Annotated in this window: 111 protein-coding genes and 2 pseudogenes (2 of these 113 running past the window's edge); 70 read left to right on the top strand and 43 right to left on the bottom strand. The window is 65.6% G+C overall.

The genetic code is table 11. The features are described 5' to 3' along the window. From tal to AC1DVR_RS09500, 5 genes are all read left to right on the top strand, one after another. On the top strand, nt 1-460 hold the final stretch of the coding sequence (gene tal, locus AC1DVR_RS09520) for a transaldolase (protein WP_478000315.1). It extends 476 nt beyond the left edge of the window; 460 of the gene's 936 nt are visible here — the last part of the coding sequence; its start codon lies off the left edge, out of view; the stop codon is at nt 458-460. A 154-nt stretch (nt 461-614) separates the two neighbouring features. Further along, entirely contained in the window at nt 615-1214 is a 600-nt protein-coding gene (locus AC1DVR_RS09515; protein ID WP_478000314.1) for a TetR/AcrR family transcriptional regulator, read from the top strand. Further along, the gene (locus tag AC1DVR_RS09510) at nt 1205-1498 is read left to right on the top strand and encodes a YciI family protein (RefSeq protein WP_478000313.1); all 294 of its coding nucleotides are present in this window, start codon (nt 1205-1207) and stop codon (nt 1496-1498) included. The genes AC1DVR_RS09515 and AC1DVR_RS09510 overlap by 10 nt, the downstream gene beginning before the upstream one ends. Beyond that, nucleotides 1495-2100 (top strand): DNA-3-methyladenine glycosylase I, encoded by a 606-nt coding sequence (locus tag AC1DVR_RS09505; RefSeq protein WP_478000312.1) that lies wholly within the window; start codon nt 1495-1497, stop codon nt 2098-2100. Before AC1DVR_RS09510 ends, AC1DVR_RS09505 begins: the two co-directional genes overlap by 4 nt. Nucleotides 2101-2329: 229 nt before the next feature. After that, nucleotides 2330-2455 carry a hypothetical protein gene (locus AC1DVR_RS09500; protein ID WP_478000311.1) on the top strand — a complete coding sequence of 42 codons (126 nt, stop codon included), beginning with the start codon at nt 2330-2332 and terminating at the stop codon, nt 2453-2455. Between the two features lie 32 nt (nt 2456-2487). Here the strand turns inward: AC1DVR_RS09500 and AC1DVR_RS09495 are convergent, their stop codons facing one another. Further along, a complete protein-coding gene (locus tag AC1DVR_RS09495; RefSeq protein ID WP_478000310.1) occupies nt 2488-2943 on the bottom strand; it encodes an Lrp/AsnC family transcriptional regulator in 456 nt (151 codons plus the stop codon). A gap of 105 nt (nt 2944-3048) precedes the next feature. Here AC1DVR_RS09495 and putA point away from each other — a divergent pair, with 105 nt between their 5' ends. From putA to AC1DVR_RS09480, 3 genes are all read left to right on the top strand, one after another. Next, complete coding sequence (putA, locus tag AC1DVR_RS09490) at nt 3049-6489, top strand: bifunctional proline dehydrogenase/L-glutamate gamma-semialdehyde dehydrogenase PutA (RefSeq protein ID WP_478000309.1); 3441 nt, start codon at nt 3049-3051, stop codon at nt 6487-6489. 72 nt (nt 6490-6561) lie between these two features. Next, nucleotides 6562-6921: a GFA family protein gene (locus AC1DVR_RS09485; RefSeq protein ID WP_478000308.1), complete on the top strand. Its 360-nt coding sequence runs from the start codon at nt 6562-6564 to the stop codon at nt 6919-6921. Between the two features lie 68 nt (nt 6922-6989). Beyond that, on the top strand, nt 6990-7727 hold the full coding sequence (locus AC1DVR_RS09480) for a rhomboid family intramembrane serine protease (protein WP_478000307.1): 738 nt from the start codon (nt 6990-6992) through the stop codon (nt 7725-7727). A gap of 21 nt (nt 7728-7748) precedes the next feature. Here the strand turns inward: AC1DVR_RS09480 and AC1DVR_RS09475 are convergent, their stop codons facing one another. Beyond that, complete coding sequence (locus AC1DVR_RS09475) at nt 7749-8537, bottom strand: inositol monophosphatase family protein (RefSeq protein WP_478000306.1); 789 nt, start codon at nt 8535-8537, stop codon at nt 7749-7751. Nucleotides 8538-8808: 271 nt separating this feature from the next. Between AC1DVR_RS09475 and AC1DVR_RS09470 the strand changes: the two genes are divergently transcribed. Continuing rightward, the gene (locus tag AC1DVR_RS09470; protein ID WP_478000305.1) at nt 8809-9165 is read left to right on the top strand and encodes a hypothetical protein; all 357 of its coding nucleotides are present in this window, start codon (nt 8809-8811) and stop codon (nt 9163-9165) included. 52 nt (nt 9166-9217) lie between these two features. Further along, the gene (locus tag AC1DVR_RS09465; protein WP_478000304.1) at nt 9218-9913 is read left to right on the top strand and encodes a L,D-transpeptidase; all 696 of its coding nucleotides are present in this window, start codon (nt 9218-9220) and stop codon (nt 9911-9913) included. Between the two features lie 45 nt (nt 9914-9958). Here AC1DVR_RS09465 and AC1DVR_RS09460 read toward each other — a convergent pair whose 3' ends face one another. Both AC1DVR_RS09460 and AC1DVR_RS09455 read right to left on the bottom strand, forming a co-directional pair. Next, nucleotides 9959-11464 (bottom strand): ATP-binding cassette domain-containing protein, encoded by a 1506-nt coding sequence (locus tag AC1DVR_RS09460; RefSeq protein ID WP_478000303.1) that lies wholly within the window; start codon nt 11462-11464, stop codon nt 9959-9961. A 263-nt stretch (nt 11465-11727) separates the two neighbouring features. Beyond that, complete coding sequence (locus tag AC1DVR_RS09455; RefSeq protein WP_478000302.1) at nt 11728-12633, bottom strand: LysR substrate-binding domain-containing protein; 906 nt, start codon at nt 12631-12633, stop codon at nt 11728-11730. A gap of 90 nt (nt 12634-12723) precedes the next feature. Between AC1DVR_RS09455 and metF the strand changes: the two genes are divergently transcribed. Both metF and AC1DVR_RS09445 read left to right on the top strand, forming a co-directional pair. Next, nucleotides 12724-13602: a methylenetetrahydrofolate reductase [NAD(P)H] gene (gene metF / locus AC1DVR_RS09450; protein WP_478000301.1), complete on the top strand. Its 879-nt coding sequence runs from the start codon at nt 12724-12726 to the stop codon at nt 13600-13602. A 296-nt stretch (nt 13603-13898) separates the two neighbouring features. Beyond that, complete coding sequence (locus AC1DVR_RS09445) at nt 13899-14324, top strand: hypothetical protein (protein ID WP_478000300.1); 426 nt, start codon at nt 13899-13901, stop codon at nt 14322-14324. 136 nt (nt 14325-14460) lie between these two features. On the opposite strand, the gene AC1DVR_RS09440 is transcribed toward AC1DVR_RS09445, so the two are convergent. Beyond that, complete coding sequence (locus tag AC1DVR_RS09440; protein ID WP_478000299.1) at nt 14461-15054, bottom strand: hypothetical protein; 594 nt, start codon at nt 15052-15054, stop codon at nt 14461-14463. Nucleotides 15055-15484: 430 nt separating this feature from the next. Here AC1DVR_RS09440 and aroQ point away from each other — a divergent pair, with 430 nt between their 5' ends. The 3 genes from aroQ (at nt 15485) to AC1DVR_RS09425 (ending at nt 18203) form a co-directional block, all read left to right on the top strand. Next, nucleotides 15485-15934, top strand: a complete 450-nt coding sequence (gene aroQ, locus AC1DVR_RS09435; RefSeq protein ID WP_478000298.1) for a type II 3-dehydroquinate dehydratase — start codon at nt 15485-15487, stop codon at nt 15932-15934. A 113-nt stretch (nt 15935-16047) separates the two neighbouring features. Continuing rightward, nucleotides 16048-17121, top strand: coding sequence for an AMP-binding protein (locus AC1DVR_RS09430; protein ID WP_478000297.1), 1074 nt, complete (start codon nt 16048-16050; stop codon nt 17119-17121). Beyond that, entirely contained in the window at nt 17118-18203 is a 1086-nt protein-coding gene (locus AC1DVR_RS09425) for a thiolase family protein (protein WP_478000296.1), read from the top strand. The genes AC1DVR_RS09430 and AC1DVR_RS09425 overlap by 4 nt, the downstream gene beginning before the upstream one ends. Nucleotides 18204-18309: 106 nt before the next feature. Here the strand turns inward: AC1DVR_RS09425 and AC1DVR_RS09420 are convergent, their stop codons facing one another. The 4 genes from AC1DVR_RS09420 to AC1DVR_RS09405 all read right to left on the bottom strand — a co-directional run bounded on the left by AC1DVR_RS09420 (nt 18310) and on the right by AC1DVR_RS09405 (nt 21656). Continuing rightward, nucleotides 18310-18894 (bottom strand): biotin transporter BioY, encoded by a 585-nt coding sequence (locus tag AC1DVR_RS09420; protein ID WP_478000295.1) that lies wholly within the window; start codon nt 18892-18894, stop codon nt 18310-18312. Nucleotides 18895-18926: 32 nt separating this feature from the next. Next, on the bottom strand, nt 18927-19523 hold the full coding sequence (locus AC1DVR_RS09415; RefSeq protein WP_478000294.1) for an energy-coupling factor transporter transmembrane component T family protein: 597 nt from the start codon (nt 19521-19523) through the stop codon (nt 18927-18929). Further along, nucleotides 19498-20223, bottom strand: coding sequence for an energy-coupling factor ABC transporter ATP-binding protein (locus tag AC1DVR_RS09410; protein ID WP_478000293.1), 726 nt, complete (start codon nt 20221-20223; stop codon nt 19498-19500). Before AC1DVR_RS09410 ends, AC1DVR_RS09415 begins: the two co-directional genes overlap by 26 nt. Before the next feature lie 155 nt (nt 20224-20378). Next, nucleotides 20379-21656 carry a 4-aminobutyrate--2-oxoglutarate transaminase gene (locus AC1DVR_RS09405; RefSeq protein ID WP_478000292.1) on the bottom strand — a complete coding sequence of 426 codons (1278 nt, stop codon included), beginning with the start codon at nt 21654-21656 and terminating at the stop codon, nt 20379-20381. 194 nt (nt 21657-21850) lie between these two features. On the opposite strand from AC1DVR_RS09405, the gene dprA reads away from it, so the two are divergent. Beyond that, nucleotides 21851-23014 carry a DNA-processing protein DprA gene (gene dprA / locus AC1DVR_RS09400; protein ID WP_478000291.1) on the top strand — a complete coding sequence of 388 codons (1164 nt, stop codon included), beginning with the start codon at nt 21851-21853 and terminating at the stop codon, nt 23012-23014. 98 nt (nt 23015-23112) lie between these two features. Beyond that, the gene (gene topA / locus AC1DVR_RS09395; RefSeq protein WP_478000290.1) at nt 23113-25782 is read left to right on the top strand and encodes a type I DNA topoisomerase; all 2670 of its coding nucleotides are present in this window, start codon (nt 23113-23115) and stop codon (nt 25780-25782) included. A gap of 15 nt (nt 25783-25797) precedes the next feature. On the opposite strand, the gene choV is transcribed toward topA, so the two are convergent. From choV to choX, 3 genes are all read right to left on the bottom strand, one after another. Next, nucleotides 25798-26823, bottom strand: a complete 1026-nt coding sequence (gene choV / locus AC1DVR_RS09390; RefSeq protein WP_478000289.1) for a choline ABC transporter ATP-binding protein — start codon at nt 26821-26823, stop codon at nt 25798-25800. After that, nucleotides 26823-27656 (bottom strand): choline ABC transporter permease subunit, encoded by an 834-nt coding sequence (gene choW / locus AC1DVR_RS09385; RefSeq protein WP_478000288.1) that lies wholly within the window; start codon nt 27654-27656, stop codon nt 26823-26825. The genes choV and choW overlap by 1 nt, the downstream gene beginning before the upstream one ends. A gap of 61 nt (nt 27657-27717) precedes the next feature. Beyond that, nucleotides 27718-28653, bottom strand: coding sequence for a choline ABC transporter substrate-binding protein (gene choX, locus AC1DVR_RS09380; RefSeq protein ID WP_478000287.1), 936 nt, complete (start codon nt 28651-28653; stop codon nt 27718-27720). 87 nt (nt 28654-28740) lie between these two features. Here choX and betI point away from each other — a divergent pair, with 87 nt between their 5' ends. Beyond that, nucleotides 28741-29322: a choline-binding transcriptional repressor BetI gene (gene betI / locus AC1DVR_RS09375; protein WP_478000286.1), complete on the top strand. Its 582-nt coding sequence runs from the start codon at nt 28741-28743 to the stop codon at nt 29320-29322. A 75-nt stretch (nt 29323-29397) separates the two neighbouring features. Further along, nucleotides 29398-31050 (top strand): choline dehydrogenase, encoded by a 1653-nt coding sequence (gene betA, locus AC1DVR_RS09370; RefSeq protein WP_478000285.1) that lies wholly within the window; start codon nt 29398-29400, stop codon nt 31048-31050. Here betA and AC1DVR_RS09365 read toward each other — a convergent pair. Together AC1DVR_RS09365 and AC1DVR_RS09360 are read right to left on the bottom strand one after the other, a co-directional pair. Next, nucleotides 31019-31483: a CoxG family protein gene (locus AC1DVR_RS09365; protein ID WP_478000284.1), complete on the bottom strand. Its 465-nt coding sequence runs from the start codon at nt 31481-31483 to the stop codon at nt 31019-31021. The two genes, betA and AC1DVR_RS09365, sit on opposite strands and share 32 nt — an antisense overlap. Before the next feature lie 133 nt (nt 31484-31616). Next, nucleotides 31617-31967, bottom strand: a complete 351-nt coding sequence (locus tag AC1DVR_RS09360; RefSeq protein WP_478000283.1) for a DMT family protein — start codon at nt 31965-31967, stop codon at nt 31617-31619. A 214-nt stretch (nt 31968-32181) separates the two neighbouring features. Here AC1DVR_RS09360 and AC1DVR_RS09355 point away from each other — a divergent pair, with 214 nt between their 5' ends. The 4 genes from AC1DVR_RS09355 to AC1DVR_RS09340 all read left to right on the top strand — a co-directional run bounded on the left by AC1DVR_RS09355 (nt 32182) and on the right by AC1DVR_RS09340 (nt 35085). Then, nucleotides 32182-33711 (top strand): acyl-CoA carboxylase subunit beta, encoded by a 1530-nt coding sequence (locus AC1DVR_RS09355; RefSeq protein ID WP_478000282.1) that lies wholly within the window; start codon nt 32182-32184, stop codon nt 33709-33711. After that, nucleotides 33708-34130 (top strand): DUF6497 family protein, encoded by a 423-nt coding sequence (locus AC1DVR_RS09350; RefSeq protein ID WP_478000281.1) that lies wholly within the window; start codon nt 33708-33710, stop codon nt 34128-34130. Before AC1DVR_RS09355 ends, AC1DVR_RS09350 begins: the two co-directional genes overlap by 4 nt. A gap of 46 nt (nt 34131-34176) precedes the next feature. After that, on the top strand, nt 34177-34572 hold the full coding sequence (locus AC1DVR_RS09345) for a hypothetical protein (protein WP_478000280.1): 396 nt from the start codon (nt 34177-34179) through the stop codon (nt 34570-34572). 306 nt (nt 34573-34878) lie between these two features. Next, a complete protein-coding gene (locus AC1DVR_RS09340; RefSeq protein ID WP_478000279.1) occupies nt 34879-35085 on the top strand; it encodes a hypothetical protein in 207 nt (68 codons plus the stop codon). 766 nt (nt 35086-35851) lie between these two features. Here the strand turns inward: AC1DVR_RS09340 and AC1DVR_RS09335 are convergent. After that, entirely contained in the window at nt 35852-36067 is a 216-nt protein-coding gene (locus AC1DVR_RS09335) for a YjiS-like domain-containing protein (protein ID WP_478000278.1), read from the bottom strand. Between the two features lie 272 nt (nt 36068-36339). On the opposite strand from AC1DVR_RS09335, the gene AC1DVR_RS09330 reads away from it, so the two are divergent. From AC1DVR_RS09330 to mraY, 8 genes and pseudogenes are all read left to right on the top strand, one after another. After that, a complete protein-coding gene (locus AC1DVR_RS09330) occupies nt 36340-37434 on the top strand; it encodes an Mrp/NBP35 family ATP-binding protein (protein WP_478000277.1) in 1095 nt (364 codons plus the stop codon). A gap of 736 nt (nt 37435-38170) precedes the next feature. Further along, nucleotides 38171-38677, top strand: coding sequence for a division/cell wall cluster transcriptional repressor MraZ (locus tag AC1DVR_RS09325; protein ID WP_478000276.1), 507 nt, complete (start codon nt 38171-38173; stop codon nt 38675-38677). 9 nt (nt 38678-38686) lie between these two features. After that, nucleotides 38687-39733 (top strand): 16S rRNA (cytosine(1402)-N(4))-methyltransferase RsmH, encoded by a 1047-nt coding sequence (gene rsmH / locus AC1DVR_RS09320; protein ID WP_478000275.1) that lies wholly within the window; start codon nt 38687-38689, stop codon nt 39731-39733. Beyond that, a pseudogene (gene ftsL, locus AC1DVR_RS09315) lies at nt 39734-40036 on the top strand (cell division protein FtsL); the annotation flags it as partial. A 608-nt stretch (nt 40037-40644) separates the two neighbouring features. After that, nucleotides 40645-42462, top strand: coding sequence for a peptidoglycan D,D-transpeptidase FtsI family protein (locus tag AC1DVR_RS09310; protein WP_478000274.1), 1818 nt, complete (start codon nt 40645-40647; stop codon nt 42460-42462). 6 nt (nt 42463-42468) lie between these two features. Further along, nucleotides 42469-43974 carry a UDP-N-acetylmuramoyl-L-alanyl-D-glutamate--2,6-diaminopimelate ligase gene (locus tag AC1DVR_RS09305; protein WP_478000273.1) on the top strand — a complete coding sequence of 502 codons (1506 nt, stop codon included), beginning with the start codon at nt 42469-42471 and terminating at the stop codon, nt 43972-43974. Next, nucleotides 43971-45419, top strand: a complete 1449-nt coding sequence (locus AC1DVR_RS09300; RefSeq protein ID WP_478000272.1) for a UDP-N-acetylmuramoyl-tripeptide--D-alanyl-D-alanine ligase — start codon at nt 43971-43973, stop codon at nt 45417-45419. Before AC1DVR_RS09305 ends, AC1DVR_RS09300 begins: the two co-directional genes overlap by 4 nt. Beyond that, a complete protein-coding gene (gene mraY, locus AC1DVR_RS09295) occupies nt 45419-46501 on the top strand; it encodes a phospho-N-acetylmuramoyl-pentapeptide-transferase (RefSeq protein WP_478000271.1) in 1083 nt (360 codons plus the stop codon). The genes AC1DVR_RS09300 and mraY overlap by 1 nt, the downstream gene beginning before the upstream one ends. A 189-nt stretch (nt 46502-46690) precedes the next feature. On the opposite strand, the gene AC1DVR_RS09290 is transcribed toward mraY, so the two are convergent. The 3 genes from AC1DVR_RS09290 to AC1DVR_RS09280 are packed head-to-tail and all read right to left on the bottom strand — an operon-like array spanning nt 46691 to nt 50828. Then, nucleotides 46691-49003 (bottom strand): xanthine dehydrogenase family protein molybdopterin-binding subunit, encoded by a 2313-nt coding sequence (locus AC1DVR_RS09290; RefSeq protein ID WP_478000270.1) that lies wholly within the window; start codon nt 49001-49003, stop codon nt 46691-46693. Next, the gene (locus AC1DVR_RS09285) at nt 48996-49469 is read right to left on the bottom strand and encodes a (2Fe-2S)-binding protein (RefSeq protein ID WP_478000269.1); all 474 of its coding nucleotides are present in this window, start codon (nt 49467-49469) and stop codon (nt 48996-48998) included. The genes AC1DVR_RS09290 and AC1DVR_RS09285 overlap by 8 nt, the downstream gene beginning before the upstream one ends. 42 nt (nt 49470-49511) lie before the next feature. Further along, entirely contained in the window at nt 49512-50828 is a 1317-nt protein-coding gene (locus AC1DVR_RS09280; RefSeq protein ID WP_478000268.1) for a c-type cytochrome, read from the bottom strand. A 369-nt stretch (nt 50829-51197) separates the two neighbouring features. Between AC1DVR_RS09280 and AC1DVR_RS09275 the strand changes: the two genes are divergently transcribed. The 10 genes from AC1DVR_RS09275 (at nt 51198) to AC1DVR_RS09230 (ending at nt 61811) form a co-directional block, all read left to right on the top strand. Beyond that, nucleotides 51198-52829 carry an MFS transporter gene (locus AC1DVR_RS09275; RefSeq protein WP_478000267.1) on the top strand — a complete coding sequence of 544 codons (1632 nt, stop codon included), beginning with the start codon at nt 51198-51200 and terminating at the stop codon, nt 52827-52829. Nucleotides 52830-52946: 117 nt separating this feature from the next. After that, on the top strand, nt 52947-53927 hold the full coding sequence (locus tag AC1DVR_RS09270) for an aldo/keto reductase (RefSeq protein ID WP_478000266.1): 981 nt from the start codon (nt 52947-52949) through the stop codon (nt 53925-53927). 5 nt (nt 53928-53932) lie between these two features. After that, entirely contained in the window at nt 53933-54784 is an 852-nt protein-coding gene (locus AC1DVR_RS09265) for an SDR family NAD(P)-dependent oxidoreductase (RefSeq protein WP_478000265.1), read from the top strand. Nucleotides 54785-54961: 177 nt separating this feature from the next. After that, nucleotides 54962-56251, top strand: coding sequence for an Hsp70 family protein (locus AC1DVR_RS09260; protein WP_478000264.1), 1290 nt, complete (start codon nt 54962-54964; stop codon nt 56249-56251). 151 nt (nt 56252-56402) lie between these two features. Then, nucleotides 56403-57464 carry a Hint domain-containing protein gene (locus AC1DVR_RS09255; protein WP_478000263.1) on the top strand — a complete coding sequence of 354 codons (1062 nt, stop codon included), beginning with the start codon at nt 56403-56405 and terminating at the stop codon, nt 57462-57464. A 185-nt stretch (nt 57465-57649) separates the two neighbouring features. Then, a complete protein-coding gene (gene rpsD / locus AC1DVR_RS09250) occupies nt 57650-58270 on the top strand; it encodes a 30S ribosomal protein S4 (protein WP_478000262.1) in 621 nt (206 codons plus the stop codon). A gap of 96 nt (nt 58271-58366) precedes the next feature. Then, nucleotides 58367-58924, top strand: a complete 558-nt coding sequence (locus AC1DVR_RS09245; RefSeq protein ID WP_478000261.1) for a TIGR00645 family protein — start codon at nt 58367-58369, stop codon at nt 58922-58924. 111 nt (nt 58925-59035) lie between these two features. Further along, nucleotides 59036-60121: a histidinol-phosphate transaminase gene (gene hisC / locus AC1DVR_RS09240; protein WP_478000260.1), complete on the top strand. Its 1086-nt coding sequence runs from the start codon at nt 59036-59038 to the stop codon at nt 60119-60121. Further along, on the top strand, nt 60118-61047 hold the full coding sequence (locus tag AC1DVR_RS09235) for a prephenate/arogenate dehydrogenase family protein (protein WP_478000259.1): 930 nt from the start codon (nt 60118-60120) through the stop codon (nt 61045-61047). Before hisC ends, AC1DVR_RS09235 begins: the two co-directional genes overlap by 4 nt. Nucleotides 61048-61049: 2 nt before the next feature. After that, a complete protein-coding gene (locus tag AC1DVR_RS09230; RefSeq protein WP_478000258.1) occupies nt 61050-61811 on the top strand; it encodes an extensin-like domain-containing protein in 762 nt (253 codons plus the stop codon). A 144-nt stretch (nt 61812-61955) separates the two neighbouring features. Here the strand turns inward: AC1DVR_RS09230 and AC1DVR_RS09225 are convergent, their stop codons facing one another. Further along, nucleotides 61956-62942, bottom strand: coding sequence for a DUF2125 domain-containing protein (locus AC1DVR_RS09225; RefSeq protein WP_478000257.1), 987 nt, complete (start codon nt 62940-62942; stop codon nt 61956-61958). A gap of 68 nt (nt 62943-63010) precedes the next feature. On the opposite strand from AC1DVR_RS09225, the gene AC1DVR_RS09220 reads away from it, so the two are divergent. From AC1DVR_RS09220 to AC1DVR_RS09210, 3 genes are all read left to right on the top strand, one after another. Further along, a complete protein-coding gene (locus tag AC1DVR_RS09220) occupies nt 63011-63547 on the top strand; it encodes a gamma-glutamylcyclotransferase (protein WP_478000256.1) in 537 nt (178 codons plus the stop codon). A gap of 74 nt (nt 63548-63621) precedes the next feature. After that, complete coding sequence (locus tag AC1DVR_RS09215; protein ID WP_478000255.1) at nt 63622-64800, top strand: biopolymer transporter ExbB; 1179 nt, start codon at nt 63622-63624, stop codon at nt 64798-64800. 3 nt (nt 64801-64803) lie between these two features. Then, nucleotides 64804-66441, top strand: a complete 1638-nt coding sequence (locus AC1DVR_RS09210; RefSeq protein WP_478000254.1) for a peptidoglycan -binding protein — start codon at nt 64804-64806, stop codon at nt 66439-66441. Nucleotides 66442-66551: 110 nt separating this feature from the next. Here the strand turns inward: AC1DVR_RS09210 and lpdA are convergent, their stop codons facing one another. The 8 genes and pseudogenes from lpdA to sucC all read right to left on the bottom strand — a co-directional run bounded on the left by lpdA (nt 66552) and on the right by sucC (nt 76090). Beyond that, on the bottom strand, nt 66552-67928 hold the full coding sequence (lpdA, locus tag AC1DVR_RS09205; protein WP_478000253.1) for a dihydrolipoyl dehydrogenase: 1377 nt from the start codon (nt 67926-67928) through the stop codon (nt 66552-66554). A 69-nt stretch (nt 67929-67997) separates the two neighbouring features. Continuing rightward, nucleotides 67998-68393: an MAPEG family protein gene (locus tag AC1DVR_RS09200; RefSeq protein WP_478000252.1), complete on the bottom strand. Its 396-nt coding sequence runs from the start codon at nt 68391-68393 to the stop codon at nt 67998-68000. Beyond that, a complete protein-coding gene (locus AC1DVR_RS09195) occupies nt 68393-68779 on the bottom strand; it encodes an MAPEG family protein (RefSeq protein WP_478000251.1) in 387 nt (128 codons plus the stop codon). Before AC1DVR_RS09195 ends, AC1DVR_RS09200 begins: the two co-directional genes overlap by 1 nt. 72 nt (nt 68780-68851) lie before the next feature. Then, nucleotides 68852-70072: pseudogene (gene odhB / locus AC1DVR_RS09190) on the bottom strand (2-oxoglutarate dehydrogenase complex dihydrolipoyllysine-residue succinyltransferase); the annotation flags it as partial. Between the two features lie 9 nt (nt 70073-70081). Next, entirely contained in the window at nt 70082-73027 is a 2946-nt protein-coding gene (locus tag AC1DVR_RS09185; RefSeq protein WP_478000250.1) for a 2-oxoglutarate dehydrogenase E1 component, read from the bottom strand. Between the two features lie 465 nt (nt 73028-73492). Beyond that, the gene (gene sucD / locus AC1DVR_RS09180) at nt 73493-74377 is read right to left on the bottom strand and encodes a succinate--CoA ligase subunit alpha (RefSeq protein WP_478000249.1); all 885 of its coding nucleotides are present in this window, start codon (nt 74375-74377) and stop codon (nt 73493-73495) included. A 13-nt stretch (nt 74378-74390) separates the two neighbouring features. Beyond that, on the bottom strand, nt 74391-74900 hold the full coding sequence (locus AC1DVR_RS09175) for a hypothetical protein (RefSeq protein WP_478000248.1): 510 nt from the start codon (nt 74898-74900) through the stop codon (nt 74391-74393). Continuing rightward, nucleotides 74897-76090: an ADP-forming succinate--CoA ligase subunit beta gene (sucC, locus tag AC1DVR_RS09170; protein ID WP_478000247.1), complete on the bottom strand. Its 1194-nt coding sequence runs from the start codon at nt 76088-76090 to the stop codon at nt 74897-74899. Before sucC ends, AC1DVR_RS09175 begins: the two co-directional genes overlap by 4 nt. A 349-nt stretch (nt 76091-76439) precedes the next feature. Here sucC and AC1DVR_RS09165 point away from each other — a divergent pair, with 349 nt between their 5' ends. Beyond that, nucleotides 76440-77138, top strand: a complete 699-nt coding sequence (locus AC1DVR_RS09165; RefSeq protein ID WP_478000246.1) for an acid phosphatase — start codon at nt 76440-76442, stop codon at nt 77136-77138. Between the two features lie 65 nt (nt 77139-77203). Here the strand turns inward: AC1DVR_RS09165 and AC1DVR_RS09160 are convergent, their stop codons facing one another. From AC1DVR_RS09160 to pepT, 3 genes are all read right to left on the bottom strand, one after another. Continuing rightward, entirely contained in the window at nt 77204-78460 is a 1257-nt protein-coding gene (locus AC1DVR_RS09160) for a hypothetical protein (protein WP_478000245.1), read from the bottom strand. A gap of 54 nt (nt 78461-78514) precedes the next feature. Beyond that, on the bottom strand, nt 78515-79186 hold the full coding sequence (locus tag AC1DVR_RS09155; RefSeq protein WP_478000244.1) for a class I SAM-dependent methyltransferase: 672 nt from the start codon (nt 79184-79186) through the stop codon (nt 78515-78517). Nucleotides 79187-79303: 117 nt separating this feature from the next. Next, the gene (gene pepT, locus AC1DVR_RS09150; RefSeq protein WP_478000243.1) at nt 79304-80536 is read right to left on the bottom strand and encodes a peptidase T; all 1233 of its coding nucleotides are present in this window, start codon (nt 80534-80536) and stop codon (nt 79304-79306) included. A 150-nt stretch (nt 80537-80686) separates the two neighbouring features. Here pepT and AC1DVR_RS09145 point away from each other — a divergent pair, with 150 nt between their 5' ends. Continuing rightward, the gene (locus AC1DVR_RS09145; RefSeq protein WP_478000242.1) at nt 80687-81226 is read left to right on the top strand and encodes a phosphatase PAP2 family protein; all 540 of its coding nucleotides are present in this window, start codon (nt 80687-80689) and stop codon (nt 81224-81226) included. Next, nucleotides 81226-81843 (top strand): class I SAM-dependent methyltransferase, encoded by a 618-nt coding sequence (locus AC1DVR_RS09140; protein WP_478000241.1) that lies wholly within the window; start codon nt 81226-81228, stop codon nt 81841-81843. Before AC1DVR_RS09145 ends, AC1DVR_RS09140 begins: the two co-directional genes overlap by 1 nt. A 61-nt stretch (nt 81844-81904) precedes the next feature. Here the strand turns inward: AC1DVR_RS09140 and mdh are convergent, their stop codons facing one another. Beyond that, nucleotides 81905-82867 carry a malate dehydrogenase gene (gene mdh / locus AC1DVR_RS09135; protein WP_478000240.1) on the bottom strand — a complete coding sequence of 321 codons (963 nt, stop codon included), beginning with the start codon at nt 82865-82867 and terminating at the stop codon, nt 81905-81907. 238 nt (nt 82868-83105) lie between these two features. Between mdh and AC1DVR_RS09130 the strand changes: the two genes are divergently transcribed. The 14 genes from AC1DVR_RS09130 (at nt 83106) to AC1DVR_RS09065 (ending at nt 92985) form a co-directional block, all read left to right on the top strand. After that, nucleotides 83106-83849: a sulfite exporter TauE/SafE family protein gene (locus AC1DVR_RS09130; RefSeq protein WP_478000239.1), complete on the top strand. Its 744-nt coding sequence runs from the start codon at nt 83106-83108 to the stop codon at nt 83847-83849. Between the two features lie 278 nt (nt 83850-84127). Continuing rightward, entirely contained in the window at nt 84128-84985 is an 858-nt protein-coding gene (locus AC1DVR_RS09125) for an HpcH/HpaI aldolase/citrate lyase family protein (protein WP_478000349.1), read from the top strand. A 2-nt stretch (nt 84986-84987) separates the two neighbouring features. Continuing rightward, nucleotides 84988-85536, top strand: a complete 549-nt coding sequence (locus AC1DVR_RS09120) for an NnrU family protein (RefSeq protein ID WP_478000238.1) — start codon at nt 84988-84990, stop codon at nt 85534-85536. 4 nt (nt 85537-85540) lie between these two features. Beyond that, nucleotides 85541-85744 carry a DUF1737 domain-containing protein gene (locus AC1DVR_RS09115; RefSeq protein WP_478000237.1) on the top strand — a complete coding sequence of 68 codons (204 nt, stop codon included), beginning with the start codon at nt 85541-85543 and terminating at the stop codon, nt 85742-85744. A gap of 55 nt (nt 85745-85799) precedes the next feature. Next, nucleotides 85800-86828 (top strand): MaoC family dehydratase, encoded by a 1029-nt coding sequence (locus AC1DVR_RS09110; protein WP_478000236.1) that lies wholly within the window; start codon nt 85800-85802, stop codon nt 86826-86828. Nucleotides 86829-87196: 368 nt separating this feature from the next. Beyond that, the gene (gene sdhC / locus AC1DVR_RS09105; RefSeq protein ID WP_478000235.1) at nt 87197-87592 is read left to right on the top strand and encodes a succinate dehydrogenase, cytochrome b556 subunit; all 396 of its coding nucleotides are present in this window, start codon (nt 87197-87199) and stop codon (nt 87590-87592) included. A gap of 8 nt (nt 87593-87600) precedes the next feature. Then, on the top strand, nt 87601-87972 hold the full coding sequence (locus AC1DVR_RS09100) for a succinate dehydrogenase, hydrophobic membrane anchor protein (RefSeq protein WP_478000234.1): 372 nt from the start codon (nt 87601-87603) through the stop codon (nt 87970-87972). A 7-nt stretch (nt 87973-87979) separates the two neighbouring features. Then, nucleotides 87980-89782, top strand: a complete 1803-nt coding sequence (gene sdhA / locus AC1DVR_RS09095) for a succinate dehydrogenase flavoprotein subunit (protein ID WP_478000233.1) — start codon at nt 87980-87982, stop codon at nt 89780-89782. After that, nucleotides 89782-90237, top strand: a complete 456-nt coding sequence (locus tag AC1DVR_RS09090; protein ID WP_478000232.1) for a hypothetical protein — start codon at nt 89782-89784, stop codon at nt 90235-90237. Before sdhA ends, AC1DVR_RS09090 begins: the two co-directional genes overlap by 1 nt. After that, the gene (locus AC1DVR_RS09085) at nt 90234-90542 is read left to right on the top strand and encodes a hypothetical protein (protein WP_478000231.1); all 309 of its coding nucleotides are present in this window, start codon (nt 90234-90236) and stop codon (nt 90540-90542) included. The genes AC1DVR_RS09090 and AC1DVR_RS09085 overlap by 4 nt, the downstream gene beginning before the upstream one ends. Nucleotides 90543-90553: 11 nt before the next feature. Next, a complete protein-coding gene (locus AC1DVR_RS09080; RefSeq protein ID WP_478000230.1) occupies nt 90554-90853 on the top strand; it encodes a hypothetical protein in 300 nt (99 codons plus the stop codon). Nucleotides 90854-90964: 111 nt separating this feature from the next. Further along, nucleotides 90965-91285, top strand: coding sequence for a hypothetical protein (locus AC1DVR_RS09075; RefSeq protein WP_478000229.1), 321 nt, complete (start codon nt 90965-90967; stop codon nt 91283-91285). Between the two features lie 123 nt (nt 91286-91408). Next, on the top strand, nt 91409-92185 hold the full coding sequence (locus tag AC1DVR_RS09070; protein ID WP_478000228.1) for a succinate dehydrogenase iron-sulfur subunit: 777 nt from the start codon (nt 91409-91411) through the stop codon (nt 92183-92185). Nucleotides 92186-92193: 8 nt separating this feature from the next. Next, nucleotides 92194-92985 carry a hypothetical protein gene (locus tag AC1DVR_RS09065; protein WP_478000227.1) on the top strand — a complete coding sequence of 264 codons (792 nt, stop codon included), beginning with the start codon at nt 92194-92196 and terminating at the stop codon, nt 92983-92985. Here the strand turns inward: AC1DVR_RS09065 and AC1DVR_RS09060 are convergent. Then, complete coding sequence (locus AC1DVR_RS09060) at nt 92982-93458, bottom strand: autoinducer binding domain-containing protein (RefSeq protein ID WP_478000226.1); 477 nt, start codon at nt 93456-93458, stop codon at nt 92982-92984. The genes AC1DVR_RS09065 and AC1DVR_RS09060 overlap by 4 nt on opposite strands. Nucleotides 93459-93674: 216 nt before the next feature. Between AC1DVR_RS09060 and AC1DVR_RS09055 the strand changes: the two genes are divergently transcribed. The 3 genes from AC1DVR_RS09055 to AC1DVR_RS09045 all read left to right on the top strand — a co-directional run bounded on the left by AC1DVR_RS09055 (nt 93675) and on the right by AC1DVR_RS09045 (nt 95964). Continuing rightward, entirely contained in the window at nt 93675-94178 is a 504-nt protein-coding gene (locus AC1DVR_RS09055) for a helix-turn-helix transcriptional regulator (protein WP_478000225.1), read from the top strand. 127 nt (nt 94179-94305) lie between these two features. After that, nucleotides 94306-95010 (top strand): acyl-homoserine-lactone synthase, encoded by a 705-nt coding sequence (locus tag AC1DVR_RS09050; protein ID WP_478000224.1) that lies wholly within the window; start codon nt 94306-94308, stop codon nt 95008-95010. A 93-nt stretch (nt 95011-95103) separates the two neighbouring features. Then, nucleotides 95104-95964: an urea carboxylase-associated family protein gene (locus AC1DVR_RS09045; protein WP_478000223.1), complete on the top strand. Its 861-nt coding sequence runs from the start codon at nt 95104-95106 to the stop codon at nt 95962-95964. Nucleotides 95965-96035: 71 nt separating this feature from the next. Here AC1DVR_RS09045 and AC1DVR_RS09040 read toward each other — a convergent pair whose 3' ends face one another. Continuing rightward, complete coding sequence (locus AC1DVR_RS09040) at nt 96036-96875, bottom strand: SDR family oxidoreductase (RefSeq protein WP_478000222.1); 840 nt, start codon at nt 96873-96875, stop codon at nt 96036-96038. A gap of 82 nt (nt 96876-96957) precedes the next feature. Between AC1DVR_RS09040 and AC1DVR_RS09035 the strand changes: the two genes are divergently transcribed. Continuing rightward, nucleotides 96958-97335 carry a winged helix-turn-helix transcriptional regulator gene (locus tag AC1DVR_RS09035; RefSeq protein WP_478000221.1) on the top strand — a complete coding sequence of 126 codons (378 nt, stop codon included), beginning with the start codon at nt 96958-96960 and terminating at the stop codon, nt 97333-97335. On the opposite strand, the gene AC1DVR_RS09030 is transcribed toward AC1DVR_RS09035, so the two are convergent. From AC1DVR_RS09030 to AC1DVR_RS09015, 4 genes are all read right to left on the bottom strand, one after another. After that, nucleotides 97323-97787 (bottom strand): arsenate-mycothiol transferase ArsC, encoded by a 465-nt coding sequence (locus AC1DVR_RS09030; RefSeq protein ID WP_478000220.1) that lies wholly within the window; start codon nt 97785-97787, stop codon nt 97323-97325. The two genes, AC1DVR_RS09035 and AC1DVR_RS09030, sit on opposite strands and share 13 nt — an antisense overlap. Before the next feature lie 3 nt (nt 97788-97790). After that, complete coding sequence (locus AC1DVR_RS09025; protein WP_478000219.1) at nt 97791-98261, bottom strand: UPF0262 family protein; 471 nt, start codon at nt 98259-98261, stop codon at nt 97791-97793. Further along, nucleotides 98258-99568: a histidinol dehydrogenase gene (gene hisD / locus AC1DVR_RS09020; protein ID WP_478000348.1), complete on the bottom strand. Its 1311-nt coding sequence runs from the start codon at nt 99566-99568 to the stop codon at nt 98258-98260. The genes AC1DVR_RS09025 and hisD overlap by 4 nt, the downstream gene beginning before the upstream one ends. A 165-nt stretch (nt 99569-99733) precedes the next feature. Further along, complete coding sequence (locus tag AC1DVR_RS09015) at nt 99734-100747, bottom strand: GlxA family transcriptional regulator (protein WP_478000218.1); 1014 nt, start codon at nt 100745-100747, stop codon at nt 99734-99736. Between the two features lie 208 nt (nt 100748-100955). On the opposite strand from AC1DVR_RS09015, the gene AC1DVR_RS09010 reads away from it, so the two are divergent. Then, nucleotides 100956-101744, top strand: a complete 789-nt coding sequence (locus AC1DVR_RS09010) for a sulfite exporter TauE/SafE family protein (protein ID WP_478000217.1) — start codon at nt 100956-100958, stop codon at nt 101742-101744. A gap of 54 nt (nt 101745-101798) precedes the next feature. On the opposite strand, the gene metG is transcribed toward AC1DVR_RS09010, so the two are convergent. Continuing rightward, nucleotides 101799-103517: a methionine--tRNA ligase gene (gene metG, locus AC1DVR_RS09005; protein WP_478000216.1), complete on the bottom strand. Its 1719-nt coding sequence runs from the start codon at nt 103515-103517 to the stop codon at nt 101799-101801. A 64-nt stretch (nt 103518-103581) separates the two neighbouring features. Continuing rightward, on the bottom strand, nt 103582-104334 hold the full coding sequence (locus tag AC1DVR_RS09000) for an SDR family NAD(P)-dependent oxidoreductase (RefSeq protein ID WP_478000215.1): 753 nt from the start codon (nt 104332-104334) through the stop codon (nt 103582-103584). A gap of 193 nt (nt 104335-104527) precedes the next feature. On the opposite strand from AC1DVR_RS09000, the gene AC1DVR_RS08995 reads away from it, so the two are divergent. Beyond that, on the top strand, nt 104528-105130 hold the full coding sequence (locus tag AC1DVR_RS08995; protein ID WP_478000214.1) for a hypothetical protein: 603 nt from the start codon (nt 104528-104530) through the stop codon (nt 105128-105130). Between the two features lie 9 nt (nt 105131-105139). On the opposite strand, the gene AC1DVR_RS08990 is transcribed toward AC1DVR_RS08995, so the two are convergent. Genes AC1DVR_RS08990 through AC1DVR_RS08980 form a run of 3 tightly spaced genes read right to left on the bottom strand, consistent with a single transcriptional unit; the run spans nt 105140 to nt 107000 of the window. Then, nucleotides 105140-105676, bottom strand: coding sequence for a cytochrome b (locus AC1DVR_RS08990; RefSeq protein ID WP_478000213.1), 537 nt, complete (start codon nt 105674-105676; stop codon nt 105140-105142). A 1-nt stretch (nt 105677) separates the two neighbouring features. Beyond that, the gene (locus AC1DVR_RS08985) at nt 105678-106256 is read right to left on the bottom strand and encodes a YceI family protein (protein WP_478000212.1); all 579 of its coding nucleotides are present in this window, start codon (nt 106254-106256) and stop codon (nt 105678-105680) included. 48 nt (nt 106257-106304) lie between these two features. Continuing rightward, complete coding sequence (locus tag AC1DVR_RS08980) at nt 106305-107000, bottom strand: ImuA family protein (protein WP_478000211.1); 696 nt, start codon at nt 106998-107000, stop codon at nt 106305-106307. A gap of 104 nt (nt 107001-107104) precedes the next feature. Here AC1DVR_RS08980 and AC1DVR_RS08975 point away from each other — a divergent pair, with 104 nt between their 5' ends. From AC1DVR_RS08975 to AC1DVR_RS08965, 3 genes are read left to right on the top strand one after another with little or no spacing between them, the layout of a single operon-like run. Beyond that, on the top strand, nt 107105-108142 hold the full coding sequence (locus AC1DVR_RS08975) for an aldo/keto reductase (RefSeq protein ID WP_478000210.1): 1038 nt from the start codon (nt 107105-107107) through the stop codon (nt 108140-108142). A gap of 34 nt (nt 108143-108176) precedes the next feature. Further along, a complete protein-coding gene (locus AC1DVR_RS08970) occupies nt 108177-108758 on the top strand; it encodes a hypothetical protein (RefSeq protein WP_478000209.1) in 582 nt (193 codons plus the stop codon). Next, on the top strand, nt 108755-109225 hold the full coding sequence (locus AC1DVR_RS08965) for a lipocalin family protein (protein WP_478000208.1): 471 nt from the start codon (nt 108755-108757) through the stop codon (nt 109223-109225). Before AC1DVR_RS08970 ends, AC1DVR_RS08965 begins: the two co-directional genes overlap by 4 nt. Nucleotides 109226-109228: 3 nt before the next feature. Here the strand turns inward: AC1DVR_RS08965 and AC1DVR_RS08960 are convergent, their stop codons facing one another. Continuing rightward, on the bottom strand, nt 109229-110013 hold the 3' portion of the coding sequence (locus AC1DVR_RS08960) for a helix-turn-helix domain-containing protein (protein WP_478000207.1). The gene runs 64 nt beyond the window's last position; the window shows 785 of its 849 coding nt (coding positions 65-849); its start codon lies beyond the right edge, outside the window; the stop codon is at nt 109229-109231.

Below are 110013 nucleotides of genomic sequence, written 5' to 3'. Positions count from 1 at the left end.
GGCCAAGGCCTGCGCCGATGCCGGCGTCTTCCTGATTTCGCCCTTCGTCGGCCGGATCACCGACTGGTACACCAAATCCACCGGCAAGACCTATGCGGCCGAGGAAGACCCCGGCGTCCTCTCGGTTCGCCGCATCTATGACCATTACAAGAGCCATGGCATCAAGACCGTGGTGATGGGCGCCTCCTTCCGCAACCCCGGCCAGATCGAGGCGCTTGCCGGCTGCGACCGCCTGACCATCTCGCCCGACCTGATCCAGAAGCTGTCCGACGACATGGGCGATCTGCCGCGCAAGCTGACCGCCGGGGCCAATGTCGGCACCGCCGCCGCGATCACCGAGGCCGATTTCCGCTGGGAGCATAACGAGGACGCCATGGCCACCGAAAAGCTGGCCGAAGGCATCCGCAACTTCCACGCCGACACGCTGAAGCTCGAGGCGATGGTCGCGGCCAAGCTCTAGGCCCGCCCAGTTCGCCCGCCGGGTTCGCCCCACCGACCCTCCCGCGCTGCCGCCAGCCGAAAGGCCGTGGCGCGGGATCGCCTCGGCTGGCATGGCTCTTGACGCATTAGGACGATTGTCCTAATCTGCCGGCCATGCAGCCGGACCCCTTGCCATGACCGCCATTTCAACCCGCGACCTCATCATCGAAAAGGCCGACGCGCTTTTCTATGAAGGGGGCTATGAAGCAACATCCTTCGCGGAAATCGCGGCCGATCTGGGCATATCGCGCGGGAATTTCTATCACCATTTCAAGGCCAAGGACGAGATTCTTGCTGCGGTGATCGCGCGCCGGATGGCGCAGACGCGCGCGATGCTGGATGCCTGGCAGGCCGAGGCCGCCACGCCCCGCGACCGCGTCCTGTGCTTCATCCGGATGCTGATCACCAACCGCGCGAACCTTCTCGCCTTCGGCTGCCCGGTCGGGTCGCTCTGTTCGGAACTGGCGAAGCTGAACCACAGGGCGCACCCCGGCGCGGTCGCGGTCTTTGATCTGTTCCATGACTGGCTCGTCCTGCAGATGCGGGCGATGGGCCCGGCGGCGCGGGCCGAAGAGCGGGCGTTGCGCCTGCTGATCTGGTCGCAGGGGGTCGCGGTGATTGCGACCACCTATAAGGACGAAGCGCATATCTTCCGCGAAGCCGCTGCCATGGAGCGCTGGCTGGACGAGGCGATCAGCGACACCGGCACCTCGGAGGACCCTGCATGTTCGTGACTTTCCTGAAATTCTCGACCAACCGGGCCGCAGCGCCTGACCATATGGCGGCCCATAACGCGTGGATCGCCCAGGGCTTTGCCGAGGGCACTTTCCTCTGCGTCGGCGGTCTGCAACCCGCGGCAGGCGGCGCGATCCTGTCGCAGGGCGAAAGCCGCACCGCGCTTGAGGCCCGCCTCGCGGCGGACCCTTTCGTGGCGCATGGCATCGTCACCGCAGAAATCCACGAGGTCGACCCGAAACGCACGGTGCCCGCGCTCGACTTTCTGAAAGCGCAGGCATGAGCGGCACGGTCCCCGGTCCCGATGGGCGGCCGCGCTGCCGCTGGTGCGCCGCGGCGCCGGAGTTTTTCGACTACCACGACCGCGAATGGGGCTTTCCGGTCACCGACGACATCCGCCTTTTCGAAAAGCTCTGCCTGGAAAGCTTCCAGTCCGGCCTCAGCTGGCGCACCATCCTGAACAAGCGCGAGAACTTCCGCGCCGCTTTCGAAGGCTTCGATTTTCGCAAGGTGGCAGGCTTTGGCGCGGCCGAGGTGACGCGGCTGATGGCGGATCCCGGCATCGTGCGCCACCGCGGCAAGATCGAAGCGGTGATCAACAACGCGCGCTGCGCCTGCGATCTGGTGGCGGCCGAGGGCTCGCTCGCCCGCTTCATCTGGCGGTTCGAACCGCAGGACGAGGCGGCCGCCCCGCAAAGCCGCGCCACCTCGCCCGCTTCGGTCGCGCTGTCGAAAGACCTGCGCAGGCGCGGCTGGAAATTCGTCGGCCCCACCACCGTCTATGCCTTCATGCAGGCGATGGGACTGGTCAATGATCATGCGGAAGGCTGCGCGCTGCGGCAGGAGGCCGAGACGGCCCGCGCATCTTTGCGCCGCCCCGCTTGAAGGCCACCCCTGCAAGCGTCGCCCATGGGGCCCCGATTTTTCGTCGAAAAATCGAAGATTCCCTTGCAACCTATCAGACTCGCCCCCTGTGAAGGCCGGCCCCACAAGCGTCCCCGCTCGAACCCCGATTTTTCGCAGAAAAATCGAGGATTCCCCCGCCCCGATTCCAAGCCTACACTGTCCCCACACTGCGCCATGAGTCGCGCAGACGCGCCAGCAGGAGAGTGACATGGCCAAAGGCATGAACAAACGCAAAGAAGTGAAGAAACCGAAGAAAGAGGCCGCCAAGGCCGTGACCACGATCGCCGTGGCCAGTTCCAAGGGCGGGCTGAACGTCAACAAACCCAAGGAGTGATCCCTGGCAAGCTGACTTGAGGTGAGGGAGGGCTAAGCGCCCTCCTTCACCGCCTCCATCGCCACATAGGTCGAGGTGCCCGCCACATGCGGCAGGGCCGAGATGCGTTCGGCCAGCACCCGCCGGTACGCCTGAATATCCGCCGTCCGCACCTTCAGAAGATAGTCGAACCGGCTGGCGATCATGTGGCATTCCTCGATCTCGGCCACACCCAGCACCGCCCGGTTGAAGGCCTGCAAGGCCGCCTCCCTTGTGTCCGACAGCCGCACCTCCACGAAGGCCACATGAGCCTGGCCCATCTTCACCCGGTCCAGCCGCGCGCCATAGCCGCGGATCACCCCCTGCGCCTCCAGCCGCTTCATCCGCGCCTGAGTCGGTGACTTCGACAGGCCGATCCGCGTGGCCAGTTCCGTGGCACTGATCCGCCCCTCGGCCTCCAGCACCTCCAGGATCGCAAGGTCATAGCTGTCCAGCAGGTCGTTCGGCATGCGCAGCCCCCCAATTTCAGGCGATCCGCCCGCAGATCGCCCCATCTTCAGGACAAATCCCGGCAAAACCCCTGATATGATGGCGGAAATCATAGGGGACGCAAGATGCAAGCAGCTTGGGACATCATCGCGCACGGATCATTGGCCGATGAGGCGACTTTGGTCGCGCAAAACCTCGCCGCCGCGCGCCTCGGGCCAGAGGCGCGGGCTGCCATCTCCTCCCGCGCCGCCCGTCTGGTCAGCGCCATCCGCGGCTCGGCCAAGCCAGGGTTGATGGAGGTCTTCCTCGCCGAATACGGCCTGTCGACCGACGAGGGCGTGGCACTGATGTGCCTGGCCGAAGCGCTCCTCCGCGTCCCCGACGCCCCCACGATGGACGCCCTGATCGAAGACAAGATCGCCCCGGCCGACTGGGGCCGTCACTTGGGCAAATCCTCGTCCAGCCTGGTCAATGCCTCGACCTGGGCGCTGATGCTCACCGGCAAGGTGCTGGAAGAACGCGAACCCGGCGTCGTCGGCCACCTGCGCGCCGCGATGAAACGTCTGGGCGAACCGGTGATCCGCACCGCCGTCACCCGCGCGATGAAGGAAATGGGCCGCGCCTTTGTTCTGGGCGAAACCATCGACGCCGCGATGGACCGCGCCCGCGAGCTGGAAGCCAAGGGCTATACCTACAGCTACGACATGCTCGGCGAAGCCGCCCGGACCGAGGCCGATGCCCAGCATTACCACCTCGCCTACAGCCGGGCGATCACCGCCATCGCCCGCGCCGCCACCACCGGCGACATCCGCAGCAATCCCGGCATCTCGATCAAGCTTTCGGCGCTCCATCCGCGTTACGAGGTCGCCCGCCGAGCCCAGGTTATGGACGAACTCGTCCCCCGCGTCCGCGCCCTCGCAGGCCTCGCCCGTGCCGCGGGCCTGGGTCTCAACATCGACGCCGAAGAAGCCGACCGCCTCGCCCTGTCGCTCGAGGTGATCGAGGCGGTCCTCTCCGACGCCAGCCTCAAGGGCTGGGATGGCTTCGGCGTCGTCGTCCAGGCCTATGGCCGCCGTTCCGGGGCGGTGATCGACTGGCTCCACGGCCTCGCCACCAAATACGACCGGCGGATCATGGTGCGTCTGGTCAAGGGCGCCTATTGGGACTCTGAGATCAAGCGCGCCCAGACCCTCGGCCTCGCCTCCTTCCCGGTTTTCACCCGCAAGCAGGGCACCGATGCGAGCTATCTGGCCAATGCCCGCAAGCTTCTGGGCATGACCGACCGGATCTACCCGCAATTCGCCACCCACAACGCCCATACGGTCGCCGCCGTCCTGCATCTGGCTTTGGAGGCGGGCGTGACGCCCGAGGCTTTCGAGTTCCAGCGCCTGCACGGCATGGGCGAACGCCTGCATGACATCGTGCTTTCGGAAAACGCCACGCGCTGCCGGATCTATGCCCCGGTCGGCGCGCACCGCGACCTTCTGGCCTATCTCGTCCGCCGCCTCCTCGAAAACGGCGCCAATTCCAGCTTCGTCCACCAGATCGTCAACGAAGACCTCTCCCCCGAACGCGTCGCCGCCTGCCCGCTGACCCAACTGGAGGCGATGGAACCCGTCAGCCCGGGCCTGCGCCCCGGCACCGACCTTTTCCTGCCGCGCCAGAACTCGCACGGCTTCGACCTCACCGATGCCGGCGACCTCGCCGCGATCGAGGCGGGTCGGGCGCCGCACCTCACCACCATCTTCGAAGCCGCCCCCCGCCTCGCCGGCCGCGTCGCCGGCGGCCTGCAGGTGGAGGTGCGCAACCCCGCCGATGGCAGCCTGACCGGCCATGTCACCACCGCCTGCCAGCCCGACGTGGACACCGCCCTGCGTCTGGCCGAACCCTGGATCGCCAGCGCCGAGATCCGCGCCACCATCCTGCGCCGCGCCGCCGACCTTTATGAGGCCGAATACGGCCCGATCTTCGCGCTTCTGTCGCGCGAGGCGGGCAAGACTCTGGGCGATGCCGTCTCGGAACTGCGCGAGGCGGTGGATTTCCTGCGCTATTACGCCGATGGGGCAGGGGCGCTGACCGCCCCCGCGCGTGGCACCTTCGCCTGCATCAGCCCGTGGAACTTCCCCCTCGCCATCTTCACCGGCCAGATCGCCGCGGCCTTGGCTGCGGGCAATGCCGTCTTGGCCAAACCCGCCGAACAGACCCCGTTGATCGCAGCCCTTGCGGTCGACCTGATGCTGAAAGCCGGGGTTCCGGCCAGCGCCCTGCAGCTTCTGCCCGGCGATGGCGCGGTGGGTGCCGCCCTGACCCGCGATGCGCGGGTGAAGGGCGTGGCCTTCACCGGCTCGACCGAGACGGCGCTCTTGATCCGCCGCAGCATGGCCGACCATCTGGACCCCTCGGCCCCCTTGATCGCCGAAACCGGCGGGCTGAATGCGATGATCGTCGATTCCACAGCCCTCCCCGAACAGGCGGTGCGCGATATCGTCGCTTCCAGCTTCCAGTCCGCCGGCCAGCGCTGCTCGGCCCTGCGCTGCCTTTATGTGCAGGAGGATATCGCCCAAAGCGTCCTGACCATGCTCGAAGGCGCGATGGAGACTTTGACCGTCTCCAACCCTTGGGCGCTGTCCACCGACCTCGGCCCAGTGATCGACGCCGAGGCGCAGAGCGGCATCGCCGAATACATCGCCCAGGCGAAAAAGGAGGGCCGCGTGATCAAGGCCCTCCCCATGCCGCCCGAGGCGAAGGGCCATTTCGTGGCCCCCACCGTGATCCGCGTCAAAGGCATCGAACAGATGCCGAAGGAGATTTTCGGCCCGGTCCTGCACGTCGCGACCTTCCCCAGCGGGGGCGTTGACGCCGTGGTCAAGGCGGTCAATCACACCGGCTACGGCCTGACCTTCGGCCTGCACAGCCGGATCGACGATAGGGTGCAAAGCGTGGTCGAAGGCGTCCACGCCGGCAACATCTACGTCAACCGCAACCAGATCGGCGCGGTCGTAGGCTCGCAACCCTTCGGCGGCGAGGGCCTGTCGGGCACCGGGCCGAAAGCGGGCGGGCCGCAGTATCTGCCCCGCTTCACCCAGAACCCTGCGCCGCAGGCCGGCCCGGAAGACCGCGCCACGCCCGAGGGCGAGACCGCCGCCGCCCTGACCCTGACGCGCCCGATGCCGGGTGGCGAGGCGCTGGTTCTGCCCGGACCCACCGGCGAATCAAACCGGCTGACCAGCCATGCGCGCCCGCCGGTGCTCTGCCTTGGCCCCTCGGCGGCAGCGGCACTGGCCCAGGCCGATGCGATCCGCGCGCTGGGCGGTCAGGCAGTCGAGGCGCCGGGGCTGGACATCGCGGCCCTAACGCGGTTGCAGGGATTCTCGGGGGCGCTCTGGTGGGGCGATGCGATGGGCGCGCGGCTGCGGGTTCAGGCGCTGGCCGCCCGCAAGGGGCCGATCCTGCCTCTGATCTGCGATGCGCCCGACGCCGCCCATGCCGTCCTGGAGCGCCACATCTGCATCGACACCACCGCCTCAGGCGGCAATGCCCAACTTCTGGCCGAGGCGGCGGAATAGGCGCCTCGCCCCATCTTGACCCTCGCCGCCCGCCGCCCGATGCTGGGGCAAACCAAAGCGGAGGCGAGGGCGATGCGTGGAACCTGTCATTGCGGCGCGGTGGAGCTGGAGGTCACGCTGAGTGACGGCCTCGCCACCGCCCGGCGCTGCGATTGTTCGTTCTGCCGCAGGCGCGGAGCGATCGTCGTCTCGGCCCCCTTGTCCGGGGTCAGGATCGTCAAGGGCGCCGACAACCTGACGCTCTACCAATGGGGCACCCGCACCGCGAAGCATTATTTCTGCAAAAGCTGCGGCATCTATACCCATCACCAGCGCCGATCCAACCCGAACGAATACGGCATCAATGTCGCGATCCTCGAGGGCGTGAACCCGCGCGATCTGGGTGAGGTGCCGTGGTCGGACGGCGTCAACCACCCCTCGGACCGGACCTGACCTCACACTCGGGTCAAGGCGACCCAGGATCCCCTTGACGTGGCAGGCGCAAGGCCCAAGTTGAAGCCATGATCCCGATCCGCGACCAGAACCCCTCAGCCATCAAGCCGCGGATGACGCAGGCGCTGATCACGCTGAATCTGGGCCTGTTCCTTTACACCCACCTGCTCCTGCAGGGCACCGACCAGATGCTGTTCCGCTTCAACTGGGCCTTCATCCCGTTCCGCCTGCATTTCGGCGCCCGCTATGACACGCTGATCACCGCCATGTTCCTGCATGGCGGCTGGCTGCATCTGGGGGGGAACATGCTGTTCCTCTGGATTTTCGGCGACAATATCGAGGCGCGGCTTGGTCGCTGGCGCTATCTTCTGTTTTACCTGACCTGCGGGGTGGCGGCGGCCTATGCGCAATACCTGCACAACCCCTATGACCGCGCGCCGGTGCTGGGCGCCTCGGGGGCGATTGCCGGGGTGCTCGGGGCGTATCTGAGGCTTTACCCGCGCGCCAAGGTCGATGTGTTCTTCTTCTTCGTGATCTTCTGGCGCACCATTGCGATTCCGGCCTGGGCAGTCTTGGGCTTCTGGATCGCGCTGCAGGTCTGGTCCGGCCTGTCAGATCCCGGCCTGTCGGATGGCGTCGCCTATTGGGAGCATATCGGCGGCTTTGCCACCGGATTTGTGCTGTCGCTGCTCTTGCGCCGCCAGCCGCCAGAGGCGCCCGCGGCGGCACCCCCGTTTGACCCGCCAGTGGCGCCGGAGCTGAGGATCACCCCCAGCGCCCTGCCATCGGTGCCGCGCCGCCGCTGAACGCGGCGGCAAGCTGTCAGATCAGGTGTTGCGGATGATCTTGGCGAAGGGCGCGAACAGAGCGTCATTGGCGCAGAGGATCGAACCGGAATCGAGGATGTCATCGCCCGGGCGCACCGCTTCGGCAAAACCACCGGCTTCGCGCACCAGCAGAAGACCCGCGGCCATGTCCCAGGGGCTCAGCTCGCGCTCCCAGTAGCCATCGTAACGGCCCGCCGCGACGTAAGCGAAGTCGAGCGAGGCCGCACCCCAGCGCCGCACGCCGGCACAGCCCGGCATCAGGCGGGCCAGATCAGCGACAGTGGCCGGCAGGGTCTTTTTCGCACCAAACGGCACGCCGGTCGCAAAGATCGCCTCATGCATGTGACGGCGCCCCGAAACCCGCAGGCGGCGCTCGTTCATCCAGGCGCCAGCGCCCTTCTCGGCCCAGTACATCTCGTCCTTGGCGGCATCGAAGACCACGGCCGAGACGATCTCGCCCTTGTGCTCCAGCGCGATGGACACCGCCCAATGCGGCAAGCCGTGCAGGAAGTTCGTAGTGCCGTCCAAAGGATCGACGATCCAGCGTCGGGTCGGGTCGCTGCCGGGGGTGGAACCGGTCTCTTCGCCGATCCAGCCATAGCTCGGGCGGCCTTCCATCAGGTCTTCCTTGATCAGCCTTTCGGCCTCGCGGTCGGCCTTGGTGACGAAATCGCCGGGGCCCTTGGCCGAGACCTGAAGGTTCTCCACCTCGCGGAAGTCTTTGACCAAGGCACGGCCCGCCTTGCGCGCGGCTTTGATCATCAGGTTGAGGTTGGCACTGCCTTGCATGGGGCACTCCGAGAGGATGGATCATAAGGTCTGGAACGGCGAGCGCATACACGTCCCGGCCCATGAAGGAAAGGGCGAAAGCGGGTTGCGCCTGCCGCGCCGGGGCAAGAGCGCCGGTGCCGCCGCCCGGACGGGCCCGAAACGGGGGCGAAAACCGGGGCAGGGGCCGTGCGGGATCACCGCTCAATCAGCTGTGATGGGGGGAAGGGGGGGGAAGGCCGCACCCGGGGTTGATCTTGCGCGTCCTGCGGGCCATCACGGACCCATGCGGATGATGCGCCAGATCCTGACCCTGATGATGGTGATCATCATCCTGCCCTGGGGCGCCTATGCCAGGGCGGCCGACGCCGCGCAGCGTGCCCCTGCCGTCACGATGGTGGCGGCCCCGACCCCCAGCGCACCCTACCTCGGGCAAGCCGAAGCGCCGGACCAAAGCTGGCTTGCTGCGCCGCGCAATTGCCGGACCGCGACCCTGCCGGGGTTTCCCTGCGGCGCGGACCCGGCGACCCTGCCGGCAACCGAGCGGTCCTTCTGGCCCGACCTGAAAGCCGGTTTCCTTGCCGCCGCCGACTGGAATGCCCGGGGCCGCGCCGACCCTCCCCCGCGGGAGCCTCCGCGTCCTGTGTGAATGGCCCCGGCGCACCGCGCCGCCCCTTCCCATTCCAGAACAGGACAATCCCATGTTGACCCGACGCAGCTTTGCCGCCCTTGGCGCGGCCGCAGGCCTTGTGGCCTGCACCCGACCCCAGACCGTCTCCCGGGCCGTGGTGGCGCCGCCGCCGGCCTACCCGCCCTTGCCGGCCTTCTATGGCCCGATCACCGATGAACCCTTCCCGATCCCCGCGATCCCCGAGGGCAGCCTCGCCCCGGAGTACTGGCGCCAGGAGGTCGCCAATCCCTGGCCCGAACATCCCCACGGCACGATTGTGGTCGACCCGGATGCCGCGATCCTGCATTTCGTCGACAGCCGAGAGACGGCGATGCGCTACGGCGTCAGCGTCGGGGCGGCGGGCTTCGCCTGGGCAGGCACCGCGCGGCTGCAGTTCACCCGCGAATGGCCGCGCTGGAATGTGCCCGACGTCATGATCGCCCGCAAACCCGAACTCGCCCGCTATTCGGTGGCCAATGGCGGCATGGCCGGCGGCCTCGGCAACCCTCTGGGGGCCAGGGCTTTGTACCTGTTCGAGGATGGCGTGGACACGCTCTACCGCGTCCACGGCAATGCCGCCCCGATCGAACTGGGCAAGGCCGTGTCCTCGGGCTGCATCCGGATGCTGGATCACGACGTGATCGACCTGCACAAACGCGCCGTGCATGGCGCCGCAGTGATCGTCTTGGCCTCGATCCAGCCCGAAGGGCTGGGCGACCTCTATTGAGAGGTGGCATGAAAGGGAAGATGGGCAGATTGCCCATCCTACCGATCAGGCGGAAAGCTCACCCTGAAAGAAGGCTTCGGGGTCATCCACCTCGATGAGCTTCTTCTTCTCGATCAGCCAGAAACGGTTGCCGACGTTGCGCACAAAGCTGCGGTCATGGCTGACCAGAAGGCAGGTGGCGCCTTGGGTCAGAAGCTCGCCCTCCAGCGCCTCCTGGCCCTCGATGTCCAGATGGTTGGTCGGCTCGTCGAGCAGATAGAAGTTCGGCTGCGCCAGCCGCAGCAAGAGCATGGCCAGCCGCGCCTTCTGTCCGCCCGACAAAGGCGCGAGCGGCTTGGTCTGCATGTCCAGTCTGATCCCTGCCTCCGCCAGCATGCTGCGCGCCGGCCCGTCGCCGGTCTTGTAGCCGGTCACCAGATCAAACGGCGTGGCCTTGGGCGGCAACTGCGCCAGCCCCTGATCGGAATGCCCCAGCACCAGCGAGGGCGTGACCCGGATCGCGTCATGGCCCTGCTGGATCGCCCGCAGGACGGCCCCCACCATCTGCGTCTTGCCGGCGCCGTTGCGACCCAGAAGGACCACCCGGTCGCCGCGCTCGATCCACTTCTGCCCGGTGCGGAACAAGGGCCGCCCGTCCGGCGTGGCGATCTCCGCATCGTTCAGCGTGACCAAGGCCTTGGCATGGGTGCCCGAATTGGCCAGCCTTATCTCCCCGGCCGAAACCTCCTTGAACGCCGCCTTGGCCTGCGCCTCGATCTTGCCGGCGCGCTCCTTCAGCTGCTTGGTCTTGACGACCAGCAGGTCGGACCCATTGTTGATCCCGATGTTCTTCAGCTTGGCCGCCTGCCGGCGCAGCTGATCCGCCTTGGCGAGGTCATTCTCGAACTGCCGGCCCTGCGCGGCATCGGCCTCCGCCAAAGCAGCCCGCGCCCGGGAATAGGGCAGTGCAAAGGCCCGAGACCCCATGTCGCGCAAGAACAGGCTGCGCGTGGTCACGGCATCCAGAAACGCCCGGTCATGGCTCGCCGCAATCACTGCCACGTCGCGCGGCAAGGCCTTCAGCCAGGCTTGCAGAATGCCGATCCGCGCCAGATCCAGATGGTTGGTCGGCTCGTCCAGCAAAAGGATATCCGGCTCCGCCACCGCCGCCCGCGCCAGAAGTGCGGTGCGCTGCCAGCCGCCCGACAGCCCGCCCAAGGCCTGATCGCGCAAGGCCTCCGGCACCGCCAGATCATCCAGCGCTACATCGACCCGCCAGCCCTCGCCCTCAGGATCGCCCAGCACCTGCACCACCGCCTCCCGCAAGGTCAGCCCCAACAGCGCCCCCGGCACCTCCTGCTCGACCAGCCGCAAGGTCGCCCCGCGCGCCCTGGTGATATCGCCCCCGGTCGGCTCCAACTGCCCCGCGAGGCACCGCAGCAGCGAGGATTTCCCCCGCCCGTTGCCAGCAACCAGCCCCAGCCTCTCACCGGGTTCAACAGCAAACGACAGTTCCGCAAACAGCGGCAGGCCAAGGGTCAGCGACAGGGATTTGACAGCAAGAAGGCTCATGGACAGGCTCCGAAAACAAATATGCGCAAAAGCGCCTCGGGGCGAGCCTTGGGACCGGACGTGGAACCGAAAGCCGCCCTGCTACACCAGCAGGGCAGGGACAGGGCCGGAGTTGTTAAGCCTGACAAAACGGAGTTCCATGGCCGCAATCTCCCCGCAACCCGGCCCCCCGTCAACCCCCTCCGTCAACCTCCTTCACTCGGACCCAAATATCCCCGCCGGAGGCCCTTGATTTTTCGCAGAAAAATCGTGCCCCCCCCCCGTCAGCCGCGCTGCAGCTTGACCGGCTCGCTGCGCCCCAGACGCAGGAAATGCGCCATGAAAGGTCTGGCGGAATCCTCTTCTCGGGTCGCCGCATAAAGCCGCTTGGTGATCACCCCCGGCCCCAGGGGCCGCGTCACATAATCGGCGTTCGATTTCACATCGCGGATCACCCAGTCGGGCAGCACCGCCACGCCGCGATCCGATCCCACCAGCATCAGGATCACCGCCGTCAGCTCCACCGCGCGCTGCGCGCGGGGCTCCACCCGCGCCTCGGTCAGCAGTTCGGTGAAAACATCCAGCTTGTCGCGCCCCACCGGATAGGTGATCAGCACCTGATCGCGGAAATCTTCCGCCTCGATCACCGCCTTGGCCGCCAGGGGGTTCCTGGAAGAGGCGATGAAGGTCGGCGCATAGTCAAACAGCGGATGAAAGGTGATCCCGGCCAAAGGCTCGGGGTTGGACGAGATCACCAAATCGACCTCCTCGCGCAACAGCGCCGGAAAGCTGTCGAAGGCCAGACCGGCGCGGATATCCACATCGACCTCGGGCCAGGCGTGGCGGAACAGTTCCAGCACCGGAAACAGCCAGTCGAAACAGGCGTGGCACTGGATCGCGATATGCAGCCGCCCGGTCTTGCCCGATTGCAGCGCGCGGAACTCCTCCTCCAGTGCCGCGATCTCGGGCAGGATGCGTTCGGCCACCCGCAGCATCCGCGTCCCCGCCGCCGACAGGCGCATCGGTTTGGAACGGCGCACGAACAGCTCCATCCCGACCTGATCCTCCAGCCCCGCCACCTGATGGCTCAGCGCCGATTGCGTGGTGTTCAGGATCTCGGCCGCCTTGGCCAGACCCCCGGCCTGCTGGATGGCGCGCAGGGTGCGGAAGTGTCTCAGCTCCAGGTACATGCGATGAACCTCATGATCATCGTGAATTATATGAATTGGATTCAGTTTCGCCGATCTGGCACAAGGGGGCAAGACTTAAGGAGTACCCAGATGACCCTCGTGACCCGCCGTGCCCGCGTTTCCTTCGAATTTTTCCCGCCGCAGACGCTGGATGCGTCCTTCCGGCTCTGGGAAACGGTTCAGGCACTGGCGCCCATGGCGCCCGATTTCGTCTCGGTCACCTATGGCGCAGGCGGCACCACCCGCAAGCTGACCCATGACGCCGTGGGCGCGATCCACCGCAACTATGGCTTGAATGTTGCCGCGCACCTGACCTGCGTGGACGCCACGCGCGCCGAAACTCTGGAAATCGCCGAAAGCTATGCCGCAATCGGCGTGACCGAGATCGTCGCCCTGCGCGGCGACGCCCCCAAGGGGGCCGAACGCTTCACCCCGCACCCCGAAGGCTTCGCCAACACCGTCGAACTGGTCGAGGCGCTGGCCCAGACCGGCAAGTTCAAGATCCGCGTCGGTGCCTATCCCGAGCGTCACCCCGATGCCGCCGACGACAAGGCCGATATCCGCTTCCTGAAACGCAAGCTCGATGCCGGCGCTTCCTCGGCCATCACCCAGTTCTTCTTCGAGGCCGAAACCTTCCTGCGCTTCCGCGATGCCTGCGCAGCCGAAGGCATCACCGCCCCGATCATCCCCGGCATCCTGCCGATCCAAAGCTGGGAGGGCGCCAAGCGCTTCGCCGCCCGCTGCGGCACCAAGGTGCCCCAGCGCCTGGACGAGGCCTTTGTCTTTGCCGCCCGCGATGGCCGCGAGGAGCTTCTCGCCCTGACCCAATGCACCACGCTTTGCGAAAGGCTCTTGTCGGAAGGCGTCGAGGATCTGCATTTCTACACCCTGAACCGCCCGCACTTGACCCGCGAGGTCGTGCGCGCCCTGGGCCTCGTGCCCGAGCTGGCGCTGGAAAAGGTGGCCTGAGGCACTCCGGCCGCCCCCCACTCCCTGTTGGGCGCGCTTCGCGCTCAATACACCTGACCGGCCCGGACCCGTCCGGGCCGGCTTTTTCTTGCCCTGCCTCCCGGTCCCGCGGCTCCTTCCCTTGCCAAGCAGAAGCGTCAGTCGCGAGGCATCCCATTGAAGGACACAACGTCAGTCCCGCCCGACATACCTGTGGGTTTCCGTGCGCCTTTGAGGGGGCGGCGATGCGGACGAAGCTGCCGTTGCAAGCTCTCGACTGACTTTCCGCTTTCTGCTCTAATCGAATTTGGGATAGTATGGCCAAGATGATGTTTGAAGTTGAACCAACAGAAGAAGGCGGCGGCTTTTGCGATTGCTGCGGCAATCAAACCCGTTCTGTTTGGGGCTTTGTCCATGAAGAAAATGGGGGGACGGTCGCATGTTACTTCGTTCAGTGGACTGTTGGGAAATCCCTCGAAGACCACGTCGCAAATTTCGATTTGATATACGGGGCTTGGGGCGACGGAACCAGCAAGAATGATCGGCGCGCAGTCTCGCTGGTTCATTACGAGACCTTAGGCATTCCCCAAGTTTCGGTGGTCGATGCAAACGACCGTCCAGTCGCGTCTAGTGAACTTGTTGGATCGTCGATGAGCCGTGAGGAAGTGATAGGCACACCTCTGGCTCAGCAAGTGTTCGCAATATTTGATGCAGTGCTTTTGCAAGATCGTCGCCTTAGCTGACATTCGCTGCGCCGCAAGATTGAAGCATTTGGGCTCATTCCGACCTCTGTATCGCCGGGTGCAAGCCCCAGTGCCTCCCCCAAGCGCCCGGTACCTCCCTGGCTCTGCATGGCGGTGATGCGGACGAAGCGGACGCTCATGCATCGACAATGGAACTCACGAAGGCGGTAAAGGGGTCATCTTCCGGCGTGAAAGGAAGAACGTCCGAACCTGTGGCCGGGTAAATGATGCCTGCGTTGCGACACGCCCACTCCATAAGGTCCGAAAGACGAGCGGACCCTGGCCACGGTTCCTCGTTTCCGCCCAGCAGCCACGCCTCCTTGGGGGAGCACGACAATTCCGCTCGTCCATAAATCTCGTCATATCCCATTGTGATCAAGGCAATTAGATCATGGATATTATCCGCAACTGTGAAGCACTCTCCTTCTGAGCCGAGAAAGACGAACCGCTCTCCCGTTTGTTCGTCCATCGGCCACAGAGCGATGTAACTGCCATCATCTGCGCAAGCTATGAAGGGGATAACGCGTCTTTCGTAGCCGGTCTTTCCCAACCAAAGGTCCATGAAGTCCTTCTGCGGAAACTCGAAACGGAGGTAGGAGTACAGGCCGCCATTCTGGTTCGGTCGAGGTGCGACAAGCAGGACTTCACCTTGCGGGAACCGTGCAACGTGCCCATTGGATTCCAACCAATCAAACAGTTTGAGGAGCAGCGGCGGGAGATCAGCACCCAAGACCGCCATTTGTCGCCGAAACTCTGTCCCAAAAGACCCACGCCCCGACGCCGTTTCAAGCCCAACGACCATGACTTTTCGATTCTCCGACTTGTCGTTGCCCGATGATCGTACGCCTTCCAAATGCCCGCAACGTGCTCTTTCCGACCTCTGTCTTTCCAGGTGCAAGTTCCAGTGCCTCCCCCAAAGCGCCCGGTTCTACCTTGGCTCTGCCCAGTGGAGAAAGGACCCAAGCCAGCCTCCCCCTTCTCCTGTCGCCTGCCGCGCGGGACCGCGCCGGTTAACAAAAGATGAAGAAATTTCCCGATACATAACGATTTCAACAATTTACCTTGCATTGCACGCGTGCAATCCTCCGTCTTTCACACCCTCCATCCCCCGTTGCCGCCCCCGACCCGACAGGCTAACCTCCCTTCGAGCGGAGAAAGCCATGAAACCCATCTATATCCTGAACGGCCCCAACCTGAACCTTCTGGGCCAGCGCCAGCCCGAGATCTACGGGCGGGAAACCCTCGCCGACGTGGTCCAGGCCTGCGCCGACCTGGCCGAGGAGCTGCGCCTGCCAATCAAGGCGCTGCAATCGAACCACGAGGGCCAGCTGGTCGACTGGATCCAGGAAGCCCGCCTGCAAGGTGCGGCCATCGTGATCAACCCCGGCGCCTATTCCCACACCTCGGTGGCCATTCTGGATGCGCTGAACGCCTTCGAAGGCCCGGTGATCGAGGTCCATATTTCCAACATCCACAAGCGCGAGGAATTCCGCCACCACTCCTACGTCAGCCTGCGCGCCGACGGGGTGATCGCGGGCTGCGGCACCGAAGGTTATCTTCTGGCCCTGCGCCGGATCAGCACCCTGCTGGGCAAGCGGAGCGCGGGGTGAGGCCTGAGCCTCCGGCGGGAGTATTTGGCAAAGCGCAAGGGCAAGGCTTTGCCTGGCATCCTTCCGCGCGGCTTTTCGACGGGGCAGGGGCGGAGGTCTTTCGGGCGGCGCCGGTGGCGGGGGTCCTGCCCGACCGGCCGGCCGGGGCGGCGCTGGCGGCGCTTGCGGCGGCGGCCTTCCGCATCGGCGGCGCGGGGCCCGCGCCAGAGGCCGGCGCCATCCCGGTGTTCGAGACCCTGACCGGCGGCACCAGCGGCGCGCCGCGGCGGATCCGGCGCAGCCAGGCCAGCTGGATCGCCAGTTTCGCCGTCAACGCGCGGCTGTTCGGCATCGGGCCAGGGGTGCGGGTGGCGATCCTCGGCCGGCTCGTGCATTCGCTGGCGCTCTATGGCGCGGTCGAGGCGCTGCATCTGGGGGCCACGCTCCACCTGCTGGACGGCCAGCGCCCCGACCGCCAACGCGCAGCCCTTGCGGCGCGGCGGGTCGGGTTGGTCTATGCCACGCCGGTCCAGCTGCGCCTGCTGGCGGAGGCCGGGGGGCCGCTGTTGCCCGACCTGCGCCATGTTCTGGTCGGCGGCGCCAAGCTTGACCCCGGATTGCGGGTGGCCATGGCCACGATGGCCCCCGGCTGCACCCTCCACGAATTCTACGGCGCCGCCGAGGCCAGTTTCATCACCCTCGCAGGTCCCGACACGCCACCGGACTCGGTCGGTGCGCCCTATCCCGGGGTCGAGCTGCGGCTGGAGGGCGACGAGATCTTGGCCCGCAGCCCCTATCTCTTCGAGGCCTATGCCAGCGATCCCGGCTCCGCCCGCTGGCGGGACGGCTGGCTGTCGGTCGGCGAAAGGGGGAGCTTGCGCGATGGCCAGCTGTATCTCTCCGGCCGGGCCGGGCGCATGGTCAAGGTGGCCGATCAGGCGGTCTATCCCGAAGAGATCGAGGCTTTCCTGCTGGCCGCCCCCGGTGTCACCCGCGCCGCTGTCCTGCCGCGCAGTGACCCCAAGCGCGGGCTGCATCTGGTGGCGATCCTGATGGGCGATGCGGCGCAGGAGGCTGCGCTTCTGGCCGCACTCAGGACCGGGTTTGGCACGCTCAAGGCGCCAAAGGCGCTGATCTGGCGGCAGGATTGGCCGATGCTGCCCTCGGGCAAGACCGACCTCGCCGCGCTGGCCCGGATGCTCGGATGAGCTGGATCATCGCCGCCCGCCGCACTGCCGTGGCCCCCTTGGGCGGGGCTTTCCGCAGGCTTTTGCCGCATGATCTGGCCGCCCCGGTGATCCGGGCCTGCCTGGCCGATGCGGGGATCGGGCCGGAACAGGTGGATGAGGTGATCCTTGCCAATGCGCTGGGCGCCGGCGGCAATCCCGCGCGGCTGGCGGCGCTGGCAGCGGGGCTGCCGGAGCGTGTGGCCGGCCTCAGCATCGACCGGCAATGCGCGGGCGGGCTCGATGCGATCCTGCTGGCCCACGCCCTGGTCGAGAGCGGTGCCGCGCGGATCGTGGTGGCCGGGGGCGCCGAAAGCTACTCCCGCCGGCCGCTGCGTCTGGCGACCGACCCGGAGGGCGGCGCGGCGCAAGCCTATGACCGCCCGCCCTTCACGCCCTTCGCGGACCGCGATCCCGACATGCACGAGGCGGCGGCGGATCTGGCCCGGCGCCTTGGCTATTCCCGCGACATGCTCGACGCTTACGCGGTGCAGAGCCATGCCAAGGCGCTGGTGGGGCGCGACAGCAGCGCGGCGGAGATCGTCGCCCTGGCGGGCCTGTCACACGATGCCTTCACGCGGCGCCTGACCCCGGCCCTCGCAGCCCGGGCGCTGGCCCTCTGCGGGCCGATCACCGCGGCCAATGCGGCGGTGGCGGCGGATGCGGCGGCTTTCGTCGTGGTCTCGGCCACGCCCCTCGGGCCGAGGCCCATGCGGATCCTCGCCGGCGCCACCCGCGGCGATGCCCCGGATCAGCCCGGCACGGCCCCCCTCCGCGCCATGGCCGAGGTCATGGAGACCACGGGCACCGCTGCCGATGCGCTCGCCATGGCCGAGGTGATGGAGGCCTATGCCGCCCAGGCGATGGCCTGTATCGCGGGGGCGGGGCTGCCCCCCGGCATCGTCAACCCGCAGGGTGGCGCCTTGGCGCGCGGGCATCCGATCGGCGCCTCGGGCGCGATCCTGGCGGTGCGGCTGTTTCACGGGCTTGCCCAGGGCCGCGGCCTTGCCGCGATTGCCGCGGCAGGCGGGATCGGAACGGCCCTGCTGGTGGCGCGGGACTGAACTCCCCCCCGTTATTCGACGCGACATCCGGGCCGTGGCGCGCGCATGGAAAAAGGCGGAGGGTCAGACCCTCCGCCTTCCTGCGAAATTCACGCGCGCAACGGCCTCAGGTGCGCGACAAGACGGCGCTCGGGCGCATGCGGGCGATGGCCTGGGTGACCATGGCGGCCAGAGCCACCTTGATCAGGTCGCCCGGCAGGTACAGCATCGCCAGGGCGGCGGGCAGGGGGAGGGACGCGTGGAAGGGCAGGTTGGCAAACATCTTGCCGGCCGTCTCGGGCGACAGCATCGCGGCCAGAACCGGGATTCCGAACAGGTACATGACCACGATCCCGCCCAGGAATGCCCCCGCCAGTGCCGAGACGCCGATCTGCACACGCCAGTGTTCGACGATCCAGCCTGCCACAAAGGCCGCGACCGGGAAGCCGAACAGGAAGCCCGCCGACGGCCCGGTGAAGAGGCCGATCCCGCCACGCCCGCCCGACAGCAGCGGCAGGCCCGCCGCCACCAGCACCAGGAACAGGATCACCGCCAGCGCGCCGCGCTTCGCCCCAAGCACGGTGCCGCACAGCATGATGCCGAGGGATTGCGCGGTGATCGGCACGCCGGCCATCAGGTCGATCTTGGGGATAAGCCCCAGCACAGCAATCAAGGCAGCAAACAGGGCGATATGGGTGATATTGCGTTCCAAGGGCTTCTCCTGAGCTTGGGGGACGGGGGCACTTAGCCCGCTCCGCCGCGCGCACGCAAGGCTTCTGCCACGCGGTCCGCATCGTCAAGAGCGGCCAAAAGGGTAGGGACCAGCACGCGCCAGCCGGGTTTGCGCGGACTGCGCATGCGCCACGCCTCGGTGATCTGGGTGAAACGCAGCAGCATGACGGGCAGGAAGCGGATCACCAAGGCCACGGAAAGCCCGAGGATTTTCGGTGAAAGGCCAAGGGCGCGCAGCGGGCGGGCCAGCCAGGTGACGACGGCGATGATCTCGGCCAGCTGGGTCGTCATGGTGACGGCATTGGCAAGGCCAACCGTGGCCCCCATCCGCAGGATGACGGGGGCGGCGGCCAGGGGCTGGCCGATCCACAGGTGCCACAGCAGGGCTATGGCGGCAAAGGGCCAGAGGGGGCGCAGCATGACAGCCCAGGTCAGGGCGAAAGCCCAGCCGCCACTGGCGATCAGAAACAGCACCGCTGCCGCCGCCAGAACCAGCCACAGCCCGGTCAGATGCAGAACCAGCACTGTCCACAGACACAGGGTCGCCAGCTTGGCCGGGGCCGGCACCCCATGCGCCCAGGTCCTATGCGGAGAGGTCAGCGTCAGCATCCGCCTCTCCGATCCTTGCCATTTCTGCGGTGAACGCGGCCAGCACCGGCGCCGCCGCGCCGTCGCGCAACACGCGCCCCGCTTCCAGCCAGACCACCCGGTCGCAGCCCGCCACGGCCAGAGGATCATGGCTGATGGTGATGATCTGCTGCGACAGCCCGCTCAATCGGCGCCGCAGCCGGGCCTGCGCCGGCAAATCGAGTGCCGCGAAAGGTTCATCCAGCAACAGGGTCGCGGGCTGCATGGCCAGCACGGCCAAAAGGCACAGATACTGGCGCTGGCCCTGGCTCAGCGTGTGGGTCGCCGCCTCGAACCAATGGCTGCGCCCCTCCGCGGCCAACAAGGCGAGAACCGCGGTGCGCGCCTCTGCCGCCGTGCGGCCCATCTGGGTCAGGCCAAAGGCCAGCTCCTCGCCCACCGTGGGGAACAGGATCTGATGGTCGGGGTTCTGGAACAGGATGCCCACCTGCCGCAGCATGGCCTTGCGGTCCTTGGCCGGGTTCAGACCGGCCACCCGCACCGTTCCCGCGGTCGGCGGCACCAGCCCCGCCATCAGCCGCAAGAGACTGGTCTTGCCCGAGCCGTTACGCCCGACGATGCCAATCCGCGCCTCGGTCAGCGACAGCGAGATGTCGGACAGGATCGCCTTGTCCGCAACGCCAAACCCCGCGCCCGTCAGCACTATCCCTCGCTCCGCCATCCGCACCCCCAAATCCTTCCCCCGCGCTCTACCCTCGCCCCCGCCCGACCGCAAAGCAAAAAGGCGAACCCCAAGGCCCGCCCTTCATCCAGACAAAAATATCCTCCGGGGGGTCTGGGGGGCGGAAAGCCCCCCAGCCGGGTCCGCCGAGCGTCTCAGCCCTGTTGTGCCGCCGCGACCGAGGCTTCCAGGATGCCCATGGCTTCGGTGAAATGCGCGTCCGGAATGGTGATCGGGGCGAGGAAGCGCACCACGTTGCCGTAAACCCCGCAGGTCAGCAGGATCAGCCCGCGCTTTTGCGCCTCGTTCTTCACGCGGTTGGTGAAATCGGCGTCCGGCTCATGCGTCGCGGGCTTGGCGAACTCGACCGCGACCATGAAGCCCGGGCCGCGGATGTCAGAGATTTCCGGCGTGGTGGCGCGGATCGATTCGAGCTTCTGCTTCAGGCGGCTGCCCAGTTCGTTGGCGCGGGCGCAAAGCTTCTCCTCTTCGATCACGTCCAGCACGGCATGGGCCGCCGCGATCCCGATCGGGTTGCCGCCATAGGTGCCGCCGAGGCCGCCGGGATTGGCCGCATCCATCAGGCTGGCCTTGCCGGTCAGCGCCGCGATCGGGAAGCCGCCGCCGAGGCCCTTGGCCATGGTGGTGATATCGGCGGCGACACCGTAGCCTTCCATCGCGAACATCGTGCCGGTGCGGGCAAAGCCGGTCTGCACCTCATCGGCGATCATCACGATGCCGTTGTCGTCGCAGAGCTTGCGGATCGCCTTCACCAGATCGGCCGGGGCCGGATAGAAGCCACCCTCGCCCTGCACCGGTTCAAAGATGATCGCAGCCACGCGGCCCGGGTCGAGGTCGGCCTTGAAGAGCTTGGTGATCCCCGCCATCGCATCGGCGGTGGAGATATTGTGGACCTCCTGCGGGAAGGGGACGTGGTAGACGTCGGGCATCATCGCGCCGAAGCCCTTCTTGTAGGGCTCGACCTTGCCGGTCAGGGTCATGCCCATGAAGGTCCGGCCATGGAACGCGCCGCCAAAGGCGATGACCGCCGAACGCCCGGTGGCAAAGCGCGCCACCTTGATCGCGTTCTCGACCGCTTCCGCGCCGGTGGTCACGAAGACCGTCTTCTTGGCGAAATCGCCCGGCACCGCGGCATTCAGACGCTCGGCCAGATGGATGTAATTCTCATAGGGCAGGACCTGGTGGCAGGTGTGGGTAAAGCGCTCCAGCTGCTTTTGCACCGCTTCGATCACCTTGGGGTGACGGTGGCCGGTGTTGACCACTGCGATACCGGCCGCAAAGTCGATGTAGCGGTTGCCCTCGATGTCCCAGACTTCGGCGTTCAGCGCCTTGTCGACATAGATCTGGGTTTGCATCCCCACGCCACGGGCGATGGAATCAGTCCGGCGAAGGGCAACGTCTGCGTTTTTCATGGGTCTCTCCAATGCGCCGCAGGGCCTGAGCGGCTTTCGCGCTATTTGATCAAACTTTTGGCCCTGCTTCAATCCCGCCAGCGGCAAAATTCGGCGGCCTGCGACAGACTGGCACGAGATTCCCGCCGAATCGGGGGCCGCCTTCACGCTTCGTTAACCTTCTGCCCGACACTCTGCCCTGGAAGGGAGCTGCCATGCCCGCCAGATACGAAGATTCCGCACCGCACGGACCGGCACAGGAAGATCCGGTCCTGTGGCTGCAACTGATCCGCTCGCGCCGGATCGGGCCGGTGACCTTTCACCGGATCGTCGCCGAACAGGGCGGGGTGGAGGCCGCGCTGCTGGCTTTGCCGGAGATCGCGCGCGCCGCTGGCGTGACGGAATATGAGGTCTGTCCGATTGGCGTGGTCCGGCACGAGCTGGCGCAGGGCAGGGCTGCCAAGGCGCGGCTTCTGCTGCACGGCCAGCCGGGCTATCCGCAGGCCCTGATGGATCTGGACGATGCGCCGCCGATCCTCTGGGCGCAGGGCGATATCTCGTTGCTCGCGCGGCCGATGGTGGCGCTGGTGGGGGCGCGCAACGCCTCCTCGCTGGGTTTGCGCATGGCGCGCCGCTTGGCGGAGGCGCTGGGGGCCGCGGGGCAGGTCGTCGTCTCGGGTCTGGCGCGCGGGGTGGATGCCGAGGTGCATCAGGCGACTTTGGCCACCGGCACAGTGGCGGTGCAGGCCGGCGGGGTCGACGTGATTTACCCCGCCGAGAATGCCGATCTGGCGGCGCAAATCCTCGCCCGTGGCTGCCGCCTTTCCGAACAACCGATGGGGATGGAGCCGCAAAGCCGGCATTTCCCGCTGCGCAACCGGATCATCTCGGGCCTGGCGCGCGGTGTGGTGGTGGTGGAGGCGGCGGCGAAATCCGGATCGCTCATCACGGCCGAGGCCGCGCTGGAACAGGGGCGCGAAGTGTTCGCCGTGCCCGGCCACCCCTTTGACGCCCGCGCCGCCGGCTGCAACCGGCTGATCCGCGACGGGGCAACGCTGGTGCGCGGCGCGCAGGATATCTTCGACGTGCTGGGCATCACCGGCAAAGCGCCCGCCCCCCAAGCCGAAACCATGCCGGAGCCCAAGGCTGCAGCCTTGCCCGACCCCTTGCCCGGGCCGGTGCCACCGCGCCGCAGCCTGACCGATATTGCCGCGATTCACAGCCTGATCCTCGCCCGGCTTGGCCCCTCGCCGCTGCCCGAGGATCAGCTGATCCGCGATCTGGCCCTGCCGGCCGCCGCGCTCTCGCCCGAGCTTCTCTCGCTGGAGCTGGACGGCAAGATCGAACGCCAGTCCGGCGGCCTGATTTCGCGCCTTTAAACCCGCGTTACGGCCCCGGTTGACATTCCCCACCAATGACACACATCTTGCCGCGCTGCGCGGATCGCTGTTCCTGCGGTCTTGGTGAAAGGAATTCCATGCCTGTCGTCGTTGTCGAATCCCCTGCTAAAGCCAAGACAATCAACAAATATCTGGGCTCCAACTACACGGTCCTGGCCTCTTACGGCCATGTCCGCGATCTGCCGCCCAAGGATGGTTCGGTCAACCCCGAAGACAATTTCGCGATGACCTGGGAGGTTGCGGCCGATAGCCGCAAGCATATCAAGGCCATCACCGACGCGCTGAAGACCGATGACGAACTGATCCTCGCAACCGACCCTGACCGCGAAGGCGAGGCGATTTCCTGGCACCTGGCCGAGGCTTTGGCCCCGGTGATCCTGAAGGGCAAGAAGAAGGTCAGCCGTGTGACCTTCAACGCGATCACCAAGGCCGCCGTGACCGAGGCGATGGCCCATCCGCGCCAGGTCGACCAGCCCTTGGTCGAGGCCTACCTCGCCCGCCGCGCTTTGGACTATCTCGTGGGCTTTACCCTGTCGCCGGTCCTGTGGCGCAAGCTGCCGGGGGCAAAGTCCGCTGGCCGGGTGCAATCGGTCTGCCTGCGGCTGATCGTGGAACGCGAGATGGAGATCGAAGCCTTCCGCGCTCAGGAGTTCTGGAGCGTGACTGCCGTTCTGGCCACCCCGCGCGGCCAGGAATTCGAGGCGCGTCTGGTTCTGCTGGGCGGCAAGAAGTTGGACAAATTCGACATTCCGACCGCCGAAGCAGCCGAATTGGCGGTGGCGGCTATTGATCATCGAACCTTCAGCGTCAAAGGCGTGGAAAAGAAGCCCGCGACGCGCAACCCCTATCCGCCCTTCATGACCTCGACCCTGCAGCAGGAGGCGAGCCGCAAATACGGCATGGGCGCCAAGGCCTGCATGTCGGCGGCGCAGCGGCTTTATGAGGCGGGTTACATCACCTATATGCGGACAGACGGCATCGACATGGCGCCCGAAGCCGTGATGTCGGCGCGCGATGTGATCAAGGCGACCTTCGGGCCGACCTATGTGCCCGACAGCCCGCGCATGTACAAGAACAAGGCCAAGAACGCGCAGGAGGCCCATGAATGCATCCGCCCGACGGATATGTCGGCGGCACCCGAAAAGCTGCGTCTGGCCGAGGCCGATCAACGCAAGCTGTACGATCTGATCTGGAAGCGCACCATTGCCTCGCAGATGTCAGCCGCCCGGATGGAACGGACGGTCGTGGATATCCTGTCGCCCGATGGCCAGGTCGGCCTGCGCGCCAATGGCCAGGTCGTGCTGTTTGACGGCTTCCTGAAGGTCTATGACGAGGGCCGCGACGACGACGGCGACGAAGAGGGCCGCCTGCCGCAGATCATGGAAGGCGAGGCGGCTGAAAAGCGCAAGGTCACGCCCGAACAGCACTTCACCCAGCCGCCGCCGCGCTACAGCGAGGCGACTTTGGTCAAGCGGATGGAAGAACTGGGCATCGGTCGGCCCTCGACCTATGCCTCGGTCATCACCACAATTCAGGACCGCGAATATGTCCGCAAGGACAAGAACCGCCTGATCCCCGAGGACAAGGGGCGTCTGGTCACGGCCTTCCTGACCAACTATTTTCGCCGCTATGTCGAATACGACTTCACGGCCGATCTCGAGACGGAGCTGGATGACGTCTCGGCCGGCTCGCGCACCTATACGGAAGTTCTCAGCCGCTTCTGGCGCGATTTTTCTGCGGCGATTGCCGAGACCGCCGATTTGCGCATCAGCGAAGTGCTGGACAAGATTGACGAATTCCTGGCGCCGCACCTCTACCCGCCGCGTGCCGATGGATCTGACCCGCGCATCTGCCCGACCTGTGGCACCGGCAAGCTGCATCTGAAAACCGCCCGCTCGGGTGGTGCTTTCATCGGCTGCGGCAATTATCCCGAATGCCGCTACACCCGCCCGATCGCGGGAGGCGAGGATACGGCGACGGTCGATGGCAAGGTTCTGGGGCAGGAGGATGGCCTCGATATCTCGATCCGTACCGGGCGCTTCGGACCTTACGTCCAGAAGGGCGAGGCCACGACCGAACAGCCCAAGCCGCCACGCGCCAGCCTGCCGAAAGGCTGGCCGCCGGAAGACTTGACGCTGGAACGCGCGCTGCAACTGCTGCATCTGCCGCGCATCGTGGGCAACCATCCCGAGGATTCCGCCCCGGTGGAGGCCGCGATTGGCCGCTTTGGCCCCTATGTGAAGCACAATTCGACCTATGCGAACCTGCCGGATGTCGAGGAGGTCTTCACCATCGGCATGAACCGCGCGGTCGAGGTTCTGGCGCAGAAGCTCGCCGGGCGTCCGGGACGCGGGGCGGCGCCTGCCGGGCCGCTCAAGGAGCTGGGTGAGCATCCGGAGGGCGGGGCGATCTCGGTCATGCCGGGGCGTTACGGGCCTTACGTCAAATGGGGCAAGGTCAATGCGACGATCCCCAAGGCCGGCGATCCGATGGAGCTGACGGTGGAAGAGGCGGTGGCGCTTCTGACCGAAAAAGCCGGCAAGACCCCGGCCAAGAAGACCCGTGCCAAGCCGGCGGCGGCCAAACCGGCGGCGGCCAAGAAAACCACCGCCGCAGCCAAACCTGCGGCCAAGAAGGCGGCCCCCAAGGCGGCAGCCGCCAAGACCACGGCGGCAACCACGGCGGCGAAAAAGCCTGCGGTGAAGAAAGCGGCGCCCAAGAAAGTGGCAGGTGGGGCCGAGGGCTGACCTCGGCCCTCAGCCTTACCCGTTGCGCGGGTTGATCAGCCGCGCCATCAGCGAAGCCGCCTTGACCACCCCGATTCGCGCGCCCTCATGGGTGACGGCCAGTTCGGTGACGCCCTTGGACAGAAGCTCCATCACGGCCTTCACCGGCACTTCGGCATCTACGGCGGCGGGGGCGGCGCTGTCGCCCGGCTCCATCACGTCGCGGGCGGTCAGCACGGCCATCGGGTTCATGTGGGCCACGAAATCGGCGACGTAATCGGACACCGGATTGGCGATGATCTCGCGCGCGGTGCCGATCTGGACGATGCGTCCGCCCTCCATCAAAGCGATGCGGTCGCCGAGCTTGAAAGCCTCGTCCAGGTCGTGGCTCACGAAGATGATCGTGCGTTTCAGCTTGGCCTGCAGGTCCAGAAGTTCGTCCTGCAGCCTTGCGCGGATCAGCGGGTCGAGGGCCGAGAAGGGCTCGTCCATCAGAAGGATCGGCGCCTGCGTGGCAAAGGCGCGGGCGAGGCCGACGCGCTGCTGCATGCCGCCCGACAATTCGCCGACCTTGCGTTCGGCCCATTGGGTCAGGTTGACGAGGGCAAGCTGTTCATCCACCTTGGGCTTGCGGGCGGCGGCATCAAGCCCTGCCAGTTCCAACCCGAGGCCGACATTCTCGCGCACCGTGCGCCAGGGCAGCAGGCCAAACTGTTGAAAAACCATCGCAACCCGGGTCAGGCGCAGGTGGCGCAGCGTGTCCTTGTCGGCCTTGGTGACCGAAACCATCTTGGAGCCGTCGCTGATCCGCACCTCGCCGCGCACCACCGGGTTCAACCCGTTGACGCCGCGCAGCAGGGTGGATTTGCCGGAGCCGGACAGGCCCATCAGCACCAGAATCTCGCCCTCGGCCACGGTCAGGGTACAGTCATGCACACCAAGGATCTGGCCGGTCTGGGCCTGAATGTCGGACCGGGTGTCGCCCTTGTCCATCAGGGGCAGGGCCTGGTCGGGGTGATCGCCAAAAACGATCGAAACGCAGTCGAATTCTACGGCGGTCATCACTTCACCTCACGCTGGAAGATGCTGCGCAAGGCGATGGCGACGACGACGATGACGAAGCCGGATTCGAACCCTTTGGCGGCGTTGACGGAAGCCAGGGCGCGCATCACCGGCACACCGAGGCCATTGGCGCCCACCATCGAGGCGATGACCACCATCGACAGCGACAGCATGATGGTCTGGTTCAACCCGACCATGATCTGGGGCAGGGCCCAGGGCAGTTCGACCTTCCACAGGCGCTGCGAGGGCGTGGCGCCGAAGGCGGTCGCGGCCTCCAAGAGGGCGGTGGGGGTGGAGGCCACGCCCAGTTCGGTCAGGCGGATCGGCGCGGGCAGGACGAAGATCACCGTGGCGATCAGGCCCGGCACCATGCCGATGCCGAAGAAGATGATGGCCGGGATCAGGTAGACGAAGGTCGGCAGGGTCTGCATCAGGTCGAGGATCGGCGAGATGGCGGCGTTCAGCCGGGGCTTGTGGGCGCAGGCGATGCCGATCGGCACGCCGATCGCCATGCAGACGGCGCAAGAGGACAGGATCAGGGTCAGACTCTCGGTGGTTTCTTTCCAATAGCCCTGGTTGACCACGAAGAGAAAGCCAAGCCCCACGCCGACGCAGATCTTCCAGTTCCGTTGCAGAAACCAGGCGAGCGCCACGAAAACCGCGATCAGAACCAAGGGGTTGGGCGCTTGCAAGAGCCACAGGAACCCGGCGATCAGCGATTCAAGAACGACCGAGATCGTATCGAAAATCGCCGTCATATGGGTCTTCATCCAGACGAAGATCACATTCGCCCCCGGTCCCACCGGAATCTTGTTTGCCGTCAGCCAGTCCATCCTGCTCGCGCCCACCTTTGGATAAGATAAGGCCCCGGAACCGCTCCGGGGCCTTGAGGTTTCACTTCAGCGCGGCTTCGACCGCAGCCACGGCATCGCCACCGTCCTTGGTGGTCACGCCGTCGAGCCAGGGCTTCCAGACCGCTTCATTAGCGGCAGCCCAGGTCTTGGCGGCCACGGCCGGATCGGTGCCGTCATCCAGAATAGCCCCCATCAGGGCGTTTTCCATGTCGAGCGAGAAGACCAGGTTGGACAGGAACTTGCCGGTGTTCGGGCATTCCTTGGTGTAGCCGGCGCGGATGTTGGTGTAGACGGTCGCGCCGCCAAGGTTCGGACCGAAGAAGTCGTCGCCGCCGGTCAGATAGGTCATCTTGAAGTTCTTGTTCATCGGATGCGGTTCCCATCCGAGGAAGATGATCGGCTTCTTGGCGTTATCTTCCTTGGCGACCTGCGCCAGCATCCCCTGTTCGGAGCTTTCGACCAGTTCGACCTTGGCATCTTTCAGGCCAAAGGCGTTCTTGTCGATCATGTCGAGGATCAGCTTGTTGCCGTCATTGCCGGCCTCGATCCCGTAGATCTTGCCGTCCAGATCGGCGGCATGCGGGGCGATGTCCTTGAAATCCTTGATGCCAAGGGCGGCGCCGGCCTCGTTCGTGGCGAGGGTGTATTTGGCCCCCTCCAGGTTGGCGCGCAGCGATTCGACGGTTTTGGCATCCAGATAGGGTTGGATGTTCGACGCCATGGTCGGCATCCAGTTGCCGAGGAAAACATCGACATCGCCTTTGGCCAGACCTTCATAGGTCACCGGCACCGACAGAACCTGGGTTTCGGTCTGGTAGCCCAGAGCCTGCAGAATCAGCGAGGACACCGCCGTGGTCGAGGTGATGTCGGTCCAGCCGACATCCGAGAAGGTCACTTTGTCGCAGCCAGCGGCAAAGGCAGAACCCGTAAGGGCGAAAGTCACCGCAGAGGCGAGCAAGGCGGACTTGAAGGTCATCTGAGACTCCCTGGTTTTTTGTTGATTGACGAGTCAATAAACTTCAGACTAGCTACCAAAAGCAAGCCTTTTTAGCAGCAGGAACACATGCCGAAGCTTGGAATGGAGCCTATACGGAAAGAAGCGCTCGTCAAAGCCACGATCACCGAGATCGGGCGGGCGGGCTCTCTCGACGTGACGGTGAGCCAGATTGCCAAAAGGGCAGGCATGTCGAGTGCGCTGGCGCACCACTATTTCGGCGGCAAGGAAGAGATGTTCCTCGCCGCCATGCGCCATGTGATGACGATTTACGGCGCCGAAGTGCGGGGTGCCTTGTGCGTGGCGCAGTCGCCGGCCGAACGGCTGGAGGCGATCTTGCGCGCCTCCTTCGGGCCGGCGAACTTCCGGCGCGAGGCGGTGGGGGCCTGGCTCAACTTCTGGGTCCTGGCGCAGACCGTGCCCGAGGCGCGTCGCCTGCTTGCGGTCTATCAGCGGCGGCTGCGGTCGAACCTGCTGGTCGGCTTGCGGCCCCTGGCGGGCGCGCGGGCCGAGGCGATCGCCGATGGCATCGGCGCGCTGATCGACGGGCTTTATCTGCGGGAAGTGTTGAAATCCGGCCCGCCGGACGGGGCGGCGGCGGTGGCCGTGGCGCTGGATTATCTGCGGGCGCAGTTGACCAATTTGAAGTGAAAGACGCGGGCCTCAGCGGAGGGCGCGTCAGGGGTTCAGACCAGAAAGAGGCGTGCCTTCGGGTGCGAAAGCAGGATGCAGGCGGAATATGTGATCATCGGTTCGGGTTCGGCGGGTTCGGCCCTGGCTTACCGTCTGGGCGAGGCGGGCCATTCGGTCGTGGTGATCGAAGCGGGCGGCACCGATATCGGCCCCTTCATCCAGATGCCGGCGGCCTTGTCCTATCCGATGAACATGGCGCGCTACGACTGGGGCTTTCATTCCGAACCCGAGCCCTATCTGGGCGGGCGAGTTCTGGCCACGCCGCGGGGCAGGGTGATCGGCGGGTCCTCCTCGATCAACGGGATGGTCTATGTCCGCGGCCACGCCCGCGACTTTGACACCTGGGAGGACATGGGCGCGCAAGGCTGGTCCTATGCCGATGTGCTGCCCTATTTCAAACGGATGGAAAACTGGCACGGGTCGGAGACCCCTTCGGAGTTTCGCGGCACCGATGGGCCTTTGCACATCACCCGCGGCCCACGGAAGAACCCGCTGTTCAACGCCTTCATCGAATCGGGGCGGCAGGCCGGCTACAACATCACCGAAGATTACAACGGCCAGGCCCAGGAAGGCTTCGGCGCGATGGAGGCCACGATCTGGAAGGGTCGGCGCTGGTCTACTGCCAATGCTTATCTGAAACCCGCGCTGAAAACCGGCAAGGTGCAGGTCTATTACGGTCTCGCCCGCAAGGTGGTGATCGAGGACGGTCGTGCCACCGGGGTCGAGGTCTCGCGCGGCGACAAGGTCGAGGTGATCTCGGCCAGCCGCGAGGTGATCGTTGCCGCCTCCAGCATCAACACGCCGAAGATCCTGATGCATTCCGGCATCGGCCCGGCAGCGCATCTGACGGAAATGGGAATTCCGGTGGTGGCCGACCGTCCCGGCGTCGGCGCCAATCTGCAGGACCATCTGGAACTCTATCTGCAATTCGCGGCCTCTCAGCCGATCACGCTCTACAAATACTGGAACCTCTGGGGCAAGGCCTTGATCGGGGCGCAGTGGTTGTTCACCGGCAAGGGGCTGGGGGCGTCGAACCAGTTTGAAAGCTGCGGCTTCATCCGCTCAAAGGCCGGGGTGGAATATCCTGATATCCAATACCATTTTCTGCCCATCGCTGTGCGCTACGATGGCAAGGCCTCGGCCCACGGTCACGGCTTTCAGGTCCACACCGGGCCGATGCGGTCGAAATCGCGGGGGGCTGTCACGCTCCGCTCACCCGATCCCTTGGCGCCGCCGAAGATCCTGTTCAACTATATGTCCGAAGCCTCGGATTGGGAGGATTTCCGCACCACGATCCGCCTGACCCGCGAGATTTTCGAGCAGGACGCGATCCGCCCCTATATCAAGTCCGAAATCCAGCCCGGCGCCGCCGTGCAATCGGATGCCGAGTTGGACGGCTTCATCCGCGAACATGTCGAAAGTGCCTATCACCCCTGCGGGACGGCCCGCATGGGGCGGCGGGATGACCGGATGGCGGTGGTGGACCCCGAACTGCGGGTGATCGGGGTCGAGGGCCTGCGCGTCGCCGACAGCTCGATCTTCCCGCAAGTGACCAATGGCAACCTCAACGGCCCCTCGATCATGACCGGCGAAAAGGCCGCCGATCACATCCTGGGCAAGGGCATGCTGGCCCGCTCGAATCTTGAGCCCTGGATCAATCCGAACTGGCGGACTTCTCAGCGCTGAGGGCAGGGGTGCGACCCTCGGCCTGCTGGCGCAGACGCTGGAACAGGGTCTTGACCCCGATCTGAACCGAATCGGCGCGGTCTTCGACCAGGCGCCCGGCCAGGCCGTGCGATTCCAGCACGCCGTCCCATTTCAGCGCCGGGCCGGCGGCGATCTCCAGCATCAGTTTGATCTTGCCGCCGATCAGATGCGAGGCGTCGATCTGCAGGGTATAGGCGCCGGGCTCGGGCTTCTTGTGAAGGATCAGATGGCCGTGCAGGTTGATCGTGATCGGGCCGACCTTGCGGCGGATCACGAAGGCGATGCTTTCGCCGGTCTTGGCGCCGACCTCGCAGCCCTCCGGAACGATCCGGGCCAGTGCCTCCGGGTCGGCCAGCAGGGCCACCACTTTCTCGGGCGGACAGGTCGTGCGGATCATTCCGTCAATCTGCATCATCGGCTCCTTGCATGGCTTTCTTCCCTGTTAGCCAAGCCCCCCAAAGGGCGCAAGCCTTGCGCCGGCCGATGACCGGCGTCAGAGGCCGACGGGGCACAGGAACGGCACGGCACGGGCAAAAGCCCGCATCCTACCACTTGTGGAAGATGAAAAAACCGCCAAGCGCGATGAAGGCGAAACCGATGCCCTGGCTCCAGGTGACCGGCTCTTTCAGGTAGAAGGTCGAGAAGACCGCAAAAACCACCAGGGTGATGATCTCCTGGATGCTTTTCAGCTGGGCCGCGTTGTAGACGCCGCTGCCGATGCGGTTGGCCGGCACCTGCAGCGTGTATTCGAAGAGCGCGATGCCCCAGCTGACGAGGATCACCGTGATCAGGCTGGTGGTCTTGAACTTGAGGTGGCCATACCAGGCGAAGGTCATGAAGACGTTCGAGCCGATCAGCAAAAGGATGGTCAGGATGGGGGCGGGGATCAGGGGCATGAAAGGAACCTTGGCTGTTTTGGCGGTCATAGCGCAGCAAGCTGCATGGCAAAAGGGCGGGGGGCAGATGTTTCAAGGGCATAGAGGGATATTTGCATAAGTATGAAAGCGAACAGTGGTTCCTTCACGGGATTTTGCTTTCGGCAGGGGCGGCGCACTCCTATGGTGGCGCAAAGCGCCGGGACAACCGGCGGACCGGCAGGGGGGGCGCACCATGGACATTCTCGCAGAGCTTGAGACGCGACGTGCGGCGGCGCGGGCGGGGGGTGGTTTGCGGCGGGTCGAGGCGCAGCATGGCAAGGGCAAGCTGACGGCGCGGGAGCGGGTGGAGCTCTTGCTCGACGAGGGGTCCTTCGAAGAGTTCGACATGTTCGTGGCCCACCGCTGCACTGACTTTGGCATGGAATCCGACCGGCCCGCGGGCGATGGCGTGGTGACCGGCTGGGGCACGGTGAATGGCCGGATGGTCTATGTCTTTTCCCAGGATTTCACGGTGTTCGGTGGGTCCCTGTCGGAAACCCATGCTGAAAAGATCTGCAAGATCATGGATATGGCGATCCAGAACGGCGCGCCCGTCATCGGGATCAACGATTCCGGTGGGGCGCGGATTCAGGAAGGTGTGGCCTCGCTGGCCGGCTATGCCGAGGTGTTTCAAAGGAACATCATGGCCTCGGGCGTGGTGCCGCAGATCTCGCTGATCATGGGGCCCTGTGCCGGTGGGGCGGTCTATTCGCCCGCCATGACCGACTTCATCTTCATGGTGAAGGATTCGTCTTACATGTTCGTCACCGGCCCCGATGTGGTGAAAACCGTGACGAACGAGGTGGTGACGGCCGAGGAACTCGGCGGCGCCTCGACCCATACCAGGAAAAGCTCGGTCGCCGATGGCGCCTATGAGAACGACATCGAAATGCTGGCCGAAGCGCGCCGGTTGATCGACTTTTTGCCGCTCAACAACCGTCAGAAGGCCCCGGTCCGCCCCTTCTTCGACGCGCCCGACCGGCTGGAGTCGAGCCTCGACACGCTGATCCCCGACAACCCCAACCAGCCCTATGACATGAAGGAACTGATCCTGAAGGTCGCGGATGAGGGCGATTTCTTTGAAATCCAACGCGATTTCGCCGGCAACATCATCACCGGCTTCATCCGGCTCGAAGGCCAGACGGTCGGCGTGGTGGCCAATCAGCCGATGGTGCTGGCGGGATGTCTGGACATCGACAGCTCGCGCAAGGCGGCGCGGTTTGTCCGCTTCTGCGACGCCTTCGAAATCCCGATCCTGACCTTTGTCGATGTGCCGGGCTTCCTGCCCGGGGTGGCGCAGGAGTTGGGCGGCGTCATCAAGCACGGCGCGAAACTGCTCTTCGCCTATGGCGAGGCGACGGTGCCCAAGGTGACTGTGATCACAAGGAAAGCCTATGGCGGGGCCTATGACGTGATGGCGTCGAAACACCTGCGCGGCGATTTCAACTATGCCTGGCCGACGGCGGAAATCGCCGTGATGGGGGCCAAGGGCGCGGTGGAGATCCTCTACCGCTCCGAACTTGGCGACAAGGACAAGATCGCGGCCCGCGTGGCAGACTACGAGACCCGCTTTGCCAACCCCTTCGTGGCGGCCGAAAAAGGCTTCATCGACGAGGTGATCCGCCCGCAATCGACCCGCAAAAGGGTCGCGCGGGCCTTCGCCTCGCTGAGAAGCAAGAAGCTGACCAACCCCTGGAAAAAGCACGACAATATCCCGCTATGATCACCCGGACCCCCATGCACCTGCTTTTGGGCCTCTGCCTGCTTCTGCCGCTTGCCGCCCCTTTGGCCGCCCGGGCCGAAGACCCGATCGCGCTGCCGTCGGGCCAGAAGGTCACGCTGCTGGAGGTTCTGTCGAACATTCCCGGCAATGACGGGCTGGCGGTGCGCTACCGTTTTCTCGCCCCCGAGATCGCCCGCGAGGGTGGCACGCTCGATGCCGAAACGGCGGGCAAGGACATGGACTGGCTTTGCACCACCTATGTCCTGCCGCGGCTGAGCCAGAACGGCCCGAAACCGGCCGAGATCGTGATCTCGATGTCGGACCGCGACGTGCCTTTTGGCGAAGAGCATCCCGAGGCCACACAGTTTTTCAACTCTTACGCCATTGCGGACGGCGCCTGTGAGTGGGAGATGTTCTGAATGGCTCTTGCGGCCAATCAAACACCTCTCTGAGAAAGGCCCGCCCATGCTGAAGCATCGCGGATTCCCCGGTCGTCTGCCCGGAACCGATTTTCAATTCACCATCCGCCGCGCCAATATGAAGGACGGCCCGACCAAGATCACCAAACGCGAGCGCTTTCGCGACCGCAAACACGCCGACCGGCTGGCCGATGAAGGCTTCATGGCCGCCCTCTGGCAGTATTTCGGCGAGGAGCCCTTCGAGCGCGGCAATCTGGATGCCGGCCGCCTGTCCTGGCTGTTTGGGCGCGAGGTGGTGCCGGCGGAAGACCCGTTCAACCCGGCCGATTACGACGCCATGCTGAAGATCGACGTCGCCCGCGCCCGTGCGTCCTTTCCGGCGGTTTTTGCGGTGGATGCGCCCGATGCACTTGGCGGTGGCGACGACGACTGGGACGAATAGGCGCGCTTCCGCGCAAGGTCTTGGCAAAATGGCAAATTACAGCGTAGCGCCGCGATTGTCGGGTTTCGGGGTTTGAAATGACCGCACCGATGCCCCACCTTGATAGCAGGCCGGCAGGTCGCAGACTGCCTGTCGTTCTTCGCTTAGACTGTTACCTTCCCTTCGACTCGGGCTCGATCCATTGCGGATCGGGCCACTTTTCTCCGAATGTGCGAAACATTGCCAACGGGTAAAATCAGCCTTTGCCTATTCCTGCGAAAAGTACGATTCTGGCGTCACAACAACCCTTCAAAGAGGCAGTTCTACATGTACAAATCCCTTGCACTTCTCGCTGTTCTTTCCACCGTCGCGCTTTCGGGCTGCATGGAAAACGGTGTCAATTCGAATTGCGCGGCGCTCGGCGCCGTGGGCGGCGCGGCACTCGGTGCTGCGACCAGCAACAACCTCGCACAAAGCGCCCTGATCGGCGGCGTGGCTGGTGCGGTCGCTGGTGACCAGGGCTATTGCCGGTAATCAGCTGACGCAGCTGCGCTGACCGCGCGGCGCTGACAGTTCTGCAGAAACCACCCGGGCCTCGTGCCCGGGTGGTTTTTTCTTGCCCGCCGTCCCGCCAGCAGGGGGCAGAAATGCAAAAGGCCCGCAAGGAATGCGGGCCGTCTCGGACGTCTGAAGGGGAGGTGCGGCGATCCCAGGGAGGAGGTTGGGATCGCCGCTGGTCCGTGGGCCCGAGGGAGGAGGAGAGGGCCCGCGTACATCGGTGGACCGGAGGGTCCGAATTCCGCGACGGCAGCCCGGGAGGAGGTGGGCGCCGCCGCAATCACCTTGCCCAGGGAGGAGGTTGGGCATCGGCTATCTCTGGGGCTTTGCGCCCCGAATGGGTTGGTGCGGCAACCCCAGGGAGGAGGTTGGGGTTGCCGCTGGTCCGTGAGCCCGAGGGAGGAGGAGAGGGCCCGCGTACACCGTCCGGGCTTGCGCCCGTATTTCGCAGCGACACCGGGAGGAGGTGATGTCGCCGCTGTTGTCCTTGCCCAGGGAGGAGGTTGGGCTTGGACACATCTCGTGGGGCAAGGCCCCGGGGTAGAGTGGCGGCAACCCCAGGGAGGAGGTTGGGGTCGCCGCCGGTCCGAAAGGCCCATGGGAGGAGGAGAGGGCCTTCGAAGTCTTCAGCAGGATCTGCCTGCCATTGTAGAAAAGCGACGACACCAGGGAGGAGGACAGTGTCGCCGCACTTGACCAAGGACCTGCAGGGAGGAGGTTGCAGGCCAGGGCAAGATTAAAATCAGGCGCCGTAAGCCGCCTCGCGGGCCACGCTCACCAGGGACGAACGGTCCATCCCCAGATCGGAGAGGTCACGCTCCGACAGGTTGCGCAGTTCGTAGAGGGTCTGGTTGAACACGCGGCGGCGTTCGATCTGATCCTTCACGACTTTCACGATCGCGGCGAAGCGGTCGGAAAAGCTCACTTGCACGGAGCGGGTCGAGTTCACATATGCCATCATCAGCCTCACATTCTTTGTCTTGGCGTTCGGTCCGTCGCGGTTCGTTTCCGTCAGGTCCGTTGCTGTTAGGGCAAACATGGGCCAATTGCTGCGCTTGCACAATAGCCCCTTGCCTCAATGCCGCCATGCAGCAAGCGCATGGCTTTATTTCACAAAATCTTCAACTTTATCAGCGGGATCGCTGTTTTATTGGGCAGAAAGTTAACACTGGCTTGCCCTTTGCTGCATTCCGGAACACCTTGCGAAGGCCTTAAGCATAGGAGAAAGCCATGTCCCTCACGCGTGAAGCGGTTGTCGCGGTGCTGGCCCGGGTTGCCACACCCACCGGCGGCACCCTGGTGAGCGACGATTTGATTCGTGCACTAACGATGGAAGACGGTGTGATCCGCTTCGTCATCGAGGCGCCGACCCCAGATATGGCGCGCGCCCTGGCCGCGGCGCATCACGAGGCCGAGGCCGCCCTGCGCGCCTTGCCCGGTGTGACCAGCGTGCAGGCGGTGATGACGGCGCATGGCCCGGCGGCGCGTCCGGCCCCCGCGGCGCCCTCTGCGGCGCCGCCCGCGCTGAAGGTCGGCGGCCATCCGACGCCGCACCAGGGCGGCCCGGCGCGGGTCAGCGGGATCGACCGGATCATCGCCGTGGCCTCGGGCAAGGGCGGGGTCGGCAAATCGACGGTCGCCTCGAACCTCGCGGTGGCCTTGGCGCGGCAGGGGCGGCGGGTCGGGCTGCTGGACGCCGATATCTACGGCCCGAGCCAGCCGCGGATGATGGGCGTCTCCAAGCGCCCGGCCTCGCCCGACGGCAAGACGATCGAGCCTTTGATCGCGCATGGCGTCACCATGATGTCGATCGGTCTGATGCTGAAGGAAGACGAGGCGGTGATCTGGCGCGGGCCGATGCTGATGGGCGCCTTGCAGCAGCTGATCAACCAGGTGGCCTGGGGGCAGCTTGACGTGCTGGTCATCGACCTGCCGCCCGGCACCGGCGACGTGCAGCTGACGCTGGCGCAGCGCACGCATCTGACCGGGGCCATCGTCGTCTCCACCCCGCAGGACGTGGCGCTGCTGGATGCGCGGAAGGCGCTCGACATGTTCTCCAAGCTGAAGGTGCCGGTTCTGGGCCTGATCGAGAACATGTCCACCTATATCTGCCCGAACTGCGGCCATGAGGCGCATATCTTCGGTCATGGCGGCGTGGCGGCCGAAGCCCTGAAGCTGGACCTGCCCTTCCTCGGCGAATTGCCCCTCAATCTGGAGGTGCGGATGGCCGGCGATGCCGGCACGCCGATTGCGGCGACCGACAGCCCCTTGGCCGAGCCTTACATGCGGCTCGCCCGGCGGCTGATCGACGGCGGGATGGGTTGAGGCAAGGAACAGGGCAGGGCCGGGGGGAGAGATCCTTCCGGCCCTGCGCTTATGTGGACCCTGTCATGGATATTTGGGTCTGGATGAAGGGGGCGAGGCGCGCCAGGTGCCCGGTGGAGGGTTCTGTCCGGGAAACCGCCCCACCAGACCGCGCCCTGAGGCGGCGGATTCGGGAAAACCCGGACGGTCGCGGCCTCACGGGCGATCACGCGCGGGTGATTCGGCGTGATTTCTCCGGGAAACTGCCCCACCGGGTGGTTTCCGGACGATCGGCCCCCGATTTTGTGTGATTTTCAAGCAACAGGCGGCGGTTCTTGTGAGGCTGTGCGCCCGCTAAATCTGGGGAGCGTTCGCAGTCGCCCCACTAGCTATGGATTTTTGCGAACAAGATCTTGCGCGCGGCGCGGCTCGAGAACAACAAGTGGGGCGCTTTCCCGAAATTTCCCTTGAAGTGGGGCGACCTCCCGGGCATAAACATCTCAAGAGACGGGCAGTACTTACAGGGCGGACGACAAGCCCAAAATAAAAGAGCCAGAGGCAGGTTCATACAGGCTACCCCCTCTCAAAAAAGACAATCGAATCCGGCGCGTGGCGCGAGCAGACATCTCCCCCAAGATGGCGCGCGAAGCCGGACGCCCAGCGATGGGACAGGCGGCGGACCCTGCAGTGGCAGCAGCAAGGTCCGCCGTATTTTTTTACGCCCTGTGCTTGGGGCTTACAAGGAGGCCGCAAGGCCGTGGCGACAGAGACGTTCAGGGGCGAACACTACCTGAAGGTAGATTCCAAGGGCCGCGTCATGCTGCCCGCGCCCTTCCGACATGTCTTTGATGCCGCCGACAAACCCGCCTCGGGCGCCGGTTTTCAGATCCTTCTGGTCTATGGCGGCACCGACCGCGCCTTTGTCGAAGGCTTCACGCAAGCCGGGGCCGAGGAACTGGACCGCCGGATCAGCCAGCTGCCGATGGGCTCGGATGAATACGAGCTTGCCAACGCCATTTTCTACGAACAATCCGTCAGCATCGAGACCGACAAGGACGGCCGCTTCAGCCCGCCGCCGCAGGTCCGCGAAAAGCTTGACCTGCCGAAGGAAGAGGTCGAACTGGCCTTCATCGGCTCCAAGCATTCTTTCCGCATCTGGCGCGCCGACACCTACCGTCTGCGCCGCAAGCCTGTCATTCAGGCGCTGGAATCCAAACTTCTCGCCGGTGCCGACCCGTCGTCGCTGCTCCAGACAACCATTTAGGGGGACGAAGTGCAGACAAGCGATCCGCTGCCCGATCGCAAACCACATATCCCGGTTTTGCTGCGTCCTTTGCTGGAGGCCGTCGCACCGGTCGGCGGCGTCTGGCTTGATGGCACCTTCGGGGCAGGGGGCTATGCCCGTGGCTTGCTGGAGGCCGGGGCCGCCAAGGTCATCGGCATCGACCGCGACCCCCTGGCGCATCAGATGGCTGCCCCCTGGGCCGGCGCTTATGGCGACCGGCTGAAACTGGTTGAGGGGACCTTCTCGCAGCTTGATAGCCTCGCCGGCGAGCCGCTGGACGGGGTTGTTCTCGACCTTGGCATCTCCTCGATGCAGATCGACCAGGCCGAGCGCGGGTTTTCCTTTCAGAAAGACGGCCCCCTCGACATGCGGATGAGCCAGGAGGGCCAGTCCGCCGCCAATATCGTCAACACGGCGGGCGAGGGCGAGATCGCCGATATCCTCTATGTCTATGGCGAAGAGCGCGCCTCGCGCCGGATCGCCCGCGCGATTGTCGAGGCGCGAACCAAGGCGCCCTTCGAGACGACTTTGCAGCTGGCCGAGGTCATCTCGCGCTGTCTGCCGCGGCCGAAGCCCGGGCAGAGCCATCCGGCCACCCGCAGCTTTCAGGCCCTGCGCATCGCCGTCAATGCCGAGTTTTCCGAACTGGCTCAGGGACTTGCCGCCGCCGAACGCGCGCTGAAGCCCGGCGGGATGCTGGCGGTTGTGACCTTCCACAGCCTGGAAGACCGCATCGTCAAACGCTTTTTCCAGCAGGCCTCGGGGAACGAGGCCAATGCCAATCGCTATGCCCCCGTCAAGGCCACCAGCACCGCCCGCTTCGATCTGATCAACAAGCGCGCGATCGAGCCGGACGAGGAAGAGCTTCAGGACAATCCGCGCGCCCGCTCGGCCAAGCTGCGCGTGGCGCGCCGGACCGCCGCCCCGCCGGTCGCGGTCAACCCCGCCGATATCGACGTGCCGCAGACCTCGAAGTTGCAAAACTCCAAATCGCAGAACGCCCGCACCCACGCCGCCTATAAAGGAAGCCGCTGAATGCGCCCTGTGCTTTACATCCTGTCCTTTCTGGCCGTCCTCGGCCTGGCCTTCTGGGCCTACCGCGAGAATTACGCGACCCAGCACCAGTTGAAGAAGATGGCCGCCGTGCAGGATGAGATCGCCTCGCTGCGCGACGAGATCGCGATGCAGAAGGCGGAGTGGGCTTACCTCAACCGGCCGGCGCGGCTGCGCGATCTGGCAGCAATGAACTTTGACCGGCTGGGTCTGATGCCGATCGACCCTGACCAGCTGAGCAGCGCCAACCAGATCCAGATGCCGCCGCCGCCCGCCGTTGTCATCACCGGCACCGTGGCCACCGAAGGTTCGCTGGATGCGCCGGATCTGGGGGCAGCGCCGGAGCCTGTGGTGGCCAAGATCGCCGCCCCGAAGGTCGCGGCGGCGAAGACTGCGGCGCCGAAGAACGCGGTTGCCAAGGACGCGGCGCCCAAGGTGGCTGCGGCGGTTGCGACCACGGCGGCGGCGACGATCCTGGTCTCCTCGGTCGCCAAGCCTGCGGCGAAGCCGGCAGCGAAACCCGCCATCCAGAACGATGCGAAAGCGGCGGCGCAGCCCGTGGCCGCAACCCCGGTCAAGGCCGCGCTGAAACCGGCGGCACGTCCGGCAGATGTGGCAGCCCAGCCGGTCGCGACCAAGACTGCGACCAAGACTGTGGCCAAGACTGCGGCCCAAACCGCCGTCGATGCGGCGGTCGAGGCCGCCGCCGCGCCGGTCGTGAAGGCTGCCGCCAAGCCTGTGGTCAAACCCGCAGCGAAACCGACAGCCAAGCCGGCCACAACACCGGTGGCCAAGACGGCGGTGACAGCCGCCGCCAAACCGGTCATCAAGCCGGCAGTGAAACCTGCAGTGAAACCCGCTGCCAAAGCCGCCGTCATCGGGGAGCAAATTCCATGATCCGCACGCCGCTTCGTCCGCTGGCCCGCATCCTGGAGGCGCGCGCCAAGGGGGAAAACCCCGACACGATCGAGAAGGAAAACATCGCGATCCGCCACGAGGCGATGCGCGACAAATCCCGCGCCCGGGCGGAACGCCGGCTGATGGTCCTGGCTTTCGGCTTTTTCATCGCTTTCAGCGTGATCGGGGCGCGGATGGGCACGCTTGCGGCCTCGGAACCCAGCGAACCGCGCACCGCGGCGGGCGGGTCCGAGATCACGGCGCAGCGTTCGGACATTCTCGACCGCAATGGCCGGATTCTGGCGACCAACATGCTGACCCATTCGCTTTACGCCCAGCCACGCGACATGGTGGACCCGGTCCATGCCGCGACCGAGCTGGCCGCGATTTTCCCCGAGATGGACGCCAAGGCGCTGGAGCGCCGCTTCACCGATGGCCGCAGCTTCCTTTGGGTCCGCAAGGTGCTGAGCCCGGAGCAGATGCAGAAAGTGCACGAGATCGGCGATCCCGGCCTGTACTTCGGCCCGCGCGAGATGCGGCTTTATCCCAACGGCAACCTTGCGGCCCATATCCTCGGCGGTGCCGCCTTTGGTGCGGAGGGCGTCGATTCGGCCGAGGTGATCGGCACGGCGGGGATCGAGAAGGCGATGGACGCGCGCCTGCATGACCCGGCGCAATCGGGCAACCCCTTGACCCTGTCGATCGACCTGACCCTGCAGGCCAATGTCGAGGAGGTGCTGTCGACCGGCATGCACACCCTGCAGGCCAAGGGTGCGGCGGCGATCCTGATGGATGTGCACACCGGCGAGATCCTCGCCATGGCCAGCCTGCCGGATTTCGACCCCAACGACCGGCCCGGCATTCCGCCCTCGGTCGATCCTTCGGACAATCCCCTGTTCAACCGCTCGGTGCAGGGAGTGTACGAGCTCGGCTCGACCTTCAAGATCTTCGCTGTGGCCCAGGCGATGGACCTCGGGCTGGTGACGCCCGATACCCAAGTGGATACCAAGCAGCCCTTCGTCTATGACGGCTTCCGGATCAACGAATTCGACAACCACAACTATGGTCCGACGAAATCGGTGGCCGATATCATCGCGGTGTCGTCCAACATCGGGGCGGCGCATATCGGGTTGATGATCGGGGGCGAGCGGCAGCAGGCGTTCCTCAAGACGATGGGCCTTCTGGATGCGCCCCAGGTCGAGCTGATCGAGGCGCCCTCGGCCCGGGCCCTGGTGCCGAAGAACTGGTCGGGGATCGTCACGGTGACGGCGTCCTACGGGCATGGGGTGTCGACCAGCCTGTTGAACCTGGCCGCGGCCTATTCGACCATCGCCAACGGCGGGCTGAAGGTCACGCCGACGCTCTTGCATTCGGAGACCCATACGCCGGGGCCGCGGGTGATCACGCAATCGACCGCGCTGGCCTGCGTGCAGATGATGCGTCGCGTGGTCACCGAAGGCACCGCGACCTTCGCCGATGTGCCGGGCTATGAAGTGGCCGGCAAGACCGGGACGGCCGAAAAGCCCAAGAAGAACGGTGCGGGCTACGACCATGACAAGATCATCAACACCTTCGCTTCAGTCTTTCCGGCCAATGATCCGAAATATGCGCTGGTGGTGACGCTGGACGAGGCGGTAGAGACCGCGGGCCTGAAGCCGCGCCGCACGGCGGGCTACACCGCCGTGCCGGTGGCGGGCGAGATCATCCGCCGGGTCGGCCCCTTGCTGGGGCTGCGCCCCCAGTTTGCGACGAACGATCTGGCCTCGGTGGCCGCGTTCAATGCCCCGGCCAAAGACCCGGTGGCGCAGGAGTAAGAGTTCATGAGTCCCGCTGCGAGCCCCGCCGCCAAATCCCTGTCACACCTCGGCCTGTCCGCAAGGGCAGGCCGTGATCCCCTTGTGACGGGTCTGACCGCCGACAGCCGCGCCGTGCGGCCGGGCTTTCTGTTTGCCGCCTTGCCCGGATCGGCCGCCCATGGCGCCAGTTTCATCCCGGCGGCGGTGGGTGCTGGCGCCTCGGCCATCCTGACGGATGTCCTCGGCGCCAGCCTCGCGCAAGAGGCGCTCGAAGCGGTGCCCCATGGCCAAGGGGTGGCGCTGGTCGTGGCCGAAGATGCGCGCGAGGCTCTGGCCCGCGCCGCCGCCCTGTGGTTTGGCGCGCAGCCTGCGACGATGGTCGCGGTGACCGGGACCAATGGCAAAACCTCGACCGCGACCTTCTGCCGGCAGATCTGGATGCTGCTTGGCCATGCCGCGATCAACATCGGCACCACCGGCGTCGAGGGTGCCTGGGCGGCGCCTTCCGCCCATACCACGCCGGACCCGATCACCCTGCACAAGATGCTGGCCGAGGCGGCGGAGGCCGGGGTGACCCATGCGGCGATGGAGGCCTCCTCCCACGGGCTTGACCAGCGCCGGCTGGACGGTGTCAAGCTGAAGGCGGCGGGGTTCAGCAATTTCACGCAAGACCACCTCGACTATCACAAGACCTTCGAGGCCTATTTCGCCGCCAAGGCCGGGCTTTTCACCCGGGTTCTGCCGCCCGAAGGCGTGGCGGTGATCAACCTGAGCGACCCCAAGGGGCCAGAGCTGGCCGCGATGGCGCGCCACCGGGGCGAGGGGGTGATCACCCTCGGCCACGGGCCGGAGGCCGATCTGCGCCTGCTGGGCCAGCGCTTTGACGCCACGGGGCAGGATCTGCGCCTGTCGTTCCGGGGCGTGACCTACCAGTCCCGGTTCAACCTGATCGGCGGGTTCCAGGCCGAGAATGTGGCCCTTGCCGCAGCCCTTGTCATCGCAGCCGGGGAGGCCCCGGGCGATGTCTTTGCCACCCTGCCGCAGCTGACCGGCGTGCGCGGGCGGATGCAGCTTGCGGCCACCCGCAAGAACGGCGCTTCGGTCTTTGTCGACTATGCCCATACGCCCGACGCCATCGCCACCGCCCTGACGGCGCTGCGCCCCCATGTCATGGGCCGCATCGTCGTGGTCTTTGGCGCCGGTGGCGACCGTGACCGCAGCAAGCGGCCCCTGATGGGGCAGGCGGCGCGTGATCATGCCGATGTGCTTTTCGTGACTGACGACAACCCGCGCTCGGAAGACCCCGCCGCGATCCGCGCCGCCATCCTGCAGGCCTGCCCCGAGGCGAACGAGGTCGGCGACCGCGCCGAGGCCATCCTGCGCGGGGTCGATGCCCTCGGCCCGGGGGATGCCCTGCTGGTCGCGGGCAAGGGGCATGAGACGGGGCAGGTGATCAAGGGCGACATCTACCCCTTTGACGATGTGGAACAGGCGAGCATCGCCGTGGCGGCGCTGGATGGTGTGATATGACGGAGATTCTCTGGACCTCGGACGCGGCCGCTGCGGCAACCGGCGGGCGGACCACCACGGATTGGGCGGCACAGGGCGTGTCGATCGACACCCGAACGCTGCAGCCGGGCGATCTGTTCGTCGCCCTGAAGGATGTCCGCGACGGCCACGACTTCGTGGCGACGGCCCTCGCCAAGGGGGCCGCCGCCGCGCTCGTCTCGCGCATCCCCGAAGGGGTCAGCCCTGGGGCGCCCCTGCTGATCGTGGACGATGTGCTGGCGGCGCTGACCCTTCTGGGTCAGGCCGGCCGCGCCCGCACCAAGGCGCGGGTCGTGGGCGTCACCGGATCGGTCGGCAAGACCTCGACCAAGGAGATGCTGCGCGCGATCCTCTCGGGCCAAGGCCGCGTCCACGCCGCCGAGGCGAGCTACAACAACCACTGGGGCGTGCCCCTGACGCTGGCCCGGATGCCGCAGGCCTCCGACTTCGCGGTGATCGAGATCGGCATGAACCACCCCGGCGAGATCGCGCCGCTGGCGCGCCTTGCCCGCCCGCACGTCGCCCTGATCACCATCATCGCCGCCGCCCATCTGGAGGCCTTCGGTGGCCTCGACGGCATCGCCCGCGAAAAGGCCGCGATCTTTGAAGGGCTGGAACCCGGCGGCACCGCCGTCGTGCCCGCCGGGCAAGAGACCTCGCCGATCCTGATCGCCGCCGCCAAGGCTGCCGGAGCCCGGGTCGTGACTTTCGGCAGCAGCGAAGACGCCGACTACCGGATGAATTCGGCGACGCTCTGCGACCGCGCCACCATCGTGCGGGCCGAACATCTGGGCCAGCCCTTCCTCTTCAAGGTCCTCAGCCCGGGCCGCCACTTTGCGACCAACGGCCTCGGCGCCCTCGCGGTCGCGGCGGCGCTGGGCCTCGATCCGGTGATCTCGGCCACCGACCTGGGCCGCTGGACCCCGCCGCCCGGCAGGGGCATGCGCGAGCGCATCCTCCTCGACGCGGTGGAGAACCTCGGCTTCGACCTGATCGACGACGCCTACAACGCCAACCCGACCTCGCTGGCGGCGGCGCTCGACGTGCTGATCGCCGCGGTGCCCGAGGATGGCCCGGGCCGCATCGCACAAGGCCGCCGTGTTGCGATTCTCGGCGACATGCTGGAACTGGGTTCGACCGAGATCGCCCTGCATCAGGCCATCGCCCGCCATCCGGGGCTGGAGAAGATCACCCAGATCCACTGCGTCGGCCCGCGGATGAAATCCCTATGGGAGCTTCTGCCGCGCGCCCAGCGTGGCGAGTGGGTGGAAGACGCCAAGGACCTGCTGCCCCGTGCGCGAAGCCTTGCCGATGCCGGCGATGTGGTGCTCGTCAAAGGCTCGAAAGGCATAAAAGTGTCGCTCCTCGTTGACGCCCTCAAGAAATTAGGCCAATCCACCGCTTCCCATGGATTTGGAGGGGAATGATGCTCTACTGGATGACGCAATTCGCTGAGGGTGGCGGTGTATTCAACCTTTTCAAATACATCACCTTTCGGGCGGGCTGCGCCTTCCTGACGGCGCTGATTTTCGGCTTCATCTTCGGGCGGCCGCTGATCGACCTGTTGCGCCGCAAGCAGGGCAAGGGCCAGCCGATCCGCGACGATGGCCCGCAAAGCCACCTCTCCAAGGCCGGCACGCCGACGATGGGCGGGCTTCTGATCCTGTCCTCGCTGATGTTCTCGACCCTGGTCTGGGCGCGTCTCGACAATCCCTATATCTGGATCGTGCTTCTGGTGACGCTGGCCTTCGGGATGATCGGTTTCGCCGATGACTATGCCAAGGTGACCAAGCAGAACACCAAGGGCGTCTCCTCGCGCATCCGGATGGGCCTTGGCCTGCTGATCGCGGCGCTGGCGACCTATGCCGCCGCCCGCTTCCACCCCGAGGGGCTGACCAATACCCTGGCCCTGCCGGTCTTCAAGAACGCGCTTTTCAACCTCGGCTATTTCTTCATCCCCTTCGGCATGCTGGTGATCGTAGGCTCCGCCAATGCGGTCAACCTGACCGACGGGCTGGACGGCCTCGCCATCATGCCGGTGATGATCGCCGGGGCGACGCTGGGCGTGATCTCCTATGTCGTCGGCAACTTCAATTTCGCCGAATACCTCGGGGTGCATTTCGTCCCCGGCACCGGTGAGATCCTGATCTTCTCCGCCGCCCTCTTCGGTGCGGGCCTTGGCTTCCTGTGGTACAACGCCCCGCCGGCCGCGGTCTTCATGGGCGACACCGGCTCGCTGGCCTTGGGCGGCGCGCTCGGCGCCATCGCCGTCTGCATCAAGCACGAAATCGTCCTCGCCATCGTCGGCGGCCTCTTCGTGGTCGAGGCGCTCTCGGTGATCATCCAGGTCCTCTACTACAAGCGCACCAAGAAACGCATCTTCCTGATGGCCCCCATCCACCACCACTTCGAAAAGCGCGGCTGGGCCGAACCACAGATCGTGATCCGCTTCTGGATCATCAGCCTGATCCTCGCCATGGTCGGCCTCGCCACGCTGAAGGTGCGCTGACCTCCCTTTGCACTCTGCCCAAATACTCCCGCCGGAGGCGTAACCCGAGCCGGTTGGCCGCAGGCCAGAGGCGAGACAAAGACTTGCGCGTCAGCGCGCCTTTGATTTGAACGGCATCAGCAGACCGAACCCCAAATGAAAAGGCGAGGCCCCGGGACAGGGACCTCGCCTTTCTTCATTTCAGCCCCTTCAGACCTTCAGGCCGTCCAGGATCGCTTGCGGCGTGATCGGCAGGTGGCGCAGGCGCACCCCCACCGCGTTGAAGATCGCGTTGCCGATGGCCGGGGCCACCACGGTCGTCGAAGGCTCGCCCAGGCCAACCGGCGCTTCGGTGCTGGGCAGGAACTCGACCTCGATCTCAGGCGTGTCGATCATCCGCAGGGGCGTATAGGTGTCCAGATTGCGGTCGCGGACATTGCCCGCGTCGATCTCGGTCCCCTCGTACAGCGCCATCGACAGACCCCAAAGCGCCGCGCCCTGGGTTTGGGCCAACGCGCTGTCGGGGTCGACCACGGTGCCGGCATCGGTGACCATGGTCAGTTTTTCGACCGTGACCTGACCGGTCTTGCGGTCGACCTTGACCCGGGCCGCGCAGGCGACCCAGGTCGGCACGTCGCGTTCCTGTCCAAAGCTGGTCGCAATCCCGATCGCCGTGTCATCGGCGAGCTTGGTGCCCCAACCCGCCAGTTCCGCCGCCCGTTTCACCACCGCCGCTTGCCGTTTCGCCCCGCCGACCGAGGTCGGCGCCACGCCGGCATTGCGGCCTTCGCCGGTCAAGAGGCTCAGGCGGAACTCCAGGGGATCGCGGTTCAGCTTGTGCGCCGCCTCGTCCATGAAGCTTTCCAGCGCCCAGTTGGTCCAGCCAGGTCCTACCGAGCGCAGCCAGCCCGGGCGGAAGGTTTGGTTGGCCAGATCATTCGATACCGCCCGCACCTTCTGCGCGCCCACCTCGTACCAATGGTCGGCGCCCGCGATGGCAAAGGGGTCATAGGGCTGGCCATTGGTGCCCTTGGGCATGAAGGCAGGCACCATGACCTCGGTCGGCCAACCGGCCGAGGCGTGATGCTCCATCCCCACCACCACGCCCTTGGCGTCAAAGGCCATCTTCAGCGCCTGCACCGAGGCCGAACGCGGGCTGTCGAACAGCACGTCATTCGGCCGCGCCATCACCATCTTGACCGGCTTGCCGTCCAGCATCTTCGAGGCCAGCGCCACCGGCACCGCATAATCCCCGTTGAGCCTGCGGCCAAAGCCGCCGCCGAGCATATAGGTCCGCATCACCACCTTGCCCTCGGGCACGCCAAGCGCGGTCTGCAGCACCGGCAGGATCAGCGATTGCCACTGGTTGCCGGTATGGATCTCCCACACGCCTTCGGGATTGCGGAAGACGGTGGCGTTCAACGGCTCCAGCTGGAAGTGCAGCACGGTCGAGGTGGTGTATTCCGCCGCGATCTGGTCACTGGCCGCCTTGAAGACCGGATCGGTATCCGAATTGCCGGTGTCGAGGATCGCGCCCTTGGTCGGATCGGCGATGAGCGTCCGGGCATGGTCCTGGATCTGCGCCTCGGTCACGGTGGCGGTCGGGCCAGCGGTCCAGGTGACCTTGACCTTTTCGGCGGCGCGCTGTGCGGCCATGTGGCTTTGCGCAATCACCATGACCCAGCCCGGCACGGTGCCCGAAGGGTCGTCCAGCGTCAGGGTCTGCAGATAGCCTTTCACCCCCTTGGCCGCAGCATCGTCCACCGCCGTGACGGTCGATCCCAGCCGCGTCGGCGGCAGGATCGGGGCGGCATAGACCATGCCCTCGATCTTGGCATCAATCCCGTAGATCGCCTTGCCATTGGTCTTGTTGGCAATGTCCAGCGCCTGCACATCCTGGCCCACCAGTCGCATCTCTGCATTGGGCTTCAGGGGTAGGGCCTTCAGCTCGTCCTCGGTGAAGCTGCGGGTCAGGCCAGCGGCGACCAGCTCGCCATAGGACGCCGCATTGCTGCCCGAGGTGACGCGCCCGTTGGCGGCGATGCAGGTCGAGGCTTCGACACCCCATTTCGCCGCAGCGGCCTCGATCAGGGCCGTGCGGCCCGCCGCGCCGGCCTGCCGGTAGATCGGCCAGCTCTGGGTGACCGACCAGCTGCCGCCGGTGACCATCAATCCCCATTTCGGGTCGGAATCGACATGGGTGATGCGGACATCCTGCCAGGGCGCCTCCAGCTCGTCGGCGAGGATGCGGGCGATGGCGGTGCCGACATGCTGGCCCATCTCGGCCCGGATGATGTTGACGTTGACCTTGCCGGCGCTGTCGATGCTGTACCAGATCGCCGGTTCGTAGACGGCACCCGTCGCAGCGGGCGGCACGCCATCGGCGGTGGCCGGGTCCATCGCGGCGCGCGCCAGACGCGGAAAACCGAAGGCCGCCCCGGCCAGGGTCATCGAGACCAGAAAGCCCCGGCGGCTGAGCGTGGTCAGGGGCGTGCCCTGGGCGGTGTTGATGAGCTTACCCATTGGTCACAGTCCCTTTCATCGCAGTGGCCGCTTCGCGCACGGCCGCGCGGATGCGGACATAGGTCATGCAGCGGCAGAGGTTGCCGGTCATCACCGCGTCGATATCCTCGTCCGAAGGATCCGGCAGATCCTTCAGCAGCGCTGCCGCCTGCATGATCTGGCCCGACTGGCAATAACCGCATTGCGGCACGCGCAGATTGCGCCAGGCCTCCTGCACCGGATGGGCGTCCTTGGCGTCAAGGCCTTCGATCGTGGTGATCTCGGCGCCCATGACCGAGGAGACCGGCGTGATGCAGGACCGCGTGGCCCGCCCGCCGACATGGACGGTGCAGGCGCCACACATGCCGATGCCGCAGCCGAATTTGGTGCCCGTAAGCCCGACCTCGTCGCGGATCACCCAGAGCAGCGGGGTGTCATCCTCGACATCGACCTCGACCGGTTTTCCGTTGATGGTGAAATGTATCATTCTGTCTCTCCTGATCCGGTCATTGATCCGGTCAACATGCTGTCACTTGAAAGCGGGGGCTTCGGCTGCGGCGGTCTTCTCGGCGCGGATCTTGCCGATCGTGGCTGCCAGATCCGGCCAGGGCGCGGCCGTGGTCCGGCTCGCCCGCAGATAGGCCGCGATCGCGGCCAGTTGCGTGTTGTCGAGCGCGGTGCGGAAGCCCGGCATCACGACGCCCGGAATGCCCTGATCCGCCGTCACCCCGTCGAGCATGACATGGATGAGGTTGGTCGGATCGTTCAGCAGCATGGCGGAGTTGATCGCGAGGTCGGGGCGCGCGGCCAGGAGCTTCTGGCTGTTGTAATGGCAGACCGCGCAGGCCGTGGCGTAAAGCCGCTCGCCCACGTCCTTGCGGTAATCGGCCTGCGGCACATCGGCGGCGAGCGAGGCCACGACCGACTTGTTGGCCGCCGGGTCCTGATCCGACGCGCCGACGATGTCTCCGAGATAGGTGCCGATTGCGGCAAGGTCGCTGTCGGGTAGTTCCTTCAGCCCGGCATGGACCACCGGCGCCATCGGGCCGGTGGCAACCCCGTGATAGGCCGTGTTGCCGGTCTTGAGGTACTGGTGGAACTCCGACGCCGTCCATGGCACGCCCGAGGGGTTGGCGGCGGTCAGGGCCGGGGCGATCCAGTTGTCGATCGCGGCACCGGCAAAAGCGGCGCTTTGAATTTCTGCGCCCACGGCATTGCGCGGGGTGTGGCAGGCGCCGCAATGGCTCAGGCCTTCCACAAGGTAAGCGCCGCGGTTCCATTCCGCCGATTTCTCGGCCACCGGCTGATAGCGGCCGTCCTTGAAGAACAGAAGCTTCCAGCCCGCCTGCAGAACCCGCAGGTTTAGGGGGAAGGGCAGCTCATTGGCCTTGTGCGCCTCTTTCACCGGGGCGACGGCGGCCATCATATAGGCGTAAAGCGCCGAGACATCCTCGTCCGAGAGCTTGGTGAAATGGTCGAAGGGCAAGGCGGGCAGAAGATGCGAGCCGTCGCGGGCCACGCCCTCGCGCAGCGCGCGCGAGAAGGCCGCCTCGGACCAGGTGCCGATGCCGGTTTCGGGGTCGGGGGTGATGTTGGTGGAATAGATCGTCCCGAAACTGGTCTGCATCGGGTAGTTGCCGGCATAGGGCGCGCCGCCCGCCGCGGTGTGGCAGGTGGCACAATAGCCGGCAGCGGCCAGGACGCGGCCCTTTTCCACCAGATCGGGGGCAAAACTGTCCGCCGCGGGCGGAGAGATCGGGCCGATGGCCGGGTGCCAGGCATAAATGCCAAAGCCGCCGATGCCGATGACGGCCACAGCCACGGCACCAAGGAGTATACGCTTCATCATGTGGTTCAAAGCCTCAGGGGGGGCGATCAAAGCCGCGCCACGGGACCGCGGCGCACGGCAGTTTCACTACGCCGGCAGGGTGCGGCGTCCGGTCTCAGGGTTTCAGGTTACGGCTGCCAGATCAATGCTCCCGCGGGAAACTTCCTCAAGCAAAACGTCTCAGGGATGAGGCGGTTCCGCAAATAACGCCACGTCATGGCGATTTGGAAGGCAACACGCCCCAAGCCCATGCGATGGCGGGACAAATCGGGCCCCGCGCCGGTCGCTTTGCGCCGAAGCTTGTCCGGCACCGGACGGCGGCGCTTGTTCGCCCGGGTTCGGGCCTGTATCGAAAGACAGGCCCCCCGCCGCGCCAGGAGCTTTCCGATGCCTCAGCATGTTCCGGTCATGTCGCTGTTTCGCAACCAGACCTTCCGGATGCTCTGGCTGGCGGCGCTTGCCTCGAACTTCGGCGGGCTGGTGCAGGGGGTGGGCGCGGCCTGGATGATGACCTCGCTGTCGGGGTCCGAAAGCATGGTGGCACTAGTTCAGGCCTCGGTCACGCTGCCGATCATGATCTTTTCCCTGCTGGCCGGGGTCTTTGCCGACAATTTCGACCGCCGCAAGGTGATGCTGGTGGCGCAGGTCTTCATGCTGGTGGTCTCGGTTGCGCTGACGCTTCTGGCGCTGGAGGATCTGCTGACGCCCTGGACGCTTCTGACCTTCACCTTCCTGATCGGCTGCGGCACTGCGCTGCACAACCCGTCCTGGCAAGCCTCGATGGGCGATATCGTCAGCCGGGACGAATTGTCGGCGGCGGTCTCGCTCAACAGCGTCGGCTTCAACCTGATGCGGAGCGTGGGGCCTGCCGCGGGCGGGGTGATCGTGGCTTTGGCGGGTGCCTTCGCGGCCTTCGCGGTCAATGCGCTGAGCTATGTGGCGATCATCGGCGCGCTGGCGGTGTGGCGGCCGAACCTGCCCAAGCGCAGCCTGCCGAGGGAGCCTTTCGGCAGCGCCTTTTCCGCCGGGCTGCGCTATGTCGCGATGTCGCCCAACCTCCTGAAAGTGATCCTGCGCAGCACGGTCTTCGGCTTTGCGGCCATCGTGATCCTGGCGCTGTTACCGGTGGTGGTGCGCGACATCCTCGGGGCCGGGGCGCTGACCTATGGCGTGCTTCTGGGCTGTTTCGGCCTTGGCGCCGTGGGGGGCGCCGCCCTGAACGCCCATCTGCGCGCCCGCTTCGGCAGCGAGGTGATCGTGCGGGCCGCCTTCCTCGCCTTCGCGCTGGGGAGCGTCGTTCTCGCCTTTTCGCGCAGCGCGGTGCTGGACGGGGCGGGGTTGCTGGTCGCCGGGGCCAGCTGGGTCATCGCGCTGTCGCTGTTCAACGTGACGGTGCAGCTGTCCACGCCGCGCTGGGTGGTGGGGCGGGCCCTGTCGCTGTACCAGACCGGAGTGTTCGGCGGCATGGCGGTGGGCAGCTGGGTCTGGGGTGCGGTGGCCGCCAGCATGGGGGCCGAGGGGGCGATCCTGCTGGCCTCCGGCGTCCTGGTCTTTGGCGCGCTCCTGGGTCTGTGGGTCGCCCTGCCGGATTTCGGCCATCTGAACCTCGACCCGCTCAACCGTTTCAAGGCGCCGCCCCTGCGGCTCGACATGACCCAGCGCAGCGGCCCGATCATGATCATGATCGACTACGAGATCGCGCAAGAGGACGTGAAGGCCTTCCTTGAGGTGATGGCGCAGCGGCGCCGTATCCGCATCCGCGACGGGGCGCAGCAATGGTCGCTCTTGCGCGATCTGGAGCATCCCGACATCTGGTCGGAGGCCTATCATGTGCCGACCTGGGTCGAATATGTGCGCCACAACGAAAGGCGCACCCATGCCGATGCCGAGGTGGCCGAGCGTTTGATGACCCTGCACCGGGGTGAGACCGCGCCCCGCGTCCACCGGATGATCGAACGCCAGGCCGTGGTGCCGCACGATGACATGCCGCTGATGCCCTCGGCGGACCTGCCCTCCTGACCCCCTCTCATGCGCCCGGGCCCACCGGCAAAAATTAACCCTCTTTCCATGGCGTTCGGCGCGACATGGGTCTAGCCTTCCCCCACAAGGTCGCGCGGCAAAGTGAATGGGGGCGCCATGAAGATGAATCGTCTGGGCCGGTCGGGCCTGAAAGTCTCGGAGTTGTGCCTGGGCTGCATGTCCTTTGGCGAGCCGTTGCGCGGCGGCCATGCCTGGACCCTGCCCAAGGAGGAATCGCGCGAGCTGCTGCAGCAGGCGATCGAAGCCGGGATCAACTTTCTCGATACCGCCAATGTCTATTCGGATGGCGGATCGGAGGAAATCCTGGGCGAGGTGCTCTGGCATCTGGTGCGGCGCGACGAGGTTGTGCTGGCCACAAAGGTCCATGGCGCGATGCAGGCCGAGCCGCAGATGCGCGGTCTGTCGCGCCGCTCGATCCTGCACAACATCGACGCCAGCCTGAAACGGCTGCGCACCGATCACGTCGATTTGTACCAGATCCACCGCTGGGACAACGACACGCCGATCGAAGAGACGATGGAGGCATTGCATGATGTGGTGAAATCCGGCAAGGCGCGCTACATCGGCGCCTCGACCATGTGGGCCTGGCAATTCGCCAAGGCGCAAGAAGTCGCCCGCAACAATGGCTGGACCCAATTCATCGCAATGCAGAACCAGATCAGCCTCCTCTACCGCGAGGAAGAGCGCGAGATGATCCCGCTTTGCCAGGACCAGGGCGTCGGCCTGATCCCGTGGAGCCCGATCGCCCGTGGCAAGCTGGCCCGCCCGGCCGGGACGCAGACCGCGCGGACCGGCAAGGACAAATACATGCAATTCCTCTTCGCCAAGACCGAAGCGGCCGATGCCGCCGTGATCGGCGCGGTCGAGGCCCTGGCGCGCGAGCTTGGCCGCCCGATGGCGCAGGTGGCCTTGGCCTGGGTCCGCCAGAAGCCCGGTGTCAGCGCCCCGATCATCGGCGTGACCAAACCGGCCCAGCTGGCCGAGGCGATCGACGGGCTGGATCTGGTCCTGACCCCTGGCCAAATCGCAGACCTTGAGGCCCCCTATATCCCCCACATTGCCCTCGGGCAGGAGTGACACGCATGACAGAATCGACTTTGACCTCTCATCCGGCCCTGGTCGCAGGCCGCACCGCGGTGATCACCGGTGCGGCCTCCGGCATCGGGTTTGCCGCCGCCAGTGCGCTCGCCGCACGCGGCATGGGGGTGTTGATGATCGACCTGCCCGGCACGGCACTGGAGGACGGCGCGGCCCGGCTGGCGGACAAGGGCGCCACGGTCTGGCTGCAGTTCGCCGATGTCTCTGACCTTTCCGCGCTGGAGCTGATCGCGGCCGCCGCCATCGAACTGCCGCCGATCACCTTTCTGATGAACAACGCCGGCACGGCCATGCCCAGTTCCACCCTGTCGGGGGCCAAGGCCTGGATCCGCACGCTGGGCGTGAACCTCAACGGTGTCATCAATGGCACCATGGCCTTTGGGGCCCGGATGCTCGAGCATGGCGAGCGGGCGGTGATCGTCAACACCGGATCGAAACAGGGCATCACCACGCCGCCGGGCAACCCGGCCTACAACGTCTCGAAAGCCGGGGTGAAAGCCTATACCGAGGCTTTGGCGCATGAATTGCGCAACCTGCCCGGTGCCCTGGTTTCGGCGCATCTGATGATTCCGGGCTGGGTCCATACCGGGATGACCGCCGCCCGCGGCGCGCCCAAACCCGCCGGGGCCTGGACCCCGGACGAGGCGGTGGCCTTCATGCTGGCGCGTCTTGCCGCAGAGGATTTCTACATCCTCTGCCCCGATCACGACACGCCCCGCGCGCTGGATGAAAAGCGCATTGCCTGGGCGGCGGGCGACCTGATCGAAAACCGCCCCGCCCTGTCACGCTGGCACCCCGATTGGGCCGAGGCCTTTGCCGCCTACCTGAAGGGCTGAGGGCGCCGGTCGGTCGCCCTTGGCGGGGGGAGGGGAGGTTCAGCCCCCCTCCGCAGTATGGCGACCTAGGGCAAATGCAATTGCGAAAAACGCAAGGGCATGCGGCGCGGGGAGGGGCTTGCCCGGCGCGGGCAAAAGGGCTAGCACCCGGGACTTTGCATCCCTGAGGGTCTTCCCATGTCTACCCTGGCCATCGACTTTGGCACCTCCAACTCGGCCGCGGCCATTCTGGAGGATGGCAAGATCCGCCGTCTTGCCATTGAGACCAACGCCGAGACCGTGCCGACGGCCGTATTCTTTCCGGCCGACAAGGGCGCGATGCGTTTGGGCGTGGCGGCAGCGATGGCGCTGATCGGCGGCGAGGACGGGCGCTACATGCGGGCGCTGAAGTCGGTGCTGGGCACCGCGCTGTTCCACGAATCCCGGCTGATCGGCGGCAAGAGACGGACGCTGGCCGATATCGTCACCGCATTCCTCGCCGAAGTGAAGACCCGGGCCGAGGCCACCTCGGGGCAGAAGTTCTCCAAAGTCCTGTCGGGTCGCCCGGTGCATTTCCACACCTCCGACCCCGAGCGCGATGCCAAGGCCGAGGCCGACCTGCGCAGCTGCTACCTTGCGGCGGGCTTCACCGAGGTCGATTTTCTGTTTGAACCCGAAGCCGCGGCCCTGGCCACCCATGGGCTGGGCCAACCCGGCGCTTTGGGCCTGATCGTCGACATCGGCGGCGGCACCTCGGACTTCTCGCTCTTCCGCACCGAAGGCGAGGGCGAGGCGGCGCGGGTGCGCGTTCTGGCCAGCCACGGGATCCGGCTGGGCGGCACCGATTTTGACCATGCCATCTCGATCGCCCATGCGATGCCGCGGCTGGGCTATGGCTGCAATCTGCGCCGAGAAATGGGCGAGGGCCTGCTTCCGGTGCCCAACCACATCTACGCCGATCTTTCGACCTGGGCCAAGATCCCCTTCCTTTACACGCCGGAAACCCGGGGCCAGGTGGCCGAGATGGTCAAGCTGGCGGTCAAGCCGCGCCTGATGCGGCGTCTGGCCACCGTGCTGAAAGAAGAACTCGGCCACGAACTGGCCTTCGCCGTCGAACGCGGCAAGATTAACGCCAATGCCGGGCGCGAGGGTGCGCGGATCCGGATGGACCGGATCGAGGCCGATCTGGCGGTGCCGATCAGCCGCGAGTCGCTGGATGCAGCCCTGCAACGCTACCGCCAAAGCCTGATCGACGCCGCCACCGAAACCTGCGCCATGGCTGGCATCAACCCCGAGGCGGTGGGCACGGTGATCCTGGTCGGCGGCTCCAGCCTGATGGGCATGGTGTCGGATGTGGCCAGGACGGTCTGCCCGAACGCCAGCCTGCAAAATTCCGAACCCTTCACCGCCGTGGTCGACGGTCTGGCGCTTGCCACCGCGCCGGGCTTTGCGCGCGCTTCAGACCCCTTGGTGACCGAGGGCGCCTGAGCGCCCCCGCTACATCAACTTTCGCCTCTAACCCCCGGCTGAACCTGCCATTATTGGAATTCGTTGCGGTTTTGTCATAGGCAGGGCCGCATTGTTTCGCTATCGCTGACAAACAAGAAAGCCGAAACGGGCGCGAGCGGGCAGGACAGGCATGAAAACGGGCTCATCGGGCACGTTCGTCATTTCATGGTCACAGACGGAATCGGACGGCCAGAGCGCCGCGCCGCTGGAGGCGCTCGCGCTCGGGGATGTCTGGCGCTGGACCGGGACGGCGCAGTGCGTGGATGGCCCGCAGGACGTGCTGCGGCTCGATGGGGCGGAAGGCGTGGCCGAGGTGCGGCGCCGGGCGGCGCAGGTCGTGCGGCGTCTGATCGGAGCGGCGGGCCGGGCGAGGGGACCGCAGGCTGAACCCTCGGACGGCGATTGGCGCACCGATCAGGGCCTCGTCGTGACCGACGGACGCGAAAGCTTTACGCTGACCTTGCTCTACCCGGCCGACCGGGGCACGCCCTTGCTGATGGCCTTCGGCCGGATGCCGCCCGCGGATCAGGATCTGTGGGTGGTGCAGCTGGCGATCGACCGGGGGCGGGTGGCCAAGCGTGATGGCGGCGGGGTGATCTGCTTCACCCCCGGCACCCGGCTTGCGACCCCGACTGGCCCGCGCCTGATCGAGCATCTGCGGGAGGGCGATCTGGTCCTGACCCGCGACAACGGCGCGCAACCCGTCCTGTGGCAGGGCCAGCGCCGGATGACCGGCGCCCGCCTCCACGCGATGCCGCACCTGCGCCCGATCCGCTTTCGCGCTGGTGCTTTGGGGCCCGACCGGCCCGACCCCGACCTGCTGGTCAGTCCGCAGCACCGGATGTTGCTGGCAGGTCCGGCGGCGCGGGCCCTGTTCATCACCGATGAAGTGCTGGTCGCGGCCGAGGATCTGATCAATGACCAGACGATCACGGTCGACCGCGTGCTGCGCGAGGTGACCTATATCCATGTGCTTTTGGACCGTCACAACGTGATCTGGGCCAATGGCATGGCGACCGAAAGCTTCCACCCGGCCAATGCCGCCCTCGACGCGCTGGACCCGGTGCAGCGCGAGGGGCTGCTCGGGCTTTTCCCACAGCTTCTGGACAACCCGCATCTCTATGGCGATCATGCCCGGCGCAACCTCTCGGGACCCGAGGCTGCGATCCTGCGCCATGACATGAAGATGTGACGCTGGCGCGACGGGCGGTTGACTCCGCCGAAGCCTCCTCTATAAGCCGCCCCAGTCCCGGATGAGAGTCCGGGGCTTTTCATTGGTGTTGGTGGCCTTCGCAAGAAGAACCCTGTCGGACCGAAGCCCTGCAAAGGGTCAGGTCAAAGGACAACGCCCTTCACGTTCAAAGAAGGAGATCAGCCGTGACCAAACGCACGTCTGCCAAGTACAAGATTGACCGCCGCATGGGCGAAAACATCTGGGGCCGTCCGAAGTCCCCGGTGAACAAGCGCGAATATGGCCCCGGCCAGCACGGCCAGCGCCGCAAGAACAAACTGTCCGACTTCGGCACCCAGCTGCGCGCCAAGCAAAAGCTGAAGGGTTACTACGGCGACCTGACCGAAAAGCAGTTCCGCAAGATCTACTCGGACGCTGAACGTCAGCGCGGCGACACCGGTGAGGCCCTGATCGGTCTGCTGGAACGTCGTCTTGATGCGGTGGTCTACCGCGCCAAGCTGGTGCCGACCGTGTTTGCGGCCCGCCAGTTCGTCAACCACGGCCACGTCACCGTCAACGGCAAGCGCGTCAACATCGCGTCCTACCGGGTGAACGAAGGCGACGTGATCGAAGTGGCGCAGAAGTCCAAGCAGCTCGCCGTCATCACCGAAGCTCTGGCCCTGACCGAGCGTGACGTGCCCGACTACATCGAGATCGACCAGCAGAAGCTGGTTGTGAAGTTCGTCCGCACCCCGGGCCTGGGCGATGTGCCCTATCCGGTGAAGATGGAACCGAACCTCGTGGTCGAATACTACGCCAAGAACTGATCCGGCATTTTTTGCAGGGATCGAAGGGCTCGCCGTCTGGCGGGCCCTTTTGCTTTCTGGCAGGGTGCGCGCAAAATTGCAGACAAGGATTGCCCCATGCCCAATTCCCCCCAGGCGCGCGACAAGCGCATCAAATCGGTCGAGGGCCGGTTCGAACAAATGCTCTTCGCCTCACGCTGGCTGATGGCGCCGATGTATCTGTGCCTCGTGATCTCGCTCGCGATGCTGACCGTCATCTTCATCCGCGAAACCGTCGAAATCGTGCCCCATGTCTTCGAGATGTCGGCCGATGAAGGGATCCTGTCGATCCTGTCCCTGATCGACATGTCGCTGGCCGCCAACCTGATGCTGATCGTGATCTTTTCCGGTTACGAGAATTTCGTCTCGAAGCTGGATCTGGAAGATGCCAAGGACCGGCCCTCGTGGATGGGCAAGGTCGACTTCTCGGGGCTGAAGATGAAGCTGATCGCCTCGATCGTGGCGATTTCCGGGATCCATCTGCTCAAGGTCTTCATGGAGCTTGGCCATGACACCGAACATCCGATCAACCTTGATACCCTGCGCTACATGGTCATCGTGCACCTGGCTTTCGTCGTCTCGGGCGTGCTGCTGGCGCTGATGGACTGGCTCTCGGCCCGTTCGCCCAGCCATTGAGACCACGGTCCGCAGCACCGCCATGCGGAGGCGGTGCGGCGGGCCTTTTTTCGGACTGGCCTTCATAGCGTCCGGCGGCTACAACCCGCGGCGAATGTACCGAGGATTTTCATGAACGACGCTATCCATCCGCAGCCCGGGATCATGGACATTGCCCTTTACGAAGGGGGCAAGGCCTCGGTCGCGGGCGTGGCCAATGCGGTCAAGCTGTCGTCCAACGAGAACCCTTTCGGCCCCTCCGACCGGGCCAAGGACGCGTTCCAGCGCTCGGTCCACCAGATCCACCGCTATCCCTCGACCGACCATCTGTCCTTGCGCAATGCGATTGCCGATGCGCATGGCCTGCAGGCCGCGCGGGTGATCTGCGGCGTGGGCTCGGACGAGATCATCCATTTCCTGTGCCAGGCCTATGCCGGGCCGAAGGACGAGGTGGTTTATACCGAACACGGGTTCCTGATGTACCGCATCTCTGCAATGGCGGCGGGCGCCACCCCGGTCGAAGTGCCGGAACGCGAGCGGATGACGGATGTTGACGCGATCCTGCGCGCCTGCAACCGCCGCACAAGGCTGGTCTTCATCGCCAACCCGAACAACCCGACCGGCACGATGATCTCTGCCGCCGAGGTCGAGCGCCTGGCCGCGGGCCTGCCCGCCCAGGCCATCCTGGTGCTGGATGGCGCCTATGCCGAGTTCGTCGAGGGTTATGATGGCGGCGCGGCGCTGGTCGACCGGCGCGAGAATGTGGTGATGACGCGGACTTTCTCCAAGATCTATGGTCTGGGCGGCTTGCGCGTCGGCTGGGGCTATGGCCCGAAAGCCATCATCGACGTGCTGAACCGCATCCGCGGGCCCTTCAACCTGTCCAACACCCAGCTGGAGGTCGCCGAAGCTGCGGTGCGCGATCAGGATTATGTGACCAAATGCCGGACCGAGAACGCCCGCATGCGGCACTGGCTGGCGCTGGCTTTGGCCGAGCTGGGCGTGCCTTCGGACACCTCGATGGCGAATTTCATCCTCGCCCGTTTCGCCAGCCCCGAAGAGGCCGAGGCCTGCGATCTGTTCCTGCAAGGTCAGGGCCTGATCGTGCGCCGGGTGTCGAGCTACAAGCTGCCGCATTGCCTGCGCATCACCATCGGTGACGAATCCAGCTGCCGCCGCGTCGCCCATGCCATCGCCCAGTTCAAGGGAATGAAATGACGGTGATCTACCAGCGGGTTGCCTTGATCGGCCTTGGGCTGATCGCCTCGTCGATGGCGCATGCGATGCGGGCGGGGGGCCTTGCGGCCGAGATCGTGGGCCACGCCAAATCCGAGGCGACCCGGGCGACGGCGCTGGAAATTGGCCTCTGTGACCGGGTTTACGCGACGGCGGCCGAGGCAGTCGCCGGTGCCGATCTGGTGGTGCTGGCGGTGCCGGTCGGTGCGATGGAGGCTCTGGCCATCGAGATCGCCCCGCACCTCGCGCCCGGCGCCACGGTCACGGACGTGGGTTCGGTCAAGCAGGCGGTGATCGCGGCGGTCCAGCCGCATATGCCCGAGGGCGTGCATTTCATCCCCGGCCACCCGATGGCAGGCACCGAATATTCCGGGCCCCGTGCGGGCTTTGCGACGCTGTTCCAGAACCGCTGGTGGCTTCTGACCCCGCCGGAGGACGGCGACCCGGCCGCTTTGGCACGGCTGCGCAGGTTTCTTGAGGGAATGGGCGCCAAGGTCGACACGATGGATGCGCCGCACCATGACCTGGTGCTGGCCGTGGTCAGCCATACGCCGCACCTGATTGCCTATACGATGGTGGGCGTGGCAGATCACCTGGCGCAGGTCTCGAACTCGGAAGTCATCCAGTATTCCGCCACCGGCTTTCGCGATTTCACCCGGATCGCGGCCTCAGACCCCACGATGTGGCGCGATGTGTTCCTGACCAACAAGGACGCGGTTCTGGACATCCTCGGCCGGTTTGCTGAAGAGCTTTTCGTGCTGCAGCGCGCGATCCGGATGGGGGATGGCGATCACCTGCACGATTATTTCACCCGCACCCGCGCGATCCGCCGCGGCATCATCGAGGCCGGGCAGGACACCTCCGCCCCCGATTTCGGCCGCACACCCGCGTCAAAGGCCGGGTCCTAGGCATGGGCCAGCGCAAAGCCATGGTTGTGCTTTGGCTGGTGAGCGCGGGCCTGGCTCAGGCGCAGGGCGCGCCGGGCGGGCTGCACCCGATGCCGCGCCCGCCCGAACTGTCCGGCCTGACGGCCACGGTGGCGGCCTTGCCGCTGATCCGCCCGCCGCCGCGGCCGGAGTTTGCCGCAGCGCAGCCTCAGGTCGCGCCGCTGCCCGAGGTGACGCCTGTGGCGCTGCCGCCCGCCGCCCAATCCCCGGCACCGCCGACGCTGAAAGGCGCGCTCTGCCAGCGGGCCGACATCAAGGGCAAGGCGCTGGCGCCGATCAACTCCAAGGTCAAGGGCTGCAACGTGGCAGAGCCGGTTCTGGTCACGCAAGTCGCAGGCGTGACGCTGAGCCCACCCGCCACGATCAACTGCGAAGAGGCCACGGCCCTGTCAAACTGGATCACGAAGGGACTGCAACCGGCGTTCCAGAACCAGATCGTCGCGCTGAACGTGGCCGACAGCTATTCCTGCCGGTCGCGCAACAATGTGCGCGGGGCGCAGACCTCGGTCCATGGGCTGGGGCAGGCGATTGATATCGCGAGCTTTGTGACGAAATCCGGCCGGACCTATACCGTGGCCAGCAATTACGGAGCCCAGATCCGGGCGGCGCAGAAGGCGGGCTGTGGGACGTTTCACACCATCCTCGGGCCGGGGTCGGATGGCTATCACGAGAACCACATCCACTTTGACGTCTCGCATCATGGCGGGCGGGATTACTGCCACTGAAGTTGGGCTTGCCGCCGGCGGGGTGGGGCTTGCAGCCGGCGGAGGTGTCGGGGGGGCCAGCCCCCCCGAACCCCCCTGCCGGAGGGGCTTTCCGCCCCTTCCGGACCACCCCGAGGATATTTCGGTCTGGATGAAATCGGGGGGTCAATTCAGGCGGGGGGCGGGGCCGATCTGGACCGGGCCGAGGGCCATCTGACCGGATTTGAAGGTCACAGGCAGGTGCAGCGTGTCGGGGTCGGGTCCGGTCTTGGACAGGAATTCCAGCACGCGCTGCACGGTGACCTCGTTCTCCGGCGGGACCAGACCCAAAGCCACGGCGACGGCGGGCAGGCTGCGCCAGCCTTTGAGGTCAAGGTCGATCTTGCCCTCGGCCAGGCCATTCGCATCCGGCGCGAGGTGGCCTGCGGCCGAAAGCTCCAAAGGGCCCCAGACCGCATGGGCCAGCGTCAGCGTCAGGTCGCGCAGTTCGGGCCGGTCGAGGTTGCGGTCGATGGGCTGTGAGAGGGTGACGGCGGCGTCGAGGTGCAGGCTGGCCAAGACCGGGCCGAGGTCGGCCACCGCCGACAGGCTGGCGGGCAGCGTGACCCGGGTCAGATCAGCGCCCAGCCGCAGGCTATTGGCCGGGCTGGTCAGGCCCTCGGCCGCCAGCACGGTCTTGTCGGCCGAGAGGCTCCAGCCCGCGTCCGAGGCGAAGCTGAGCCCCTCGCCCTCGACCACGGCGCGGCGCAGGGGCAGGGCGGGGGTGGGCGAGACGAGGAGGCTCGCCATCAGGCGGCTGGAGGTGAGCGTGACCTTCTGGCCGCCCGGCACCGTGATCACCTGATCATGCGGCAGGGCGGCGATCAGGTGCCAGGGCTTCCAGGTCATCGCGAAGACCTGCGCGAAGGGGGCCTGCCAGCCCCAGCCGCTGTCCGGGTCGGCCAGATGCACCCCCGTCACCGTCAGATCGAAGCGGTCGGCAAAGCCCGCCACTGCGATGCCATCGTTTTCGGCCACCAGACCCCGGGCCTTTTGCTCTTCGAACCAGTCGCGCGCCTGCTGTTCGACCGCCCGGGCGCCGACGAACCAGTAGCCGCCCCAGACGAGGCCGAGGCCCAACACCAGCCACAAGAGATACCGCACTGCCCGCATGTCGATCCGGCCCCTTTTCCTTGGCGCTTTGCTGGTGTTTACAGGGGAGACTTCGAAAGGGCCAGTTGATGACGGAAGCGCTTTGGGTCTTTGGCTATGGTTCGCTGATCTGGGATCCGGGCTTCCCGGTCGCCGAACGGGTGGTGGCGCGGGCGGCAGGCTGGCACCGCAGCTTCTGCATGCGCTCGATCCACCATCGCGGCACGCCGGAGCGGATGGGGCTGGTCCTGGCCCTCGACAGCGCGCCGGGGGCCTTTTGTGACGGCGTGGCCTTTCGCGTGACGCCGGGGGCAGAGGCCGAGACCCTGGCCGCCCTGCGCGAACGCGAGCTGATCTCTTCGGCCTATCTGGAGACCTGGCTGGACCTGACCACGCGCGACGCCCGCAGGGTGAGCGCGCTGACCTATGTCATCGACCCCGACCATGTGCAGTATTGCGGCGGGTTGACGCTGGCCGAACAGGCGGAAACCATCGCTGCCGCCACGGGCAAGCGCGGGGCCAACCGCGACTACCTTTTCGCTACGGCCGCACATCTGGCGGAACTGGGTATTGCTGATGCCGATCTGGACCAACTGGCCACAATGGTGAGGGAAATCGGCGCTTAGGCCGCTTTCGCTTGGCAGCCGGGGTGGGCCTGCTATTGTTGAGGCCAAAGCAGGCAAACGGGCCGAAATCAGGCATGACACAGCAAGACTCCGCAGCAATCTCTTTCACGCAACCGGTCCGTCAGATCGTCGCCATGCTTCTGGCGCTGGCCTTGGTCGGCGCTGGCGGCTGGCTGATCCGCGACGAGGTGCTGGAGATCCTGCACACCAACCCCTGGCTCAACGCCTTCATCATCGGGGTTTTCACGCTGGGGATCCTGACCTGCTTCTGGCAGGTGCTGATCCTGATCCAGTCGGTGCGCTGGATCGAGAATTTCGCCAATGAAGTGCCGGGCACCGAAGACGCGCATCCGCCGCGGCTTCTGGCGCCCCTGGCGGCGCTGCTGCGTTCCCGCGAAAGCAAGAAGCAGATCACTTCGTCCAACGCGCATTCGATCCTGGAATCGGTTGCAACCCGGATCGACGAGGCGCGCGACATCACGCGTTATCTGACCAACCTTCTGATTTTCCTGGGTCTTCTGGGCACCTTCTATGGGCTTGCCACCACGATCCCGGCGATCGTCGGCACGCTGAAATCGCTGGCCCCGCAGGCGGGTGAGACCGGGGTGGAGATTTTCACCAAGCTGATGGCGGGCCTGCAGCAGCAGTTGGGTGGCATGAGCACGGCGTTTTCCTCCTCGCTGATGGGTCTTGCGGGGTCGCTGGTCGTGGGGTTGCTGGAGCTTTTCGCCAGCCATGGCCAGAACCGCTTTTACCGCGAGCTGGAGGAATGGGTCTCCTCGATCACAAGGCTGGGCTATGCCGGTGGCGAGGGCGAAGGTGGCGCCGATCAGGGCGTGATGATCCAGCTTCTCGACCATATGGCCGGCCAGATCGAGGTGATGCAGACCATCTATGCCCAGGCCGAACAAAGCCGCCAGCAGGGCGAGGACCGGATTGGCGAGCTGGCCCAGTCGATCCGCCGCCTTGCCAAGGGGATGGAGGCGGAAAGCGGTCAGCTTGCCGCCTTGAACCGGATCGCCGCGGGGCAGGAAAAGCTTCTGGTCGCCCTGACCCCGACCGAGGGGGCGGCGCAGGGCTATACCGATGCCGAAAGCCGGATGCGGCTGCGCTCGATCGACGTGCAACTGCTGCGGATCCTTGAGGAAATCTCGGCCGGACGGCAGGAGAGCATYGCCGATCTGCGCGGCGATCTGACCGCGCTGACCACGGCGATCCGCGCCCTGTCGCGCGGTACGGTCGGGCGGGGCTAGGCCATGGGTCTGAGCCGCCGCCGCCGCGAGGGGCCGAATATCTGGGCGGGATTCGTCGATGCGGTGACAACGCTCTTGATGGTGCTGATGTTCGTGCTGACCATCCTGACGGTGGCCCAATCGGTGCTGCGCGATACGATCAACACCCAAAGCAGCGAGCTGACCCAGCTGAACGATCAGGTGGCGCAGCTGGCCAATGCGCTGGGGCTGGAGAAGGCCAAATCCACCGATTTGTCCAATCAGGTCGGTACCTTGCGCGCCAGTCTTGATGCAGCCGTGGCCGAGGGGCAAAAGCAATCCGCGCTGGTGGCCAACCTGACCACCGAACTGACCGCGAAAGAGGGCGAGCTTTCGGCGGCGCAGGGCAAGATCGCCAGTTTCGAGCAGCAGGTGGCGGGCCTTCTGGCCGAAAGTGCTGCGCAAAAGGGCCAGATCGGCACGCTGACCGCCTCGGTCGCCGATCTGCAGGCGGCGGAGAGCAAGCTGATCACCGAGAAGGAGGCGATGAACCTCGCCCTCGCCAAGGCGCGGGACGAGATTGACGCCGGGGCCGAAGCCGCCCGCCTTGCTGCCGCCCGCCGCGACGCGCTGGAGGCGCTGATTGCGGATCTGAAGCGTCAAGCCTCTGACAAGGATAGCAATCTGGCCGTGGTGCAGGGGCAGGCGGTCGCCTTGCAGGGGCAACTCAGCGATGCCGAAAAGCAGCGTCTGGCCGATGCCGCCGCCGCCGAGGCCCTGCGCGAGAAGCTCAAGAACTCCGACGCAGAACTGACCGCGATGACCCTGAACCTGGAAGCGCAGCGCAAGAAGGCCGAGGATACGCTGACCCTTCTGGCCGCAGCCGAAGCCGCCAAGGCCGCCGAGGCCAATGGTCAAGGCCAGAAGGATGCGGCCCTGGCCGAGGCGCAGAAGATCCTGTCGCAGAAGGATCAGCAACTGGCCGAACAGGCGCGCAATGTGACGCTGCTCAACCAGCAGATGGTGGCGCTGCGGGCACAACTGGCGCAGTTGCAGGGCATGCTCGACGCCTCTGCCGCCAAGGACAGCGCGAACAATGTGCAGATCCAGGCGCTTGGCAGCCAGTTGAACGCCGCCTTGGCCCAGGTCGCCGCCGAGCAGAAGCAAAGGGCCGAGCTTGAGGCCGCCGAGGCCGCCCGGCTGAAGGCGGAAAATCAGGACCTGTCGAAATATCGTTCGGAATTCTTTGGGGAATTGTCGAAGCTTCTGTCCGGCCAACCCGGCGTGCGGGTGGTGGGGGACCGGTTCGTCTTCTCCTCCGAAGTGCTGTTCCAGCCGGGGGCGGCGGATCTTGCACCCGAGGGGCAGACGCAGATCGCCTCGGTTGTGGCGACGCTGAAACAGGTGGTGCCGCAAATCCCGCCGGGGATCAACTGGATCATCCGGGTTGATGGCCATACCGATGACGTGCCCCTGTCGGGCACCGGGCTGTTCAAGGACAATTGGGAGCTGAGCCAGGCGCGGGCTCTGTCGGTGGTGCGCTACATGACCGATGTGCTGGGCTTTCCGCCCGACAGGCTGGCGGCGGCGGGCTTTGGCCAGTACCAGCCGGTGGTCGCGGGCGCGACCCTGGAAGCGCGGGCGCAGAACCGGCGGATCGAGTTGAAGCTGACCGAACGATAGGGCGGAGCGGGCAGCGCCTGTCTTTGGCCGGAGGAGCGGGGGTTTCACACCCCCGCACCCCCGTGGGATATTTATGGACCAATGAAAGGGGTTACGGCCCTTTCTTCAGGTCACGCGTGGATCGCGCCGTCGCCGCAGGCGAGGGCAGCTTCGCGGACGGCCTCGCTATAGGTGGGGTGGGCGTGGCAGGTGAGCGCCACATCCTGGGCCGAGGCGCCAAACTCCATCGCCACGCAGATCTCGTGGATGATGTCGCCGGCGCCCGGGCCGATGATGTGGCAGCCGAGGATGCGGTCGGTTGCGGCATCGGCGAGGATCTTGACGAAGCCTTCGCCCTGGAAGACGGCCTTGGCGCGGGCGTTGCCCATGAAGGGGAATTTGCCGACCTTGTAGGCGCGGCCCTGTTCTTTCAGCTGTTCTTCGGTAGACCCCACGCTGGCGACTTCCGGGGTGGTGTATATCACACCAGGGATTACCCCGTAGTTAACGTGACCGTGCTTGCCGGCGACGTTTTCGGCAACGGCCATGCCCTCGTCCTCGGCCTTGTGGGCCAGCATCGGGCCGGCAACCGCATCACCAATGGCGTAGATGCCCTTGATATTGGTGGCAAAATGCGCGTCGGTCTTGATCGTGCCGCGCGGCCCCATCTCGACCCCCAGGGCCTCCAGTCCGAGGCCGGCGGTATAGGGTTTGCGGCCGGTGGCGACCAGGACGACATCGGCGGTCAGTGTCGCCTCGCTGTCGTCCTTGCGGAGTTTGTAGGTGGTGGTGGTTCCCGAAACGCCCTGCACCGCGGCGCCGAGGATGAACTTGAGCCCTTGTTTTGTCAGGATTTTCTGGAAGGACTTCTGCACCTCGGCATCCATGCCGGGGGTGATGGCATCGAGATATTCGACCACGGTCACTTGCGTGCCGAGGCGGGCATAGACCGAGCCAAGTTCCAGCCCGATGACGCCGGCGCCGATCACGGTCATGGTCTTGGGAATGCCGGCCAGGGTCAGGGCGCCGGTGGAGGTGACGACATTGACCTCGTCCACCGTCACGCCGGGGAGGGAAGACGGCTCGGAACCCGTTGCGATGATGACGTTTTTCGCGGAATGGACCTCATCCCCGACCTTGACCTGACCGGCTGCCGGGATGGTGCCCCAGCCTTTCAGCCAGGTGATCTTGTTCTTCTTGAACAGGAATTCGATGCCCTTGGTGTTGCCGTTCACCACATCCTGCTTGTAGGCTTGCATCTTGGCCCAATCGACCGTGGGTGCTGCGCCCATCAGGCCCATTTTCTCAAAGTTTTCATGGACTTCGTGCAGGTGGTGCGTCGCGTTCAGCAAGGCCTTGGACGGGATGCAGCCGATGTTGAGGCAGGTGCCGCCGAGGGTGTCGCGCCCCTCGACCACGGCGGTTTTCAGGCCCAGCTGGGCGCAGCGAATGGCGCAGACATAGCCGCCGGGGCCGCTGCCGATCACGATCACATCAAACTCTGCCATGGTCTTTTCCTTCAGGTTTTTGGCGTCTTCCTTGCGTCTTCCTTTTGTCTTCCTTTGGTGAAGACAAAACTACAGCAAGGCGGCCAGCAGCATCAAAATGGTTGCGAGGAGGCCCAGAGCCCAGATCGCCGAGCGCCAGGGCGTCCAGCCGAAGGCGTAAGCGGGGATATAGAGGACACGGGCGGCGAGGTAGGTCCAGCCGCAGGCGGCGGTGAGGCCGGAGGACTGGTGGGAAAGGGTTACCACCAGAACGGCGATGGTGAAGAGGATCAGCGCTTCGAAATGGTTGTTCAGCGCCCGTTGCAGCCGGCCCGAGACCCGGGAGAGGGGGCGGGGCGGCGGCAGATCGCGCGGGCTGCAGGTATAGGCCGGGGTCAACTCGATATTCGCCGGGGCGGCGAAGAGCGCGAACTGGACGACCTGCAACAGGGCGGCGAGGGTGAGGGCGGTGAGTTCGGGGGTCATTACAATCCGGCGATGTAGAGCCAGGCCGTGGCGGCAAAGCCGATGGTCCAGACTAGGGTGCGGGCGACCGGGATGCCCGCGGCATAGAGCAAGACATAGAGGATGCGGGCCACCAGGAAGATCTGGGCGCAGAGCAGGGTGGTCGGCGTCGTGATCCCTTTGTGGGCGAGGATCAGCACCGCCGGAGCAAACATGGCCAGCGCGATGACGCTGTTCAGCTGGGCCCGGTCGAGGCGCCCGGCGACGCCGGTCAGCTTGGGAAAGTCGTCACGCGGTGTGAACATGGCCATCAGGCCGACTTGCGGCAGGGCGGCAAGGACCTGAATGAGAATTGTGGCCACGGTCACGAGGCCGTAAATCCCGAGAATACCAAGTTCGGTAGACATAGCATGCTCCTGTTCTGGCCAGCGGGGGGGCCGGGTCGGGAAGGGCGGGATCGCCCATCCCGACCGATGCTATCACAGGTCCATCAACAGACGGCGCGGATCTTCGAGCGCCTCTTTCACCCGCACCAGGAAGGTCACGGCGCCCTTGCCGTCGACGATGCGGTGGTCGTAGCTCAGCGCAAGATACATCATCGGGCGGATCACGATCTGGCCACCGACCACGACCGGGCGGTCCTGGATCTTGTGCATCCCCAGAATGCCCGATTGCGGCGGGTTCAGGATCGGCGAGGACATGAGCGAACCATAGACCCCGCCGTTCGAGATGGTGAAGGAGCCGCCCTGCATGTCGGCCATGGTCAGCTTGTTGTCGCGGGCGCGGGCACCCAGTTCGGCGATCTTCTTCTCGATGCCGGCAAAGCTCATCTGGTCGGCGTCGCGCAGGACTGGCACGACGAGGCCGTTGGGGGTGCCCACGGCCACGCCCATGTGGACGAAGTTCTTGTAGACCACGTCCTGACCGTCGATCTCGGCATTGACCTCGGGGATTTCCTTCAGCGCGTGGATACAGGCTTTGACGAAGAAGGACATGAAGCCGAGCTTGACGCCGTGCTTCTTCTCGAACTGGTCCTTGTAGGTGTTGCGCAGCTCCATGATGCCCGACATGTCGACCTCGTTATAGGTGGTCAGCATGGCGGCGGTGTTTTGCGCGTCCTTCAGGCGCTTGGCGATGGTGGCGCGCAGGCGGGTCATCTTGACGCGCTCTTCGCGGGCGGCGTCATCGGCGGGCACGGGGGCGCGCGGGATGGCGACCGGGGCCGGCGTGACGGCGGCAGCGGCAGCCACAACCGGGGCTGCGGCGGCCTTGGCCACGTCTTCCTTCATGATGCGGCCATCGCGGCCGGTGCCGGTGACCTGATCGGGCGAAAGGCCCGCTTCGGCCATCGCCTTCTTGGCGGCGGGGGCATCCTCGACATCCTTGGCGGCGGGGGCCGGGGCAGGGGCGGGCGCGGGTGCCGCGGCCGGGGCTGCGGGTTTGGGCGTCGCCGTGGCGCCCTCGGTCACGATGGCGAGGCGCGCGTTGGCCGCCACGGTCATGCCCTCGGGCGCCAGGATCTCGGCCAGAACGCCGTTCACCGGGCTCGGGACTTCGACCGAGACCTTGTCGGTCTCAAGCTCGCAGAGCATCTCGTCCTGTTTCACCGCATCGCCGGGTTTCTTGAACCAGGTCGAGACGGTGGCTTCGGTGACACTTTCGCCCAGGGTGGGCACCATTACGTCGGTCATAGTCTTCTCCTTGGACTCTCAGCTCAACGCGGCGTTGACGAGGGCTTGTTGTTCGGCCTTGTGGGTGCTGGCAAGCCCGGTGGCGGGCGATGCCGAGGCGTTGCGACCGGCATAGCGCGGACGCGGGGTCTTGGCGCCGATCTTGGTCAGCAGCACTTCAAGTTCGGGTTCGATGAAGGCCCAGGCGCCCTGGTTCTTCGGTTCTTCCTGGCACCAGACGAAGGAGGCGTTCGGGAAGCGCGACATTTCGGTGGTGAGCGAGATGGTCGGCACCGGGTAAAGCTGTTCGACCCGCAGGATATAGGTGTCGGTCAGCCCGCGCGCGTCGCGTTCGGCCAGAAGGTCGTAGTAGACCTTGCCCGAGCAGAGGACGACGCGCTTGATCTGGTCATCGGCGACCAGCTCGGTCGTCGAATGGCCCTGTTGCGCATCGTCCCAGAGGACGCGGTGGAAGGTCGAGCCGTCGACGAAGTCCGACGCATCCGAAATGCACATCGGGTGACGCAGCAACGATTTCGGCGTCATCAGGATGAGCGGCTTGCGGAAGTCGCGGTGCATCTGGCGGCGCAGGATGTGGAAATAGTTGGCCGGGGTCGAGCAGTTTGCCACGATCCAGTTGTCATGCGCCGAGGATTGCAGGAAGCGTTCCAGACGGGCGGAGGAGTGCTCCGGCCCCTGACCTTCAAAGCCATGCGGCAGAAGGCAGACCAGACCCGACATCCGCAGCCATTTCGATTCGCCCGACGAGATGAACTGGTCGAACATGATCTGCGCGCCATTGGCGAAGTCGCCGAACTGCGCCTCCCACATGGTCAGGGCATTGGGTTCGGCAACCGAATAGCCGTATTCAAAGCCCAGAACCGCATATTCCGACAGCATCGAGTCGATCACCTCATACCGCGCCTGGCCGGGGCGGATGTGGTTGAGCGGGTAGTAGCGCTCTTCGGTGATCTGGTCGACAAAGGCCGAGTGGCGCTGGCTGAAGGTGCCGCGGGTGCAGTCCTGACCGGAGAGGCGGACCGGGAAGCCCTCGGTGACCAAGGAGCCGAAGGCCAGGGCCTCGGCCGTCGCCCAGTCGAAACCCTTGCCGGTGGCGAACATCTCTTTCTTGGCGTCGAGCTGGCGCGCGACGGTCTTGTGGATGTCGAAGGCCTCGGGCACGCGGGTCAGGGCGGCGCCGACTTCGGCCATGGTCTCCGGCTTGATCCAGGTTTCGCCGCGCTGATAGGAGGTCAGATCCTTCGGCTGCATGTTCTTCCAGCGCCCGTCGAGCCAGTCGGCCTTGTTGGGCTTGTAGGTCTTGCCGGCCTCGTATTCGGCGTTCAGCGTGGCCTGGAAGGCGGCCTTCATGTCGTCGATCTCGCCCTCCGGGATCAGCCCGTCAGCCACCAGACGTTCGGCATAAAGCTGCAGCGTGGTCTTCTGCTTGCGGATCCGGCCATACATCGCCGGGTTCGTGAACATCGGCTCGTCGCCTTCGTTGTGACCGAAGCGGCGGTAGCAGAAGATGTCGATGACGACATCCTTGTGGAAGGTCTGGCGAAATTCGGTCGCGACCTTGGCGGCATGGACCACGGCTTCCGGGTCGTCGCCGTTGACGTGGAAGATCGGGGCTTCCACCATCAGGGCGATGTCGGTCGGGTAGGGCGAGGAGCGCGAATAGGACGGCGCGGTGGTGAAACCGATCTGGTTGTTGACCACGACATGGATCGTGCCGCCGGTGCGGTGACCTTTCAGACCCGACAGGCCAAAGCATTCCGCCACGACGCCCTGGCCCGCAAAGGCCGCATCGCCGTGCAGCAGGATCGGCAGGACCTGGTGGCGGTCGGTGTCGTTGTACTGGTCCTGCTTGGCGCGGACCTTGCCCAGAACCACCGGGTTGACCGCCTCAAGGTGCGAGGGGTTGGCGGTCAGGGACAGGTGGACGATGTTGCCATCGAAGTTGCGGTCCGACGAGGCGCCGAGGTGGTACTTCACGTCGCCCGAACCGTCGACATCCTCGGGCTTGTAGGAACCGCCCTGGAATTCGTTGAAGATCGCCTTGTAGGGCTTTTGCAGCACGTTGGCCAAGACGTTCAACCGGCCCCGGTGCGGCATGCCGAAGTTGATCTCGCGCACGCCAAGATTGCCGCCGCGCTTGATGATCTGCTCAAGCGCCGGGATCAGGGCTTCGGCGCCATCAAGGCCGAAACGCTTGGTGCCCATGTATTTGACATGGAGGAACTTCTCGTAGCCCTCGGCCTCGACCAGCTTGTTCAGGATCGCCTTGCGGCCCTCGCGGGTGAAGGCGATTTCCTTGCCATAGCCCTCGATCCGCTCTTTCAGCCAGGCGGCTTGTTCGGGGTCCGAGATATGCATGTATTGCAGCGCGAAAGTGCCGCAATAGGTGCGCTTCACCATCTCGACGATCTGGCGCATCGAGGCCATTTCCAGCCCCAGCACCATGTCGATGAAGATCGGGCGGTCCATGTCGGCTTCGGTGAAGCCGTAGGAGGCCGGGTCCAGCTCCGGGTGGTTGCCGCGTTCGACGATGCCCAGCGGGTCGAGATCGGCGGCGAGGTGGCCGCGGATCCGGTAGGCGCGGATCAGCATGATGGCGCGGACGGAATCGAGGACGGCGCGGCGCACCTGGGCATCGGTCAGCGAGATGCCCTTCTCAGCCGCCTTCTCGGTGATCTTCTTGGCCGAGGCCTTGACCTCGACCGGCCATTCGCCGGTCAGGGCGGCGGTCAGATCATCGGCGGGCTGCGGCGGCCAGTCCTTGCGGGCCCAGGACGGGCCTTCGGCGGCGCGCTTCTGCTCCAGCCCGGTGTCGCCCAGAAGGCGGAAGAATTCGGCCCATTGCGCATCGACGGCAGCCGGATCATCGGCATAACGCGCCGCCAGCTGGTCGATGTAATCGGCATTGGCCCCCTGCAGGAAGGAGGAGGCGTTGAAGGCGGCGTTGGGGGTTTGTTCGGTCATTTTGGATGCCTCATTGGCGGGAAAGCTGTCCGGTTGGTCAGGCGCAATGGAAGAGATAGTGCCGGGTGTTCGGCAGTGAGCGTTCGGGGAATTCCGGGGCTTGGTCTCGGACATGCGTGAGTCTCATGCCCCGGTAGCTACAAACTCGGGCGGCTCCGGACCTCAGTTGATCGAGCGACAGTTTGCCGGCGTAATAGACAATGTAGTAGGCCATGCGCCCATATTCTGTCGGGTCAGGTATTCCCTCTACTATGACAAGCGCCGACTTAGGGAGGCCTGTGACCGGCTCGATCCCTTGAGGCGCGGCGGGCGGGCCGGCTGATACGGGCGGAGAAGGCGCTTCTTCACAGGCGGACAACACAAGGAACCCGGCGAAGATCGCCGGGGAAGTCCTGAAGATGTTACGCCACTGAACCGAAGCCATTCTTTTCCGCCCTTGCTTCACAAGGCGGGGTAACCCCCGCTCTACTTGCCCAAAGCCTTCATCACGGCCTCACCCAGCGTCGCGGGGCTGTCGGCGACGATGATGCCGGCGGACTTCATCGCCTCGATCTTCGATTCCGCGTCACCCTTGCCACCGGCGACGATGGCGCCGGCGTGGCCCATGCGGCGGCCGGCGGGGGCGGTGCGTCCTGCGATGAAGCCGGCGGTGGGCTTCCAGCGGCCGCGCTTCTTCTCGTCGGCCAGGAACTGCGCGCCCTCTTCCTCGGCGGAGCCGCCGATTTCACCGATCATGATGATCGAATGGGTCTCCGGATCGGCGAGGAACATCTCGAGGATGTCGATATGCTCCGACCCTTTGATCGGGTCGCCGCCGATGCCCACGGCGGAGGATTGGCCAAGGCCGACATCGGTCGTCTGCTTGACGGCCTCATAGGTCAGGGTGCCCGAACGCGAGACGACGCCGACCGAACCCTTGGAGAAAATGCTGCCCGGCATGATGCCGATCTTGCATTCGCCGGGGGTCATCACACCGGGGCAGTTCGGCCCGATCAGCCGGGATTTGGAGTTCAGAAGGGCGCGCTTGACCTTCATCATGTCGAGAACCGGGATGCCTTCGGTGATGCAGACGATCAGCTCCATCTCGGCGTCAATCGCCTCGAGGATCGAGTCGGCGGCGAAGGGCGGCGGGACATAGATCACCGAAGCATTGGCCTCGGTCGCCTTCTTCGCGTCATGGACCGAGTCGAAGACCGGCAGGTTCAGGTGCAGCGTGCCGCCTTTGCCGGGGGTGACGCCGCCGACCATCTTGGTGCCGTAAGCGATGGCCTGTTCGGAGTGGAAGGTGCCTTGGCTGCCGGTGAAGCCCTGGCAGATGACGCGGGTGTTGGAATTGACGAGTACGGACATTTTCTGATTTCCCTCAGTGATCTGACAGAAGCTTGAGATTGTAGTAGGCGGTGCCCCCGATGTGGCCGGTGCCCCCGGAAAAAAGCACAAGTCGCCTTTGATTGCGGTAGAGGGTCATCAATCCAATTTCCGAGTTCCTGAAAGCATTGATGGTGCTCACGCTTTTCAGAACGTTGGTCTTGGTTTCGGTTGTGCCCCAGACCAACGAGCAAGTATTGCCGTAGCCTGGCCCTTTCGAGATCTGGAAAGAGACGTCCTCGGTCGCGCTGTAGACGGTTGCTGTTCCCATCGGTGACGGGATCGTGATGCCATTCGCAGCCATCTTCGACTTCGCCGCTGAAAAATCACTCGCCAGAGAAGCACCACAAACCGCGTCGAACAGCTGTACGGCACGGGTCGTGGTGACCGGATGGCTCGGGCCTGCGGGCTTGTTCGCTGCGGCACTTGCGGTCACGGTGGCACCGGGCGTTTCACATCCCGCCAATGCCACTGCCGCAACTGCAAGTAAGACGAAGATTTTCATCCCTTGACCGCTTTGACAATCTTCTGGGCTGCATCCGACAGGTTGTCGGCGGCGATGACGTTGAGGCCGGAGTTGCGGATGATGTCCTTGCCGAGCTCGACGTTGGTGCCTTCAAGGCGGACCACCAGCGGGACCTTCAGGCCGACTTCCTTGACCGCGGCCAGCACGCCCTCGGCGATGATGTCGCAGCGCATGATGCCGCCGAAGATGTTGACCAGGATGCCTTTGACGTTGGGGTCGGAGGTGATGATCTTGAAGGCCTCGGTGACCTTCTCCTTGGTGGCACCGCCGCCGACGTCGAGGAAGTTGGCGGGCTCGGCGCCGTAAAGCTTGATGATGTCCATGGTGGCCATCGCCAGACCCGCGCCGTTGACCATGCAGCCGATTTCGCCATCAAGGGCGATATAGTTCAGGTCGAACTTGGAGGCGGCGAGTTCCTTCGGGTCTTCCTCGGTCTCGTCGCGCAGGGCGGCGATTTCGGGGTGGCGGAACATCGCGTTGCCATCGAAGCTCATCTTGGCATCCAGAAGCTTCAGCGAGCCGTCCTTCAGGACGCAGAAGGGGTTGATTTCCAGCATGTCCATGTCTTTTTCGGTGAAGAGCTTGTAAAGGTTCTTCACGATGCCGACGCAGGATTTGACCTGGTTGCCGGTCAGACCCAGCGCGAAGGCGACGCGGCGGCCGTGGTATTCGGAGAAGCCCGCTGCCGGGTCGATCGAGAAGGACAGGATCTTTTCCGGCGTGTCGTGGGCCACGTCTTCGATGCTCATCCCGCCTTCGGTCGAGCAGACGATCGAGACGCGCGAGGTCTGACGGTCGATCAGCAGGGCGAGGTAGAATTCCTTGGCGATGTCTGAACCGTCTTCGATGTAGATGCGGTTGACCTGCTTGCCGGCGGGGCCGGTCTGCACGGTCACGAGGGTGCGGCCGAGCATCTGGCGGGTGAATTCGGCGGCCTCTTCGACCGAGCGGGCGAGGCGGACACCGCCTTTTTCGCCGGCCTCAGGCTCGACGAAATGGCCCTTGCCGCGACCGCCGGCGTGGATCTGGGCCTTGACGACCCAGAGCGGACCGTCAAGTTCGCCGGCAGCCGACTTCGCCTCTTCGGCGCGCGTGACCGCGCGGCCATCGGAAACAGGAATGCCGTAGCTGCGCAGCAGGGCCTTGGCCTGGTATTCGTGGATGTTCATCTTGCGCCCCGTTAGGTGGATTTGCAGGCCTTCTGGCACATATTGCGATGCGGGCAAAACGGGAAAAGGTCGCAGGGGGCAGAAAAGCGACATTTGTGATCACAGCAAAAAATTTTGTGATCACGCGCAAGGAATAGGCAAGGAATAAACGGCGAGTCGCGGTTTTCACCGCCGGGCAGGGGCAGGATTTCCGGCCCCGGAACGGGGGACTTGTGCCGAAGCCCGGCGGATTTCAGCCTTCGCGGCAGGTCAGTCCCGATGGTTTGCCTGTCATGCCAGCGTCACCGGGCTGTCATCCAGCGGCAGCAATCGGGTGCTAGCAGGCGGCAACTGTCAACAGGAGCCTGCCATGCGTCACACCGCGTCCTCTGTCTTTTTCGCCCTGGCCCTCGGCCTTGTCGGTCCGGTCTTTGCCGCCGATGTCAAACCCTTCGCCGATGCCACGACCATCGACCTGACCGCGATCCTCGCCCCGCCGGCGGCGCCGGATTCGCCCGCGATCAAGGCCGAACTGGGCCAGGTCCTGATGGTCCAGGTCACCCGCACCCCCGAGATGGAGGCCCGCGCCATCGCCGACAATGAAGAGAATGTCTGGGCCTTTGCCAATGTGATCGGCAACCCGAAGTTCAAGGCGGAAGACCTGCCGAAGTTCGCCGCCTTCTTCGATCGCGTGACCGAGACCGAAGGCGCCGTGGTTGACCCGGCCAAGAAGACCTGGGCCCGTCCGCGCCCCTATATGATGAGCGATCTGGTCAAGCCCTTGCTGGAGCCGAAGAAATCCGGCGCCTATCCCTCGGGCCATTCCACCGTCGCCACGCTGATGGGGATCATCCTGTCGGACATGGTGCCGGAAAAGCGCGCCGAGATCATGGCGCGGGCGCAGGATTTCGCCAACAACCGCGTCGTGGCGGGGATGCATGTGCCCTCGGACATCGAAGCGGGCCGGATCTCGGGCAGCGTGATTGCCGCCGAGATCATGGGCCATGACGACTTCAAGGCCGAATATGCCGAGGCCAAGACCGAGCTGCGCGCGGCTCTGGGTCTCTGATCTGCCGCCACATTGCGAAGGCCGCCGGGAGACCGGCGGCCTTTGTCATGTCCGGCGGGACGGCTTCAGTTCAGGTAAAGCGAGAACAGCATGGACTGGCCGCGCATCAGATCATCAAAGGCGAAAAGGCTGGTGCCGTCGATCAGGGTTCCGGTTTCCAGATAGGGCAGGGCGGCCCAGCCCTGCGCCCAGCCGGCGATGTCGATCGGCGCCGGGTCGGTGAAGACCTTGCCGAGGTTGATGCCGGCCGGAGCGCCGGTGCGCCAGAAGGGCAGGAGTTTGCTTCCGGTGAAGACGGCCTCGACATCGGCGAGGACGGCGAGCCAGGCGTCGCGGGTGCCGGGCGGCAGGTCAAGGCCGATCGCGGCGCGCTGGTGGTCGTTGGGCAGCCACTCCTGCGTGTCGTCGGTCTCTTGCCCGACGCGGGTCCAGAACAGGCGGTTCAGGGCCACCATCGACAGGATATGGTCACGGGCGCTGGCCATGCGCGCCTTGTCGGGCTGCTGGTCCAGCGTGGCAAGGACCACGGCGATCAGATCGAAGCCTTCCAGCGCGCGGGGATCGTCGCTGAGATCGCCGAGGATGAAGTCCTGCAGCGGGGGGCCCATCGCCTTCATCTTGTCGCGGGCGTCGATGACACGTGTCAGCGGCGCGGTCGGGTCATAGGCACGCACCATGTCGCAGAAGGCGGACAGAAGATCGGAATAGGCGGCGAGCCAGGCGGCATCGGCCACATCGAAGCGCACGGTGGGCAGGGTCGGGGGCGGGATCGTCCCATCGGTGGAAGGTTCGGCCACGCCCCCGAGGGCCGTGGTGCCGATGATCTCGCCCAGACCCTCGCCGGGGTCGCGGATCGCATTGGCGTTCACGTCGAACCACAGGTCGGCCAGCGCGATCTCGACCCCGAAATCGGCTGTATCCGGCAGGGTGATCAGGGTCGCCTTGGCCTCGGCCAGCTTGTCGCCAGCATGGATGAAGATGCCCGCCACCGAGGCGGGATCGAAGGGGCTGGGCGTCGGGTTGGGCGGGATCGGCATCCGCAGAAGCGGCAGCATGGTGGAGCGGTCGGTCAGGCCAGCGGCCCAGCGGTCCTGAAAGCTGATCTCGATCGCGCGGAGGAACTGGACGCCGCCAAGGGCGAAGGTCTCGGCATCGGTCCGGGTGGGCAGGGCCTTGAGGCGGGCCTCGGTCTTGGCGAGGCCCTGGCTTGCGATCTCGGCCGAGAGGGTCTGGGGTTCGGTTTCGGCTTGGGCCGGGGTGAGGGCGGCGGGCACGGTGAAAAGGAGGAAAAGGGCGGGCAGGGCGGCGTGAATACGGCGCATTTTGGCCTCCATAAAATCAGGACATGATCCGCCCGGCGGAATTGAAAAGCAAGCCTAACCGGGGATGGCAGCGCAAAGACGCTGACCGCGCGGCAGGTAGGGGTCCGAGAGGCTGGCGCTGAAGCCCGCAGCATTGCAGGCCTCCAGGACATCGGCGCCGAGGTGGTGATAGGGCGTGCGGTCGGGGTGGGTGACGACGCCGTCGGGCTGGCGGACCGGTGCGCGGGCCGCTTGGGCATCGGGGGCGAGAAAGACGGTGAAGAGCAGCTTTTGCAGGCGGGGAAAGCGGGCGCGGATCGTCGGCAGCGCGGCTTGCAGATGCGAAAGCGGCAGGTGGGTGAAGACGGCAAAGGCGATGGCCATGTCGATCGTCTCGGGCACGCCGGGGAAGGCGAACTGCGCATCCTCGATCAGGTGATCGGGGGTGAGGCGGGATTTGTCAGCGATCTCAAGCTCGTAGCCGCGCTGCATCAGGGCGCCAGACAGGTCGGTGGCCCAGTAGTTGCCGGGGTCGAGATAGGGCACCACCCGGCAGCCGAGCCGGAGGGACCCTGCGCCGATGTCGAGCAGGGTGTGGTGGCGGTCGAGCCCGGCGGCGAGCAGAAGCTGCATCTGGACGAGGCCGGTCTCCTCCCACCGGCCGCCGACGATGTCGCGGTGGCGGCCTTTGGCCAGCGCCTCGGCGTAGAAACCGGGCTTGTGATAGGGGGAGACGGGGCGGGACATGGGCGGCTTTCGATGCGATCGGGGCTGGCGGCCGGGGGTTTCACACCCCCGGGCCCCCGTGGGATATTTATGGACCAATGAAGGGGGGGCCGGGGGGGGCTGTTTCTGCTGCGGGGCTCAGGCGGCGGAGGTTTCGATGATTTTCAGCATGAGCCGGGTCGAGACGGCCATGTCCTGCACCGAGATCCATTCGAGCGGCCCGTGGATTTCCTGCATCCCGGTGAAGAGGTTGGGGGTGGGCAGGCCCATCTCGGTCAGGCGCGAGCCGTCGGTGCCGCCGCGGATCGGTTTGGAGACGGGTTCGATCCCGATGGCGCGGCAGGCGTCGAGGGCGAGGTGGACCGGGCGCATGTCGGTTTCCAGCCAGTAGCGCATGTTGCGGTATTGCGGGCGGATCATGACCTCGACCTTGGCGCGGGGCTCTGTGGTCTGAAGGGCGGCGCAGGCGGCGCGCAGGATCTCGCCCTTGGCGGCGAGGCCGTCGCGTTCAAAGTCGCGCAGGATGAAGCGCAGGGTGACTTCGGCGGCATTGCCCGACATGTCGGCGAGGTGGAGGAAGCCGTCGCGGCCCTCGGTCACTTCGGGGGTCATGGTGGCGAGGGGGAGGGAGGCAATCAGGCGCGCGGCGAGGTAGAGCGCGTTGACCAGTTTGCCCTTGGCCCAGCCGGGATGCGCCGAGACGCCGGTGATCTTCACCTGGGCGCCATCGGCGGAGAAGCTTTCATATTCGATCTCGCCCACGGTCGAGCCGTCGAAGGTATAGCCGAAATCGGCGCCGATGTCGGTGGGCAGGCGGGGATCGACACCGCGGCCGATTTCCTCGTCCGGGGTGAAGGCGAGGCGGATCTTGCCGTGGGCGAGGTCGGGCGTGGCCAGAAGGTGGCGGGCAACGGTCATCAGGATCGCCACGCCGGCCTTGTCATCGGCGCCCAGAAGCGTGTCACCCGAGGCGGTGATGATCGTGTGGCCCTGCTTGCGGCCAAGCTCGGGCGAGGTTTCGGGCGAGAGCACGAGATCGGGATTGTCGGGAAAGCTGATCGAGCCGCCGTTGTAGCCGCGATGCGCCCGGGGTTTGACCCCGGTGGCGTTGTAGGCGGGCGCGGTGTCGACATGGGCGAGAAAGGCCAGGGTCGGCCCGGGCGCCGTGGCGGGGATGGTGGCCAGCACCACGCCGTAATCGGTGAGGGTGACATCCTCGGCGCCGATCGCGGTCAGCTCGTCCCGCAGAAGGTTCAGCATGCCGAACTGCACCGCGGTCGAGGGGGCGCCGGGGCTGTCCTCGTCGCTTTGGCTGTCGATGGCGGTGTAGCGCATCAGGCGCTGTTCAAGCTCGGCGTCAAACGGGGTCATGCGGCCTCTGGCGTTATGCGGGGGAATGGCGCGAATTTGGGTGGCCGGGGCGCGGAAGTCAACGCGGCGGATAGGGGGGGCCGTGGTGGAGCGGCTCTGGTCGGGCGCCGCGGGCCGGCGTATCAGGGGGCAAACAGCGGGAGAGCGCAGATGGACGCCCAAATCACGGCCTGGATCAACGGGCTTTCCGGTCCGCCATTCCTTGATGCGGTGATGCGGGCGGCGGCCGAGTGGGGTCTGCCCCTGATGGTGGTGCTGGTGGCCCTGCAGTGGTGGAGCCCGCAAGGCCGGACACGCAGCCGCCATGTGGTGCTGGTGGCGGGGCTGGCCTTTCTTCTGGGGCTGGCGCTGAACCAGGGGGTGCTTCTGGCGATCCACCGGGTGCGGCCCTATGACCTCGGGGTGACGCGGCTTCTGCTGGGGCGGAGCCCGGATTGGTCCTTCCCTTCAGACCATGCGACGGGCGCGGTCGCGGTGGCCTCGGTGTTCTGGATCAAGCGGCTGCGGCTGCGGAAGGTGCTGTTTTCCGCCCTTGCGGCGCTGATCTGCTTCGCACGGGTCTACCTCGGGATCCATTATGTCGGGGATATTCTGGGCGGGGCCGTGACCGGCGCGCTGGCGGCCTGGCTTGTGGCGAAGGTCTGGCAGCCCGGAAACCGGGCGGAGCGGCTGGCGGTCAGGGTGCTGTGATGGCCGAGCCCGAGCCGCCTGCCGACGATGCCCAGACCCTGCGGTTTTATGCTGAACGGGCAGAGGGTTACACCGCGAGCGGCGCGGAGCATGTGAACCGCAGGCTCGCAGGGTTTCTGGCGCGGCTGGCGCCCGGGGCGCGGATCCTGGACCTTGGCTGTGGCGGCGGGCGCGATGCGGCGGCGATGCTGGCGGCGGGTTTTGACGTCGCGGCCTGTGACGGGTCTCCCGAGATGGCGGCGCGGGCGGCGCAGGTTCTGGGGCACCCGGTGCGGGTCTTGGCTTTTGACGCGCTGGAGGAGGTGGAGGCCTATGATGCCATCTGGGCCTCGGCCAGCCTGCTGCATGTGCCGCGCTTGGCGCTGCCCGGGGTGCTGGCGCGGGTGTTTCGCGCCTTGCGGCCGGGTGGGGTGCATTTTGCCAGCTACAAGGCCGGTGGAACCGAGGGGCGCGATGCTTTCGGGCGCTATTTCAACTATCTCTCCGCCGATCAGTTGAGAGCGTTTTACGCGGCGACTGCGCCCTGGGAGATCCTGTCGGTCGAGGAGTTCATCGGCGGCGGCTATCAGGGCACGCAGGGGCCTTGGGTTGCGGTCGTGGTGCGCAAGCCTGTCTGACCCGCCAAAGGAAAATGCGCGCCCTTGCGGACGCGCATTCTAAGGCAGGATGGGCAGATGATCAGGCCAGCGAGGGGTCGATGCCCTTGCAGGCGGCGACCAGGCCCTTCACGGCCTCGACCGATTTCTGGAACATCGCGTTTTCGGCTTCGGTCATCTGGATCTCGACCAGACGCTCGACGCCGCCGGCACCGAGGATGACCGGGACGCCGACATACATGCCATCAAGGCCGAAGGCCCCGTCGACATAGGCGGCCACCGGCAGGAGGCGCTTCTGGTCCTTGAGGTAGGCTTCCGCCATCTCGATCGCCGAGGCGGCAGGGGCGTAGAAGGCCGAACCGGTCTTCAGGAGGCCCACGATCTCGGCGCCGCCGTCACGGGTGCGCTGGATGATGCTGTCGAGCTTTTCCTGCGTGGTCCAGCCCATCTTGACCAGATCGGGCAGCGGGATGCCGGCCACGGTGGAATAGCGGGCCAGCGGCACCATCGTGTCGCCATGGCCGCCGAGCACGAAGGCGGTGACGTCCTTCATCGAGACGTTGAACTCGGTGGCAAGGAAGTGGCGGAAGCGGCCGGCGTCGAGCACGCCCGCCATGCCGACAACCTTGTTGTGCGGCAGGCCGGAGAATTCGCGCAGCGCCCAGACCATCGCGTCGAGCGGGTTGGTGATGCAGATCACGAAAGCGTTCGGGGCATGGGCCTTCAGACCCTCGCCCACGGCCTTCATGACCTTGAGGTTGATGCCCAGAAGGTCGTCGCGGCTCATCCCGGGCTTGCGCGGCACGCCGGCGGTGACGATGCAGACATCGGCGCCCGCGATATCGGCGTAGGAGTTGGCGCCCTTCAGCGTGGCGTCAAAACCCTCGATCGGGCCGGATTGCGCGATGTCCAGCGCCTTGCCCTGGGGGGTGCCTTCGGCGATGTCGAACAGGATGACGTCGCCCAGTTCTTTCAGAACGGCGAGGTGGGCAAGCGTGCCCCCGATCTGCCCGGCGCCGATCAGCGCGATCTTCGGTCTGGCCATGTGGGAATCCCCCTTGTGGATTGCAAACGGAAAAGGATGCCGTGTCCTAAGCCCAAAACCGCCAGCCGCGCAAGAGCGCCGCGCTGCGGCAAAGCGGTGCGGGATGGTGCAGCGGCCATGATTGCGCTAGCAAATGAAAAAACGGCAGAAGGCCGGGGGCGCGGGGCGGCCTGGCGCATGGCGCTGACCGGGGCGAAGCCCTGCGGCGCGAAGGGAAAAAAGGGCGGATATGGGCGGGATGAGCGGCTGGGAGTTCTGGGTCGTGGCCGTGATCGGAGCGATTCTCACCGGGGTCGGCAAGGGCGGCGTGCCGATCGTGGGGGCGCTGGTGGTGCCGGTGATGGCCCTGGTGATCAACCCGGTGGTGGCCGCCGGGCTGATGCTGCCGGTCTATGTCGTCTCGGACTGGTTCGGGCTTTACGCCTACCGCAAGGAGTTCGACAAGCGCGTGCTGGCGATTGCCTGCGTGGGGCTGACCTTCGGCGTGATCTTCGGCTGGGCCACGGCCAGCTATATCCCGGAATCCTGGGTCACGGTGCTGGTGGGGGTGATCGCGGTGGCCTTCTCGCTCAACCAGCTGTTGCGCCGGCCCGCGGTGGCGACCCCGCGCCGGGCCGAGGTCGGCTCCGGTCTGTTCTGGACCCTGATCGCCGGCTTCACCAGCTTTGTCAGCCATACCGGCGGGCCGCCCTATCAGGTCTGGACCCTGCCTTTGGGGATGCGAAAGGCGGTCTTTGCCGGCACCTCGACCATCGCTTTCGCCTATGCCAATGCGATCAAGCTGATCCCCTATTACTTCCTTGGCCAGATCAACCTGCAAAGTCTGGAAACCGCCGCCGTGCTGATGCCGGTGGCGGCGGTTTCGGTGTTCTTCGGGGTCTGGGCGGTCAAGGTCTTGCCCGAAAAGCTGTTTTTCCAGATCGTCACCTGGTCGCTTCTGCTGATCGGGGCCGAGCTGATCTGGAAGGGTGTGACCGGTTAACCCGGCAGGACCAGCTCTGCCGCGCGGCAAAGCTGCGGTAGAAGCAGAAGCCCCGCAAGGCCAAGCGAGAGGGTGAAGAGCTGGCGGTCCATCCTGAGCCTTTCCGGGCCTTGCGCCCAAGTTGTGTCGGGGCTCAGGCTGCGTCGTCGGGCCAAAGAAAGCCTTAACGCTGCGTTCAGGATTGGGCAGGACTGCGGGTTTCTCTGCGGTGCAGCAAATTCCCTCTTGCGTGAAATGACAATATCGTGCCACTTGGCGCAACAATCTTGCTTGGTGGAATCATGGAAAACGCTCAACCCGTCCGTTCGATGCTCTATATCCCGGCCTCCAAGGCGCGGGCGCTGGAGAAGGCGGCGGGCCTTGCCACCGATGCGATCATCTTCGACCTTGAGGATGCGGTGGCCCCGGGCGAGAAGGCCGCCGCCCGTGCGACGCTGGACGCCTGCCTGCGCACGACCGATTACGGCAAGCGGCTGCGGCTGGTGCGGATCAACGGGCTGGATTCGGACTGGGGCCGCGAGGATGCCTTGGCTTTTGCCGATCATCCCGGCGTGGACGGTATCCTTTTGCCCAAGGTGAACGGGCCGCAGGATCTGGAGGCCGTGGCGCAGATCGCGCCGGGCAAGAAGCTTTGGGCGATGATGGAGACCCCGCTTGGCATGCTGAACGCCGGTGCGATTGCGGCACATCCGGCCTTGCAGGGTATGGTGATGGGGACCAACGATCTGGCCAAGGACCTCGGTGCGCGGTTCCGGGCCGACCGGCTGCCGCTGGCGGCCGGGCTTGGTCTGTGTCTTCTGGCCGCCCGCGCCTATGGAAGGCTGATCGCCGACGGCGTCTTCAACGCCTTTCGCGATGCCGAGGGGCTGGAGGCCGAATGCACCCAGGGCCGCGACATGGGCTTTGACGGCAAGACCCTGATCCACCCCGACCAGTTGGAGATTGCCAACCGCATCTTCGCCCCCTCCGACGCCGAGCTGGATCTGGCCCGCCGCCAGATCGCGGCCTTCGAGGCCGCCATGGCCGCGGGGCAGGGCGTTGCAGTTCTTGATGGCAAGATCGTCGAGAACCTGCATATCGTGACGGCGCGCGCCTTGATCCTCAAGGCAAGCGCCATCGCCAACCTGCAGGGATAGACATGCTGATCTTGATACTCGGGGTCCTGATCTGGGCCTTTTCGCATCTGATGAAACGGGTGACGCCTGACCTGCGCGCAAGTCTGGGCGACAGCCGGGGCAAGGCGCTGGTCGCCGGCCTGGCCTTTGTGGCGATCGTTCTGATGGTGATGGGCTATCGGTCGGCCGATATCATCCAGGTCTGGTATCCGCCGACATTCATGCGCCATATCAACAACTTGCTGATGGTTGTTGCAGTGCTTCTCTTGAACCTCAACTTCAACCGGGGCCGGCTGCGGGCGCTGATGCGGCATCCGATGCTGGCGGCGGTCAAGACCTGGGCCCTGGCGCATTTGCTGGTCAATGGCGATCTGGCCTCGATCATCCTGTTCGGCGGGCTGCTGGCCTGGGCGGTGCTTGACATGATCCTGATCAACAAGATGGAGCCCGGCTGGACCCGCCCCGCCAAGGGCCCGGTTGTCAATGATGTGATCTATGTTCTGGCCTCGGCCGCCCTTTTCGCCGCCATCGTCTTTGTGCATGGTCGGCTTGGATATTGGCCACTGGGGTAATGCGATGAAACTCTACCGTTTTCTGTCCGAAGACGACACCTCCGCCTTCTGCCACAAGGTCTCGAAAGCGCTGTCGCAGGGGTGGGAGCTTTACGGCCCCCCGACCTATGGCTTCGACGCCAGCCATAACGTGATGCGCTGCGGTCAGGCCGTGGTGAAAGAGGTGCCGGGGACCTATTCGCCGGATTTGAAGCTGGGTGAGCAGTAGGAGGGGTGATCTGCCCCTCTTCCCTTGATCTGCCACCCCCAACCCAGGGGCTGCGATGAAGACCAATCCGGGACGGTTTTTCGAGGATTACAGGCTGGGGCAGGTGATCGACCATGCCGTGCCCCGCACGCTTTCGGGCGGCGAGCGCGCGCTGTATCACGCGCTGTATCCGGCCCGGGGCGCGCTCTATTCCTCGGACGCCTTTGCGCAAGGCTGTGGTCTGGCGCAAAGCCCGCTGGATGACCTGATCGCCTTTCACTCTGTGTTCGGCAAGACCGTCCCCGACATCAGCCTGAACGCGGTGGCCAACCTCGGCTATGCCGAGGGGCGCTGGCTGGCCCCGGTCTGGCCGGGCGATACGCTCCGCGCCACCAGCACGGTGATCGGGCTGAAGGAGAACTCCAACGGCGCCTCGGGCGTGGTCTGGGTCCGCAGTCAGGGCATCAACCAGCATGGGGTGACGGTGCTGGATTATGTGCGCTGGGTGATGGTGAAGAAGCGCGGGTCGGGGCCTGCGCCGGAGCCTGTGGTGCCGGATCTGGCCAAGGTGGTCGATCCATCGCGCCTTGCCCTCCCGAAAGGGCTTGATTTCACACGCTATGATTTCACCCTTGCCGGCGAGCCGCACCGCTTTGCCGATTACGCGGTGGGGGAGTTCGTCGACCATGTCGATGGCGTGACCGTGGAGGAGGCCGAGCATATGCTGGCCACAAGGCTGTGGCAGAACACCGCCAAGGTCCATTTCGACGCGACCCAGCGCCCCGACGGCAAAAGGCTGATCTATGGCGGCCATGTCATCAGCCTGGCCCGCGCCCTGTCCTTCAACGGGCTGGCCAATGCGCAGATGATCGTGGCGCTGAACGGCGGCGCCCATGCCAACCCCTGCTTTGCCGGCGACACGGTCCGCGCCTGGTCGGAAGTGCTGGACAAGGCCGAGACCGCTGCCCCCGGCGTCGGCGCCCTGCGTCTGCGGCTGGTGGCCACCCGGCACGGCACGCCGCCCTTCGAGCTGCGCGATGCGTCGGGCAAGTATCTTCCCGGGGTTCTCCTCGACCTCGACTACTGGGCGCTGGTGCCGCTGTAAGGGCAGTGCCGCCTTTGTGATCACAAAACCGGGTGCAAAGCCCCCTGCCGGTCAAGCTTGCAGTTTGCCGCCGCGGTGCTAGGCTTTCGGCACCACGCGCGGCAGGCGTCCGGGGGAGTCTCTCCACGGGCCACGACTGCAAAACCGGGGCGGATTGTGCCTTGGGGTGTGGCGGGGAAAGTGTGATCACGGAATTTCTTGCTGTGATCACAAACCGGAAATTCTTGCGCCGTGAGCGCTGACAGGCCCGAATTTTCCCCACATGGGGAGGTGACAGCGCGAATTTGGGCGCTATTGAAAGATCAAGCAGACTCTGCGCCGCAGCATCAGGCCGGGGCAGGGCGTGACAACGCAGAAAGGGCAGCGAAATGGCCGAAGTAACGGGGTCTTCCAAGCGGGTCGAGCGGCCCTTGTCGCCGCACCTGCAGATCTACCGCATCCAGATCACCTCGGTGTCGTCGATCCTGACGCGGATCACCGGAAACGCGCTGATCGTCGGCGTGATCCTCGCCACCTGGTGGCTTCTGGCCGCCGCCACCTCGGACAGCTATTTCGAGACGGCCAATGCGGTGGTGACCTCGTGGTTCGGCAAGCTGGTGTTCCTCGGCTCGCTCTGGGCGATCTGGTACCACTATCTCGCGGGCCTCAGGCACCTTTACTATGACGCCGGCCATGGGCTGGAGATCAAGACCGCCGAACGTCTCGGCTGGGCTTGCGTGATCGGGTCGGTGGTGCTGACCCTTCTGACCATCGTGATCGTGTGAGGGATACCATGCGCTATCTGACCGACCGCAAACGCGCCGTGGGCAAAGGGGCCTCGCATACCGGGACCGCGCATCACTGGTCGATGACCGTCTCTGCCGTGGCGCTGGCCTTTCTGGTGCCGACCTGGCTTTACGTCTTCGGCCATGCCGTGGGCGGCACCCGCGCCGAGGTGGTGGCAACTTTCGCCCGGCCCTTCCCCGCGATCCTGACCGCGATCATCCTGGTCGTCTCGATGCGGCATTTCGCCAAGGGGGCGGAGATGATGCTGCAGGACTATGCCAAGGGCACCGCGCTGAAATCCTCAATCATCTTCGTCTATTCGCTGTCCGCCGTGATCGCGACCACCGGGCTTTTCGCCCTGATCCGCATCGCGCTGTGAGGTTCCAATGAACGCTTATCCTTATGAAGTGCATGACTATGACGTGGTGGTCGTGGGCGCCGGCGGTGCCGGCCTGCGCGCGACCCTCGGCATGGCCGAACAGGGCTTGCGCACCGCTTGCGTGACCAAGGTTTTCCCGACCCGCTCCCACACGGTCGCCGCACAGGGCGGCATCGCGGCCTCCTTGGGCAACATGGGGCCGGACAGCTGGCAATGGCACATGTACGACACCGTGAAGGGTTCGGACTGGCTGGGCGACACCGATGCGATGGAATACCTGGCGCGTGAGGCCCCGAAGGCGGTTTACGAGCTGGAACATTATGGCGTCCCCTTCTCCCGCACCGAAGAGGGCAAGATCTACCAGCGCCCCTTTGGCGGCCACACGACGGAATATGGCGAAGGCCCGCCGGTGCAGCGCACCTGTGCTGCGGCCGACCGCACCGGCCACGCCATCCTGCACACGCTTTACGGTCAATCCTTGAAGAACAACGCCGAGTTCTTCATCGAATATTTCGCCATCGACCTGATCATGACTGACGGGCGCTGCACCGGTGTTGTCGCCTGGAAGCTGGATGATGGCACGATCCATGTCTTCAACGCCAAGATGACGGTTCTGGCGACCGGCGGTTATGGCCGTGCTTACTTCAGCGCGACCTCGGCCCATACCTGCACCGGCGACGGTGGCGGCATGGTGGCGCGGGCTGGTCTGCCCTTGCAGGATATGGAATTCGTCCAGTTCCACCCGACCGGCATCTATGGCTCGGGCTGTCTGATCACCGAAGGCGCGCGGGGTGAGGGCGGGTATCTGACCAACTCCGCCGGCGAGCGTTTCATGGAGCGGTATGCGCCGCATTACAAGGACTTGGCGCCGCGCGACTATGTCTCGCGTTGCATGACGATGGAGATCCGCGAAGGCCGCGGCGTGGGCGAGCACAAGGATCACATCCACCTGCACCTGAACCACCTGCCGAAGGCGACGCTGGACCTGCGCCTGCCGGGGATCAGCGAAAGCGCCCGCATCTTCGCCGGGGTGGACCTGACCAAGGAGCCGATCCCGGTTCTGCCGACCGTCCACTACAACATGGGCGGCATTCCGACCAACTACTTCGGCGAAGTGCTGAACCCGACCCACGACAACCCCGATGCCGTCTTCCCGGGCCTGATGGCCGTGGGCGAGGCGGGCTGCGCTTCTGTGCACGGGGCGAACCGTCTGGGCTCGAACTCGCTGATCGACCTCGTGGTCTTTGGCCGGGCGGCCGCGATCCGCGCCGGGCAGATCGTCGATCCGAAATCGGCGGCACCCGCCGTCAACAAGCCCGAGATCGACAAGGCCCTGTCGCGCTTTGACGGTCTGCGCCATGCGAATGGTGCGGTACCGACCGCCGAGCTGCGGCTGGAGATGCAGAAGACCATGCAGGCCGATGCCGCCGTTTTCCGCACCGAAAAGACCCTGGCCGAGGGCGAAAAGAAGATGACCGCCATCGCCGCCAAGGTGGCCGACCTCAAGGTCACCGACCGCAGCATGGTCTGGAACTCCGACCTGATGGAGACGCTGGAGCTGACCAACCTGATGCCCAATGCGCTGGCCACGATCTATGGCGCCCATGCCCGCACCGAAAGCCGCGGCGCCCATGCGCATGAGGACTTCCCGACCCGTGACGACATCAACTGGCGCAAGCACTCGCTGGCCTGGGTCGATGGCAACAAGGTCACGCTGGATTACCGGGCCGTCCACAAGGACCCGCTGACCACCGAGGCCGAAGGTGGCATCAGCTTGAAGAAGATCGCCCCGGCAGAGCGGAAGTTCTGATGGCAGGGGCGGGCTTCTCTGGCAGCGCATTGGCGCGCAAGCTTGGCCTGAAGGCCGGGCAGGCGGCGGCCTTTGTGGCGCTGCCCGAGGCTCTGTCCGTCCTGGCCGATGCGGCTGCCTTCCGCCGCATCGAGACCGCCCCCGATTGGCGCGCCTTGCCGGAAGGGGCGCGGGATGTGATCCATGTCTTCACGACCTCTGCCGCTGATCTGACCAAGGCCCTGCCGGTCCTGCAGGATCTGATCACGCCCGAGGGTGTGATCTGGATCAGCTGGCCGAAAAAGGCCGCCAAGGTGCCGACCGACCTCAGCGAGGACGCCCTGCGCGCTCTTGCCGGGGCGCAAGGGCTGGAGGCGGTGCAGCGGGTGATGGTGGGGCCGGTCTGGTGGGGCCTGAAACTGGTGGTACGGGCCGAGGCCCGGGCGACCCATGTGAATGCAGGAGTGGCAGCATGACGCGTATCCTTTCGGTTCTGGCGGTTCTGGGCGTGGCGGGGCTGACGCTGGCCGCCTGCGATCCGCAGGTGGTGGTCGACAAGACCATCGCCCGTACCGCCGAGGCCGTGGTGGCCCCGGTCACCGGCGACGGGGTCGCGCGCTGCGTGGTCGAAAACGCCCAGCCGGTCGAACTGGAGATCCTGGCGCGTGATGTCGGCGTCTCGGCCGGCACGCGGACCATCGCGATCATTCAGGGTGTGCTGAACCGGCCCGCCACGCAAGCCTGTCTGCAACGCGCGGGCCTTTCCGCGCCCAGCCTGTAGGGACGCCGGTGATGATGCGCGCTTTGTCCGCCCTCTGCCTGCCCGGATTTCTGGCCGCCTGCGGCCCGGTTCCGCGCGCGGATGCGGAGCGCGACTGCATCAGCACCGCCCGGATGGCCCAACACCCGCGGGGCGAGGTCGGCATCGGCTATGGCTCGGGCGGGCGCGGTCGGGCTTACCTCGACCTTGGCGTGTCGTCGAACTACGTTCTGGGGCGTGATCCCGACCAGGTCTACGCCTCCTGTGTCTACCAGCGTTCGGGGCAGATGCCCTCGCGCCCCTTCACCTCACTGCCGGAGTCCCGCACGTGACCCCGTGACTTACGACCTGCCCGAAAGGCCGGACTGCCCCGCGAACCCGATCAAAGGTTGCCGTTTCAGAGATGAGATCAAGCGCCCCACACCCAAGGAATGGAACCTCTGATGAAACTGACCCTTCTTGTCCTGCCGCTTCTGCTGTTGCCCCTGAACGGGTGCGTCGGCGCGCTGGTGGTCTATGGCGCGCAAAATGTCACCAAGGACGAATTGGCCAAGGTTATGGCCGAGGATTATCCCAAGGTCGACAGCGTGGCCGCCGCCGCCTGCGTGCAAAAGGCGATGAAGCTGGGCGAGGTGGTGTCCTTCGGCAGCGCCGATTTCCGGCAGGGCATTTCGCCCGCCAACCGCGCCAAGGTTGCGACCTTTGCCGCCCGCCCGGAAGCCGCCGCCTGTATCGCCGCCTTGCCGGCAAAGCCCAAGGGTTGAGGATGATGCGGGGGGCCGCGATCTCTGACGCCCCCCGCCTCGGCCTTGCCCGCATGTCTGAAAACGTCTGGCTGAAACCAGAACCACGCCCAGAACCAACGCTCTGAACGGAAGAGAGACATCATGGTCCAGTTCACCCTGCCCAAGAATTCCAAGGTCCGCACCGGCAAGACCTGGCCGCGTCCGGAGGCGAAGAATGTGCGCAAGTTCCAGATCTACCGCTGGAACCCCGACGACGGCGAAAATCCGCGGGTGGACACCTACTTCCTCGACATGGACAAATGCGGCCCGATGGTTCTGGACGCGCTGATCAAGATCAAGAATGAGGTCGACCCGACCCTGACCTTCCGCCGCTCCTGCCGCGAGGGGATTTGCGGGTCGTGCGCGATGAACATCGGCGGCATCAACACCCTGGCTTGCATCTATGGGCTGGACGAGGTGAAGGGCGATGTCAAAATCTACCCGCTGCCGCATATGCCGGTGGTGAAAGACCTGATCCCGGATCTGACGCATTTCTACGCCCAGCACGCCTCGATCATGCCCTGGCTGGAGACCAAGACCAACCGCCCCGCCAAGGAATGGCGCCAGTCGATCGAGGACCGCTCCAAGCTCGACGGGCTTTATGAATGCGTGATGTGCGCCTCGTGCTCGACCTCTTGCCCCTCCTACTGGTGGAACAGCGACAAGTACCTCGGGCCGGCCGCCCTGCTGCACGCCTACCGCTGGATCATCGACAGCCGCGACGAGGCGACCGGCGAGCGTCTGGACGCGCTGGAGGATCCCTTCAAGCTGTACCGCTGCCACACGATCATGAACTGCACCAAGACCTGCCCCAAGGGCCTGAACCCGGCCAAGGCAATTGCCGAGATCAAGAAGATGATGGTCGAACGCGTGGTATGAGCGAAAGCTTGAACCCTGACGCAAAACCGGTGCGCGCCGAGGTCTCGTTCCTGACGCTGAACGACCTGCGCGCCTTGGCGGCGGTCTATTCGGGCAGCGCGCGATATCTTTTCGTCCACATCCCGAAGAATGCCGGGGTGTCGATGCGCAAGGCACCGCAACTGCGCTGGAAGATGGTCGGGGTCAACCGCTTCTTCCTGAAGGACCGCGCCTATCTGGATGCGCTCTTGCTGACGATGGGGGCGGCGGGCCAGCACAATGGCATCGCCCATGCCCGCCTGCGCGACATCAAGCCCGCCATCGTGCGCCGCCTGCAGCCGGTGGCGATCCTGCGCAACCCCTGGGCGCGGGTCGTCTCGCGCTTTCGGTTCGCGCAACTGATCGAAGAGCAGGGCTCGCGCTATGCCTCGGTGCCGACCGCCAGTTTCGAGGCTTTTCTCGAGACGCGCCACGAAGACGGCGGCCGCCCCTATTTCTGGCACCGCGCCGTGCGCGGCTGGTATCCGCAGCGCGATTATGTCGTGGATGCCGAAGGCCGGGTCGCGGCGGACCTGTTGCGGCAAGAACATATGGCCGAAGAAACCTCGGCCTATTTCGGCCTGTCAGAGCCGGTGCGCCCGCGCAACGTCACCCGGCGCGGCGAAGAGGTCGACTGGAAGTCCTTCTACACGCCCCGCACGATCCAGATCGTGGCCGACTGGTATGCCGCCGACATCGACACCTTCGGGTTTGATTTCGACGGGGCTGCCACGCGAAACTGCTGGGCCTGCCGCGATGGGGCAGGGCAGGGTCAGGCCTAGAGCCGCCGCAGCTTGTCTTTCAGCGCGGGAGAGAAATCGTCGAAGCCCTCTGTCGCCGCATGCAGCCCGTTCACGATGCCCTCGATCTCGGCGATCTCGGCCGCGTTGTGCGGCCGGGCCGAGCGGGTGAGGCCCGCAATCGTGCGCGAACCGGCCGGGCCCAGGGCATAGGTCCAGCCGTGGGTCAGCCCGAAGGACACCGCCGAGGTGATCACCCCCTCGGGGTCATTGTCGACAAGGCTGCTCCAGTTCACGCGGCCGGTATGGGTCAGGCCCCAATGCACCACCGGGTCGGACAGCATGTAACCATTTGTCGAATAATGCTCCGCCCAGTCCGAGGTATAGGTCTGGTACATCAGCGAAGGTGCCGTCAAACGAATGTGAATGGCCAAGGCGAACCCGGTGTCGCAAAGCTTGCCAAGCCTGCTCAGGTAGCTGGCGATGGCGTCGGCCGTTCCAAGGTCGTTTGCCAAGTGTTCACCTCTGGGATGCTTACTGTTGCGGAAAACACTTAAACCGGGCATTGGTTACGGCGCGACGTTAATTTGTGTCCCAAGGAACGGCAACCTGTTTTAAAGTAGATGGCAATCTTACAGGCGATGCGAAATCAGATTGATCAGATCGCCCCCGCGGGGTTCTATGTGGCCTTGCGGGTCGGTTTTTCCTTTCCGGAGGAGGAACTGAACGCCTTGCCACAAAATTGGATCGAATTTTACACGACAAATGGTCTGGTCGTGCATGACCCGGCGATGAAGTGGGTCTATTCCAACACGGGCGTCGTCCGGATGGCCGAGATCGTTCTGCCCGATCCGCATCAGGTCCGGGCACGGGCGGCGGTCTTTGGCCTGTCGCATGGCGCGGTGATTTCGGTCATGGCGCCCTCTGACCGTGGGCGGCGCAGCTACGGGCTGTTCTACCGCGGCGACCGCGATTTTCTGGAACAGGACCTCTCGACCCTGCTCAACATCGTCAAGCGCCTGCACTCGGGCACGACGGATGATCCGAGCCTGACCAATGCCGAGATCGAGGCGCTGCAGATGCAGGCCGGCGGGATGCGGCTGAAGCAGATCGCGGGTGATCTGGGCATTTCGGAAAGCGCCGTGAAGGCGCGGCTGAACAATGCCAAGAAGAAGCTCGGCGCCAAGACCCTGCCGCAAGCGCTCTCCATCGCCTCGGCGCGCCGCCTCATTTGAAACGAGATTGGCGGCGCGGCGCGCCCGGGGGGATTTTCCCTTCACGGGAAGTGATAGGTCATTACACACAACTGGAGGCAGTTTAGAACGAGTCCCACTGCACTTTCATTCCGCTTGAGGGACTCATATGGAAAATGTTCGCTTCGACTTCTCTGACCTGCACCGCCATGGTCGCGCCTTTTACGAGTTTCTGGCCCTGCGAAAGCAGGTTTTCGTGGACGAGCTGAAGTGGGATGTGCCCCACAACGACGCCGTGGAAATGGACCAGTACGACACACCGATGGCGCATTACTCGATCGTCCTGCACGAGGGCAGGGTGATCGGCGGGGCAAGGGCCATGGCCACCACCGCGACCTGGGGCGAGCATACCTACATGCTGCGCGACGCCTATTCCGGCAAGCTCAAGCATATCCCGCCGCATATCATGTCGGTCGACATCGCCTCGCCCAAGGTCTGGGAATGCACGCGGCTGGTGATCGCCAGCGACATTTCCACCCATGCCGAGCGGGCCGAATGCCTGCGGCTGATCGTGGACGGGCTGGTCGATACCGTCAGACCCTTTGGCTGCGAGGAGATGATCTGTCTGTCCTCGCTGCACCTGATGCGGGCGCTGCGCCAGATGGGCTACAAGGTCGACCGTCTGGGCGAGACCTACCGCAATGACGAGGACGGCCGTACCTATGGCGTGTTGCGGATGCCGGCAGAGCATTCCAACGCGCGCAAGGGGGCGGTGCAGCCCTCGGCCATGGTGCAGCGCCTGTCCGAGACGCGGGGCCGGATGCCGGTGCCCCTTGCATCGGCCCTGAAACGCGGGCTGGAGGTGCTGGCCTGAGCGGCGGCATGTGCGCTCCGACCTCCGGGCCATCTCTCTTGCAGAGATGGCCCGGATTTGTGCATCAAGGGGCAGACAGTCACAGGAGGCCCGATGAAACCCGATGCCCCGGCCCACAAGGCCCCGCTGGACGGAGACGCCCGCAAGGCGGTGGCTCCGGTCATCTGCTACCCGGTCGAGGGGCTGTCCGCCCCCGACCTTGGCCCCTATCTGGCGGCGCGCGACGGCTGGACCCGCGTGGCCGAAGTTCTGGTCCCCGCGCGCGAGGCTGTGTGCTTTGACGTGCCGGCCGGGCATTTCTTCCGGATCAGCAGTGTCGAGGGGCCGCAGGTCGGCGATCTCAACCTGTGGTCGGCGGCGGATGTGGCGGAACGCTTCTTCTCCGGCAAGACCCGCGCCCTGCATGGCACCCATCTGTCGGCGGGCGACCGGCTCTGGTCGAACCTGCCTTACCTGCGGCCGATGGCGCTGATCACCGAGGATACGCTGGACTGGTACGGCTTCGACGCCTTCGGCGGCGGCGTCCATGACGTGATCGGCACGCGCTGCGACCCTTATACCCACAACCTGCTGGCGGGCGGCCAGTATCACCATTGCTGCCATTCCAACCTGACCCGCGCCTTCGCAGACCGCATGGGCCTGCCGCTGCATCTGGCCGAATTGGCGGTGCATGACGTGCTCAATGTCTTCATGTGCACCGGCTTCACCCGCGATACCGGGCAGTATTTCATGAAGGCGAGCCCGGTCCGCCCCGGCGACTATCTGGAGTTCTTCGCCGAAATCGATCTGATCGGCGGCCTCTCGGCCTGCCCGGGCGGCGATTGTTCCTCCGAGCATTCCTCCGACACCGCCGCCTGCCACCCGCTGCTGGTCGAAGTCTTCAAACCGCAAAACGCCCCGGCAGGCTGGCAGCCCCCCGGAGCCAACGGCTACGACCGCACGCACGGCCGCTAAGCCCTTTCATTTTGGTCCAAATATCCCGGGGCCCGGGGCAGCGCCCCGGGGTCGGGCAGGGGCGCTCCGTGTCAGGACAGCGCCTCAACCACCGTCACCGCCATCGGCGTGGTCGGGTGGCCGATCAGGGCCGACAGGGTCTTGCTGTCGTCAAACAGCGCCCCGCGCGAGGCCTGGTCGTCGCAATCGGCCAGAACGGAAGCAAACCCAGCCGGCAGGCCGAAGCTTTCCAGGATCTTGGCATATTCCGCCGTGGGCAGCGAATGATAGGGAATGGTCTTGCCGACTTTGGACGAGACGACCGCGGCCATGTCGTCCATGGTGAAGGCGGTGTCGCCGGCCAGTTCATAAACCTGGCCCAGCTTGGCCGGGTCGAGCAGCACAGCCGCAATCGCCTCGGCATAATCCTTGCGGGCGGCGGCAGAGATGCGACCCGACCCCGATGACCCGACCATCGCGCCATGCGCGACCGAACCGGCCAGCGACCCGGTGTAATTCTCGGTGTACCAGCCGTTGCGCAGCACGGTATGGGGCAGGCCGGAGGCTTTCAGATAGGCCTCGGTCACCTTGTGATCGGCGGCGAGGATCATCGGATTCTCGGTGCCCTTCAGGATCGAGGTATAGACCACATGCCCGACACCCGCGGCCTTGGCAGCGTCGATCACCGCCTTGTGCTGGCCGGCGCGGTCGTCGAAATCGTTGGAGGAAATCAGCACCAGCGTGGTTACGCCCTGCAGCGCCGCTTTCATCGCGTCAGGTTTCTTGTAGTCGAAGGCGCGGGCCTCGACGCCGAGGTCGGCGGCCTTGGCCGGATCGCGGACAAGTGCGATGGCAGTGCCGCCCTTGGCCTTCAGGGCGGCGAGGGCGAGGCGGCCAAGCTGGCCGGTGGCCCCGGTGATGGCATAGGTCATGGAAGTCTCCCTTGGTTGACGGGACGAGCCTACGCCTATACTAATGAAAGGGAAGAACCCACATTTTGGTAAGTATCCAGCAATGACGCACAATGATCTGTCCGCTGCCGCACGTAATCTGATGCGGGGCAATGTCCTGGCCGCCGATTGCCCGTCGCGGCAGATCCTGCAGCATGTCACCTCGCGCTGGGGGGCTCTGGTGCTGATCGCACTGGCCGATGGCACCCTGCGCTTTGCCCAGGTGCGGCGCCGGGTCGACGGGATCAGCGAAAGGATGCTGGCCCAGACGCTGCAGGTGCTCGAATCCGACCATCTCGTCCTGCGCGAGGCGCGCGACGTGGTGCCGCCTCATGTCGATTACACGCTGACCCCGCTCGGGGCCGAGGTTGCGACCCGCGTCCTCAACCTCTCCGCCTGGATCGAGGACAATCTGCAGGCGCTGGTCGCTCAACCGGCCTGAGGCGCCTCGGGCGGGCCAAAGCGCGCCAGCATCCGCTCGCGGATCTGGTTGCGCGCCTGCCTATAGGCCGCAAGCTTGGCCTCGCGCTGGTCGCCCAGACCCGTCGGGTCGAGGATCGGCCAGTATTCGACGTCGATGTGGTAATGCGGCGTCAGATCCAGCGCCATGCGCTGGCTGGCGGGCGACAGGGCGATGATCAGGTCATATTGCCCCAGATCGTCGCCCCATTGCTGCATCTCCTCGAAAGAGCGCGAGCGGTGGCGGGCCAGTTCCACCCCGATCTCTTCGCAGACGGCGATCGAGAACCCGTCGATCTCCATGTCGTTCTTCACGCCGGCCGACTGGACATAGATCTTCTGTCCGTACAGCTTCTTCATGATCCCCTCGGCCATGGGCGACCGCACCGCATTGTGATCGCAGCAAAACAGCACGGCAGAGGGGAGCTTGCCCATGCGTCAGCCCCAGTGCAACACGCAGATGAGGGTGAACAGCCGCCGGGCGGTGGCGCCATCGACCAGGGCCTTGCCCTCCAGCCGTTCCTGCAGCACGCGGGCGCCCTCGTTGTGGATGCCACGCCGCGCCATGTCGATCGCCTCGATCTGGCTCGGGGGCAGGCGCTTGACCGCCTCGAAATAGCTTTCGCAGATCTGGAAGTAATCCTTCACCACCTGGCGGAACGGCCCCATCGACAAATGAAACTCCGCCACCGGGCGGCCCGGTTCGTCGGCAATGCCAAAGACCAGCCGCCCGTCGCGGATTGCCAGATCCAGCCTGTAGGGGCCGGGGAATTCGGCGGCGCGCGGGATCGAGAAGGAGTTGTCCTCCAGAAGGTCGAAAATCGCGACCTTGCGCTCCTGGTCGACCTCGGCGGTCGGCGGGGTCAGGCCCTTGTCGTCAATCTCGATCGCACAGAGACGGTTGGTCATCTTTGCCCCCCATTCAAGGCATCCAGTCGGGCGCGGACCGAAAGCCCATGCGCCTCAAGGCTTTCCGAGATCGCCAGCCGTTCGGCCGCCGGCCCGATGGCAGCCAAGGCCTCCGGCGTCATCTTGGCCATCGTGGTGCGCTTGACGAAATCCATCACCGACAATCCGCTGGAAAACCGCGCCGAACGTGCCGTGGGCAGCACATGGTTCGGCCCGCCAACGTAATCGCCGATCGCTTCCGGAGTCCATGCCCCAAGGAAAATCGCCCCGGCATGGGTGATCTTTTCGGCCAGACCCTCGGGATCTGCCACACAAAGCTCCAGATGCTCGGGCGCCACCCGGTTCGACAGCGCCGCCGCCTCGGCCAGATCGCGCACCGTGATCACCGCCCCGTTCTGCGCCCAGGAGGCGCCGGCAATCGCCCGCCGCTCCAGCGTTTCCAGCCGCTTGGCCACCGCCGCCGCCACCGCCTGGCCAAACTCCGCGTCATCGGTGATCAGGATCGCCTGCGCGCTTTCGTCATGCTCGGCTTGAGAGAGCAGATCCAGCGCCACCCAATCCGGATTGTTGTCGCGGTCGGCGATCACCAGGATCTCGGAAGGTCCTGCGATCATGTCGATGCCGACCCGGCCAAAGACCCGGCGCTTGGCCGCCGCCACATAGGCATTGCCCGGCCCGGTGATCTTGTCGACCGGGGCAATCGTCTCGGTGCCATAGGCCAGCGCCGCAATCGCCTGCGCCCCGCCGATCCGGTACACCTTGTCCACTCCGGCAATCTCCGCCGCGAGCAGAACCAGCGGATTGACCACCCCGACCGGTGTCGGGCAAGCGATCACCAACCGCTCGACCCCCGCCACCTTGGCCGGAATGGCATTCATCAGCACCGAGGAGGGATAAGAGGCCAGCCCCCCCGGCACATAAAGCCCCGCCGCCGAAACCGGCGTCCAGCGCCAGCCGAGGCTCGCCCCCGCCGCATCGGTCCAGGACGCATCCTGCGGCATCTGCTTCTCATGATAGGCCCGGATCCGCGCCGCCGCGAGTTCCAGCGCCGCGCGGTCGGCGTCGGAGACTTTGGCGCATTCCGCCGCCATTTCCTCTGGCGTAAAGGCCAGCGACGCGGCGGTCAGCTCCAGCCGGTCAAACCGCGCCGTCAGCTCCAGCACGGCGGCATCGCCGCGCGCCCGGACATCCGCGATGATCCCCGCCACCGCCAGATCGACATCCTCCGCCTCTTCCCGCTTCATCCCCAGAAGCGCCGCAAACCGGCTTTCGAAATCATCATCCTGGGTCGAGAAGAACATCGGCATGGCAAACCCTTTCACTTCGGCCACTCCATACCGCCCGCCCTCCGCCCAAGCAAGCCTCAGCCCCTTTGCGCTTTGCCCAAATACTCCCGCCGGAGGCGAAACCCCGAGCCGGTTGGCCGCAGGCCAGAGGCGAGAAACAGACCTGCGCCGCAGGCGCGCAATTTCCTAAGCCGCAACGCCGAAATGCGAGAAGCGGTAAGGCGAGACGCCATATTTCTTGCGGAAACTCTTGGAGAAATGCGAGGCCGAGGCGAAACCGCAGGCCACCGCCACCTCGGTCACCTTCATGTCGGTTTCCGCGAGCAGAGCCCGCCCGCGCGCCAGTCGCAGATCGTTCATGTAGCGCACCGGCGTGATGCCGAGATGGGCCGAGAACAGCCGCTCGATCTGGCGGCGCGACAGGCTCAGATGGGTGGCGCAGGCATCAAGGTCGAAATCCTCCTCGATCCGCGCCTCCAGGAAAGCCGCCGCCTGCAAGAGCTTCTCGTGGCGCGTGCCCAGACGCGCGGCCAGCGAGGTGGTCTGCTGGTCGGCCTCATCCCGCCTTTGGGTCAGAAGGCACATGTTCATGACCTCTTGCCCCAAGGCCGCGCCATGCCGGTCGGCGATCAGCTTCAGCATCAGGTCGGCCGCCGCCACCCCGCCGGCGCAGGTCATCACCCGGTCGTCGATGCAAAAGACCTGGCGCGCCGGGCTCATGTCGGGGTGAAGCTCGGCAAAACCCGGGATATTGTCCCAATGCAGCGTAAAGCGCCGGCCTTTGAGAATCCCCGCCGTGGCCAGGGCATAGGCCCCGGTGCACAGACCGCCCACCACGCGCCCGCGCCGCCACAGCCCGCGCAGCCAATCGCCAAGCGCCGCCGTGGCCTTGCCCTCGGGCTCCACCCCCGAGACGACCAGAACGATGCCTTCGGGCTGCGCCTCGGGCCAGGCGCCCTCGACCATGATCGGCACGCCATTGGAACAGGCCACCGGCGCACCGTCATCCGACAGGACCTGCCAGCGGAACAGAACCTGCCCGGTCAGCTGGTTGGCCATCCGCAAAGGCTCGATCGCCGAGGAGAAGGCCAGCATGGTGAATTTGGGCAAAAGCACAAAGGTGACGTTCTGCGCCCGGGCCCCTGAGGCCACGCTGACATGCGCCACACCGCGCGAGACAAATTTGACCGTATCGTTCATGCCGGCTCCTTTGCTGCAGTGTAACAGAAGCTGCAAGACGCTGCATCTGAACAAAATGCAGGGCGGGTTACCGGTTTTTTCACATTGCCCGTGTTGTGGGCGGCAAACCACGCAATCTCTGTAAATTCTATCGAGATTACGCCTTTAGATTGACAGCACCATGCCGTGTCGGGAATCTGCCCTCCGACAGCAGGGAGACTCGCGTTTCATGAGCTTTGGCGACATAAATTTTCTCTTTTCACTCTCCGGCCTCGCCGTCGGCATCATCGTGGGCCTGACGGGCGTGGGCGGCGGGTCGCTGATGACGCCGCTCTTGGTGCTGCTCTTCGGCATCCATCCGGCGACGGCGGTCGGCACCGATCTGCTTTACGCAGCGGCGACCAAATCGGTCGGCACGGCGGTGCATGGCCGCAACAAATCGGTGGATTGGCGGATCGTGCGGCGGCTGGCCATAGGTTCGGTCCCGGCGACGCTGGCGACCTTTGCCGTCATGCAGGCTTTCGAGATCCATTCCAGCAAGGGCGGCGTTCTGGCCTTCATGCTGGGGGCGGTGCTTCTGGTCACGGCGGCGACTCTGATGTTCCGGGCGCAGATCGTGGCGTTCTTCGCCGGTCGGGTCAGCACGACAAATGACGGGATGGTCACGGCCTTGACCGTCGTGACAGGCGTGGTGCTGGGCATCCTGGTCACCACGACTTCGGTCGGGGCAGGGGCCATCGGGGTGACGGCGCTTCTGGTCTTGTATCCGCGCCTGCCGACCCTGCGCATCGTCGGCTCCGATATCGCCCATGCGGTGCCCCTGACGCTGATCTCGGGTCTGGGTCACTGGTATCTGGGCGATGTTGACTGGATGCTTCTGGTGACGCTGCTTTTCGGCTCGATCCCCGGCATCATCATCGGCTCGATGCTGGCGCCGCGCCTGCCGGAACGCGCGCTGCGCATCCTTCTGGCGCTGATCCTGGTGCTGGTCAGCCTCAAGCTGATGGGCCTGTTCTGAGAGCAAGGCCCTTGAACCAAAACGGCCGCAGAGCGCTCTGCGGCCGTTCTCGTTTCAGGTGCGGACCCCGGCAAACTTGGTCTGCCACTCCACGCGTTCCTCGTCGGTGATCTTGCGGAACAGGTTTTCCGGCACGGCAAAGCTTTGGCCCGGCTCCAGCGCGCGGATCGCGGCCGAGACATCGCTGGGCCAGGTCCAGTCGGTGCAGCCCAAGGCGGTCATCATCGTGGCCGAGGCGTCCGGTATGAAGGGCTGCGACAGGATCGCATAGATCCGGATCAGGTTGATCGCGAGGCGGATCATCGCCTGCGCCTTTTCCGGATCGGTCTTGACCACGGTCCAGGGGGCTGCCGCTTGCAGGTATTCGTTGCCGACGACCCAGATGCCACGCAACTCGGCTGCGGCCTTGCGGACCTCCATCGCCTCCATCAGCGTCTCATACTCGCGGATGCGGGCGCCGAGATCGGCGATCAGCGCCGCCTCTTGCGGGCCGAAGGCGCCGCCCGCCGGGATCGTCTCGCCAAATTTCGCCTTGGCGAATTTGGTCACCCGGCTGACGAGGTTGCCCAGAACGTCGGCCAGGTCCTTGTTGACCGAGGCCTGGAAATTCTCCCAGGTGAATTCGGCATCCGAGGATTCCGGCGCATGGCTCAGCAGCCACCAGCGCCAGTAATCCGACGGCAGGATCGACAGCGCCTGATCCATGAAGACCCCACGCCCGCGCGAGGTGGAGAATTGGCCGCCGTCATAGTTCAGGTAATTGAAGGACTTGAGGTAATCGACCAGCTTCCAGGGTTCGCCGCTTCCCAGGATCGTCGCCGGGAAGGACAGGGTGTGGAAGGGCACGTTGTCCTTGCCCATGAACTGGTAATAGGTCACGTCCGAGGCGCCCTTGTCGGTGCGCCACCAGCGTTCCCAGGCGTCATCGCCCAGACCATTGGCATCGGCCCATTCGGCGGTGCCGGCGATATATTCGATGGGGGCGTCGAACCAGACGTAGAAAACCTTGCCCTCCATCCCCGGCCAGGGCTGATCGCCCTTCTTGACCGGAATCCCCCAGTACAGATCGCGGGTGATGCCGCGGTCCTGCAGACCGTCGCCGTCGTTCAGCCATTTCTTGGCGATCGAGGTGGTCAGGATCGGCCAGTCGGTCTTGGAGTCGATCCAGGCCTCCAGCTTGTCGCGGAGCGTGCGCTGCATGAGGTACAGGTGCTTGGTTTCGCGCACTTCCAGATTGGTGGAACCCGAAATGGTGGAATGAGGGTTGATCAGATCGGTCGGGTCCAGCTGCTTGGTGCAATTGTCGCACTGGTCGCCGCGCGCCGAAGGATAGCCGCAGTTCGGGCAGGTGCCTTCGATATAGCGGTCGGGCAGGAAGCGGCCGTCGTCCACCGAATAGACCTGCTTTTCCGACACTTCGCGGATCAGGCCCTGTGCATCGAGGACTCCGGCGAAATGCTGGGTCAGCTTGTGATTGCGCTGGCTGGAGGAGCGGCCGAAATGGTCGAAGGACAGCCGGAAGCCCTTGGCAATCTCGGCCTGAACCTCGTGCATCTCGGCGCAATAGGCCTCGACCGGCTTGCCGGCCTTGGCGGCGGCAAGCTCGGCCGGGGTGCCATGTTCGTCGGTGGCACAGATGAACATGACCTCATGGCCCCGCGCGCGCATGTAGCGGGCGAAAAGGTCGGCGGGCAGCTGGCTTCCGACCAGATTGCCCAGATGCTTGATCCCGTTGATATAGGGAATGGCAGAAGTGATGAGAATCCGAGCCATGTCGCGCCCCTTGAACCGTTCGCGCCCATTTAACGCGGGCCGGAGCGAAGGGCCAGAGCTAAGGCTATTGCGACGTATAGCCGCCATCAACAAGGTGATAACTGCCCGAAATGAAGCTCGCCTGATCCGAGAGAAGGAAGAGGACCAGATTGGCCACCTCTTGCGAAGTGCCGAGCCGCCCGATCGGGTGCAGGGTCACCAGCCCGGCCTTGGCTTCGGGCGGCAAGGCCGACAGAAGCGGCGTGTCGATGAAGGCGGGGCCGACGGCATTGGTGCGGATGCCCTTGGCGGTATATTCCAGTGCCGCATTCTGGGTCAGGCCGAGGATGGCGTGCTTGGCCGCGACATAGGCCGAAGCCCCCGCAAAGCCGACGCTGCCGAGGATCGAGGCCATGTTGACGATGGCGCCGCCCCCGGTCTTCAGCATCTCGGGGATGGCAAAGCGCATGCCGTAGAAGACGGCGTTCAGGTTGACGTCGATCACCTGTTTCCAGCCGTCCAACGGGTATTCCCCGACCGGCGCCTGCGGGCCGCCGATGCCGGCATTGTTGACCAGCAGCGACAGGGCGCCGCCCTTTTCCACCGCCAAGGCCACCAGCGACCGGACCACCTCGGGGTCGGAGACATCGCCCCCCGCCGCATGGGCCAGCCCGCCCGCTGCCGTGATCCTGGCCGCGACCGCCGTGGCATGGTCGAGGTTGAGGTCGCTGACCACGACCCGGGCGCCAGCCTCGGCCAGGCTGAGCGCGATGGCCGCGCCGATGCCCGAGCCTGCGCCGGTGACAAGGGCGGTCTTTCCGGTGAAACTGATCTGCATGATGGTCTCCTGACCCTGAAATCTGCCCGAGCTTTGCCACGTCCCAGCGGCTGTCACCTTGATGCAGGTCACTCTTATGCGGCTGATCCGGGTGTCGCGGCCTGACCCCGGTCACAATCTTGCGAGGTGGCGGGGGCACTGCTAGGCTCACTACATTCAGAAGTTGATTTTCACACTGATTTTGGAGCCTGTGATGTCATCCTCCCTTGAGGCCTCGGTTGCCAAGGAATTGGCCGAGGCGGATCGTGCCCTGACCACCCTGCAGGGCGAATTGAAGAAGATCGCGGCCAAGGCCCCGGTCAGCGTGGACCCCGAAAAAGCCCATGCCGCCGCGGTCAAGGTGCACAACTGGCTCAAACGCCATGCGGCGATCTGCAAGCTGTCCGGCACGGCGGCGGCCGAGACCTTGAGCCCGGAACTACAAGCCGGGCTGATCTGGCTTGACGATGTGGTGACCTCGATGCTGGCGGTGGAGGGGGCCTTGCGCAAGGCCTCCAAGGTCGCCGACATGGACTTCGCAAAGGACCCCGATGGCGTGATCAAGGCGACCCGGACGGTGGCCAAGGATGTCGGCGCCCCGCCCTGGATCCCGACCACGCTGGCCCGGATTGAGAAGGAGAGCAAGCCCGACACCGCCAAGAAGGAACGCACCGAGGCCCTGGTGAAGATGATGAAGAAGGGCGAGGAGATCGGCGGCATCACCGGATCGTCGATCACCGGGCTGGCCCTCTTGCTGATCCTCCACATGATCTGGAAGATGCTGACGCAGAAATCGGCCAAGAAGCCGAAGATCTAGCCCGGCATCCTAGCCTGTCGTCATCCGCCGGATCGTGCCGTCGCGCTTCAGCCCGCGGCGGAGCGCGCCTGCGACATGCACGACAAGGACCGCCATCAGCAGCTTGGTCAGGATCGAATGGACCAGCAGGCCCACATTCTCCCAGGCCTCCGAGACCGGGGCGATCGGCGGGATGACCCAGCGGTCGGCGAAAAGGATGTCGAGCCCGGTGGTCGAGGCATAGGCCCAGCCCGAAAGCGGAATGGCGACCAGAAGGACGTAAGTCAGGTGATGCACGGCCTTCGCCGCCCGCGTCTCCCAGGCCCGCGGCGGGCCGAGCGGGGCAGGGGGCGGGCTGATCCGGTGCCAGACCAGCCGCAGGGCCACCAGCAGCAGCGCCGTCAGCCCCATGGTCTTGTGCAGCCCGTAAAGCCAGAGGTTGGCAAGGCCGGGCTGGATGCTGGCGAGCCTTGTGCCCAGAACCAGAAGGGCCAGGATCAGCGCCGCCATGGCCCAATGGATCAGCCGGCTGATCAGGCCGAAATGGGTGGCATCGTTGCGCAGCATCTCAATTCGCTTTTTCGATCCGGGCCAAGATGTTCAGCCGGACCTGATCGCCCACCATGTCGCGCCAGCCCTGCGCACCAAAGGCGCTGCGGGCGACAGCCCCGGTCAGGCGGATGGTCAGATGGCTGAGGTCGCCCTCGACGGTGCCCTGCTGGCGGTAGATCTCGGCGTGGAAACTGGTCGGCTGGGTGACGCCGCGGATGGTGATATTGCCGGTGACGGTGGCGCCCTGGGCTTCGGCCTTCACCCCGGTCGAGACGAAGGAAATCTCGGGAAACTCTGCCACATCAAGCACTTTCGGCCCGCGCATCGCCTGGCTGGCAAAGGGAAAGCTCGCCTCGGCCCCGGCGGCGTTCAGCGTGACCTTGACCTTGGAAGCCGCGACATTGGCGAAATCCAGCGTCAGGTCGGCCTTGGCCACCGGCATGGTGCCGCTGATCTTGTCGGGGCCGAAATCGGTCTCGAAGCCGACCGACGAAAGCTCGGGCTGCAGATGATAGGCCGAGGGCGCGGCGCTCGCGGCCTGCAGTGTCAGGATCGGGGCTGACAGAAGCAGAAAAAGGGCTGGAATCAGGCGCATGGGATCTCCTTGCCGCAGGGTAGCACGGATCGGCCCGGGCGGCGGTCACTATGCGGTGTTGTCGGAGAAAAGCGACGCCTCCAGACGCGCCGCAGTGCCTTGGGCCAGATCGTCCATCAGATCAGGGGCTTCGCGCCGCAGATGAAAGGCGGCTTCGGGCGCCATGCGGGCGCGCAGGCGGCGCAGGACCCAGGCGCTGCGCCGGGTGATCAGGGTGGTGCCGCTCGGGGCGGCTTCCATGTGCCAGCGGCTTTCCACCCCCTGCGCGCCACCCCGTTCGGGGGTCAGCAGCAGGCCCAGCGGCGGCAGGCGCCCGGCATGGCGGGCGGCCTCGGCCCCGGCTTCGGCGGCCAGATGCAGGCGGCGCACCGGGGTCAGGCCGGGCGGAGCGATGAGATCGGTCAGCACCAGGGGGGCCGCACCGGAACGCAGCGCCTCCTCCATCGACCAGAGCAGATCCTCGGGCCGGCGCGCCCGGGCAAAGATGATCCGCCCGGGGTCGGCCAGTTCGGCCAGGCCCGCAGGATAAAGCCGTTCGGGCAGCCAGCCCGGGCCGATCCAGATCACCGGCCCCTGACTTTCGCCCAGGATCAGCGCCGCCAAAGTGGTGCGCGCCGGGCCGCAGATCTCATGCACCCGTCCGCGCGCCAGCCCCAGGCCAAAGTCGCGCCACAGCGCGCCGGGCAAAGCCTGCACGGGCCAGGGCTGGCGCCCATCTGGGATATGGAGAATCGGCAAGGCCATGCTCAAGTTTAGGATGTTCGCGCAATGTTCTCAATCCCATTGGCTTTCCTTCCGCCGCCGCAGGCCCTAGCGTGGCGCGACGTCGGACAGGGGTGAGGCGAGCGATGCAGCAGATTGATTTGGGGCGGACCGGGATCAAAGTCTCCGAGATTTGCCTTGGCACCATGACCTGGGGCAGCCAGAACACCCTGGCCGAGGGCCACGCCCAGATGGATCTGGCGCTGGAGCGCGGGGTGAATTTCTGGGACACCGCCGAGATGTACCCGGTCAACCCGGTCGCCAAGGAAACCGTGGGCCGCACCGAAGAGATCGTCGGTGCCTGGTTCGCCGCGCGCGGCCGGCGGGAAGATATCGTGCTGGCCAGCAAGGTCTGCGGCTCGGGTCAGGCGGCGGTGCGCGAGGGCGCCCCCCTGACCGCGGCCACGATGCGGCAAGCGGTCGAGGCCAGCCTGACGCGGCTGCAGACCGACTATATCGACCTTTACCAACTCCACTGGCCGAACCGCCAACACTATCACTTTCGCAACATGTGGCGCTTTGACCCCCGCAAGGGAGATCGCGTGAAGATCGAAGCGCATATGCTGGAAATCCTTGAGCTTTCGGCCCAGCTGATCGCCGAGGGCAAGATCCGCCACATTGCACTTTCCAATGATACGGTCTGGGGCGCGGCCAAGTGGCTCTCGCTCGCCGACAAGCACGGATTGCCGCGCATGGCCTCGGTGCAGAACGAATACTCGCTGCTCTGCCGCCAGTTCGACACCGATTGGGCCGAATTCTCGGTGCTGGAGGAGATGCCGCTTCTGGCCTTCTCGCCGCTGGCCTGCGGGATCCTGTCGGGCAAGTATCAGGGCGACGTCACGCCCGAAGGCTCGCGCCGGTCGCTGAACCCGCAGCTGAGCGGGCGCATCACGCCGCGGCTTTTCCCCGCCGCCCAGGCCTATCTGGACATCGCCAAGCGCCACGGGCTCGACCCCTGCCAGATGGCGCTGGCCTTCTGCCGCAGCCGGCCTTTCCCCACGATCCCGATCGTGGGCGCCACCAGCACCGCGCAGCTGGCCAACAACCTCACGCAAGTGACCCTCTCGCCCGAGGTGCTGGCCGAGATTTCCACCGCCCACCGCGCCCACCCGCAGCCCTATTGACCGCCCGGACCTTTGCCGAGACAGGATCGAGACCATGATGCGCCTGCTGGCCCGAATTTGCGTTCTTCTGACCCTGCTGGCCGCCTGCCAGATGCAGCTGCCGCAAAAGCCCGCACCAAAGGCGCCGGCCGCGGCTGCGGGCGAGGCGGCAGCCGAGACGACGACGCCGATCACCGGCGAGGCGATTGCGGTCACCCCGCTGGAGGGGCCAGCGACCGGCACGCCCGCCGCCAGCGCCTCAGCCGCGCCGGGCAAATCTGCCGTGACGGTTCAGGTCCCCGACCCGTCCACCCCGCGCCCCAAGCTGCGCCCGGCCGATACGGCGGCCACCGATACCCCGGCCCAAACCCCTGCACCACAGGCCGCGCCAAAGCCCATTCCCCCCGAACAGGCGCTGTGCGAGAAGGCGGGTGGGCAATGGGCCGAGATGCCAGGCTCCAGCGGGCGGATCTGCGTGCATCGCACCAGGGATGCCGGCAAGGCCTGCCACAGCAAACGCGATTGTCAGGGCGAATGCCTTGCCCGTTCGGGCACCTGTTCGCCCATCACCCCCCTGGTCGGCTGCAATGACATCCTGCAGGCCGACGGAACCGAGGTTACCCTGTGCCTGCAATGAAACGCCTGTTGCCCTTCGCCCTGCTTCTGGCCGCCTGCGCGCCCAAACCCGTGGTGGAGCCGGTTTACCGCGACACCTCGCGCCAAGTCTATTCGATCGCGGGCTTCGCGCCGGGGCGGATCGCCGGGCACTGGACCCAGGTGGCGGGCTTTGGCGCGGCCTGCAGTGGCGGCTCGATGCAGATCGGCGCACAGACGCAATACGCGCTTTGCCTGCCGTCGGGGATGAAAAGCGGGGCGGGGCCGATGGCGGCCGCGGTGCCGGGGCGGTTTGACCTGCCCGGCGTCGGGCCTTTCTGGATCCTCTGGGTCGATGCCGACAACCGGACCATGGTGGTGGGCCAGCCCTCGGGCCACTTCGGCATGATCCTGAACCGCGAGGCGCATCTGCCGCAAGACCGGCTGAACGCCGCGCGCGACATTCTGGAGTTCAACGGCTACGATGTCGCAAAGCTTAAGGTTTACTAGGCTTTAGACCGCAAGCCCGCGCAAGAGCCCCGGCGTGTCGCGCGCCGAATGGCCGGATTCGCGCACCAGCCAGTCAAAGTGGCGCGAGACTTCGGCCACCTTGACCGGGTCGGAAAACACCAGGTACTGCCGCCCGAGATAGACCACGGCCCGGTCCGAGCCAAAGATCGTGACCGGCGCCGAAAACACCCGCCGCGCGTCAAACAGATAGAGCCGAAGCGCGGGATACAGCGCCTCGGTCAGGCTGATCAGCTCATCGATCTGCGCCCGGCGCAGGGCGCGCGGCAGGCCGGTCCAATAGCCGGTGCCGGCGGCAAAACTCACCAGCTCATGGCGCGGCAGGGCGATTTCAAAGTCGGAATGGGCGGCCTTGAGCCAGGCGCGCTGCGCCTCGAAGGTTTCGATCGCCCCGACGGCATCCTGGCCGAGGGCGGTGTCATACTCCCACTCCACCACCTCGCGGGTTTTCAGAAGGTCGGGCAGGGTGGCGGGGACATGGCGGATCTTGGTTCCGGCGGCGGCGCGGTGCCAGCCGAAGATCTCGTCGTCAAAGAGCGCGCGCGGGGCCGGGACCAGGGTGACCGCCTCTTCGGCGAGGCGGTCGGGTGGCAAGGGGCGGTCGGTCAGGCCCAAGAGCCAGTCGGTCGAAACGCCGAGGCTCAGCGCGCAATCGGCGGCGGCCTGGGCATTGGGCAGCCGCGTCCCCGGCGCCAGCAGCGCCGAGATGGTCGAGCGGTCCAGCCCGGCCTGCCGCGCGAGGCCGGATTGGCTGATGCCGGCCTGGGCCA

It is taken from the genome of Rhodobacter sp. P2_H5, assembly GCF_056403335.1.
This window is presented reverse-complemented; position numbering and strand designations above follow the sequence as displayed.

Bases quoted from the DNA above. Each gene is read 5' to 3' on its own strand.
- AC1DVR_RS09515 (WP_478000314.1), top strand. From the start codon at position 615: ATGACCGCCATTTCAACCCGCGACCTCATCATCGAAAAGGCCGACGCG.
- AC1DVR_RS09510 (WP_478000313.1), top strand. From the start codon at position 1,205: ATGTTCGTGACTTTCCTGAAATTCTCGACCAACCGGGCCGCAGCGCCT.
- AC1DVR_RS09505 (WP_478000312.1), top strand. From the start codon at position 1,495: ATGAGCGGCACGGTCCCCGGTCCCGATGGGCGGCCGCGCTGCCGCTGG.
- AC1DVR_RS09500 (WP_478000311.1), top strand. From the start codon at position 2,330: ATGGCCAAAGGCATGAACAAACGCAAAGAAGTGAAGAAACCGAAGAAA.
- AC1DVR_RS09495 (WP_478000310.1), bottom strand. From the start codon at position 2,943: ATGCCGAACGACCTGCTGGACAGCTATGACCTTGCGATCCTGGAGGTG.
- putA (WP_478000309.1), top strand. From the start codon at position 3,049: ATGCAAGCAGCTTGGGACATCATCGCGCACGGATCATTGGCCGATGAG.
- AC1DVR_RS09485 (WP_478000308.1), top strand. From the start codon at position 6,562: ATGCGTGGAACCTGTCATTGCGGCGCGGTGGAGCTGGAGGTCACGCTG.
- AC1DVR_RS09480 (WP_478000307.1), top strand. From the start codon at position 6,990: ATGATCCCGATCCGCGACCAGAACCCCTCAGCCATCAAGCCGCGGATG.
- AC1DVR_RS09475 (WP_478000306.1), bottom strand. From the start codon at position 8,537: ATGCAAGGCAGTGCCAACCTCAACCTGATGATCAAAGCCGCGCGCAAG.
- AC1DVR_RS09470 (WP_478000305.1), top strand. From the start codon at position 8,809: ATGATGCGCCAGATCCTGACCCTGATGATGGTGATCATCATCCTGCCC.
- AC1DVR_RS09465 (WP_478000304.1), top strand. From the start codon at position 9,218: ATGTTGACCCGACGCAGCTTTGCCGCCCTTGGCGCGGCCGCAGGCCTT.
- AC1DVR_RS09460 (WP_478000303.1), bottom strand. From the start codon at position 11,464: ATGAGCCTTCTTGCTGTCAAATCCCTGTCGCTGACCCTTGGCCTGCCG.
- AC1DVR_RS09455 (WP_478000302.1), bottom strand. From the start codon at position 12,633: ATGTACCTGGAGCTGAGACACTTCCGCACCCTGCGCGCCATCCAGCAG.
- metF (WP_478000301.1), top strand. From the start codon at position 12,724: ATGACCCTCGTGACCCGCCGTGCCCGCGTTTCCTTCGAATTTTTCCCG.
- AC1DVR_RS09445 (WP_478000300.1), top strand. From the start codon at position 13,899: ATGGCCAAGATGATGTTTGAAGTTGAACCAACAGAAGAAGGCGGCGGC.
- aroQ (WP_478000298.1), top strand. From the start codon at position 15,485: ATGAAACCCATCTATATCCTGAACGGCCCCAACCTGAACCTTCTGGGC.
- AC1DVR_RS09425 (WP_478000296.1), top strand. From the start codon at position 17,118: ATGAGCTGGATCATCGCCGCCCGCCGCACTGCCGTGGCCCCCTTGGGC.
- AC1DVR_RS09415 (WP_478000294.1), bottom strand. From the start codon at position 19,523: ATGCTGACGCTGACCTCTCCGCATAGGACCTGGGCGCATGGGGTGCCG.
- AC1DVR_RS09410 (WP_478000293.1), bottom strand. From the start codon at position 20,223: ATGGCGGAGCGAGGGATAGTGCTGACGGGCGCGGGGTTTGGCGTTGCG.
- AC1DVR_RS09405 (WP_478000292.1), bottom strand. From the start codon at position 21,656: ATGAAAAACGCAGACGTTGCCCTTCGCCGGACTGATTCCATCGCCCGT.
- dprA (WP_478000291.1), top strand. From the start codon at position 21,851: ATGCCCGCCAGATACGAAGATTCCGCACCGCACGGACCGGCACAGGAA.
- topA (WP_478000290.1), top strand. From the start codon at position 23,113: ATGCCTGTCGTCGTTGTCGAATCCCCTGCTAAAGCCAAGACAATCAAC.
- choV (WP_478000289.1), bottom strand. From the start codon at position 26,823: ATGACCGCCGTAGAATTCGACTGCGTTTCGATCGTTTTTGGCGATCAC.
- choW (WP_478000288.1), bottom strand. From the start codon at position 27,656: ATGGACTGGCTGACGGCAAACAAGATTCCGGTGGGACCGGGGGCGAAT.
- choX (WP_478000287.1), bottom strand. From the start codon at position 28,653: ATGACCTTCAAGTCCGCCTTGCTCGCCTCTGCGGTGACTTTCGCCCTT.
- betI (WP_478000286.1), top strand. From the start codon at position 28,741: ATGCCGAAGCTTGGAATGGAGCCTATACGGAAAGAAGCGCTCGTCAAA.
- betA (WP_478000285.1), top strand. From the start codon at position 29,398: ATGCAGGCGGAATATGTGATCATCGGTTCGGGTTCGGCGGGTTCGGCC.
- AC1DVR_RS09365 (WP_478000284.1), bottom strand. From the start codon at position 31,483: ATGCAGATTGACGGAATGATCCGCACGACCTGTCCGCCCGAGAAAGTG.
- AC1DVR_RS09360 (WP_478000283.1), bottom strand. From the start codon at position 31,967: ATGCCCCTGATCCCCGCCCCCATCCTGACCATCCTTTTGCTGATCGGC.
- AC1DVR_RS09355 (WP_478000282.1), top strand. From the start codon at position 32,182: ATGGACATTCTCGCAGAGCTTGAGACGCGACGTGCGGCGGCGCGGGCG.
- AC1DVR_RS09350 (WP_478000281.1), top strand. From the start codon at position 33,708: ATGATCACCCGGACCCCCATGCACCTGCTTTTGGGCCTCTGCCTGCTT.
- AC1DVR_RS09345 (WP_478000280.1), top strand. From the start codon at position 34,177: ATGCTGAAGCATCGCGGATTCCCCGGTCGTCTGCCCGGAACCGATTTT.
- AC1DVR_RS09340 (WP_478000279.1), top strand. From the start codon at position 34,879: ATGTACAAATCCCTTGCACTTCTCGCTGTTCTTTCCACCGTCGCGCTT.
- AC1DVR_RS09335 (WP_478000278.1), bottom strand. From the start codon at position 36,067: ATGGCATATGTGAACTCGACCCGCTCCGTGCAAGTGAGCTTTTCCGAC.
- AC1DVR_RS09330 (WP_478000277.1), top strand. From the start codon at position 36,340: ATGTCCCTCACGCGTGAAGCGGTTGTCGCGGTGCTGGCCCGGGTTGCC.
- AC1DVR_RS09310 (WP_478000274.1), top strand. From the start codon at position 40,645: ATGATCCGCACGCCGCTTCGTCCGCTGGCCCGCATCCTGGAGGCGCGC.
- AC1DVR_RS09305 (WP_478000273.1), top strand. From the start codon at position 42,469: ATGAGTCCCGCTGCGAGCCCCGCCGCCAAATCCCTGTCACACCTCGGC.
- AC1DVR_RS09300 (WP_478000272.1), top strand. From the start codon at position 43,971: ATGACGGAGATTCTCTGGACCTCGGACGCGGCCGCTGCGGCAACCGGC.
- mraY (WP_478000271.1), top strand. From the start codon at position 45,419: ATGCTCTACTGGATGACGCAATTCGCTGAGGGTGGCGGTGTATTCAAC.
- AC1DVR_RS09290 (WP_478000270.1), bottom strand. From the start codon at position 49,003: ATGGGTAAGCTCATCAACACCGCCCAGGGCACGCCCCTGACCACGCTC.
- AC1DVR_RS09285 (WP_478000269.1), bottom strand. From the start codon at position 49,469: ATGATACATTTCACCATCAACGGAAAACCGGTCGAGGTCGATGTCGAG.
- AC1DVR_RS09280 (WP_478000268.1), bottom strand. From the start codon at position 50,828: ATGAAGCGTATACTCCTTGGTGCCGTGGCTGTGGCCGTCATCGGCATC.
- AC1DVR_RS09275 (WP_478000267.1), top strand. From the start codon at position 51,198: ATGCCTCAGCATGTTCCGGTCATGTCGCTGTTTCGCAACCAGACCTTC.
- AC1DVR_RS09270 (WP_478000266.1), top strand. From the start codon at position 52,947: ATGAAGATGAATCGTCTGGGCCGGTCGGGCCTGAAAGTCTCGGAGTTG.
- AC1DVR_RS09265 (WP_478000265.1), top strand. From the start codon at position 53,933: ATGACAGAATCGACTTTGACCTCTCATCCGGCCCTGGTCGCAGGCCGC.
- AC1DVR_RS09260 (WP_478000264.1), top strand. From the start codon at position 54,962: ATGTCTACCCTGGCCATCGACTTTGGCACCTCCAACTCGGCCGCGGCC.
- AC1DVR_RS09255 (WP_478000263.1), top strand. From the start codon at position 56,403: ATGAAAACGGGCTCATCGGGCACGTTCGTCATTTCATGGTCACAGACG.
- AC1DVR_RS09245 (WP_478000261.1), top strand. From the start codon at position 58,367: ATGCCCAATTCCCCCCAGGCGCGCGACAAGCGCATCAAATCGGTCGAG.
- hisC (WP_478000260.1), top strand. From the start codon at position 59,036: ATGAACGACGCTATCCATCCGCAGCCCGGGATCATGGACATTGCCCTT.
- AC1DVR_RS09235 (WP_478000259.1), top strand. From the start codon at position 60,118: ATGACGGTGATCTACCAGCGGGTTGCCTTGATCGGCCTTGGGCTGATC.
- AC1DVR_RS09230 (WP_478000258.1), top strand. From the start codon at position 61,050: ATGGGCCAGCGCAAAGCCATGGTTGTGCTTTGGCTGGTGAGCGCGGGC.
- AC1DVR_RS09225 (WP_478000257.1), bottom strand. From the start codon at position 62,942: ATGCGGGCAGTGCGGTATCTCTTGTGGCTGGTGTTGGGCCTCGGCCTC.
- AC1DVR_RS09220 (WP_478000256.1), top strand. From the start codon at position 63,011: ATGACGGAAGCGCTTTGGGTCTTTGGCTATGGTTCGCTGATCTGGGAT.
- AC1DVR_RS09210 (WP_478000254.1), top strand. From the start codon at position 64,804: ATGGGTCTGAGCCGCCGCCGCCGCGAGGGGCCGAATATCTGGGCGGGA.
- lpdA (WP_478000253.1), bottom strand. From the start codon at position 67,928: ATGGCAGAGTTTGATGTGATCGTGATCGGCAGCGGCCCCGGCGGCTAT.
- AC1DVR_RS09200 (WP_478000252.1), bottom strand. From the start codon at position 68,393: ATGACCCCCGAACTCACCGCCCTCACCCTCGCCGCCCTGTTGCAGGTC.
- AC1DVR_RS09195 (WP_478000251.1), bottom strand. From the start codon at position 68,779: ATGTCTACCGAACTTGGTATTCTCGGGATTTACGGCCTCGTGACCGTG.
- AC1DVR_RS09185 (WP_478000250.1), bottom strand. From the start codon at position 73,027: ATGACCGAACAAACCCCCAACGCCGCCTTCAACGCCTCCTCCTTCCTG.
- sucD (WP_478000249.1), bottom strand. From the start codon at position 74,377: ATGTCCGTACTCGTCAATTCCAACACCCGCGTCATCTGCCAGGGCTTC.
- AC1DVR_RS09175 (WP_478000248.1), bottom strand. From the start codon at position 74,900: ATGAAAATCTTCGTCTTACTTGCAGTTGCGGCAGTGGCATTGGCGGGA.
- sucC (WP_478000247.1), bottom strand. From the start codon at position 76,090: ATGAACATCCACGAATACCAGGCCAAGGCCCTGCTGCGCAGCTACGGC.
- AC1DVR_RS09165 (WP_478000246.1), top strand. From the start codon at position 76,440: ATGCGTCACACCGCGTCCTCTGTCTTTTTCGCCCTGGCCCTCGGCCTT.
- AC1DVR_RS09160 (WP_478000245.1), bottom strand. From the start codon at position 78,460: ATGCGCCGTATTCACGCCGCCCTGCCCGCCCTTTTCCTCCTTTTCACC.
- AC1DVR_RS09155 (WP_478000244.1), bottom strand. From the start codon at position 79,186: ATGTCCCGCCCCGTCTCCCCCTATCACAAGCCCGGTTTCTACGCCGAG.
- pepT (WP_478000243.1), bottom strand. From the start codon at position 80,536: ATGACCCCGTTTGACGCCGAGCTTGAACAGCGCCTGATGCGCTACACC.
- AC1DVR_RS09145 (WP_478000242.1), top strand. From the start codon at position 80,687: ATGGACGCCCAAATCACGGCCTGGATCAACGGGCTTTCCGGTCCGCCA.
- AC1DVR_RS09140 (WP_478000241.1), top strand. From the start codon at position 81,226: ATGGCCGAGCCCGAGCCGCCTGCCGACGATGCCCAGACCCTGCGGTTT.
- mdh (WP_478000240.1), bottom strand. From the start codon at position 82,867: ATGGCCAGACCGAAGATCGCGCTGATCGGCGCCGGGCAGATCGGGGGC.
- AC1DVR_RS09130 (WP_478000239.1), top strand. From the start codon at position 83,106: ATGAGCGGCTGGGAGTTCTGGGTCGTGGCCGTGATCGGAGCGATTCTC.
- AC1DVR_RS09120 (WP_478000238.1), top strand. From the start codon at position 84,988: ATGCTGATCTTGATACTCGGGGTCCTGATCTGGGCCTTTTCGCATCTG.
- AC1DVR_RS09115 (WP_478000237.1), top strand. From the start codon at position 85,541: ATGAAACTCTACCGTTTTCTGTCCGAAGACGACACCTCCGCCTTCTGC.
- AC1DVR_RS09110 (WP_478000236.1), top strand. From the start codon at position 85,800: ATGAAGACCAATCCGGGACGGTTTTTCGAGGATTACAGGCTGGGGCAG.
- sdhC (WP_478000235.1), top strand. From the start codon at position 87,197: ATGGCCGAAGTAACGGGGTCTTCCAAGCGGGTCGAGCGGCCCTTGTCG.
- AC1DVR_RS09100 (WP_478000234.1), top strand. From the start codon at position 87,601: ATGCGCTATCTGACCGACCGCAAACGCGCCGTGGGCAAAGGGGCCTCG.
- sdhA (WP_478000233.1), top strand. From the start codon at position 87,980: ATGAACGCTTATCCTTATGAAGTGCATGACTATGACGTGGTGGTCGTG.
- AC1DVR_RS09090 (WP_478000232.1), top strand. From the start codon at position 89,782: ATGGCAGGGGCGGGCTTCTCTGGCAGCGCATTGGCGCGCAAGCTTGGC.
- AC1DVR_RS09085 (WP_478000231.1), top strand. From the start codon at position 90,234: ATGACGCGTATCCTTTCGGTTCTGGCGGTTCTGGGCGTGGCGGGGCTG.
- AC1DVR_RS09080 (WP_478000230.1), top strand. From the start codon at position 90,554: ATGATGCGCGCTTTGTCCGCCCTCTGCCTGCCCGGATTTCTGGCCGCC.
- AC1DVR_RS09075 (WP_478000229.1), top strand. From the start codon at position 90,965: ATGAAACTGACCCTTCTTGTCCTGCCGCTTCTGCTGTTGCCCCTGAAC.
- AC1DVR_RS09070 (WP_478000228.1), top strand. From the start codon at position 91,409: ATGGTCCAGTTCACCCTGCCCAAGAATTCCAAGGTCCGCACCGGCAAG.
- AC1DVR_RS09050 (WP_478000224.1), top strand. From the start codon at position 94,306: ATGGAAAATGTTCGCTTCGACTTCTCTGACCTGCACCGCCATGGTCGC.
- AC1DVR_RS09045 (WP_478000223.1), top strand. From the start codon at position 95,104: ATGAAACCCGATGCCCCGGCCCACAAGGCCCCGCTGGACGGAGACGCC.
- AC1DVR_RS09040 (WP_478000222.1), bottom strand. From the start codon at position 96,875: ATGACCTATGCCATCACCGGGGCCACCGGCCAGCTTGGCCGCCTCGCC.
- AC1DVR_RS09035 (WP_478000221.1), top strand. From the start codon at position 96,958: ATGACGCACAATGATCTGTCCGCTGCCGCACGTAATCTGATGCGGGGC.
- AC1DVR_RS09030 (WP_478000220.1), bottom strand. From the start codon at position 97,787: ATGGGCAAGCTCCCCTCTGCCGTGCTGTTTTGCTGCGATCACAATGCG.
- AC1DVR_RS09025 (WP_478000219.1), bottom strand. From the start codon at position 98,261: ATGACCAACCGTCTCTGTGCGATCGAGATTGACGACAAGGGCCTGACC.
- hisD (WP_478000348.1), bottom strand. From the start codon at position 99,568: ATGCCGATGTTCTTCTCGACCCAGGATGATGATTTCGAAAGCCGGTTT.
- AC1DVR_RS09015 (WP_478000218.1), bottom strand. From the start codon at position 100,747: ATGAACGATACGGTCAAATTTGTCTCGCGCGGTGTGGCGCATGTCAGC.
- AC1DVR_RS09010 (WP_478000217.1), top strand. From the start codon at position 100,956: ATGAGCTTTGGCGACATAAATTTTCTCTTTTCACTCTCCGGCCTCGCC.
- metG (WP_478000216.1), bottom strand. From the start codon at position 103,517: ATGGCTCGGATTCTCATCACTTCTGCCATTCCCTATATCAACGGGATC.
- AC1DVR_RS09000 (WP_478000215.1), bottom strand. From the start codon at position 104,334: ATGCAGATCAGTTTCACCGGAAAGACCGCCCTTGTCACCGGCGCAGGC.
- AC1DVR_RS08995 (WP_478000214.1), top strand. From the start codon at position 104,528: ATGTCATCCTCCCTTGAGGCCTCGGTTGCCAAGGAATTGGCCGAGGCG.
- AC1DVR_RS08990 (WP_478000213.1), bottom strand. From the start codon at position 105,676: ATGCTGCGCAACGATGCCACCCATTTCGGCCTGATCAGCCGGCTGATC.
- AC1DVR_RS08985 (WP_478000212.1), bottom strand. From the start codon at position 106,256: ATGCGCCTGATTCCAGCCCTTTTTCTGCTTCTGTCAGCCCCGATCCTG.
- AC1DVR_RS08980 (WP_478000211.1), bottom strand. From the start codon at position 107,000: ATGGCCTTGCCGATTCTCCATATCCCAGATGGGCGCCAGCCCTGGCCC.
- AC1DVR_RS08975 (WP_478000210.1), top strand. From the start codon at position 107,105: ATGCAGCAGATTGATTTGGGGCGGACCGGGATCAAAGTCTCCGAGATT.
- AC1DVR_RS08970 (WP_478000209.1), top strand. From the start codon at position 108,177: ATGATGCGCCTGCTGGCCCGAATTTGCGTTCTTCTGACCCTGCTGGCC.
- AC1DVR_RS08965 (WP_478000208.1), top strand. From the start codon at position 108,755: ATGAAACGCCTGTTGCCCTTCGCCCTGCTTCTGGCCGCCTGCGCGCCC.